The sequence below is a fragment of the Sphingomonas trueperi genome (genome assembly GCF_040545665.1).
In the GTDB taxonomy this organism is placed as follows: Bacteria; Pseudomonadota; Alphaproteobacteria; order Sphingomonadales; family Sphingomonadaceae; genus Sphingomonas; species Sphingomonas trueperi_B.
In genome coordinates this window covers 57672-170487 of record NZ_JBEPMH010000007.1, presented here as the reverse complement: position 1 = coordinate 170487, position 112816 = coordinate 57672, and the positions used below count along the sequence as shown (strand labels likewise).

105 protein-coding genes, 1 tRNA gene and 1 riboswitch (2 of these 107 only partly in view) are annotated in these 112816 nt (G+C 67.6%); of the genes, 56 read left to right on the top strand and 50 right to left on the bottom strand.

Annotation, left to right across the window (positions count from 1 at the left end):
* On the bottom strand, positions 1 to 146 hold the beginning of the coding sequence (locus ABIC65_RS20075) for a LolA family protein (RefSeq protein WP_354311194.1). The gene continues 448 nt to the left of window position 1, outside the view; 146 of the gene's 594 nt are visible here — the first part of the coding sequence; it begins with the start codon at positions 144 to 146; the stop codon falls past the left edge of the window.
* A 114-nt stretch (positions 147 to 260) separates the two neighbouring features.
* Positions 261 to 2648, bottom strand: coding sequence for a DNA translocase FtsK (locus tag ABIC65_RS20070; RefSeq protein ID WP_354311093.1), 2388 nt, complete (start codon positions 2646 to 2648; stop codon positions 261 to 263).
* A 304-nt stretch (positions 2649 to 2952) separates the two neighbouring features.
* Here ABIC65_RS20070 and ABIC65_RS20065 point away from each other — a divergent pair, with 304 nt between their 5' ends.
* From ABIC65_RS20065 to ABIC65_RS20055, 3 genes are all read left to right on the top strand, one after another.
* Entirely contained in the window at positions 2953 to 4023 is a 1071-nt protein-coding gene (locus tag ABIC65_RS20065; RefSeq protein ID WP_354311091.1) for a Gfo/Idh/MocA family protein, read from the top strand.
* Positions 4020 to 5366 (top strand): Gfo/Idh/MocA family protein, encoded by a 1347-nt coding sequence (locus ABIC65_RS20060; RefSeq protein ID WP_354311089.1) that lies wholly within the window; start codon positions 4020 to 4022, stop codon positions 5364 to 5366. Before ABIC65_RS20065 ends, ABIC65_RS20060 begins: the two co-directional genes overlap by 4 nt.
* 80 nt (positions 5367 to 5446) lie before the next feature.
* Positions 5447 to 6664 carry a UbiH/UbiF/VisC/COQ6 family ubiquinone biosynthesis hydroxylase gene (locus ABIC65_RS20055; RefSeq protein ID WP_354311087.1) on the top strand — a complete coding sequence of 406 codons (1218 nt, stop codon included), beginning with the start codon at positions 5447 to 5449 and terminating at the stop codon, positions 6662 to 6664.
* Here ABIC65_RS20055 and ABIC65_RS20050 read toward each other — a convergent pair.
* On the bottom strand, positions 6654 to 6869 hold the full coding sequence (locus ABIC65_RS20050; protein WP_294329564.1) for a putative signal transducing protein: 216 nt from the start codon (positions 6867 to 6869) through the stop codon (positions 6654 to 6656). The two genes, ABIC65_RS20055 and ABIC65_RS20050, sit on opposite strands and share 11 nt — an antisense overlap.
* Before the next feature lie 50 nt (positions 6870 to 6919).
* Here ABIC65_RS20050 and ABIC65_RS20045 point away from each other — a divergent pair, with 50 nt between their 5' ends.
* Complete coding sequence (locus ABIC65_RS20045) at positions 6920 to 7165, top strand: type II toxin-antitoxin system CcdA family antitoxin (RefSeq protein ID WP_010542665.1); 246 nt, start codon at positions 6920 to 6922, stop codon at positions 7163 to 7165.
* Positions 7166 to 7462: a CcdB family protein gene (locus tag ABIC65_RS20040; protein WP_354311084.1), complete on the top strand. Its 297-nt coding sequence runs from the start codon at positions 7166 to 7168 to the stop codon at positions 7460 to 7462.
* On the opposite strand, the gene tldD is transcribed toward ABIC65_RS20040, so the two are convergent.
* Positions 7463 to 8890, bottom strand: coding sequence for a metalloprotease TldD (gene tldD, locus ABIC65_RS20035; RefSeq protein ID WP_354311083.1), 1428 nt, complete (start codon positions 8888 to 8890; stop codon positions 7463 to 7465). It abuts the gene before it with no gap.
* A gap of 49 nt (positions 8891 to 8939) precedes the next feature.
* A complete protein-coding gene (locus tag ABIC65_RS20030; protein ID WP_064310624.1) occupies positions 8940 to 9170 on the bottom strand; it encodes a zinc-finger domain-containing protein in 231 nt (76 codons plus the stop codon).
* A 67-nt stretch (positions 9171 to 9237) separates the two neighbouring features.
* Between ABIC65_RS20030 and ABIC65_RS20025 the strand changes: the two genes are divergently transcribed.
* Positions 9238 to 10155 carry an ABC transporter ATP-binding protein gene (locus ABIC65_RS20025; protein ID WP_354311082.1) on the top strand — a complete coding sequence of 306 codons (918 nt, stop codon included), beginning with the start codon at positions 9238 to 9240 and terminating at the stop codon, positions 10153 to 10155.
* Positions 10156 to 10178: 23 nt separating this feature from the next.
* Here ABIC65_RS20025 and ABIC65_RS20020 read toward each other — a convergent pair whose 3' ends face one another.
* The 3 genes from ABIC65_RS20020 to ABIC65_RS20010 form a co-directional block, all read right to left on the bottom strand.
* Positions 10179 to 10592: a hypothetical protein gene (locus ABIC65_RS20020; RefSeq protein ID WP_354311081.1), complete on the bottom strand. Its 414-nt coding sequence runs from the start codon at positions 10590 to 10592 to the stop codon at positions 10179 to 10181.
* 102 nt (positions 10593 to 10694) lie between these two features.
* Positions 10695 to 11138: a hypothetical protein gene (locus ABIC65_RS20015; RefSeq protein WP_354311079.1), complete on the bottom strand. Its 444-nt coding sequence runs from the start codon at positions 11136 to 11138 to the stop codon at positions 10695 to 10697.
* Complete coding sequence (locus ABIC65_RS20010; RefSeq protein WP_354311078.1) at positions 11119 to 12012, bottom strand: alpha/beta hydrolase family esterase; 894 nt, start codon at positions 12010 to 12012, stop codon at positions 11119 to 11121. The genes ABIC65_RS20015 and ABIC65_RS20010 overlap by 20 nt, the downstream gene beginning before the upstream one ends.
* A 93-nt stretch (positions 12013 to 12105) precedes the next feature.
* Here ABIC65_RS20010 and nadB point away from each other — a divergent pair, with 93 nt between their 5' ends.
* The 4 genes from nadB to ABIC65_RS19990 all read left to right on the top strand — a co-directional run bounded on the left by nadB (position 12106) and on the right by ABIC65_RS19990 (position 19283).
* Complete coding sequence (nadB, locus tag ABIC65_RS20005; RefSeq protein WP_354311076.1) at positions 12106 to 13710, top strand: L-aspartate oxidase; 1605 nt, start codon at positions 12106 to 12108, stop codon at positions 13708 to 13710.
* Positions 13711 to 13843: 133 nt separating this feature from the next.
* The gene (locus ABIC65_RS20000; protein ID WP_354311193.1) at positions 13844 to 14953 is read left to right on the top strand and encodes a serine hydrolase; all 1110 of its coding nucleotides are present in this window, start codon (positions 13844 to 13846) and stop codon (positions 14951 to 14953) included.
* Between the two features lie 68 nt (positions 14954 to 15021).
* Positions 15022 to 17778 (top strand): DNA polymerase I, encoded by a 2757-nt coding sequence (gene polA / locus ABIC65_RS19995; protein ID WP_354311074.1) that lies wholly within the window; start codon positions 15022 to 15024, stop codon positions 17776 to 17778.
* A gap of 56 nt (positions 17779 to 17834) precedes the next feature.
* Positions 17835 to 19283: a lipopolysaccharide biosynthesis protein gene (locus ABIC65_RS19990; RefSeq protein WP_354311191.1), complete on the top strand. Its 1449-nt coding sequence runs from the start codon at positions 17835 to 17837 to the stop codon at positions 19281 to 19283.
* Positions 19284 to 19501: 218 nt separating this feature from the next.
* Here ABIC65_RS19990 and purH read toward each other — a convergent pair whose 3' ends face one another.
* The 4 genes from purH to ABIC65_RS19970 form a co-directional block, all read right to left on the bottom strand.
* Complete coding sequence (gene purH / locus ABIC65_RS19985) at positions 19502 to 21070, bottom strand: bifunctional phosphoribosylaminoimidazolecarboxamide formyltransferase/IMP cyclohydrolase (protein WP_354311072.1); 1569 nt, start codon at positions 21068 to 21070, stop codon at positions 19502 to 19504.
* A 40-nt stretch (positions 21071 to 21110) separates the two neighbouring features.
* A complete protein-coding gene (locus tag ABIC65_RS19980) occupies positions 21111 to 22841 on the bottom strand; it encodes a heparinase II/III family protein (protein WP_354311070.1) in 1731 nt (576 codons plus the stop codon).
* Positions 22838 to 23494, bottom strand: a complete 657-nt coding sequence (gene rpe, locus ABIC65_RS19975) for a ribulose-phosphate 3-epimerase (protein ID WP_168847841.1) — start codon at positions 23492 to 23494, stop codon at positions 22838 to 22840. The genes ABIC65_RS19980 and rpe overlap by 4 nt, the downstream gene beginning before the upstream one ends.
* Before the next feature lie 131 nt (positions 23495 to 23625).
* Entirely contained in the window at positions 23626 to 24906 is a 1281-nt protein-coding gene (locus ABIC65_RS19970; protein ID WP_354311067.1) for an RsmB/NOP family class I SAM-dependent RNA methyltransferase, read from the bottom strand.
* A gap of 113 nt (positions 24907 to 25019) precedes the next feature.
* On the opposite strand from ABIC65_RS19970, the gene ABIC65_RS19965 reads away from it, so the two are divergent.
* Complete coding sequence (locus ABIC65_RS19965; RefSeq protein WP_125973220.1) at positions 25020 to 25181, top strand: DUF1674 domain-containing protein; 162 nt, start codon at positions 25020 to 25022, stop codon at positions 25179 to 25181.
* Between the two features lie 238 nt (positions 25182 to 25419).
* Here the strand turns inward: ABIC65_RS19965 and msrA are convergent, their stop codons facing one another.
* The 3 genes from msrA to pabB are packed head-to-tail and all read right to left on the bottom strand — an operon-like array spanning position 25420 to position 29146.
* Positions 25420 to 26097 carry a peptide-methionine (S)-S-oxide reductase MsrA gene (gene msrA / locus ABIC65_RS19960; protein ID WP_354311065.1) on the bottom strand — a complete coding sequence of 226 codons (678 nt, stop codon included), beginning with the start codon at positions 26095 to 26097 and terminating at the stop codon, positions 25420 to 25422.
* A 45-nt stretch (positions 26098 to 26142) separates the two neighbouring features.
* Positions 26143 to 27342: a pyridoxal phosphate-dependent aminotransferase gene (locus tag ABIC65_RS19955; RefSeq protein ID WP_354311063.1), complete on the bottom strand. Its 1200-nt coding sequence runs from the start codon at positions 27340 to 27342 to the stop codon at positions 26143 to 26145.
* A 34-nt stretch (positions 27343 to 27376) separates the two neighbouring features.
* Positions 27377 to 29146, bottom strand: a complete 1770-nt coding sequence (pabB, locus tag ABIC65_RS19950) for an aminodeoxychorismate synthase component I (protein ID WP_354311061.1) — start codon at positions 29144 to 29146, stop codon at positions 27377 to 27379.
* A gap of 80 nt (positions 29147 to 29226) precedes the next feature.
* On the opposite strand from pabB, the gene ABIC65_RS19945 reads away from it, so the two are divergent.
* Positions 29227 to 29907 (top strand): MBL fold metallo-hydrolase, encoded by a 681-nt coding sequence (locus ABIC65_RS19945; protein WP_354311059.1) that lies wholly within the window; start codon positions 29227 to 29229, stop codon positions 29905 to 29907.
* A 125-nt stretch (positions 29908 to 30032) separates the two neighbouring features.
* On the opposite strand, the gene ABIC65_RS19940 is transcribed toward ABIC65_RS19945, so the two are convergent.
* Positions 30033 to 30434: an MAPEG family protein gene (locus tag ABIC65_RS19940; protein WP_354311057.1), complete on the bottom strand. Its 402-nt coding sequence runs from the start codon at positions 30432 to 30434 to the stop codon at positions 30033 to 30035.
* A gap of 202 nt (positions 30435 to 30636) precedes the next feature.
* On the opposite strand from ABIC65_RS19940, the gene rpmF reads away from it, so the two are divergent.
* From rpmF to ABIC65_RS19915, 5 genes are all read left to right on the top strand, one after another.
* A complete protein-coding gene (gene rpmF / locus ABIC65_RS19935) occupies positions 30637 to 30816 on the top strand; it encodes a 50S ribosomal protein L32 (RefSeq protein WP_064310610.1) in 180 nt (59 codons plus the stop codon).
* A 41-nt stretch (positions 30817 to 30857) separates the two neighbouring features.
* Positions 30858 to 31889, top strand: a complete 1032-nt coding sequence (gene plsX / locus ABIC65_RS19930; RefSeq protein WP_354311055.1) for a phosphate acyltransferase PlsX — start codon at positions 30858 to 30860, stop codon at positions 31887 to 31889.
* A 24-nt stretch (positions 31890 to 31913) separates the two neighbouring features.
* Positions 31914 to 32885 (top strand): beta-ketoacyl-ACP synthase III, encoded by a 972-nt coding sequence (locus ABIC65_RS19925; RefSeq protein WP_354311053.1) that lies wholly within the window; start codon positions 31914 to 31916, stop codon positions 32883 to 32885.
* Positions 32886 to 33029: 144 nt separating this feature from the next.
* Positions 33030 to 33329 (top strand): integration host factor subunit alpha, encoded by a 300-nt coding sequence (locus ABIC65_RS19920; RefSeq protein ID WP_064310607.1) that lies wholly within the window; start codon positions 33030 to 33032, stop codon positions 33327 to 33329.
* A gap of 8 nt (positions 33330 to 33337) precedes the next feature.
* Positions 33338 to 33667, top strand: a complete 330-nt coding sequence (locus tag ABIC65_RS19915) for a MerR family transcriptional regulator (RefSeq protein ID WP_121072910.1) — start codon at positions 33338 to 33340, stop codon at positions 33665 to 33667.
* 73 nt (positions 33668 to 33740) lie between these two features.
* Here the strand turns inward: ABIC65_RS19915 and ABIC65_RS19910 are convergent, their stop codons facing one another.
* From ABIC65_RS19910 to ABIC65_RS19895, 4 genes are all read right to left on the bottom strand, one after another.
* The gene (locus tag ABIC65_RS19910) at positions 33741 to 34274 is read right to left on the bottom strand and encodes a SixA phosphatase family protein (protein WP_354311051.1); all 534 of its coding nucleotides are present in this window, start codon (positions 34272 to 34274) and stop codon (positions 33741 to 33743) included.
* On the bottom strand, positions 34271 to 36997 hold the full coding sequence (locus ABIC65_RS19905) for an ATP-dependent DNA helicase (RefSeq protein ID WP_354311049.1): 2727 nt from the start codon (positions 36995 to 36997) through the stop codon (positions 34271 to 34273). Before ABIC65_RS19905 ends, ABIC65_RS19910 begins: the two co-directional genes overlap by 4 nt.
* Positions 36998 to 37049: 52 nt before the next feature.
* On the bottom strand, positions 37050 to 38045 hold the full coding sequence (locus ABIC65_RS19900) for an SGNH/GDSL hydrolase family protein (RefSeq protein WP_354311048.1): 996 nt from the start codon (positions 38043 to 38045) through the stop codon (positions 37050 to 37052).
* 138 nt (positions 38046 to 38183) lie between these two features.
* Positions 38184 to 38375: a DUF4169 family protein gene (locus tag ABIC65_RS19895; RefSeq protein WP_354311046.1), complete on the bottom strand. Its 192-nt coding sequence runs from the start codon at positions 38373 to 38375 to the stop codon at positions 38184 to 38186.
* Positions 38376 to 38437: 62 nt separating this feature from the next.
* Between ABIC65_RS19895 and ssb the strand changes: the two genes are divergently transcribed.
* Positions 38438 to 39025: a single-stranded DNA-binding protein gene (gene ssb, locus ABIC65_RS19890; RefSeq protein ID WP_354311044.1), complete on the top strand. Its 588-nt coding sequence runs from the start codon at positions 38438 to 38440 to the stop codon at positions 39023 to 39025.
* A gap of 72 nt (positions 39026 to 39097) precedes the next feature.
* On the opposite strand, the gene ABIC65_RS19885 is transcribed toward ssb, so the two are convergent.
* Positions 39098 to 40525 (bottom strand): alkaline phosphatase family protein, encoded by a 1428-nt coding sequence (locus tag ABIC65_RS19885; RefSeq protein WP_354311042.1) that lies wholly within the window; start codon positions 40523 to 40525, stop codon positions 39098 to 39100.
* A gap of 167 nt (positions 40526 to 40692) precedes the next feature.
* Positions 40693 to 42354 carry a hypothetical protein gene (locus ABIC65_RS19880; protein ID WP_354311040.1) on the bottom strand — a complete coding sequence of 554 codons (1662 nt, stop codon included), beginning with the start codon at positions 42352 to 42354 and terminating at the stop codon, positions 40693 to 40695.
* A 151-nt stretch (positions 42355 to 42505) separates the two neighbouring features.
* On the opposite strand from ABIC65_RS19880, the gene ABIC65_RS19875 reads away from it, so the two are divergent.
* Positions 42506 to 42976, top strand: a complete 471-nt coding sequence (locus ABIC65_RS19875) for a hypothetical protein (RefSeq protein WP_354311038.1) — start codon at positions 42506 to 42508, stop codon at positions 42974 to 42976.
* Between the two features lie 6 nt (positions 42977 to 42982).
* On the opposite strand, the gene ABIC65_RS19870 is transcribed toward ABIC65_RS19875, so the two are convergent.
* Both ABIC65_RS19870 and panC read right to left on the bottom strand, forming a co-directional pair.
* Complete coding sequence (locus ABIC65_RS19870) at positions 42983 to 43279, bottom strand: hypothetical protein (protein ID WP_294256794.1); 297 nt, start codon at positions 43277 to 43279, stop codon at positions 42983 to 42985.
* Positions 43280 to 43369: 90 nt separating this feature from the next.
* A complete protein-coding gene (gene panC, locus ABIC65_RS19865; protein WP_354311036.1) occupies positions 43370 to 44203 on the bottom strand; it encodes a pantoate--beta-alanine ligase in 834 nt (277 codons plus the stop codon).
* Positions 44204 to 44283: 80 nt separating this feature from the next.
* Here panC and ABIC65_RS19860 point away from each other — a divergent pair, with 80 nt between their 5' ends.
* From ABIC65_RS19860 to pgmG, 3 genes are all read left to right on the top strand, one after another.
* The gene (locus ABIC65_RS19860; protein WP_354311034.1) at positions 44284 to 45078 is read left to right on the top strand and encodes a division plane positioning ATPase MipZ; all 795 of its coding nucleotides are present in this window, start codon (positions 44284 to 44286) and stop codon (positions 45076 to 45078) included.
* Complete coding sequence (locus ABIC65_RS19855) at positions 45078 to 45341, top strand: J domain-containing protein (protein ID WP_354311032.1); 264 nt, start codon at positions 45078 to 45080, stop codon at positions 45339 to 45341. The genes ABIC65_RS19860 and ABIC65_RS19855 overlap by 1 nt, the downstream gene beginning before the upstream one ends.
* 137 nt (positions 45342 to 45478) lie before the next feature.
* Entirely contained in the window at positions 45479 to 46867 is a 1389-nt protein-coding gene (gene pgmG / locus ABIC65_RS19850) for a phosphoglucomutase/phosphomannomutase PgmG (RefSeq protein ID WP_354311030.1), read from the top strand.
* Positions 46868 to 47034: 167 nt separating this feature from the next.
* Here the strand turns inward: pgmG and ABIC65_RS19845 are convergent, their stop codons facing one another.
* From ABIC65_RS19845 to metX, 3 genes are read right to left on the bottom strand one after another with little or no spacing between them, the layout of a single operon-like run.
* On the bottom strand, positions 47035 to 47898 hold the full coding sequence (locus ABIC65_RS19845; protein ID WP_354311028.1) for a pirin family protein: 864 nt from the start codon (positions 47896 to 47898) through the stop codon (positions 47035 to 47037).
* The gene (gene metW / locus ABIC65_RS19840) at positions 47895 to 48488 is read right to left on the bottom strand and encodes a methionine biosynthesis protein MetW (protein WP_354311026.1); all 594 of its coding nucleotides are present in this window, start codon (positions 48486 to 48488) and stop codon (positions 47895 to 47897) included. The genes ABIC65_RS19845 and metW overlap by 4 nt, the downstream gene beginning before the upstream one ends.
* Entirely contained in the window at positions 48485 to 49609 is a 1125-nt protein-coding gene (gene metX / locus ABIC65_RS19835) for a homoserine O-acetyltransferase MetX (protein ID WP_354311024.1), read from the bottom strand. Before metX ends, metW begins: the two co-directional genes overlap by 4 nt.
* Before the next feature lie 258 nt (positions 49610 to 49867).
* On the opposite strand from metX, the gene hisC reads away from it, so the two are divergent.
* A complete protein-coding gene (hisC, locus tag ABIC65_RS19830; protein WP_354311022.1) occupies positions 49868 to 50962 on the top strand; it encodes a histidinol-phosphate transaminase in 1095 nt (364 codons plus the stop codon).
* The gene (locus tag ABIC65_RS19825) at positions 50962 to 51870 is read left to right on the top strand and encodes a prephenate/arogenate dehydrogenase family protein (protein ID WP_354311020.1); all 909 of its coding nucleotides are present in this window, start codon (positions 50962 to 50964) and stop codon (positions 51868 to 51870) included. The genes hisC and ABIC65_RS19825 overlap by 1 nt, the downstream gene beginning before the upstream one ends.
* A gap of 131 nt (positions 51871 to 52001) precedes the next feature.
* Here ABIC65_RS19825 and ABIC65_RS19820 read toward each other — a convergent pair whose 3' ends face one another.
* Positions 52002 to 52238, bottom strand: coding sequence for a hypothetical protein (locus ABIC65_RS19820; RefSeq protein ID WP_354311018.1), 237 nt, complete (start codon positions 52236 to 52238; stop codon positions 52002 to 52004).
* Positions 52239 to 52327: 89 nt separating this feature from the next.
* Between ABIC65_RS19820 and ABIC65_RS19815 the strand changes: the two genes are divergently transcribed.
* Complete coding sequence (locus ABIC65_RS19815; protein ID WP_354311016.1) at positions 52328 to 54148, top strand: ABCB family ABC transporter ATP-binding protein/permease; 1821 nt, start codon at positions 52328 to 52330, stop codon at positions 54146 to 54148.
* Positions 54149 to 54256: 108 nt separating this feature from the next.
* Positions 54257 to 55192, top strand: coding sequence for an alpha/beta fold hydrolase (locus ABIC65_RS19810; RefSeq protein ID WP_354311014.1), 936 nt, complete (start codon positions 54257 to 54259; stop codon positions 55190 to 55192).
* Between the two features lie 30 nt (positions 55193 to 55222).
* Here the strand turns inward: ABIC65_RS19810 and ABIC65_RS19805 are convergent, their stop codons facing one another.
* Positions 55223 to 55675, bottom strand: a complete 453-nt coding sequence (locus ABIC65_RS19805) for a TlpA family protein disulfide reductase (protein ID WP_354311012.1) — start codon at positions 55673 to 55675, stop codon at positions 55223 to 55225.
* A 127-nt stretch (positions 55676 to 55802) separates the two neighbouring features.
* On the opposite strand from ABIC65_RS19805, the gene argH reads away from it, so the two are divergent.
* The 5 genes from argH to ABIC65_RS19780 are packed head-to-tail and all read left to right on the top strand — an operon-like array spanning position 55803 to position 60429.
* The gene (gene argH, locus ABIC65_RS19800) at positions 55803 to 57179 is read left to right on the top strand and encodes an argininosuccinate lyase (protein WP_354311010.1); all 1377 of its coding nucleotides are present in this window, start codon (positions 55803 to 55805) and stop codon (positions 57177 to 57179) included.
* The gene (locus tag ABIC65_RS19795) at positions 57176 to 57421 is read left to right on the top strand and encodes a hypothetical protein (protein WP_064313550.1); all 246 of its coding nucleotides are present in this window, start codon (positions 57176 to 57178) and stop codon (positions 57419 to 57421) included. The genes argH and ABIC65_RS19795 overlap by 4 nt, the downstream gene beginning before the upstream one ends.
* A gap of 49 nt (positions 57422 to 57470) precedes the next feature.
* Complete coding sequence (gene lysA / locus ABIC65_RS19790) at positions 57471 to 58730, top strand: diaminopimelate decarboxylase (RefSeq protein WP_354311008.1); 1260 nt, start codon at positions 57471 to 57473, stop codon at positions 58728 to 58730.
* Positions 58727 to 59482, top strand: coding sequence for a precorrin-2 dehydrogenase/sirohydrochlorin ferrochelatase family protein (locus ABIC65_RS19785; protein ID WP_354311006.1), 756 nt, complete (start codon positions 58727 to 58729; stop codon positions 59480 to 59482). Before lysA ends, ABIC65_RS19785 begins: the two co-directional genes overlap by 4 nt.
* Positions 59479 to 60429, top strand: coding sequence for a zinc transporter ZntB (locus ABIC65_RS19780; RefSeq protein ID WP_354311005.1), 951 nt, complete (start codon positions 59479 to 59481; stop codon positions 60427 to 60429). Before ABIC65_RS19785 ends, ABIC65_RS19780 begins: the two co-directional genes overlap by 4 nt.
* A gap of 50 nt (positions 60430 to 60479) precedes the next feature.
* Here ABIC65_RS19780 and ABIC65_RS19775 read toward each other — a convergent pair whose 3' ends face one another.
* The 4 genes from ABIC65_RS19775 to ABIC65_RS19760 all read right to left on the bottom strand — a co-directional run bounded on the left by ABIC65_RS19775 (position 60480) and on the right by ABIC65_RS19760 (position 65281).
* On the bottom strand, positions 60480 to 61016 hold the full coding sequence (locus ABIC65_RS19775) for an NADPH-dependent FMN reductase (protein ID WP_354311004.1): 537 nt from the start codon (positions 61014 to 61016) through the stop codon (positions 60480 to 60482).
* A 14-nt stretch (positions 61017 to 61030) separates the two neighbouring features.
* On the bottom strand, positions 61031 to 62368 hold the full coding sequence (locus tag ABIC65_RS19770) for a M28 family peptidase (RefSeq protein ID WP_354311002.1): 1338 nt from the start codon (positions 62366 to 62368) through the stop codon (positions 61031 to 61033).
* A 79-nt stretch (positions 62369 to 62447) separates the two neighbouring features.
* Positions 62448 to 65027 (bottom strand): TonB-dependent receptor, encoded by a 2580-nt coding sequence (locus tag ABIC65_RS19765; protein ID WP_354311001.1) that lies wholly within the window; start codon positions 65025 to 65027, stop codon positions 62448 to 62450.
* A 167-nt stretch (positions 65028 to 65194) separates the two neighbouring features.
* Positions 65195 to 65281, bottom strand: a tRNA-Leu gene (locus ABIC65_RS19760).
* A gap of 129 nt (positions 65282 to 65410) precedes the next feature.
* Between ABIC65_RS19760 and ABIC65_RS19755 the strand changes: the two genes are divergently transcribed.
* On the top strand, positions 65411 to 66769 hold the full coding sequence (locus ABIC65_RS19755; RefSeq protein WP_354311000.1) for an MATE family efflux transporter: 1359 nt from the start codon (positions 65411 to 65413) through the stop codon (positions 66767 to 66769).
* On the opposite strand, the gene ABIC65_RS19750 is transcribed toward ABIC65_RS19755, so the two are convergent.
* Positions 66741 to 67436, bottom strand: coding sequence for a zinc-ribbon domain-containing protein (locus ABIC65_RS19750; RefSeq protein WP_354310998.1), 696 nt, complete (start codon positions 67434 to 67436; stop codon positions 66741 to 66743). The two genes, ABIC65_RS19755 and ABIC65_RS19750, sit on opposite strands and share 29 nt — an antisense overlap.
* Before the next feature lie 166 nt (positions 67437 to 67602).
* On the opposite strand from ABIC65_RS19750, the gene ftsE reads away from it, so the two are divergent.
* The 4 genes from ftsE to ABIC65_RS19730 are packed head-to-tail and all read left to right on the top strand — an operon-like array spanning position 67603 to position 70407.
* Positions 67603 to 68304 carry a cell division ATP-binding protein FtsE gene (ftsE, locus tag ABIC65_RS19745; RefSeq protein ID WP_354310997.1) on the top strand — a complete coding sequence of 234 codons (702 nt, stop codon included), beginning with the start codon at positions 67603 to 67605 and terminating at the stop codon, positions 68302 to 68304.
* Positions 68301 to 69185: a cell division protein FtsX gene (locus ABIC65_RS19740; RefSeq protein ID WP_354310995.1), complete on the top strand. Its 885-nt coding sequence runs from the start codon at positions 68301 to 68303 to the stop codon at positions 69183 to 69185. Before ftsE ends, ABIC65_RS19740 begins: the two co-directional genes overlap by 4 nt.
* Positions 69182 to 69721: a YdcF family protein gene (locus ABIC65_RS19735; RefSeq protein WP_354310993.1), complete on the top strand. Its 540-nt coding sequence runs from the start codon at positions 69182 to 69184 to the stop codon at positions 69719 to 69721. The genes ABIC65_RS19740 and ABIC65_RS19735 overlap by 4 nt, the downstream gene beginning before the upstream one ends.
* Positions 69721 to 70407, top strand: a complete 687-nt coding sequence (locus ABIC65_RS19730; protein ID WP_354310992.1) for a lysophospholipid acyltransferase family protein — start codon at positions 69721 to 69723, stop codon at positions 70405 to 70407. Before ABIC65_RS19735 ends, ABIC65_RS19730 begins: the two co-directional genes overlap by 1 nt.
* A 161-nt stretch (positions 70408 to 70568) precedes the next feature.
* On the opposite strand, the gene ABIC65_RS19725 is transcribed toward ABIC65_RS19730, so the two are convergent.
* From ABIC65_RS19725 to crtY, 4 genes are all read right to left on the bottom strand, one after another.
* Complete coding sequence (locus tag ABIC65_RS19725) at positions 70569 to 71492, bottom strand: phytoene/squalene synthase family protein (RefSeq protein ID WP_354310991.1); 924 nt, start codon at positions 71490 to 71492, stop codon at positions 70569 to 70571.
* Entirely contained in the window at positions 71492 to 72073 is a 582-nt protein-coding gene (locus tag ABIC65_RS19720; RefSeq protein ID WP_354310990.1) for a TIGR00730 family Rossman fold protein, read from the bottom strand. Before ABIC65_RS19720 ends, ABIC65_RS19725 begins: the two co-directional genes overlap by 1 nt.
* Before the next feature lie 196 nt (positions 72074 to 72269).
* On the bottom strand, positions 72270 to 73751 hold the full coding sequence (locus ABIC65_RS19715) for a phytoene desaturase (protein ID WP_354310988.1): 1482 nt from the start codon (positions 73749 to 73751) through the stop codon (positions 72270 to 72272).
* Positions 73751 to 74908 carry a lycopene beta-cyclase CrtY gene (gene crtY / locus ABIC65_RS19710; RefSeq protein WP_354310986.1) on the bottom strand — a complete coding sequence of 386 codons (1158 nt, stop codon included), beginning with the start codon at positions 74906 to 74908 and terminating at the stop codon, positions 73751 to 73753. The genes ABIC65_RS19715 and crtY overlap by 1 nt, the downstream gene beginning before the upstream one ends.
* A 198-nt stretch (positions 74909 to 75106) precedes the next feature.
* Here crtY and ABIC65_RS19705 point away from each other — a divergent pair, with 198 nt between their 5' ends.
* Positions 75107 to 75901: a PEPxxWA-CTERM sorting domain-containing protein gene (locus ABIC65_RS19705; RefSeq protein ID WP_354310985.1), complete on the top strand. Its 795-nt coding sequence runs from the start codon at positions 75107 to 75109 to the stop codon at positions 75899 to 75901.
* 42 nt (positions 75902 to 75943) lie between these two features.
* Here ABIC65_RS19705 and ABIC65_RS19700 read toward each other — a convergent pair whose 3' ends face one another.
* On the bottom strand, positions 75944 to 78409 hold the full coding sequence (locus ABIC65_RS19700; RefSeq protein WP_354310983.1) for a TonB-dependent receptor domain-containing protein: 2466 nt from the start codon (positions 78407 to 78409) through the stop codon (positions 75944 to 75946).
* A 190-nt stretch (positions 78410 to 78599) separates the two neighbouring features.
* Between ABIC65_RS19700 and ABIC65_RS19695 the strand changes: the two genes are divergently transcribed.
* The 6 genes from ABIC65_RS19695 to ABIC65_RS19670 all read left to right on the top strand — a co-directional run bounded on the left by ABIC65_RS19695 (position 78600) and on the right by ABIC65_RS19670 (position 84302).
* Entirely contained in the window at positions 78600 to 79397 is a 798-nt protein-coding gene (locus tag ABIC65_RS19695; protein WP_354310981.1) for a sterol desaturase family protein, read from the top strand.
* A complete protein-coding gene (locus ABIC65_RS19690; protein WP_354310979.1) occupies positions 79378 to 79746 on the top strand; it encodes a DUF2141 domain-containing protein in 369 nt (122 codons plus the stop codon). The genes ABIC65_RS19695 and ABIC65_RS19690 overlap by 20 nt, the downstream gene beginning before the upstream one ends.
* A gap of 177 nt (positions 79747 to 79923) precedes the next feature.
* A complete protein-coding gene (locus tag ABIC65_RS19685; protein ID WP_354310978.1) occupies positions 79924 to 80778 on the top strand; it encodes a MipA/OmpV family protein in 855 nt (284 codons plus the stop codon).
* Between the two features lie 134 nt (positions 80779 to 80912).
* Positions 80913 to 81620 carry a PEPxxWA-CTERM sorting domain-containing protein gene (locus ABIC65_RS19680; protein ID WP_354310977.1) on the top strand — a complete coding sequence of 236 codons (708 nt, stop codon included), beginning with the start codon at positions 80913 to 80915 and terminating at the stop codon, positions 81618 to 81620.
* A 69-nt stretch (positions 81621 to 81689) separates the two neighbouring features.
* Positions 81690 to 81800, top strand: a riboswitch (TPP riboswitch).
* A 45-nt stretch (positions 81801 to 81845) separates the two neighbouring features.
* Positions 81846 to 83723, top strand: a complete 1878-nt coding sequence (gene thiC / locus ABIC65_RS19675; protein WP_354310975.1) for a phosphomethylpyrimidine synthase ThiC — start codon at positions 81846 to 81848, stop codon at positions 83721 to 83723.
* Positions 83724 to 83735: 12 nt separating this feature from the next.
* Positions 83736 to 84302, top strand: coding sequence for a DUF2199 domain-containing protein (locus ABIC65_RS19670; protein ID WP_354310973.1), 567 nt, complete (start codon positions 83736 to 83738; stop codon positions 84300 to 84302).
* 9 nt (positions 84303 to 84311) lie between these two features.
* Here the strand turns inward: ABIC65_RS19670 and ABIC65_RS19665 are convergent, their stop codons facing one another.
* The 4 genes from ABIC65_RS19665 to ung are packed head-to-tail and all read right to left on the bottom strand — an operon-like array spanning position 84312 to position 85783.
* Positions 84312 to 84524, bottom strand: coding sequence for a type II toxin-antitoxin system RelE family toxin (locus tag ABIC65_RS19665; protein WP_354310971.1), 213 nt, complete (start codon positions 84522 to 84524; stop codon positions 84312 to 84314).
* Positions 84525 to 84531: 7 nt separating this feature from the next.
* On the bottom strand, positions 84532 to 84798 hold the full coding sequence (locus tag ABIC65_RS19660) for a Txe/YoeB family addiction module toxin (RefSeq protein ID WP_354310970.1): 267 nt from the start codon (positions 84796 to 84798) through the stop codon (positions 84532 to 84534).
* Positions 84795 to 85049 (bottom strand): type II toxin-antitoxin system Phd/YefM family antitoxin, encoded by a 255-nt coding sequence (locus ABIC65_RS19655; protein WP_354310969.1) that lies wholly within the window; start codon positions 85047 to 85049, stop codon positions 84795 to 84797. Before ABIC65_RS19655 ends, ABIC65_RS19660 begins: the two co-directional genes overlap by 4 nt.
* Positions 85050 to 85081: 32 nt before the next feature.
* Positions 85082 to 85783: a uracil-DNA glycosylase gene (gene ung / locus ABIC65_RS19650; RefSeq protein ID WP_354310967.1), complete on the bottom strand. Its 702-nt coding sequence runs from the start codon at positions 85781 to 85783 to the stop codon at positions 85082 to 85084.
* 107 nt (positions 85784 to 85890) lie between these two features.
* On the opposite strand from ung, the gene ABIC65_RS19645 reads away from it, so the two are divergent.
* Positions 85891 to 86439: a hypothetical protein gene (locus ABIC65_RS19645; protein WP_354310965.1), complete on the top strand. Its 549-nt coding sequence runs from the start codon at positions 85891 to 85893 to the stop codon at positions 86437 to 86439.
* Between the two features lie 20 nt (positions 86440 to 86459).
* On the opposite strand, the gene ubiG is transcribed toward ABIC65_RS19645, so the two are convergent.
* Positions 86460 to 87191, bottom strand: coding sequence for a bifunctional 2-polyprenyl-6-hydroxyphenol methylase/3-demethylubiquinol 3-O-methyltransferase UbiG (ubiG, locus tag ABIC65_RS19640; RefSeq protein WP_354310964.1), 732 nt, complete (start codon positions 87189 to 87191; stop codon positions 86460 to 86462).
* A 58-nt stretch (positions 87192 to 87249) separates the two neighbouring features.
* On the opposite strand from ubiG, the gene ABIC65_RS19635 reads away from it, so the two are divergent.
* A complete protein-coding gene (locus tag ABIC65_RS19635) occupies positions 87250 to 88521 on the top strand; it encodes an aspartate kinase (RefSeq protein ID WP_315382003.1) in 1272 nt (423 codons plus the stop codon).
* Between the two features lie 28 nt (positions 88522 to 88549).
* On the opposite strand, the gene ABIC65_RS19630 is transcribed toward ABIC65_RS19635, so the two are convergent.
* Positions 88550 to 91138 (bottom strand): glycosyl hydrolase 115 family protein, encoded by a 2589-nt coding sequence (locus ABIC65_RS19630; RefSeq protein ID WP_354310963.1) that lies wholly within the window; start codon positions 91136 to 91138, stop codon positions 88550 to 88552.
* Between the two features lie 135 nt (positions 91139 to 91273).
* Here ABIC65_RS19630 and ABIC65_RS19625 point away from each other — a divergent pair, with 135 nt between their 5' ends.
* From ABIC65_RS19625 to ABIC65_RS19595, 7 genes are all read left to right on the top strand, one after another.
* Positions 91274 to 92305 (top strand): NAD(P)H-dependent flavin oxidoreductase, encoded by a 1032-nt coding sequence (locus ABIC65_RS19625; protein ID WP_354310961.1) that lies wholly within the window; start codon positions 91274 to 91276, stop codon positions 92303 to 92305.
* Between the two features lie 235 nt (positions 92306 to 92540).
* Positions 92541 to 94817, top strand: a complete 2277-nt coding sequence (ptsP, locus tag ABIC65_RS19620) for a phosphoenolpyruvate--protein phosphotransferase (RefSeq protein WP_354310960.1) — start codon at positions 92541 to 92543, stop codon at positions 94815 to 94817.
* A 123-nt stretch (positions 94818 to 94940) separates the two neighbouring features.
* Positions 94941 to 95867: a RodZ domain-containing protein gene (locus ABIC65_RS19615; protein ID WP_354310958.1), complete on the top strand. Its 927-nt coding sequence runs from the start codon at positions 94941 to 94943 to the stop codon at positions 95865 to 95867.
* A gap of 82 nt (positions 95868 to 95949) precedes the next feature.
* Positions 95950 to 96861, top strand: coding sequence for an outer membrane protein assembly factor BamD (locus ABIC65_RS19610; RefSeq protein WP_354310957.1), 912 nt, complete (start codon positions 95950 to 95952; stop codon positions 96859 to 96861).
* Positions 96839 to 97852, top strand: coding sequence for a tRNA lysidine(34) synthetase TilS (gene tilS, locus ABIC65_RS19605; RefSeq protein ID WP_354310955.1), 1014 nt, complete (start codon positions 96839 to 96841; stop codon positions 97850 to 97852). The genes ABIC65_RS19610 and tilS overlap by 23 nt, the downstream gene beginning before the upstream one ends.
* Before the next feature lie 68 nt (positions 97853 to 97920).
* On the top strand, positions 97921 to 99882 hold the full coding sequence (gene ftsH / locus ABIC65_RS19600) for an ATP-dependent zinc metalloprotease FtsH (protein WP_354311189.1): 1962 nt from the start codon (positions 97921 to 97923) through the stop codon (positions 99880 to 99882).
* 77 nt (positions 99883 to 99959) lie between these two features.
* A complete protein-coding gene (locus ABIC65_RS19595) occupies positions 99960 to 100328 on the top strand; it encodes a hypothetical protein (RefSeq protein ID WP_354310954.1) in 369 nt (122 codons plus the stop codon).
* An 85-nt stretch (positions 100329 to 100413) separates the two neighbouring features.
* Here the strand turns inward: ABIC65_RS19595 and ABIC65_RS19590 are convergent, their stop codons facing one another.
* Positions 100414 to 100656: a hypothetical protein gene (locus tag ABIC65_RS19590; RefSeq protein WP_354310953.1), complete on the bottom strand. Its 243-nt coding sequence runs from the start codon at positions 100654 to 100656 to the stop codon at positions 100414 to 100416.
* A gap of 256 nt (positions 100657 to 100912) precedes the next feature.
* Here ABIC65_RS19590 and ABIC65_RS19585 point away from each other — a divergent pair, with 256 nt between their 5' ends.
* On the top strand, positions 100913 to 101815 hold the full coding sequence (locus tag ABIC65_RS19585; RefSeq protein WP_354310952.1) for a manganese catalase family protein: 903 nt from the start codon (positions 100913 to 100915) through the stop codon (positions 101813 to 101815).
* 42 nt (positions 101816 to 101857) lie between these two features.
* On the opposite strand, the gene ABIC65_RS19580 is transcribed toward ABIC65_RS19585, so the two are convergent.
* Positions 101858 to 102973 (bottom strand): polysaccharide pyruvyl transferase family protein, encoded by a 1116-nt coding sequence (locus ABIC65_RS19580; protein WP_354310951.1) that lies wholly within the window; start codon positions 102971 to 102973, stop codon positions 101858 to 101860.
* Positions 102974 to 103313: 340 nt separating this feature from the next.
* Positions 103314 to 105428, bottom strand: coding sequence for a glycosyltransferase (locus ABIC65_RS19575; RefSeq protein ID WP_354310949.1), 2115 nt, complete (start codon positions 105426 to 105428; stop codon positions 103314 to 103316).
* 194 nt (positions 105429 to 105622) lie between these two features.
* On the opposite strand from ABIC65_RS19575, the gene ABIC65_RS19570 reads away from it, so the two are divergent.
* A complete protein-coding gene (locus ABIC65_RS19570) occupies positions 105623 to 108202 on the top strand; it encodes a glycosyltransferase family 2 protein (RefSeq protein ID WP_354310948.1) in 2580 nt (859 codons plus the stop codon).
* 17 nt (positions 108203 to 108219) lie between these two features.
* Positions 108220 to 109398 carry a glycosyltransferase family 61 protein gene (locus tag ABIC65_RS19565; protein WP_354310947.1) on the top strand — a complete coding sequence of 393 codons (1179 nt, stop codon included), beginning with the start codon at positions 108220 to 108222 and terminating at the stop codon, positions 109396 to 109398.
* Positions 109399 to 109689: 291 nt separating this feature from the next.
* Here the strand turns inward: ABIC65_RS19565 and ABIC65_RS19560 are convergent, their stop codons facing one another.
* Entirely contained in the window at positions 109690 to 110901 is a 1212-nt protein-coding gene (locus ABIC65_RS19560; protein ID WP_354310946.1) for a polysaccharide biosynthesis/export family protein, read from the bottom strand.
* Between the two features lie 14 nt (positions 110902 to 110915).
* Positions 110916 to 111578: an ABC transporter ATP-binding protein gene (locus ABIC65_RS19555; protein ID WP_354310944.1), complete on the bottom strand. Its 663-nt coding sequence runs from the start codon at positions 111576 to 111578 to the stop codon at positions 110916 to 110918.
* 287 nt (positions 111579 to 111865) lie between these two features.
* Here ABIC65_RS19555 and ABIC65_RS19550 point away from each other — a divergent pair, with 287 nt between their 5' ends.
* Positions 111866 to 112816 carry the 5' portion of a glycosyltransferase family 4 protein gene (locus ABIC65_RS19550; RefSeq protein ID WP_354310942.1) on the top strand. It continues 51 nt past the right edge of the window, so 951 of the gene's 1002 nt are visible here — the first part of the coding sequence; its start codon is at positions 111866 to 111868; its stop codon lies off the right edge, out of view.

Genomic DNA, 112816 nt, shown 5'->3' with positions numbered 1-112816 from the left:
CCCGCCACGACACGGCCGTTGCGGTCCTCCTGGGTGAAGTCCGCAGTCATGCTGGTGACCGCCTTGAGATGCTGCTGGACCTGATCCAGCTCGGGCGCCGGCGCGGCGGCCACGAGCAGCGGCGCAGCGAGCAGCGACAGGGCCATGGAACGGGAAAACACGGGAAAAGTCTCCGAATTGCTGGTCGCCCGGGTAGCGGGCGGGGCTTGAACGGGCTGTGAACCCGTACCCCACCCGATTCGATCCCGTTACGGATCCCCTTAGAGCGGCCGCCCGTCGGTATCCATCAGCACCTCGCGGCGGCCGACATGGTCGGGCTTGGAGACGAGATTCTCGCGCTCCATCCGCTCGATCAGCCGCGCCGCCGAGTTGTAGCCGACGCGCAGCTGGCGCTGCAGCCACGAGGTCGAGGCCTTCTGGCTCTCCGCCACCAGCTGCACCGCGCGGCGATAGGTCTGCTCCTCGGGGCTGTCCTCCCCGTCGGGCGCGCCTTCGAGGGTGAAGCCGCCGTCCTCGGGTTCCTCGGTGACCGCCGAGATGTAATCGGGGGCGCCCTGCGCGCGCCAGAAATCGGTGACAGCCTGCACCTCGTCGTCGCTGACGAAGGGACCGTGGACGCGGGTGATGCCCTTGCCGCCGGACATGTAGAGCATGTCGCCCTTGCCCAGCAGCTGCTCGGCGCCCTGTTCGCCGAGGATGGTGCGCGAATCGATCTTCGAGGTGACGTGGAAGCTGATCCGCGTCGGCAAATTGGCCTTGATCACGCCGGTGATGACGTCGACCGAGGGGCGCTGCGTCGCCATGATCAGGTGGATGCCCGCCGCGCGCGCCTTCTGCGCCAGCCGCTGGATCAGGAATTCGACTTCCTTCCCCGCGGTCATCATCAGGTCGGCGAGCTCGTCGACGATGACGACGATTAGCGGCAGCACCTGCAGGTCGAGCGTCTCTTCCTCGTAGATCGGCTTGCCGGTCTCCGGATCGTAGCCGACCTGCACCTTGCGGCCGAGCGTCTGGCCCTTGGCCTTGGCGGTGCGGACCTTGTCGTTGTAGCTCGCCAGGCTGCGGACGTTGACCGAGGCCATCATCCGGTAGCGATCCTCCATCTGCTCCACCGCCCATTTGAGCGCGCGCACCGCCTTGGGCGGATCGGTCACCACATCGGCGAGGAGGTGGGGGATGTCCTTGTACATGCTGAGTTCCAGCATCTTCGGATCGATCATGATCAGCCGGCACTGCTCGGGCGTCAGCCGGTAGAGCAGCGACAGGATCATGCAGTTCAGCCCCACCGACTTGCCCGAGCCGGTGGTACCCGCGACGAGCAGGTGCGGCATCGGCGCGAGGTCGGCGATCACCGGCTCGCCGGCGATGTTCTTGCCGAGCACCACCGGCAGGGTAGCGCCCTGTTCCTCGAACTGCTGGCTGCCGATCAGCTCGTGCAGGCTCACGCCTTCGCGCGTCGCATTGGGCAGCTCGATGCCCATCACGGTGCGGCCGGGGATGGTGGCGACGCGGGCGGAGATCGCGCTCATGTTGCGGGCGATGTCGTCGGCCAGCTGGATCACGCGGCTGGCCTTGATGCCGCTCGCCGGCTCCAGCTCGTACATGGTGACGACGGGCCCGGGGCGGACCTCGACGATCTCGCCCTTCACATGGAAGTCCTCAAGCACGCTTTCGAGCAGCCGGGCGTTGCGCTCCAGCGCGGCCTTATCGACCGTGGCGGTGCGGTTGGCCGGGGGCGGGGTCAGCAGGTCGAGCGGGGGCAGCTGGTAGCTGTCCTTGAAGTCGAGCGCGGCCTGCACCGGCGGCTTGGCGCGGGCCGGCGCGGTGGAGATGGTGCGGTCGGCGATCACCGGGCCGGGGCGATTGTCCGGCACCACCACGCGGCGCGGTTCCGCGGCGCGGGGCGGGTCGCGATCGAAGGGCAGGTCGTCGTCCGCGTCCGGATCTTCGTCGAATGCCGCCGCGGTCTGCGGGCGGGCGCGGAAGCCCGTGGCTTCGGGGGCGGTGACGATTCGATCCTTGCCGGTCGAGCGGGTGAAGCGCGGCATGCGGAACAGGCGCAGGGGCGAGGTGAACTCCAGCCGCATCCACCACAGCCACAGCCCGCCGAGCAGCAGCAGCAGGCCGATGCCGCGGCCGACCCAGAAGGACACCGCGGGATCGCCCGCCAACCCGATCAGCCAGTCGACGCCGCCCGCGATCGACAGCCCGATCATGCCCCCCATGCCGGCGGGCAGCCGCCAGTCGAGCGGCAGCGACCAGTCGAAATGCAGCAGCCCGAGCCCGATCGCGGCGAGCGCGGCGGCCGCGAGCGCGCTGCCTATCATCCGGCGCGGGCGTTCGATCGGACGGTCGATCATCATCCGGTGCGCCGCGAGCAGGCCAACGGGGGCGAGCAGCAGCACCGGCAGGCCGACCAGCGTGTAGAGGATGTCGGCGATCCACGCGCCGACCGGGCCCAGCCAGTTGCGGGCAGGGCCCGCCGCGGCGGTGTTCAGCGCCGGATCGGAGGCATGGTAGCTGAGCAGCGCCAGCACGAGCGCGACGGTCAGCACGAACAGCGCCGTGCCCGCCAGGACGAACCCGCCGCGACGGACGCCCGCCTTCATCGTGTCGCGCCAATGCGGCGCCTCTGCGCGGGACGCCATCGCCCAGCCTCCGGATCTGTAAGGAAAAACTTGGCGGAATCATCGCGCCTGCGGACTCCGCCGTCAAGGCGCGGCGCTTTACGGCACGCGTACCATCGCATCCGGGACTCGTCCCGTCGAACATTTTGCAGCGCAGCAAGTTCTTCCCTGCTATGCCGTTAACGAATTGCGCACCGGAATCGATGCGCCTGTGGAACGTATTCGCGGTCGCTGCTTTTGGTGGAAATCGCGAGCATTATCAGCAACGGGGCTGGGATTCCCGGCTTCAGTGCATTGCGCGGCAACGATGTTGGGGGATTCGGTAGTGGACACACGTTGGGCGATTTTTGGCACCGGCGGGATTTCGGCGAAGTTCGTCTCGGGTCTTCCTCATGCGCGCGGTGCGAAGCCGCACCTGGTGGTTTCGCGCAGCGCGGACTCGGGCCGACGCTTCGCCCAAGCCTTCGGCATTCCGGAGGTGGCCGAGGGCTATGACAGCGTCACCGCGGCGTCGCCCTTCGATGTCGCCTATATCGCTACGCCGCCCTCCGAACATGCGCGGCACGCGATCGCCTGTATCGAGGCGGGCAAGGCGGTGCTGATCGAGAAGCCGTTCGCCTCTTCGGTGGCGGAGGCACGCCGGATCGCCGATGCGGCCCGCGCGCACGGCGTGTTCTGCATGGAAGCGATGTGGACCCGCTTCAATCCCGCCGCCCGCCGCCTGCGCGACCTCGTCCGCGAAGGCGCGATCGGCGAGGTGCGGCAGGCGCAGGGCGCCTTCTGCTTCACCAACGAGCCGGACGCTGCGAACACCAGCTTCGATCCGCAGCGCGGGGGCGGGGCGCTCGCCCAACTCGGCGTCTATCCGATCTCGCTGCTCCACTGGCTGTTCGGCGCGCCCGAGGGCGTGGCGGCGTTCGGCCGGATCGGCGACACCGGCGTCGAGGAGGACGCGGCGATCAGCCTGCGCTTCGCCGCCGGGGTGGTGGCGACGGTCAACACCAGCCTGCGCGCGCTCGGCGACAACGGGCTGCGGATCGGCGGCACCCATGGCAGCGTCGCGTTCGAGGGCCCGATCTTTCGGCCTTATGGCGTGCGGCTCCAGCGGATGACCCCGCGGCGGAAGGGCAGCGACACCGGGCTCGGCCGCAAGGCGCTGCTCCGCGAACAGGGGCTGCCGCAGAAATTGTCGCAGCTCCACGGCCTGCTCACGCGCAGGGGCAAGGTCGACCGCCAGCTGTTCGCCGGCAACGGCTATCACTATCAGGTCGAGGAAGTCGGCCGCTGCCTAGCTGCTGGGCTCAAGGAGAGTCCGGAGATGACCTTGGACGACAGCATCGCGGTGATGGAAATCATGGACACAGTGCGCGAACGGATCGGGGGACAGGGCAAATGAAGATGCAGGGCGAAAGCACGGGCAAGACGGGCGTGGCCATCATCGGCTGCGGCTATGTGTTCGACCATTACATGACCACCGCCTGGGCGCACCCGGAAATCGACGTGCGCGGCGTGTACGACATCGACCTGGCGCGCTCGGCCAAGGTGTCCGACTATTACGGCTTCTCGGTCTATCCCGATCTCCAGGCGATCCTCGACGATCCCGCGGTGACGCTGGTGCTCAACCTCACCAGCATCGAGGCCCATTTCGAGCTGACCCGCGCGCTGCTCGAAGCGGGCAAGAACGTCTATTCGGAAAAGCCGCTCACCACCGATCTGGAAGAGGCGCGCACGCTGTTCCGCATCGCCGAGGAGCGCGGGCTCGTCCTGTCGAGCGCGCCGTGCAACTTCCTCAGCGACAGCGTCCAGACGATGTGGAAGGCGGTGCGCGACGGCGCGATCGGCAAGCCGCTGCTGATCTATGCCGAGTTCGACGACAACCCCATCTACCTGATGAAGCCCGAGACCTGGCGCAGCCGCACCGGCGCGCCCTGGCCCTATATCCACGAATATGAGATGGGCTGCACCTTCGAGCATGTCGGCTACCATCTCGTGTGGATGCTGGCGATGTTCGGCCCGGTGCGTTCGGTCACCGCCTTCTCCAAGGTGGTGGTGCCGCACAAGACCGACCAGCCGATGCACCCGGCGGACACGCCCGATTTCTCGGTAGCGACGCTCGATTTCGTCAGCGGCGTCACCGCGCGCGTCACCTGCAGTATCGCTGCGCCGGCAGACCACCGCATGCGCGTGATCGGCGACGAGGGCGAGCTGAGCACCGATACCTATCGGCACTACCAGTCGCCGGTGTTCCTCGAGCGCTTTTCGCAGCTCAGCCTCAACGCCCGCAAGGCACGCAGCCTGCGGCTCCAGCCGCTGTTCGGCCGCGGCTTCGGTGTCGGCGGGCGGGTGCTGCCCTTCGTGCGCCACTGGAAGTCGTTCGCGACGATGCGCGCCAATGCCGCGGGCAAGACCTCGTTCTTCAAGAAGCTGGTCGCCGGCGCCAAGCGCCGCGAGGTCGGCGCGCAGGACAAGATGCTCGGGGTGGCGGAAACGGCGCGCGCGCTGCGGATGGGCGAGCCGTGCCCGATCCCGCCCGATTTCATCCTGCACGTGACGGAACTGACGCTGGCGATCCAGGGCGCGGGCACGATGGGCAGCGCGGTCGCGCTGACCACGAGCTTCGTACCCTTCGAGCCGATGGCCTCGACCAGGGCCGATCCGCGCAACTATCGCGACAGCTATTCGCCGGGCTTCCTCGCCAAGCGGATGGACGGCTTCATCGAGCGGCTGCACCAGCATTGAGGTCGCGCAGGTGCAGGGGTTCGGCGCCCCTGCACCTGTTGACGGCTGGCAGGCGCGTGCGAACCTGCTAGGGCAGGGCCATGGACCAGGCGGACATTCTCATCCTCGGCGGCGGGCTGGTCGGCAGCGCGCTGGCGGTTGCGCTCGACGCGCATGGCATCAGCTCGATCGTGATCGATCCGGCGGACCCTGAAACCATTCTCGGCGCGAGCTTCGACGGCCGCGCCTCGGCGATCGCGAGCGCGCCGATGCGGATGTTCGAGGCGATCGGCGTCGCCGGGCGGCTGGCGGGGAAGGGGTGTCCGATCGAGGGCATCCGCGTCTCCGACGGTCTGGCGCCGGGCAAGCTCGATTTCGCGCCGGAGGACGATGACGGGGCGCTCGGGCATATGTTCGAGAACCGCGTGTTGCGGACCGCGCTGTTCGAGGCGGCGCAGGCAGCCCCCTTGGCTGATGTGCGGATGCAGACCCGCTCAGTTTCGGTGGAGCGCGGCCCGCACGGCGTGGTCGCGACCCTCGATTCGGGCGCGACTGTGCGCGCGCAGCTGCTGATCGCGGCGGAGGGGCGCAACTCCCCCACCCGCGATTCGGCCGGCTTCAAGGTCGCGCGCTGGACCTATGACCATGCCGCGATGATCGCGACGCTCAATCATGAGCGCAGCCACGAGAACATCGCCTACGAGATCTTCTACCCGCAGGGCCCGTTCGCGATCCTGCCGCTGCTCGACGACGAACGCGGCCATCGTTCGGCGGTGGTGTGGACGGTCCACGCCCGCGACGCGGCGGCGATGCACAAGATCTCCGACCGCGCCTATCTGGCCGAAGCGGAGAAGAAGATGGGCGGTTTCCTGGGGAAACTCGGGCCGCTCTCGTCGCGCTCCTCCTATCCGCTCGGCTTCCACCACGCCGCCTGGATCACCGCCGAGCGGCTGGCGCTGGTCGGCGATGCGGCGCATGGCATCCATCCGATCGCCGGGCAGGGCGTCAACGTCGGCTTCCGCGACGTGGCGACGCTGGTCGAGGTGCTGGTCGACGGCAAGCGCCTCGGGCTCGACATGGGCGATCCCGAGCTGCTCGCGCGCTACCAGCGCTGGCGCGGGCTCGACACCTTCATGGTCGCGCTGGCGACCGACGGGCTGACGCGGCTTTTCGGCATCCCCGGCGCGCTGCCCCATGCGGCGCGGCGCTTCGGCCTTGCGGCCGTGGACAAGCTCCCGCCGCTCAAGAACTGGTTCATGGGCGAGGCGCGCGGCGAAAGCGGCGACGTGCCCAAGCTGCTCCAGGGGATTACGGCGTAGGGCCACCCGCCGCGTCGAGGATGGTGCGGGCGGCGGCGAGGTCCTCGTCGTCGACCATCACCCGCACCGGGATCAGCAGGTAGCTGCCGTCGGCGATGCTGGCGCCGGCGTCGAACACGAAGCTGGGGATGTCGTCATCCTCCAGCCGGCCCTGGACGATGAAGGCTTCCTGCCGATTGAACCGGCCGAGTTCGACAAGGGCCATGGCGGCCTCCGATGATTGACGCGCATGGGGCATGCGCATAGCTTATCCGCATGAAGCACGATCCGATCGCGTCCGGCAAGCGCAAGGCGGTGAACCTGTCGCTCGACACGGGCGTGGTGGCAGCAGGGCGCGAAGTAGGTTTGAATCTCTCCCAGGTTTGCGAAGCCGCGATCCGCGCCGCCGCCAAGGCAGAGCGCGATCGGCGTTGGCAGGAAGAGAATCGCGAATGGGCGGAAGCCCATAACCGCTGGGTCGAAGAGAACGGGCTGCCGCTCGAACGTTATCGCCTGTTCTAAATGGCGCAGTTCGACGTGCATCGACTGGCGGGTGGCGGCTTGGTGATCGATTGCCAGGCCGATGACCTGGCAACCATCGGTACGCGCTTCGTCATCCCGCTTGCGAAGCCGGGCGAAAGCGCGCCGACAACGCCGCGCTTGCATCCGCAATTCGACGTGAACGGCGAGACGTTGGTCCTGATGACGGAATTCGCCGCGGCGATCCGAACCGCCGAACTCCGCGAGCGGGTCGCATCGCTCGGCGAGGAGCGTTTCCGCATCCTCGGCGCAATCGACGTGCTTACCGGCAGCGGCTGATCACGCCGCCGTCCCGCCTACCGTTAGCCCTTCCACCAGCAATGTCGGCTGGCCGACGCCCGCCGGCACCGACTGGCCGCCCTTGCCGCACATGCCGATACCCTCGTCGAGCGCGAAGTCGTTGCCGATGCCGGTGACGCGGTGGAGCACGGTCGGCCCGTCGCCGATCAGCGTCGCGCCCTTGATCGGCGCGCCCAGCTTGCCGTTCTCGATCAGATAGGCCTCGGTGCACGAGAAGACGAACTTGCCCGAGACGATGTCGACCTGGCCGCCGCCGAAGCTCTTGGCGTAGATACCCTTCTTCACGCGGGCGAGCAGCTCGGCGGGATCGTCCTTGCCGCCCTTCATGAAGGTGTTGGTCATCCGCGGCATCGGCGCGTGCTGGAAGGATTCGCGGCGGCCGTTGCCGGTCGGCTCGACGCCCATCAGCCGGGCGTTGAGGCGATCCTGCATATAGCCCCTGAGGATGCCGTCCTCGATTAGCACCGTCTCGCGGGTCGGCGTGCCCTCGTCGTCGATCGACAGCGAGCCGCGGCGATCGTGGAGCGAGCCGTCGTCGACCACCGTCACCCCCGGCGCCGCGACGCGCTCGCCGATCCGGCCCGAAAAGGCGCTGGTGCCCTTGCGGTTGAAGTCGCCCTCGAGGCCATGGCCCACCGCCTCGTGCAGCAGCACGCCCGGCCAGCCGGGGCCGCACAGCACGGTCATGTCGCCCGCAGGTGCCGCGACCGCATCGAGGTTGACCAGCGCCTGCGCCAGTGCCTCGTCGATCGCGCGGTTCCAGGTCTCGGGCTGGAACAGCCGGTCATAGACCACCCGCCCGCCGGTGCCGAAGCTGCCCGTTTCGCGGCGGCCGTTCTGCTCGACCACCACCGAGACGTTGAGCCGCACCAGCGGCCGCACATCGGTGGCGACGAAGCCGTCGGCGCGGACCACCTCGACCACGCTCCACTGGCCGGTAAGGCTCACCGAAACCTGCTTCACGCGCGGATCGCGGGCCCGCGCGGCGGCGTCGATCGTCTGGCACAGATTCACCTTGTCGGCGAAGGGCACCAGGTCGAGCGGGTCGGCATCGGTGTAGAGGTGGCGGTTGTTGCCCTGGGGCGGGGGCGCCTTGCCCTGCTTGGCAGGATCGATCAGCGCCATCGTCTCGGCGGCGCGACGGATCGCGGCGGCGCTGATCTCGTTGGCGTGCGCGAACGCGGTCGTCTCGCCCGAGACCGCGCGCAGGCCGAAGCCCGATTGCGTGTCATAGGCGGCGGTCTTCAACCGGCCGTCATCGAAGCCGAACGCCTCGGACTTGCGATATTGCAGATAGAGTTCGCCATCCTCGGCCTGTCCCAGCGCATCGGCGGTCAGGCGAACGGCAGCGTCGGGATCGAGCCCGTCGCGATAGAGGAAGGCGCGGGGATCGGTGGGAATGCTCATCCTACCGATATAGGAGGCGCGTGCGCAGAGTCACGCGCTCCCGCGGCGATCAGAGGCTGGAACCCGCCGGGTGATCGGGCAGCTGGCTCTGGTCGGCGCCGTCGGCGGGGCCGCCGATCAGCACGAAGCGGCGGTCGCAATAGCCGCAATCGACATAGCCGGTCTCGTCGATCTGCAGATAGACGCGCGGATGACCGAGCGCGGCGGGCAGGCCGGGGCCGGTGCCGTCGCAGGCAACGCGGGCATGGGCGGTACGGATGACTTCGGGCGGGGCGATCATGTCCCGCGCCTTAGCAAAGCGCGCGGGGGCTCGCAATCGGATGCGCGGGGTCTTAAAGCTGCGGCCCATGACCCAGGCAGCGATCGCGATCGACACTCTGTGCAAGACCTATCAGGGCGGCAAGCGCGCGCTGGACGGGGTGACATTCGACGTGCCGCGCGGGCAGATCTTCGGCCTGCTCGGGCCCAACGGCGCGGGCAAGTCGACGCTGATCAACATTCTCGCCGGGCTGGTCAACAAGACCGACGGCAAGGTCTCGATCTGGGGCTTCGACATCGACGCGCACCCGCGCAACGCCAAGGCGAGCATAGGCATCGTCAACCAGGAGATCCTGTTCGACCCCTTCTTCACGCCGAAGGAGACGCTGGAGATCCAGGCCGGGCTGTACGGCGTGGCGAAGGACAAGTTCGACGCAATGGCGCTGCTCCGCGCGGTGCACCTGGAGGACAAGGCCGATGCCTATTCGCGCACGCTGTCGGGCGGCATGAAGCGGCGGCTGATGGTCGCCAAGGCGATGGTGCATTCGCCGCCGATCATCGTGCTCGACGAGCCGACCGCGGGCGTCGACGTCGAACTGCGCCAGCAGCTCTGGGCCTATGTGAAGCAGCTCAACCAGCGTGGCGTGACGGTGGTGCTGACGACGCACTATCTCGAAGAGGCCGAGGAGCTGTGCGACCGCATCGCGATCATCAACCACGGCCAGCTGATCGCCAACAAGCCCACGCGCGAGCTGGTCGGCATGGCGCAGGAAAAGGTGGTCGAGGTGACGGTGGACCGCGACATCGCGAGCGCGCCGGACAATGCCTGTTTCCAGAAGGTGGAACTGAAGGGCGAGCGGGTGCTGGTGATCACCTACCGCAAGGACCAGGCGAACGCGGGCGAGGTGCTGGGCGCAGTGCAGGCGGCGGGGCTGGGGATCGTCGACGTGTCGACCCGCGAGGCGGACCTGGAGGATGTGTTCCTGAATTTGACGCGGGCGGCGTAAGAGGCGATCTGTCTCGGCGGCTTCTATGAGTTCGTCTTCTGGAAGATGGCCGTAACGTCGCTGCATGGATTGTTATGGAACGGGGCAGACTTGTCCCAGTAGCTTTGCGGGCCGCCTTGGAAGATGATCAGACGAGTGTTCGAGGCCCATTCAATTCGGGCTTGCTGGTCTTGATAATGCGACGCCGCGACACAGCCCGTCAGATACCAGTCTGGCTCCCAGGATCGCCGGACGAGGATGACGATCGAAGGCTCGCCGCCAACGACGACACGTTCCACTTGGGCAACGCGCTTCCCGTCGGGAGACCACGAACGTGAAATGACCGAGCGCTCGGAATCGAGGAAAACGGCAGGGCCCATGCCCCAATAGGGCAGGGTCAGGATCAGGAGCGCGACGATCCCCGCGATACTGAGAAGGATTGCTCTCGATCGCTTCACGCCAGACAGCGTGTCATGCGCAAGAAGCTATCGCAAGCTCTGCCGTCGTCCGGTCGAAAGCTGTGGCCTCTCGCGTTCTTGCCGAGGTGGTGCAGCGGGCGTTCAATCCACCAGCGGCGATGAAAGCGGATCGCTCGCCCTGTAAGTGATGCTTGCTCCCGTCGCAGAGGGCAGCTGCTTGGAAACATGCGCTTTCGACGCATGGGCGACGGCCAGCTTGCCAGGAGCGATCCAGACGACATTCGTCCAGATTGCGCCACCGCCAGCATCATCTGCGGCACCATGGTCGCTGTCGGCGACAAAAACCTCGGTGGCGGCTTTTGACGATTCCGCCGTGTGACCGATCAAGATCGCCGTCACATACCCCGTCGTCGCCCCACAGTCTCTGACGATCGTAGCAGCGAAACGATCGCTCCCCGGGTCACGCGCGACCTGCAACGTTTTTGAAGAACACATCGAATCCGCGCCGCATCCGACAAGAAGGAACAGCACACCACAAAGAAGCGGCCATTTCGTCATCGAGCCGTCACCGCCGATGTCTTCCAAAGAACGCCCACATCGCCTCGTTGTCCGCCACCCAGACATGGCCGGCGCCGTGCTTCACCCGACCGGCCACGTCCGCGGCGCCCGAGCAGCGGCTGAAGCGCTCCTCTTTCACCTCCGGCGGAATCACGCGTTCCACCGGCCCCGCGCGGCATCCGTTGAGATCCGCCCAGCGGACCAGCGCGGTGTGCATCGTGTACTGCCAATAGCCCGCGCCGCCGCCATGGATCGGATTGGTAGTGTCGGCATCGCCCGCGAATGCCAGTACCGGCATTGGGCGCGTGGGCGTGCAGGTCGCCGGATCGGGGACGCGCGGCGTTTCTTTCAGCGGATTGCCCGCGCGCAGGCCCACCACCGGGGCGATCGCGGCGAAGCGGTCCGCCGCGACGCAGCCGAGCCACGAGGTCAGCCGCCCGCCGCCCGAATAGCCGGTGGCGTAGACGCGCGACCGGTCCACGCAGCCCTTGGCGGCCAACTGGTCGATCGCAGTCTTCACGAAGGCGACGTCGTCGGCATCGTCGGGGCCGGGCACCTTGCCGGTCACCGTCGGCACGCCGGGGATGTTCCAGACGAAGCCGCCTTCCGCCGGGATGCCGCCGTCGGGGGCGGCGAGGAGGAAGCCGTGGCGGTCCGCGGTCGCCTCCAGCTTGGACTGGGCGAGGATGTCGGAGCCCTTGCCGGTGCTGCCGTGGAACACGAACACCAGCGGCAGCCGCGCGGCGCTGCGACCGGCCGGCACATGCACCAGCATCGAGCGCCCGGTGCCTTCGATCGCCACCGGCACCGTCGTTCCCGCTGGCCCGAGCCGGCACGTCGCCGCCTGCGCCGAGCCGCTGCCGAACAGCGCCGCCACTCCGATCCACCAGCCCAGCCGCATGCATCTCTCCTATTCGCTAACCCCTTATGCCCACGGGTAGGGATTGCGGAACCCCGCCCATGCGCGCTTTAAGCGCCGCAAAGGAGTGCCTCTTTGTCCGACACCAATCACCAAAGCGATGTCCTGGTCCTCGGTTCCGGCGCGGCGGGGCTCACCACCGCGCTGCATCTGGCGGACAAGTTCAAGGTGACGGTGCTGGCCAAGGGCGGCTTTGCCGAGGGCTCGACCGCCTGGGCGCAGGGTGGGATCGCCGCAGTGCTAGAGGACGGCGACACCTTCGAGAGCCATATCGAGGACACGATGGTCGCCGGCGCCGGCCTCAACGACCGCGCGACGGTGGAGATGGTGGTCGAGAACGCCCCCGCCGCGATCGAGCGGCTGGTCCAGCTCGGCGTGCCGTTCAATACCGAGGGCAATGCGCTGCACCTCACCCGCGAGGGCGGCCACAGCCACCGGCGTATCGCGCATGTCGACGATGCCACGGGCCTCGCCGTGCAGACGGCTTTGCTCCGCGCGGCGCAGGCGCATCCGAACATCACGCTGGTGCCCGACATGGTGGTGATCGACCTCGCCACCAGCCGGCACGAACTCCGCTATTCGGGCGCGGGCAATGTCTGGGGCGTTTATGCCTTCAACCGAGGCACCAACCGGGTCGAGCTGTTCACCGCCCGCGCGACCGTGCTGGCGACGGGCGGGGCGGGGCGCACCTATCTCTTCTCCACCGCCCCGCGCGGCGCGACCGGGGACGGGATCGCGATGGCGTGGCGCGCGGGCTGCCGCATCTCGAACATGGAGATGATGCAATTCCACCCGACCTGCCTCTACAATCTCGACGTCAAGAACTTCCTGATCACGGAAGCCGTACGCGGCGAGGGCGGGCATCTGCTGCTGCCCCCCGAGGCCGGCGACGAGGCGGGCCACCGCTTCATGCCCGATTTCGATTCCCGGCTGGAGCTGGCGCCCCGCGATATCGTGGCGCGCGCGATCGACCATGAGATCAAGCGGCTCGGTCTCGACTATGTCCACCTCGACATCAGCCATATGGGCGCCGAGTTCGTCCAGCATCACTTCCCGACCATCTACCACCGGCTGCTCGACCTCGACATCGACATGACCAAGGCGCCGATCCCGGTGGTCCCCGCCCAGCATTACACCTGCGGCGGCGTGATGATCGATCGCGACGGGCGGACCGACCTGCCGGGGCTCTATGCCGCGGGCGAGGTCAGCCAGTCGGGGCTGCACGGCGCAAATCGCCTGGCCTCCAACTCGCTGCTCGAATGCTTCGTGTTCGGCGAGGCGGTGGCGAATCACATCACCGCGCATTGGGGCGACCTGCCGCCGCCGCCGGCGATCCGCCACTGGGACGAGAGCCGGGTGACCGATTCCGACGAGGAAGTCGTGATCAAGCAGAACTGGACCGAGATCCGCCGCTTCATGTGGAACTATGTCGGCATCGTCCGCACCACCAAGCGGCTGGAGCGCGCCGCGCACCGCATTAAGCTGCTGCGCGAGGAAGTCGCCGACTATTACGGCCATTTCCGCGTCACCCCCGATTTGATCGAGCTGCGCAACCTGCTGGAGAGCGCCGACCTGATCGTCCGCTCGGCGCTGCACCGCAAGGAAAGCCGCGGGCTGCACTATACGCTCGACTATCCGGACACGCTGCCGGACGCGGTCGACACGGTGCTGGTGCCTTGATCGGGTTGCGGACGCGCCCACGCCTCGTCGCTCCACCGACTCGCTTCGTCGCATTGCGGGAATCCCTTGCTTTGCCGCCTCTAGGGGCAGACGCATGATGGAAGTGGGCAAGAGGTTGGTTGCGGTGCGTAAAATCCGGTTTTCGAAAGTCGAGCGTGCACTGACCGTGGCGGGGCTTGGGCCCGCGGTGTTGCTGGGCTGCGCCGTCCACGAACATCCCGAACTCGCCGCCTATCTGCCCGCGCCCAATTACGGCGTGCTGATGCCGATCCCGCGCGCGCAGGCAGCACCCCGCGCGGAAGTGCCGCCGCCCGCGGGCCTGGTGAATCGACTCTCGGATCTCGCGCAGAATTTCAACGGTGTAGTCGGCATCGCCGTGACCAGCGTCGACCGCAACTGGACCGCCTCGCAGGGCGGCGCGCGCAAGCTGCCGCAACAGAGCGTCTCCAAGCTGTGGGTCGCGATGACCGTGCTCGACCAGGTCGACCAGGGCCGTATCCACCTGAACGACCCGCTCGTCATCACCCGCGCCGATTTCACGCTGTTCCACCAGCCGGTCGCCTCGCTGGTCAAGGGCGACCAGGGCTATCAGAGCACCGTCGGCGAGATCCTGCGCCGCGCGCTGACGATGAGCGACAATACCTGCAACGACAAGCTGCTCCGCCTGGTCGGCGGGCCGCCGGCGGTGCGCTCGTTCATCGCCCGCAACGCGCTCGGTTCGATCCGCTTCGGTCCGGGCGAGAAGCTGCTCCAGCTCGGTACCTCGGGGCTGACGGCGTGGAAGCCCGAATATTCGTTGGGCAACAGCTTCGCCGTCGCCCGCGCCCAGCTGCCGCGCGAGACCCGCGTCGCCGCCTATCAGCGCTATGTCGCCGATCCGCCCGACGGTGCGGCGCCGCTCGCCATCGCCGGCGCGCTCGCGCGGCTGAAGCGCGGCGAACTGCTTTCGCCTGTTTCCACCCAGTGGCTGATCGCGACGATGCAAGCCTCGCACACCGGCAAGTACCGCCTGCGCGGCGCGCTGCCGCCGGGCTGGCAGCTCGCGCACAAGACCGGCACCGGCCAAGACCTGTTCGGCCGCACCGCGGGGTATAACGACGTGGCGCTGCTCACCGCGCCGGACGGCCGTTCCTATGCGCTGGCGGTGATGATCGGCGACACGCCGCGGCCGATCAACGAGCGCCAGCTGCTGATGCAGGGCGTGGTCCGCGCGATCGTCGCCGAGCATCAGCTGGGCGCCTGAAAACCAGGGGCTAAAACAGGGGCATCGGCGGGATGACGGCGGCGCGGCGCGCTGCTATCTCCCGCCCCATGCCCCATCTCTATCTCGTCGACGGCTCCAGCTACATCTTCCGCGCCTATCACCGGCTGCCGCCGCTGACGAACAAGCATGGCGAGCCGGTGGGGGCGGTGTACGGCTACACCTCGATGCTGTGGAAGCTGGTCGACGAACTGCACAAGGCCGACGGGCCGACGCACATGGCGGTGATCCTCGACAAGTCCGAGCATACCTTCCGCAACGATCTCTACGACCAGTACAAGGCGCACCGCCCGCCGGCGCCCGAGGATCTGGTCCCCCAGTTCCCGATGATCCGCGACGCGACCCGCGCCTTCAGCCTGCCCTGCATCGAGGAGCTGGGCTGGGAGGCCGACGACCTGATCGCCAGCTATACCAAGGCGGCGCTGGCGCAGGGCTGGTCGGTGACGATCGTCAGCTCCGACAAGGACCTGATGCAGCTGATGACCGATCCGTCGGTCGACATGCTCGACACGATGAACAACCGGCGCATGGGGCCCGACGACACCCGCGAGAAGTTCGGCGTCGGCCCGGAGAAGCTCGGCGAAGTGCTGGCGCTGATGGGCGACAGCGTCGACAACGTCCCCGGCGTCCCCGGGGTCGGCCCCAAGACCGCCGCCAAGCTGATCCTCGAACATGGCGATCTCGAATCGGTGCTCGCCGCCGCGCCGGAGATGAAGAAGGGCAAGCTGCGCGACAATCTGATCGAGCATGCCGAACTCGCGCGGCTGAGCCACAAGCTCGTCACGCTCGCCTGCGACGTGCCGCTGCCGGAGCCGCTGGAAGCCATGGAGCTGCAGGGCATCCCCGACGCGCCGCTTCGCGCGTTCCTCGAGCATCACGGCTTCAAGACGCTGCTGTCGCGCCTGTCCTCGGTCGCCGATGCGCCGGTGGAGGTGCACGAGGCGCCCGGCGTCGAGGAAGACCCGCCCTGCGCGCACGATGACTATGAGACCGTCACCGACCTCGATGCCCTCGACCGCTGGATCACCGTCTCGCGGCACCAGGGCTGGGTGGCGATCGATACCGAGACGACCGGGCTCGATGCGACCCAGGCCGATCTGGTCGGGGTCAGCATGGCGCTGGCGCCCAACCTCGCCTGTTATATCCCGCTCGGCCATGGCGGGACGGACATGTTCGCCGAGAAGCCGGTGCAGCTCGACCGCGCCGAGGCGATCGCCCGGTTGAAGCCGCTGCTGGAGGACCCCGCCGTCCTCAAGATCGGCCACAACCTGAAGTACGACATGATCGTGCTCGGCCGCGCCGGTATCCGCGTCGCGCCCTATGACGACACGATCGTGATGAGCTTCGATCTCGATGCCGGCCTGCACGGCCACGGCATGGACGAACTCGCCGCCACCCATCTCGCGCACAGCTGCATCGCCTACAAGGACGTGGTCGGCACCGGGAAGAGCCAGCTGAGCTTCGGTCAGGTCGATCTCAAGGCGGCGACCCGCTACGCCGCCGAGGATGCCGATGTCACGCTGCGACTGTGGCGCCGCCTCAAGCCGCGGCTCGCCTATGAGAGCGTCACCCGCGTCTACGAGAGCGTCGATCGCCCGCTCGTCGCGGTGCTGGCCGAAATGGAGAGCACGGGCATCAAGGTCGATGCCGGGGTGCTGTCGAAGCTCTCGTCCGATTTCGCGCAGCAGATCGCGACACTGGAGGAAGAAATCCACGCGATCGCCGGGTTCAAGTTCACCATCGGCAGCCCCAAGCAGCTCGGCGACGTGCTGTTCGACAAGATGGGGATCAAGGGCGGCCGGAAGGGCAAGTCGGGCGTCTATTCCACCGACGTCAACGAGCTGGAGCGCATCGCCGCCGACAAGGATTCGCCCGGCCGCGAAATGGTGCTGAAGGTGCTCGACTGGCGCCAGCTGTCCAAGCTCAAGTCGACCTATACCGATGCGCTGCAGGCGCAGATCAACCCGCATACCGGCCGGGTCCACACCAGCTACAGCTTGACGGGCGCGCAGACCGGGCGGCTCTCCTCGACCGATCCGAACCTGCAGAACATTCCGGTGCGCACCGAGACCGGCCGCCAGATCCGCGACGCCTTCGTGGCGGAGCCGGGCAACGTCATCCTCTCGGCGGACTATTCGCAGATCGAGCTGCGGCTGGCCGCGCACATCGCCGACGTGCCGGCGCTGCGCACCGCGTTCGAGAATGGCGACGACATCCACAGCATGACCGCGATGGAGCTGTTCGGCGAAGTGAACCGCGACACCCGCGGCCGCGCCAAGACGATCAACTTCGCGATCCTCTACGGCATCTCGCGCTGGGGCCTGGCCGGTCGGCTCGACGTGACGCCGGACGAGGCGCAGGCGATGATCAGCCGCTATTTCGAGCGGTTCCCGGGCATCAATCGCTACATCGCCGACACGCTGCGCGAGGCGAAGGAGCGCGGCTATACGACGACGCTGTTCGGCCGGAAGACGCACTTCCCGCGGCTCAAGGCCTCCAACCCCAACGAGCGCGCGGGCAGCGAGCGCGCCGCGATCAACGCGCCGATCCAGGGCACCAGCGCCGACATCATCAAGCGCGCCATGGCCCGCATGGTCCCGGCGCTGCGCGAGGCGGGGCTGGATAAGGTTCGCATGCTGCTCCAGGTACACGACGAACTGGTGTTCGAACTGCCCGAGGGCGACGTCGAGGCCGCGCGCCCGATCATCGAGCGGGTGATGGCCACCGCCGCCGAACCCGCGATCCAGCTCACCGTGCCGCTGGGCGTGGAGATCGGTGTCGGTCCCAGCTGGGGCGCCGCGCATTGAGCCAGGCGGAAGCGTCCAAGGATATCAATGCGCTCGCCAAGGGCGGGCGGACGAACATGCTGGGCTTCATCATCCGGCTGGTCGCTCGGCTGCCGTTCCTGTTCATTGCCGGGCGCTCCTATGGCCCGGAGATCGTCGGGCGGTACGCCATCGCGGTGCTGGTCATCGAGTTCGTGGCCCTCGTCGCGACGCTCGGACTCAAGCGGGGGCTGGCGCAGGCGCTGGCGCGCACGGAGCGGCCGCACAGCCATGTCGTGTGGGACGCGATGGTTGTCGCCTTCGTCGCGGCGCTGATCGCGAGCGGTATCCTGGCCCTGTTCCCGCAGGCCCTGTTTCCCAACAGCCCGGTGATGGGGCTGGAACGCTTCCTGTCGATCGCGGTGATCGCGATCGCGCTTTCGGACGTGTCGCTGTCCGCGCTCGCCTATCGGCACAATATCGGCGCGGCGGTGACAGCCCGGGCGATCATCGAGCCGTGGACGATCAGCATTGCCGCATACGTCTTCTCCTTCGTCTCAGCGCGCGACGGGTTGCTGATGGCCTATGTGCTGTCGATGAGCGCAGCCTTGGTCGCCTCGATCGTGCCGTTCGTGCGCGAATATGGCCTGCCGGTCGACTGGCGGCCGCAGCTGGCGGAGATCTGGGGACTTGCCCGGCTCAACGCGCCGCTGGCCGGCGCCGACGCGATCGAATGGGCGACGCGCAACGTCGATCGCTTTATCCTCGGCCTGCTGTTCGCGCCGTCGGTGGTCGGTATCTATTACATGGCGCAGCAGGTCGCCTCGGTGCCGCAGCGGCTGAAATCGAGCTTCGACCCGATTCTCGGGCCGGTGATCACGCAGAGCCTCGCTGCGGGCGATCGCCCGGCGGTGGCGAATCAGGTCCGGCAGGTGGGCTTCTGGATCCTCTGCGCGCAGGCGGGACTCGCCGTGATGTTCTCGATCCCCGCCGAGGGGGTGATGGGGCTGCTCGGCCGCGAGTTCGTGATCGGCTCGGCGGTGCTGTGCATCCTGCTCTTCGCCGAGGTGCTCGCCTCGCCCGGCGCGGTGTGCGAGACGGCGCTGATCTACATCGCTCGGCACACCAACCTGGCGATCTCGGTCTGCGTGCTGATGCTGCAGATCGCCTTGAGCTTCGCGCTGATCTTCCTCGCGCGCGGGCAGGGTTTGCCGGTGCCGGTGCAGTCGGCAGCCCCCGCGGTGGCGCTGGCGCTCTCGCTGACCATCGGCTCCATCGCCAAGGGCCTGCTGCTCCAGTCCAAGCTCGGCGCACCGGTGGTGAGCATCCGCCCGAGCTTCTTCGCGGCGATGGCGATCGCGGGGCTGGTCGGCGCGGCCTTCACCTCGCTGCCGCATCGCTTCGAATGGGCGGAGATGAGCCTGGGCATGCCGGCGATCCTGATCACCTTCCTGTTCGTGATCATCCGCTTCGGCTTCGGCCCCGAGGACCGCGCGCTGTTCCGCAAGGTGCCGCGCGTTGATGTCAGGACCAGCGAGACCGCCTGAGCATTTCCTCCCTCGGCAAAGCCGGGGGAGGGGGACCGCCGCCGCAGGCGGTGGTGGAGGGGCGCCCTCCGGCACCATTCCGCGAAGGCGGGAAACCATTCGCCTGAACGTCCTGGGAAAGAACCGCAGCTCCAGCGCCAATGGACTCCCGCCTTCGCGGGGGTGACGGGTGGTGTGTCGCAACGCCGCGCCCCCACCGGAGGCGCGGCGCGCTGGTCTCAATGCCGGAAGTGGCGCATCCCCGTGAACACCATCGCCAGCCCGGCCTCGTCGGCCGCCGCGATGACTTCGTCGTCGCGGATCGAGCCGCCCGGCTGGATCACCGCGGTCGCGCCCGCTTCCACCGCCGCCAGCAGGCCGTCGGCGAAGGGGAAGAAGGCGTCCGACGCCACCGCCGAACCGATCGTGCGCGGAGTGGCCCAGCCGGCCTTGTCGGCGGCGTCCTTTGCCTTCCACGCGGCGATGCGGGCGCTTTCCAGGCGGTTCATCTGGCCGGCGCCGACGCCTGCCGTGCTGCCGTCCTTGGCATAGACGATCGCGTTCGACTTGACGTGCTTGGCCACCGTCCAGGCGAACAGGCAGTCGGCCAGTTCCTGCTCGGTCGGCTGGCGCTGGGTGACGACCTTGAGCTGGTCGCGCGTGACGATGCCGTTGTCGCGGCCCTGGACCAGCCAGCCGCCGGCGATCGACTTGGCGAACAGGCCCGCACGCGCCGGATCGGGCAGCTCGCCGGTGAGCAGCAGGCGGAGATTCTTCTTCGCCGCGAACAGCGCCAGCGCTTCCTCGTCGGCGTCGGGTGCCACCACCACTTCGGTGAAGATGCCGGTGATCTGCTCGGCCGTCGCGCGGTCAAGCGGGCGGTTCACCGCGATGATGCCGCCGAACGCCGAAACGGTGTCGCAGGCGAATGCCGCCGCATAGGCCTCGGCGAGAGTCGCGCCGCTCGCCACGCCGCACGGATTGGCGTGCTTGACGATCACCGCGGTTGGCGGACCGTCGCGGAACTCGCTGACCAGCTCGAGCGCCGCATCGGCGTCGTTGTAATTGTTGTAGCTCAGCTCCTTGCCCTGCAGCTGGCGAGCCTGGCCGATGCCGCGCGCGGCCGGGCCGGTCGCGGCGTAGAAGGCCGCCTGCTGGTGTGGATTCTCGCCATAGCGCAGCGCCTGGCCACGCTTCAGCGAGATGTTGAGCGTTTCCGGGAAGGCCTCGCCCTGATCGGCAAAGGCGAACCAGCTGGAGATCATCGCGTCGTACGCCGCGGTGGCGGCATAGGCCTTGGCGGCGAACTTGCGGCGCTGCTCGAGGGTCGTGGTGCCGCCCATCACCAGCGCGTAATCGGCCGGATCGGTGACGATCGCCACCGACTCATGGTTCTTCGCCGCCGAGCGTACCATCGACGGGCCGCCGATATCGATATTCTCGATGATCTCGTCGCGGTCCGCACCCTTGGCGACGGTCTGGGCGAAGGGATAGAGGTTGACCACGACGAGGTCGATCGGCGCGATCTGGTGCTCGGCCATCGAGGCCTGGTGCTCGGGATTGTCGCGCACCGAGAGCAGGCCGCCATGCACCTTGGGGTGCAGCGTCTTCACCCGCCCGTCCATCATCTCCGGGAAGCCGGTGAGGTCGGAGATGTCGCGGACCTCCAGGCCTGCATTGCGGAGCGCCGTGGCGGTGCCGCCGGTCGAGACGAGCTCGACGCCCTGGGCGGCCAGCGCCTGACCGAGTTCGACGATCCCGGTCTTGTCGGAGACCGAGAGGAGCGCGCGGGTGATCTTGATGTCCATGGCCCGCCCCTCTCTCCAATCGGGGGCGCCGGGGCAAGCCCTATTTAGACCGGTGGAACGCCCAGCTGAGGCTGGCGCCGCCCGCGGGCGTCTCGCCGTGGAGCACCAGCTGCTGGGTGGCGTGCGGGCGGCCGCGCGCATCGATCCACAGGCTTTCCTCGATCGCCAGCGCGCCGCCCTTGGCGCGGAACTGCCAGAGGATGCCCGAGGCGGTGCGCAGGATAGCACCGTGGCCGTCGGCGGTGGGGGAAGCCTCGACATGGGGGGCGAGGTGGAAGCGCACGGCGAACGGCTTGGAGTCGATGCGGCGCTTGCCGGCGGGCAGCAGCAGATCCTCGCCGCGCAGGTCGCGCCCGTCGTGCGAGAGGGTGAGTTCGCGGCGGTGGAGCAGCCCGAAGCGGCGGACATAGCCGTCCTGCGCGGCCTCGATCCGGCTGGCATGTTCGGTCTCGTGGCGGACCAGCTCGACTTCGCTCACCCCGCGGCCGAGCGTGCCGTTGGCATGGATCGCGGTCGAGTTGCTGTCGTCGAGCGTCAGCGTCGAGTGCGCGGCGGTGGTGCGCAGGCCCTGGACCAGTTCGGCGGGCAGGCGCGCATCGGCGGCACGGCTGCCGCCGCAATTGACGACGATCCGGTCCGTGCCGTCCGAAAGCTCGAAGGCAAGGGTGGAGGCGCAGCCGGTCTGCGCCACCCGGGCGTCGGGCGGCGGGGCGGCGTCGAGGATCAGCACGGTGCCGGCGCAGGACAGGCGCTGGTAGCCCCACTCCCGCGCCTGCTTGAGCGGGCGGGTGCGCACGCCGGTCGCCTCGATCGCCTGCTCGATCCACTCGCCGCCGATCGGCGCGCAGCCCTGCCAGCTGGAGAGCCCGCCATCGCCGTGGCAGACGCCGAGCAGCGCCGCGACCATCCGGTTGAGCGCACCGAGCACGAAGGCGGGGGGCTCGATGCGGCGGGCGGCATAGGTCTCGCAGAGCAGGGTGATCAGCTGGATCGCGTCGAGCTGGCCGTCGGGCGAGCGGCCGACGGTGCCGCCATCCTCATAGACCGAGGCGGTGATCGCGCGGTTCAGCCCGGCTTCGGCAAAGGCGCGGCGTGGGTCGCCGCCGGGCAGGACCAGCCCCGCCACGGTCAGGCCGGCCCAAGCCGCCAGGCGCGGCACGCCGACCGGCACCTTGTCGGCGCTGCGGTCGAGATGCCGGGCGCCGCGGGCCAGCGCGTGCATCACGCCCGAGCGATAGACCTGGTCGGTCGAGGACAGGATCAGCGGCGCGTGCGCCACCCAGGCGAGGATCCGCCGGCCGACCAGATCGGGCCGCCAGGCGGGGTCGGCCACCTGCTCGCCATGCACCTTGAGCCAGCGGCGCATCACGTCTTCGGCGATCGGCGCGCCCTGCTGGCGGGTGGCGACGCTGGACAGGTCGCGCAGCCAGCCAAAGCCCTGGAGATGCTGGGTGAAGGCGGGCGACCAATCGGGCTTAGCGAAGTCGAGGCTTTCGATTGCGCGGACCTCGCCGCACAGCCGCACTTCGCCGTCGAGCAGGGCGTTGCCACGCTGGGGATCGCCGAAAAACGGATCGTCGGCGGCGGTGAGCAGCTTGAGCGGGTGCCGGCCCTTCAGCCGCATCGCGTAGAAGGGCGAGCGCCAGGCAAGGCGCTGAAAACGGTCGGCGATGCGGTCGGCGAGCGACAGGCCGCGGTCGCCGCCCACCCGGATCAGCCGCTTGCCTTCCTCGACTCCGTCGGCGGCGGAGTCCGGCGTCGGATCGGTCAAGCCCCGCGCAGTGCCGCGATATTGGCGGCATACTGGCTCGGCCCACCGGTGAAGGTGGCGGTGCCGGCGACCAGCGCATTGGCACCGGCGGCGATCGCCTTGGGCGCGGTCTCGCGGTCGATCCCGCCGTCCACTTCCAGGTCGATGGCGCGCCCGCTCGCCTCGATGCGGCGGCGAAGCTCGGTGATCTTGGGCAGCTGGCTCTCGAGGAACTTCTGCCCGCCGAAGCCGGGGTTGACGCTCATCACCAGGATCAGGTCGACCAGGTCCATGACATAGTCGACCGCGTCGACCGGGGTCGACGGGTTGAGCACCACGCCGGCGCGCTTGCCCAGCGCCTTGATCGTCTGGAGCGTGCGGTGGAGGTGCGGGCCCGCCTCGGGATGGACCGAGATCGTGTCTGCGCCGGCCTCGGCGAAGGCGGCTAGCATGGGGTCGACCGGCGTGATCATCAGGTGCACGTCGAAATTCTTGGCCGAGTGCGGGCGCAGCGCCTTCACCACCGCGGGGCCGATGGTGATGTTGGGCACGAAATGCCCGTCCATCACGTCGACATGGATCCAGTCGGCGCCGGCGGCGTCGATGGCGCGGACTTCCTCGCCGAGCCGCGCGAAATCGGCCGAGAGGATCGAAGGTGCGATGCGGACGGACATGGTCGTCTCCTAGGGAAGGGGCGAGTCGGGCGCAACCGGAGGGGGCGGGTGCCCACCGGTTGCGCACCGCTTCTCCACAGACTTATCCACAGCTGACTGCGCAACCGGGACGAAGGGCCCCGGACGTGCGATCAGCGGCGGCGGAAGCGGGCGATGAAGAAGCCGTCGAGCCCGCCTTGCTCCGCCAGCATGCCCGGCAGGACACGTACCGAGCCGTCCTCGCGCGGCGCAATGCCGGCGGGGAGTTCGTCCGCGGTTGCGGGCACCAGCGCGAACTCGGGATGCGCGGCGAGGAAGGGGGCGAGATGGGCCTCGCCTTCCTTGGGCTCCAGCGAGCAGGTGGCGAAGACCAAGGTGCCGCCCGGCTTCACCCATGCCGCGGCGCGGTCGAGCAGCTTGGCCTGGAGCTCGGCCATCTCGGCGATCAGCGAGGGGCGGACGCGGTGGAGCACGTCCGGATGGCGGCGGAAGATGCCGGTGGCGCTGCACGGCGCGTCGAGCAGCACCGCATCGGCGGGGGCAGCGGGGTTCCAGGTCAGCAGGTCGGCCGTGACGATCTGTGCCGAAAGGCCGGTGCGTTCCAGATTCTCGCGGAGGCGGGCGAGGCGGTTCTCGGCGACGTCGACCGCGGTCACCTGCCAGCCAGCGGCGGCGAGCTGGAGCGTCTTGCCGCCGGGGGCGGCGCACAGGTCCAGCACGGTGCCGGTGCCCGCGCCGATCAGCCTTGCGGGGATCGAGGCGGCGAGGTCCTGCACCCACCAGTCGCCCTCGGCAAAACCGGGGAGGTCGGGCACGCTGGTGCCGGGTTCGAGCCGGGCGTGGCGCGGGGCGAGGCTGGTCGCGCCTTCCACCGTCACGCCGTCGGTCTTCAGGCTGAGATCGAGCGGGGGCGGGGTCGCGATGGCCTCGCACGCCGCCTGCACCACCGCATCGCCCCATTGCGCCTGCCAGCGCAGAGCCACCGGATCGGGGAGCATCGGCACGTCGGGCAGCGTCGCGTTGCCGCGCATCAGCGTGCCGAATACGCCATGGACCAGCTTGCGCGGGCCGCCGTCGACCAGCGGCAGCACCGTCGAGATCGCGGCATGGCCGGGGGTGCCGAGCGCGATGGCCTGGACCAGCGCGATGCGGAGCGCGAAGCGGGCCTTGGCGTCATCGGGCAGGCGCTGGCGGGTGGCGGAGTCGATCAGCGCGTCGAGATCGGGCAGGCGGCGCAGCGCCTCGGCGGCGATGGCATGGGCCAGCCCGCGGTCGTTGGGCGCCAGGCCCTGTGCGGCGGAGTCGAGCGCCTGTTCGAGCGCGAGGCCACGGCGCAGCACCGCGTCGAGCAGCTTGAGCGCGGCGCGGCGGGCGGGGACGCCGGGTGCGTCGGGCTCGCGTTCGGCGGGACGGCGGGTGGTCGGGCGGGCCATGGTCAGCGCGCTCCCATCGAAAGTTCTGCTCGTTCGTGCGCTACCCAAGGGTTCACTTGACCATGCTCCTTTGGGCGCCGACATGGGCCGGGCAACCAAGGAAGGCAATCCCGATGGGCAAGCGACCCGACCATGTGCAGCCCCCGGCCTATCTCTCGAAGAGCCCGCCGGTGCCCAAGCCCGAACCGATGCAGCGGCCGGATAAGGACCCGCTGGAGAAGGATCCCGTCCGCTACGGCGACTGGGAGCTGAAGGGCATCGCGATCGATTTCTGAGGGCGGGGCGGGGCCGAAGTTCACACGCGTGGCGCGCGGCGTGATCCGAACGGCGGGAATGTGTCGTGCTATTCGCACCTCGTCATCCCGGCGAAAGCCGGGATCCATTCGCCACTCCGGATCGGAAAGAGCCGCCGCGTAGGCCCCAATGGATCCCGGCTTTCGCCGGGATGACGATGCGGTTCGCGACAGCGCCGTGAACCGCACACTTCAAAAAGCCTGTAGGGCAGCCGCCTGCTCAGTGCGCCAGTTGGGGGTAGGTCGAGCGGAACGCGGCGACCTTGGGCTGGTCCCAGCGCATGATGTACGGGTGCGTCGGGTGCCGCCAGAAGAAGTCCTGATGGTATTCCTCGGCCGGGTAGAAGCCGCCGGTTTCCAGCTTGGTCGTGATCGGCCTGGCGAACGCCTTGGCCTGGGTCAGCTGGGCGATATAGGCGGTGGCGACGCGACGCTGCTCGGCCGACTGCGGGAAGATCGCGCTACGATAGCTGGGACCGCGATCGGGGCCCTGGCCGCCCTTCTGGGTGGGATCGTGCGCGACAGAGAAGAACACACGGAGCAGCGTGCCGTAGCTGACCCGCGTCGGATCATAGACGACCTTTACCGCCTCGGCATGGCCGGTCTTCTCGGTCGAAACCTGGTCATAGGTGGCGGTGTTCGCCGCGCCCCCGGCATAGCCGTTGGTGACCGAGTGGACGCCCTTGACCGACTGGAACACCGCCTCCATGCCCCAGAAGCAGCCGCCGGCGAATATCGCGGTCTGCGGCTTCTTCGCCTTGGCGACGTCGACGGCGGGCGGCGGCACCGCGACCGCCTTCACCTTCTCGATCGGGATGCCACCTGCCGCGACCAGCAGCAGGGCGCCGCCGGCAAGGGCGGCAAGGGAGAGCGGGAGCTTCAGCGTGCGTCGGGTCATGATACCCCCATATAGGGACGAGGAAGCCCCCGCGTTACAGGTCCCTCAGCGCAGGCCGGCGCAGGCCGCCTGGATGCGGGTGCAGGCTTCGCGGAGCAGCGCCTCCGAGGTCGCATAGCTGATCCGCATCGCCGGCGACAGGCCGAACGCCGCGCCGTGCACCGCCGCGACGCGGGCGTCGTCGAGGAAATAGCCGATCATGTCCTCGTCGGTAGCGATCACCTTGCCTTTGGGCGTGGTCTTGCCGATCAGCGCGCTGAACTCCGGATAGACGTAGAAGGCGCCTTCCGGGGTCGGGCAGTGCATGCCGTCGATCTCGTTCAGCATGCCGACGACGAGGTCGCGGCGCGTCTGGAAGGCGGCGGCGCGGTCCTTGAGGAAGCCCTGGTCGCCGGTCAGCGCTGCGACGGCCGCCGCCTGCGCGATCGAGCACGGGTTCGAGGTCGACTGCGACTGGAGCTTGGCGATTGCCTTGATCAGCGGCGCCGGGCCGCCGGCGAAGCCGATCCGCCAGCCGGTCATCGCATAGGCCTTGGAGCAGCCGTTGACCGTCAGCGTGCGGTCGTAGAGCGACGGGCAGACCTGCGCGATCGTGGCGAATTCGAAGCCGTCGTACAGGATGTGCTCGTACATGTCGTCGGCGAACACCCAGACATGCGGGTGGCGCTCGATCACCTCGCCCAGCGCCTTGAGCTCGGCGGCCGAATAGGCGGCGCCGGTGGGGTTGGACGGCGAGTTGAGGATCACCCACTTGGTCTTGGGCGTGATCGCCGCTTCGAGCTGGGCGGGCGTGATCTTGTAGCCCTGGTCGGCGCCGGCGGCGATGAACACCGGCGTGCCGCCCGCGAACTGGATTACGTCAGGATAGCTGACCCAATACGGCGCGGGAACGATCACCTCGTCGCCGGCTTCCACGGTAGCTACGATCGCGTTGAACAGCGTATGCTTGCCGCCGACGTTGATCGTCACCTGCTGCGCGGTGTAGTCCAAGCCGTTGTCGCGCTTGAACTTTTGGATCACCGCATCCTTCAGCTCGGGCGTGCCGTCGACATTGGTGTACTTGGTCTTGCCGTCGCGGATCGCCTGGATCGCGGCTTCCTTGACGAATTCGGGCGTGTCGAAATCGGGCTCGCCGGCGCCCAGGCCGATCACGTCGACGCCGGCACGCTTCAGCTCGAACACGCGGCTGGTCATGGCGAGCGTGGCGGAGGGCTGGATGCGCTGGAGCGCGGCGGAGGTCTGCATGGGTCTAGACGCCTTTTCCGGGGAAGATGCGCGCCTATAGGTCCGCTTCGGCGCCTTCCGCAACTGTAACGGCTGCAACCAGTCCGCGTAGCGCATTGCCGAGCAGGAATCCGCCCGCGAGATCCTCGGGGCGTAGATCGCCCTCCACCGCGCGGCCGGTGGCGAGCAGCTCGGCGCGGAGCACGCCGGGGAGCAGGCCGCGGGAGAGGGGCGGGGTCACCAGCACGCCGTCGCGCTCGACGAACAGCGCGGTGAAGCTGCCCTCGGTCAGATAGCCCTCGGCATCGGTGAAGACCACTTCCCAGGTGCCGGCGGCGCGGCGGGGTTCATCGTAGAGCTTCCGCCGCGTGGTCTTGTGGCCGAGGCGGAAATCGTCGCGCGGCACCGAATGGGGTACGATCCGGACCTTTACTGGCCCGTGCGGCGGGGCGGGGGGCGGGGAGATGCCGATCGCCACCGCGCCCGAGGGGCCGAGCAGCAGCCGCACCTTGGCGGCGTCGCGTAGCCGGAAGGTCGCGGCCTGCAGCTCGTTGCGGACGACATGGCGGTCGAAGGGGAAGCCGAAGGTCGCGGCGCTGTCGCGGATCCGCTCGAGATGGCGCTCGAGCAGCAGGATGCCGTCCTCGGGATCGAAGCGCATCGTCTCGATCAGGTCGAAGCCGGGTTCGTCCTTGGTCACAAACGCCCCCTTGGCGCGGCACTCCGCCCATTCGCTGTCAGCGTACGAGTCGGCGACGACGCCCGAGCCGAGGCCGAGGCTGGCGCGACCAGCCGAATCGATGGCCAGCGTGCGGATCGCGACGTTGAATTCGGCCCCACCATCGGCATCGATCCTCCCTATCGAACCGGTATAGACGCGGCGCGCGCTGGGTTCGACTTCGGCGATCACCTGCATTGCACGGATCTTCGGCGCGCCGGTCACCGATCCGCAGGGGAACAACGCTGCAAGGGCGTCGACGGCTCCGAGTCCTTGGTCGAGCCGTGCGGTGATCGTCGAGGTCATCTGGTGGACGGTGGGATAGGTCTCGACGTGGAAGAGCTGCGGCACCGCGACGCTGCCGGGACGGGCCACACGGCCGAGATCGTTGCGCATCAGGTCGACGATCATCAGGTTCTCGGCGCGCTGCTTGGGATCCTCGGCGAGGTCGCGGGCGAGGGCGGCGTCGATAGCGGGATCGGCGTCCCGTCGCGTCGTTCCCTTCATCGGGCGGGCGGTGAGGGTGCCATTCTCCAGCGTGAAGAAGAGTTCGGGCGAGAGGCTGAGCAGCCACTGCTCGCCGGTCGCGACCAGCGCGCCGTGGCCGGCGGCGGCGCGGGCGCGAAGCAACGCGTAGAGCGCGGCGGGGTGGCCGGCGACCGGCACCTCGGCGCGGAAGGTGAGGTTGGCCTGATAGATGTCGCCGGCTTCTATATAGCCGAGCACGCGCGCGAGGGCGGCATCATAGGCGGCGCGGTCGAGCAGCGGGCGGGGGCGCCCGGCCCAGGCCCCGGCGGGGTCGGGCAGCAGCGCGGGGACCTCTCCAGCGCGCAGTCGCTGGTGGCCGCGGAACAGGCCGAACCAGAGCAGCGGACCTTCCATCTCGCGCGCGGGCGCGGCGGGTTCGAGCGCGGCGCCGGCTTCATAGGCAAGCCAGCCGGCGGCATCGAGCCCGTCCGCCGTGGCGCCGCGCAGCCGGTCCAGCGCCGGCGTGACGTCTTCCAGGCGGTGCGCGACGACGATTTCGACGGGATTCACATAGAGCCGCGCGCCGCGGCCATCGGCACGCGCGTCGTCGAGCAGGACGAAGGGGGGACGCAAAACCATGCGCCCGCTGGAATGCAGAGCCGCGCCGCGAAGGGCAAGCCTTGGTTGCCGCGCGCGCGCCTGCGGGGTAGCTGGGGGGCATGGCTTCCGATCCCAACGCCGCCCAGCCGCCGCTTCGTGCGGCGATCGTGCCCGTCACGCCGCTCCAGCAGAACTGCACCCTGCTCTGGTGTACGAAGACGATGCGCGGCGCGTTCGTCGATCCGGGCGGCGATCTCGACCGGCTGCGCGCGGCAGCGACCCAGCACGGCGTCACGATCGAGAAGCTGCTGATCACCCATGGCCATATCGACCATTGCGGCTCGGCCGGCATCTTCGCCGAGGAACTGGGCGTGCCGATCGAAGGCCCGCACGAGGCCGATCGCTACTGGATCGCGCGGCTGGAGGATGACGGCCGCGCCTATGGCATGCCCGGCAAGCCGTTCGAGCCGAATCGCTGGCTGGAGCAGGGCGAGCAGGTCACCGTGGGCGAACTGGTGCTCGACGTCTATCACTGTCCCGGCCACACGCCGGGGCACGTGGTGTTCCACCATCCCGAATCGCAGCTGGCGATCGTCGGCGACGTGCTGTTCCAGGGATCGATCGGTCGGACCGATTTCCCCTTGGGCAACCACCAGGACCTGATCGACGCGATCACCACCCGGCTGTGGCCGCTGGGGGACGAAACCGTGTTTGTCCCCGGGCACGGTCAGCCGAGCAATTTCGGCCAGGAGCGGCGCACCAACCCATTCGTCGCCGATTCGGTGCTGGCGCGGGCGTAAGTCCCTACAACGCCCCCGTCATCCCGGCGAAAGCCGCGATCCATTCGCCACTCGGGCGCGGCAAGAACCGCAGCGGCGACCCCAATGGATCCCGGCTTTCGCCGGGATGACGGTTGAGGTGGAGATCAATGCAGCGGGTTGGCGCCCGTGTAGCCGAGCCACGCGGCATAGAGGCCGAGCCCGGCGACGATCAGGAAGGTGATCCCCGCACCGATCTCGCGGCCGCGCCGCCAGCCGTCCATGCCGATCCCGTGCACCACGCGGCCGAGCAGATACACCGCGGCCACCACCCAGAGGTACAGGCTGGTGCCCTGCGCCAGCTCGATCAGGCCGATCAGGATCAGCACGAAGGGCGTATATTCGACGAAGTTCATCTGCGCGCGCATGCGCGCGAGGAGGCGGGGGCTGCCGCCGTCGCCGGTCAGGATTCGCTCGGCATGGCGAATCTGGATGACGCGAATCGCCAGCCAAAGGTTGAGGAGCGCCGCAGCGCCCGCGCTGGTGAGTGTAACCGGCAGAAAAAACATGCGCGTCCCCCTGAATCCAAGGCGCGCAGCCCTGCCACGTGCGGCTTCTGCTTGCAACGCGGACGAGAATCGCTATACGCGCGGGCTCGCTTCGTGACCTGTCCGCTGGTCCGGCGAGCGGCCGGCCTAGCCGTCGCTTGCCTGAATTACCCTGTGGGCGTATCGCGACTTATTGATTCTATAGCTTGTTGAAGGTGCCGACATGGCCGTCCCTAAGAGAAAGACCTCGCCGTCGAAGCGCGGCATGCGTCGGTCGCACGATTCGCTGACCGTCGAATCGTTCCAGGAGTGCCCGAACTGCGGCGAACTCAAGCGTCCGCACAACCTGTGCAACGCGTGCGGCCACTATAACGGCCGCGAAATCGTTTCGGTCGAGGGCTGAACGACGTTTAGCAACGAGGGCCGCAACGGGGGGTTGCCGGTATGACTGTTCCCTCGCGGATCGCCGTCGATGCAATGGGCGGCGATGAGGGGGTCGCCGTCATGCTCGCCGGCGCCGCACGTGCACGTCGCCGCTTCGAGGGGATGGAATTCCTCCTCGTCGGCGACGAGTCGCGCATTCGCGACGGCCTGAAGGCGCATCCGAATTTGGCAGCCGCGTCGGAGATCGTCCACGCGGCCGAGATTGTTGCGTCCGATGCCAAGCCGAGCCAGGCGATCCGCCGCGCCAAGACCACCTCGATGGGCATTGCCATCGATCTGGTGAAGCAGGGGCGTGCGGGTGCCGCGGTCTCCTCGGGCAATACCGGCGCGTTGATGGCGATGGCCAAGCTGTCGCTCCGCACCATGGCGGGGATCGACCGGCCGGCGCTTGCCGCGCTGCTGCCGTCGCTCGGCGCCAACGATACGGTGATGCTCGATCTCGGCGCCAATACCGAGGTGGACGAGCGCAACCTCGTCCAGTTCGCGGTGATGGGCGCGGCGTACGCGCGCACCGCGCTGGATCTCGCGCGCCCGCGCGTGGCGCTGCTCAACATCGGCACCGAAGAGATGAAGGGCACCGACAGCATCCGCGATGCTGCCGCCCAGCTGCGCGCGGCCAAGCACTTGCCCCTCGACTTCACCGGCTTCATCGAAGGCAACCGGCTGTCACGCGGCGATGTCGACGTGATCGTCTGCGACGGTTTCTCGGGCAATATCGCGCTCAAGACGGCGGAGGGCACCGCGCGCTTCGTCGCGGACCTGCTGCGCCGCGCGTTCAGCTCCTCGCTCCGCTCGAAGCTCGGCTTCCTGATCTCGAAGCCGGCGACCGAGCTGCTGCGCCACCATCTCGACCCGAACAATCATAATGGTGCCGTTTTCCTCGGGCTGAACGGCATCGTTGTGAAGAGCCATGGTGGTGCGAACGAGGTCGGGGTGGATACCGCGATCGGCTTTGCCGCCAAGATGGTGCGCGACGAACTGACCCGGCGTATTGCCGAGGATCTGGGGAACTTCGAGGCCAAGGCCGCGTAAGTAGACGGGATAAGAAGGGGTCGCATGACCGTACGTTCGGTGATTCTCGGTACGGGTTCCGCCCTGCCGGCGCAGCGTGTTTCCAACGCGGAGCTGGCGGAGCGCGTCGATACCAGCGACGAATGGATCGTCGAGCGGACCGGCATCCGCTTCCGCCACATCGCCGGGCCGGAGGAGACCACCGGAACGCTGGCCGCCGATGCGGCGCGCGCCGCGCTGGAATCGGCGGGCGTCGAGGCCTCCTCGATCGACCTGATCGTGCTGGCCACCGCCACCCCGGACCAGACCTTCCCCGCCACCGCGACGCGCGTGCAGAACGCGCTCGGCATCCTCGACTGCGTCGCGTTCGACGTGGCGGCAGTGTGTTCGGGCTTCCTCTATGCGGTGCAGGTCGCCGATTCGATGCTGCGCGCGGGCGTGCATCGCCGTGCGCTGGTGATCGGCGCCGAGACCTTCAGCCGCCTGCTCGACTGGGAAGACCGCACCACCTGCGTTCTGTTCGGCGACGGCGCCGGCGCGATCGTGCTCGAGGCGCAGGATACGGACGGCGAGGCGCCGCAGGGCATTCTCTCCACCAAGCTTCACGCCGATGGCCGCTACAACGACCTGCTCTATGTCGATGGCGGCGTGTCGACCACCGGCACCGTCGGCAAGCTGCGGATGAAGGGGCGCGAGGTGTTTCGCCACGCCGTTGTAAACCTTGCGTCCGTTATGAATGAATCGCTCGCGATGGCCGGCCTGCAGGCCGGGGACGTCGACTGGGTGGTGCCGCATCAGGCCAATGCCCGCATCCTGGACGCCACCGCTCGCAAGCTCGACCTCGCGCCCGAAAAGGTGATCGTCACCGTCGATCGCCACGCCAATACCTCGGCCGCGTCGGTCCCGCTCGCGCTCGATACGGCGGTGCGCGACGGGCGCATCCAGCGCGGCGACCTACTCGTTTTGGAAGCGATGGGCGGCGGGTTCACCTGGGGTGCAGCCGTCGTCCGCTTCTAGGTGGTACAGGGCGGTATCCCCATTTTGGACGAATTACGTGTTTTTCCAGAATATGTCTGAGGCGTTACCAGCGCTTCAAGATCATTCTTGATAGCGCGTAACAATCTGATACGGGTACCCTAGTACACGAAAGGAATTGCTGGAATGAATGCTGCGGGAACGCTGACCAGGGCAGACTTGGCCGAGTCGCTGCATCGCGAAGTGGGGCTGTCGCGCGCCGACGCCTCGCGGATTGTCGAGCAGATCCTCAAGCACATGTGCGAGGCGCTCGCGAAGGGCGAGAACGTGAAGATCTCGGGCTTCGGCAGCTTCGTGCTGCGCGACAAGGGCGAGCGCATCGGCCGCAATCCCAAGACCGGGGTTGAGGTGCCGATCGCGCCGCGCCGCGTGCTCACCTTCCGTGCCAGCCAGATGATGCGCGACCGCATCGTCTCAGCCCGCTGAGGCCCGCGATGCCGGCGTCCGAGAAGGCCGCCGGTGCGTTGCGGACCATAGGTGAGCTCGCCGCTGAAATCGGCAGGCCGCAGCATATCTTGCGCTATTGGGAAACGCGGTTTCCCCAGCTGAAGCCACTCACCCGTGCGGGCAACCGCCGGTATTATCGACCCGATGACGTGGCGCTCGTGCGCCGCATCCACCAGCTCCTCAGCGAGGAGGGCTACACCATCCGCGGCGTGCAGAAGCTGCTGGCGGAAGAGAAGGCGGCACGCGGCCGAAGCAAGGCCGCCGAGCTGCAGGCGATCCGGGACTCGCTGTCCGACGCCCTGGAAGAAGACCGCTGATATCGGGGGTGCGTCGATGGCGGCGCACCCTTTTCCTTATTTTGCGCGACTGCGGGCAAAGCCGGCCAGTTCCTCAGCCATCGGGCCCGAGGCTGGGATCGAGATCGCGCGGACGCACGAATCGGACGAGTTCGGCGTCCGCGCGGGACGCCTCCGCCCAATGCGCGATATCGAAGCGTAGTTCGGCGAGCGTCGCGGTGGGGTATTTCTGCTCGACTTCGTCGCGCAACGGACCCGACGCGGACACGCGATCGAGCACCAGCTCCTCCAGCCCGGGGTTGTGCCCGGAAAGCAGCACCACATCGGCGGTATCGGGCAGCGCCTCGATCGCGTCGAGCAACGTGCCGAGCGAGGCGAGATACAGCCTTTTGTCCCAGGCGGGCACGATCGTCTCGCCATAGCCGTTGGAGACCTGCGCCAGCGTCTCCTCCACCCGCACCGCCGGCGAGGCGATGGCATGGTCGAAGCGCAGGCCCTGCTCGCGCAGGTATCGGCCCATCGCCACCGCGGCGCGCTGGCCCTTGGGATTGAGCGGCCGATCGAAATCGCGCGCGACCGGATCGTCCCAACCGGACTTGGCGTGGCGGAGGACGAGAAGGGTCTTCATGCTTCCCCGATGTGGACGCTGGCGGCTTCGCCCGCCTCATGCCGCAACGTGGGCCCCAAGGAAAGCCGAACCCGCTCGACCGCCGCATCCAGCGTCGTGCGGGTGATCCGCGTGCCCGGCGGAAAGGCGTCGAGCAGCCGCGACGGGGTGGCGGCGGAGAGGAGCACGAAGGCGCCGCGATCGTCGGCGCGTCGGATCAGCCGGCCGAACGCCTGGGCAAGGCGCGCGCGGACGATGCGGTCGTCATAGGCCGAGCCCCCGCCGGCCAGCCGTCGGGCTGCGTGCAGCACGCTCGGCTTGGGCCAGGGCACGCCCTCCATCACCACCAGCCGCAGCGAATCGCCCGGCACGTCCACGCCGTCTCGCAGCGCATCGGTGCCGATCAGCGATGCGCGCGGATCGTCGCGGAAGATGTCGACGAGCGTACCGGTGTCGATCGGGTCGACATGCTGGGCGAGCAGCGGCAGCCCATCGCGGGCCAGCCGGTCGGCGATACGGGCATGGACCGCACGCAGGCGGCGGATGGCGGTGAACAGCCCGAGCGTGCCGCCCCCCGCCGCGGCGATCAGCCGGGCATAGGCGTTGGCGAGCGCCGCCATGTCGCCGCGCTTGACGTCGGTGACGATCAGCACCTCGGCCTGGTTGGGATAGTCGAAGGGGCTCTTCGCCTCGAAGCGCTGGGCGGGGCGCAGCAGGTGGACGCTGCCCGAGCGTGCCTCGGCGACGTCCCAATCGCCCCCGGCGCGGAGCGTCGCCGAGGTGACGAGCACGCCGTGCGCGGGCTCCAGCACCGTCTTGGCGAGCGGCTTGGCGGGATCGAGCCAGTGGCGGTGGAGGCCGATGTCGAACTCGCGGCCCTCGACCCGGTCGACCGCCAGCCAGTCGACGAATTCGGGATCGGCCGGGCCGCCGATCCGGGCGATCAGCGCCAGCCAGGCGCCGACCGTATCCACCCGCCAGCCGAGCGAGGCGATCGCGCCTTCGATGCGGGCGCGTGCCGGGCCGTCCATCCAGTCGGGCGCCTCGGCGAGCACCGCCTCGAGCCGGCGGCCGAGCACCACCATCGGGCGGAGCAGCGCGTCGAGCGCCGCCGTGGCGTTGCCGGCGGCCTCGACCAGCGCCGCATCGGGCTCGGTGAGTTCGGTCTCCAGCCCATAGCCGGCATCCGCCGAGCCATTGGCGTCGCGGGCATAGACCAGCCCCCGCACGGCGGCGAGCAGCGCCTCGATCGGTCCGAAGGGCTCGCCTTCGTTGAGGCGTTGCAGCCAGCCGTCGCTGGGCAGCGCGCGGGCGGCATCGACGGCCTCGGAGATCGCCCGGCCACCGGCATCGTCATAGCTGGCGACGTCGGAGAGGCGCGCGGCGAGGCCCCGGCGGCGTCCGCGCGAGCCGGATTCGGGGCCGGTCAGCCAGCGGCGCAGCTCGATCGATTCCTGGCCCGTCAGCGCGACCGAGAACATCGCGTCGGCGGCATCGAACAGGTGGTGGCCCTCGTCGAACACGTAGCGGGTAGGGCGGGTCTGGTTCTCGCGCCCCCGCGCCGCGTTGACCATCACCAGCGCATGGTTGGCGATGACGATATCGGCATCGGCGCTGGCCCGGGCGGCGCGCTCGATGAAGCATTTCCGGTAGTGCGGGCAGCCGGCATAGATGCACTCGCCGCGACGATCGGTGAGCGCGGTGGAGCCGTTGCGGCGGAACAGGGTGGGGAGCCAGCCGGGCAAATCGCCGCCGATCATGTCGCCGTCCGCGGTATAGGCGGCCCAGCGCGCGACCAGCTGCGCGAGGATCGCCGCGCGCCCGGCGAACCCGCCCTGCAGCGCATCCTCCAGGTTGAGCAGGCAGACATAATTCTCGCGGCCCTTGCGGGTGACGATCCGCGCGCGGCGCTGCTCGGCATCGGGGAACAGCCGCTCGCCTTCGTTGCCGAGCTGGCGCTGCAGCGCCTTGGTGAAGGTCGACACCCACACCGGCCCGCCCGACTGCTCCGCCCAGAGCGAGGCGGGGGCGAGATAGCCGAGCGTCTTGCCGATGCCGGTGCCCGCCTCGGCCAGCACTAGGTTGGGCGTGTCGGGCACGCTGCGCGGGGCGAAGGCCTGGGCGGCGGCCTCGGCATAGTCGCGCTGGCCCTGGCGGCGCTCGGCGGTGGCGCCGGTCAGGCGGGCGAGCCGCTCGGCGACCTCCGTGGGATCGAGCGTGATGGTACGCGGGGCGGGGCGGGGGGCGCCTTCCTCCCATTCGGGCAGCTTGGAGAAGAGCCAGCGCTCGGCGCGCTCGGGCTTGGCGATCCGCTGGCCGAGCGCCGCGCTCCACGGCCAGCGCAGGCGGCCGAGCGACTGCAGCCCGTGCCACGCACCCTCGCGCTCGGGCCAGTCGCCCTCGGCGAGTGCGAGCAGGCTCGCGGCGGCGTCGCGCAGGAAGGCGGCGACCTGCGCGTCGTTCCTGGGCGGCTCCAGCCCACAGGCGCGGGCGAGGCCCTTGGGCGTCGGCACCATGAAGCGGGCGGGGCGGAGAAAGGCGAACAGCTCGAGCAGGTCGAGCCCGTTCAGCTCCGGATGCCCCAGCCGCTGCCCGACGAGCGGCGCGTTGAGCAGCAGCACCGGCGTATCGGCGGCGATGCGGATCGCCTCGCCGCGGCTCAGCCCGCGCGTGCCCTCGGCCGTGGCGAGCCACACGCCCGAATGGCTGGCGTGGAGGGCGGGATAGGGAAGCGGCGGCAGCATCGGTCTGCCGCCGTTGTACACGATGCGTTCCGCTTTGACAGCGGGAACCGTGTCAGTTCGTCGCCAGCGCCGGGCGAGCCCCCTGCCGGCGGCGCATCCGCCAGCCGAGCAGCGCGAAGCCGGCGAGCAGCAGGCCCCAGGCCGAAGGCTCGGGCACCGCGCTGGGGGCGGTGTCGAGCAGGCCGAACTTGTGCTCCATGTCGTTGAGGATCGCCTGGTGGGCGGCGGCGGTGGGATGGTCGCCGTCGAAGAACAGATAATGCGAGCAATCCGGCTGCGCCCCCGCTGCGCGGCACGGCGTCACCGTGTCGAGCCCCGCGGGCAGGCCCAGCTTGGTGGGATCGGCGGCGGCCTGCTGGAAGAAGTCGAGAATGTCGTAGCTGTAGAGATGCGTGCCTTCGGGCAGCGCCAGCTTGGCGAGATCGGCGGTCAGCAGGTCCTGCAGTTCGTACGAGGTCTTGGTGTCGAGATAGAGGAAGCCGGTGAACAGGATGTTGCGCGCGCCCAAGTCCGCCAGCGTCTGGATGCCCGCGGCATAGCTGCCCGCGATCGCCGCCAGCGCTTCCTCACGCGTGCCGAAGCCGCCGAGATCGCCATTGTCGATCGCGCCGACGTCGTTGTCGCCGAAGGTGATCGAGACGAGCGTGTGGCTGTCCAGCTTGCCGCCGGTCGCGGCGAGATGCTGTTGGTACTGGGCGATCTGCGCGGCGAAATCGGGATAGCCGCCGCCGAGCACGCGCGCGCCGCCAAAGGCATAGTTGGTGCCGCCGGCAAGCGAGGCGACGGTCGCCGTACCGGTGATCTGCTGGCTCAGCAGGTCGGTATAGTCATAGCCGTTGGTGTTGCGCCCCTCGAAGAAGCCGCCCGCCGCATCGGGATAGGTGCCGCCGCTGGTGATGTAATAGTTGCCGGGATCGACCAGGCTGTCGCCGAATTCGACGGTGCTGGTGAACCGCGGGGCGTCCGCGGCCAGGCTGGGGGCGGCGGACACCGCCTGCAGGGAAAAGCCTACGGCCAGCAAGGCAAGGCGCTTCGACCAGGATGACACCACGAACTACTCCTCTACGCGACGGGGAACCCTGCGCCCCAACCGAGCCGGAGGCGCGTTCGCCCGCTGCCGTATACGATTCGTTCACCATGTTCCTCCCAGCCCCGGGTAGGGGTTGGCAGCGGCGACTGTGCCGGATCAGGCCGGATCTTCGGGCGTTTCGCGCCGCGCCTGGTCGAGCGTGCGGAGCTTGCGCTCGGCCTCCATCGCGTCGCGCGCCTTTTCCGCCTTGGTGCGGCCGAAGCGGGCGCGGTTGGCCTCGGCTTCGGCCTTGGCCGTCGCTTTCGCTCTCGCTTTTCTCGCTTTGTTCAGGTTAAGGATGTCGGCCATAGCGGATTCTTTCTAGCGCCCCTTCGCGCGGGCGCACCATCGTATATCGGAGTTTTTGCGGCATGGCGGGCAGCGTCAACAAGGTGATCCTCGTCGGCAATCTGGGGCGCGACCCCGAGAGCCGGGCGTTCCAGAATGGCGGCAAGGTGGTCGAGCTGCGCATCGCCACCTCGGAAAGCTGGAAGGATCGCAACAGCGGCGAGCGCAAGGAAAAGACCGAGTGGCACACGGTGAAGATCTTCTCCGAAGGTCTCGCCAACGTCGCCGAGCGCTATCTGCGCAAGGGCAGCAAGGTCTATCTCGAAGGCCAGCTGCAGACCCGCAAGTGGCAGGACCAGAGCGGCGCCGACCGCTATTCGACCGAGATCGTGCTGCAGGGCTTCAACGCGCAGATGGTGCTGCTCGACGGCCCGGGCGGCGGCCAGGGCGCCGGGCGTAGCAGCGGCGGCGGCGGCGACGACTGGGGTGCGGACGAGTCGTTCGGCGGCGGCGGTGGTGGTGGCGGCTTCGGCGGTGGTGCGTCGGCTGGCCGCGGCGGCGGCAACTTCAACGGCGGCGGCCAGCGCAGCGGCGGTGCCGGTGCCGGCGCGAGCGGCGGCGGCTTCGGCGGCGGCTTCCCGGACGATCTGGACGACGACGTGCCGTTCTGATCATGCGCCTGCCCGGGAACCTCGATGCACTGCGGCACCTCGAGGTTCCCGGGCAATAATGGATACGCGGCGTCAGGCGTTCATGGGCTGCTTCGCGTCGATGTGATACAACTCGGCCAGGCTCTCCATATAGGAAGGCAGCGGAAAGGCCTGACCACCTTCGGCGACATATGTTTTGCCCAAGTCACCATTGGCATAGGGCATGTCGAGGTAGGTGGGGTAGGATGTCGGACAGTCTGCGCGCGGCTCGGCTTGGCCGAACTGATCCAGGATCGTGGCGAGGCTAGGTGCCTGCCCGTCGCGGTGGGTGAGCGGATCGAGGCGCGCACAATCTTCGATGAACTTCAGGATCGACGTATTCTGATATTGCCCCTTGGCAATGCCGGGGCGCAGCCAGGGCGAGATCAGCAATGCGGGAATCCGCGGCCCGAGCACACTGAAGTCGAAGTTTACCTCAAGCTTACGATACGCGTCCCAGTTCCAGCCGACTTCGTTATCGGGCGGGACGGCTTGCGGGGGTGCCACATGGTCGTAGATTCCGCCGCTTTCGTCGAAGGTGACCACCAACAGCGTCTCTTCCCAGGACGGGCTGTTGCGGAGCGCGGCATAGACCGACGCCAGCAAATTCTCTCCCGCCCGGGGATCCGCCGTCGGATGCATGCTCGTGTCGTGCTGATAGGTGCCTGCCGGAAGCCAGCACATCAGGAAGCTGTAGAAGGGCAAGTTCCCCGCTTGCGCGTCGGCCGCAAATTGCGTGATCGGAATCCGCGTGTTCGGGCTCATCTGAATCGTCGAATTCAGAAATCGCGTGTCGGTCTGTTGGTTGCGGACGATGGTACCGTCGCGCGCGGCATCGGGTGCGTACATCTTCCATGACAGGCCTGCCGCGTCCAGCCGATCGAAAATCGTCGGCGCGTTGAGGCTCCCGCCTTGATCGTCGCCGATAAAGCCGCCGGTTTGCGCGGCGTGCATGAAATACCGGTTCAGCAGCGTGTCACCGGGGATGTCGCAGAACCAGTTGTCGCACAGCACGAAATCGGCCGCCATCTTGTGCAGTACCTGCAACGAGCCATGCCTGTAGTAGGACAGTGCCAAGGCGCCGTTGATCACCGAGCCGTCTGACGCGACGTTGAAGGCTTTCGTGGAGTAGAAACCGCTGTTGACCTCAGGCCAGAGCATCCCCGGTGCAGGGGTCGGGGCCCCTTGCGTGACGCCCGTGGCATTTGGGCCGAATAGCGACGTCAGCATGCCGCTGCCGAAATTGTGATTGAAATCGTGAAGGAGCGGCACGTCCGGTGTGATCTCGATCGGTAGCTGCTTGGGGTTGTTCTGGCTCGGCGGACTGGTGGGATCTGGCAGATTATAGATATCGGGTTTCAGGGTTCCGTCTTCCGCGAGAACTCCATCCGCGCCCGGGAATGCGCCGAACAAGTGATCGAAAGATCTATTCTCGAACATCAGGACGACGATACGCTTCGGTGTTGTGGCAGAAGTAGACACGTTGTGATCTCCCCCAAAAGCCGCTTCTCCGAAGGTATCGCATCTCGCCGGTATAATAAACAGATTCGGCGAAAGCGGAGGTCATGGCACCTGGCAATGATGCGGATTTCTTATCCCGTGACGTCGTAAGGCGACGTTGGCGAACGTTGCGTCATGGGTAGAGCGACTTACGACGGCGTTTGGTTTGCTTCGCCCGGCATGGATGCTGCGCAGGGGCGCCAGAGTTCGAGTGTCCGCTCTTGCCACCAGAAGGTCATGGGCGGCAGCGGCGTACGGCAATAGCGGGCGCGGTGCGCGGCGAACCACCGCGCGGGGGCGGTGGGGCCGAACAGCGGCAGCACCGGGGCGACGAACCAGGCGTGCGCTCGCTCGTCTTCCGTCAGTCGGGACCACACCACGTCGGGCCAGGTGGCCGTCGCCGGATTGAGCCAGAGCAGGACCGGCGCCTTTGCTCCCAGGGCGGCGGCGACACCGGGGCCGGTGCCGGACAGGTCGACCAGCAGCGCACCGGTCGCCTTGTTCCGGGCACCCTGCAGGAAATCGGCGGTTTCCTCGTCGACCAGCAGCGGGGTGCCGGTGAGCGGGTGGCGCACCGGAATCGTCTGCGCGAAGATCGAGTCCGGCAGGCTATAGGGCGCAATTGCGGCGGCGAGCAGCAGTAGCGGCGGCGCGACAAGGCTCAGCAGCGTCGCGGCGGCCCGGCGCCAGCGCAGGGGATCGTCCCCGGCGAGGCGGAACAGCGCGAGCAGCGGGAAAACCATGCTGAAATCGAGCTGCGCCCATTGGTTGTTGAAGGTGCCCAGCGCGACGGCAAAGGGCGCCACCAGCAGCAGCGCCAGCAGCAGTCCGTCGCGGCGCGCAACCAGTGCGGCATAGCCGGTCGCGATCAGCAGCAGCGCCAATCCCGGGAATTCGGGGATGCCGCCGTCGAGCGTGTCGGGGATCGTTGTCGCCAGATACAGCAAGCCGAACGCCATCGCGGCATGACCGAGCCAGCCGCCCGCGCGGGTGCGTCGCAACGCCAGCGCGCCGAGTGCGGCGAGCGCCGCTGCCGAGAGCAGCGGCGGCACCGCGGCCCAGTCGCCGAGCACCTTGATCGGCAGGTGTGTCGGGGTGTTGGGCAGTGCGAGGATGTGCTGGCTCGCCGCAATCCGTGCGAGCAGGCCGGGCACGCGGGACAGCGGCAGGAACAGCGCGATCAGCAGCACGGCCAGCGCCATTGCGCCGAGCAGCGCGATGCTCCGCCCACGACTTCGCCCGAACGGCCATGCGGCCAGGGCGACGACCAGTACGCTGCCCAAAGCGAAGAGCGGCGGCTTGGCGAAGGCGGCAGCGCAGAGCCCGCAGGCGATCGCCAGGCTTGCGGCGGCGCGCGCGGGAATATCGCCGGTGCGCAGAAGTGTCGCCACCCCCGCCAGCACCAGCATCGCACCGACGTTGGCGGCGGAATTGTAGCTCGGCGTGACGATCCACGGGAAATAGATGACCAGCGCCGCTGCGGCGCCGAACGTCGCGAAGAGGAGGCGCCGTGCGCCTTCGGGGGCGATCTGCCGGCCGAGCAGCGCCCCCGCCGCTGCGGTGATCGCGAATCCTGCCAGCCGGTACCGCGCCACGTCGCCGCCGAGCAGCGCATAGAGCGGGTGGAGCAGATAGCCGAAGGGCTGGTAGAGCAGCGCATAGGCCTCGGGGTCGCGCGCCCAGACCAGGTAGAAGATCTCGTCGGTCAGGTCGATGCCGCGGCCGGCGCCATAGACCAGCAGTCCGCCGCAGAAGAACAATGCGAGCGCGGCACCGGCCAGCGCCAGCCCGGCGGACGACAATCGAACCATGTGCGCGGCAATCCCCCCATGGGCCCTGTCGGCCCATCCGCATCGCTAGCAGCGCCGATCCGCCGCACCAAGGGGCGGGAGCAAAGCGCGTGCCGGGCCGTTCCTAGCCACAGTACCGGCGCGAGGTCGACCGGGCGGAAAAGGGGCCAGGATGCATCGCCATCACATCATCGCGCGCGCCGTGCTGTTCGGGGCTTTCGTGCTGCTCGCCGGCTGCGGCCGCGGCGGCCCGCAGACCACCGACGATCCGGTGGCGCAGAATGTCGCGTCCGCCGCAGCGGCGGGGGTGCCGGCCAACGTCTCGGCGGCGATCGATTGCAGCAACAAGCCCGATTTCGTGCCGGTCTATGCCAATGCGACGATTCTCAGCTGCACCGCGGCGCCCGACGGGCTGCCTGGGCGGCACGTGAGCGGCAATCTGGTCTACGAGACCGATGCGCCGGAGAAGGAAGTGCTGGGCTGGTCGCGCGCTCAGGCCAATGCCTCGGGCCTCAAATATCGCCGCGAGACGGGCTTCAGCTATGAAGCGGGCGAGGAAAGCGAACGCAGTCTGCGGGTGGTGGTGGAAAGCCATCTGGGCCGCACCCGCGTGTCGATCAACTGGGGCCAGAAGGCCAAGTGAGCCGTATCAGGCGGCGCGGCTTTCCAGGCCGCGCAGCCAGGCGCGGGCGGCCTTCTGCGCTTCGATGATCTCGCGCGCGGTCATGTCCTCGGCGATGTCGGCGCGGCAGGCCTGCGCCTCGACGCTGCCGGTCATCGCGGCGATGTTGAACCATTTGTGCGCTTCGACCAAGTCGATCGTCACGCCCTCGGCCCCGCTCGAATAGACGACGCCAAGATCGAAACAGGCATCGGCACTGCCGCGCGCGGCATCGCGCAGCCGGCTTTCGATCAGAAATCGCGCGCTTTTTTCACTATTCGCCATTGTCGTTCCGCCCCAGATTCGGTGCCCTTGTCGACTCCGAATTTGGGGGGGTAAGGACAATAAAAGGTTAAACGGCTTAACCGTATTAGTTCATAGTACGGGGATATTGTCGATCAGCCGGGTCCCGCCGATCCGGGCGGCGGCGAGCAGCCGCATCGGCCGGCCGTCGATCGGCGCGGCGAGCGACTCGGCATCGACCAGCGCGACATAATCGACCTCGAACCCGGCGGCGGCCAGCGAGTCCTGCGCCTGGGCGAGCGCCGCCTCGCGGTCGCCGCCCTCGCCGATCGTCTTGGCGGCGGCGCCGAGCGCGCGCGGCAGCGCCACCGCGCGGGCGCGATCCTCGGGCATCAGATAGGCGTTGCGCGAGGAGAGGGCGAGGCCGTCATCCTCGCGCTGGGTCGGCACGCCCTGGATCTCGACTGTCATGTCGAGGTCGGTGACCATGCGGCGGATCACCTGGAGCTGCTGCCAGTCCTTCTCGCCGAACAGCGCGACATGCGGCTGCACCTGGTGGAACAGCTTGTTGACCACGGTGGCGACGCCGTCGAAATGGCCAGGGCGATGCGCGCCGTCGAGCGGCTCGCTCACGCCGGCCACGCGCACGCTGGTGGCGAAGCCCTCCGGGTACATGATCTCGGGCGTCGGCATCCACAGCAGGTCGACCCCGGCATTGGCGAGCAGCCGCGAATCGGCCTGTTCACGTCGCGGATACTTTGCCAAGTCCTCATTTGGTCCGAACTGGATCGGATTGACGAAGATCGACACGATCACGCGGCTGCCGGCGCGCTTGGCCGCTTCGACCAGCGCCATATGCCCGTCATGCAGCGCGCCCATGGTGGGAACGAAGGCCAGCCGGGCGCCTTCGCTGCGGAAGGCGTCCAGCGCCTGGCGAAGATCGTCGATCTGGCGAACGGTTTGCACGCTTGGGCACTTTCGATATGAACGGAAGCGGGGCCTTCTATGGGGGGGAGGCCGCCCGATCAAGTGAAGGAATAGCTGCGTTGAATCAGCCCGCTAAACGACTGCATGTGCTGGTTTTTGCCAATGAAAAGGGCGGCACGGGCAAGTCGACCACCGCGGTGCACGCGGCGATCGCGCTCGCGTCCAAGGGCGCGCGCGTCGCTTGTTTCGACCTCGATCACCGCCAGCGGACGATGGGGCGCTATCTCGACAATCGCCGCGCGACGATGCGCCGGGTGGGCCGCGAGCTGCCGATGCCGGTCTACGAGACGCATGACGGCGAGAGCATGGACTTCTTTACCGACACGCTCGATCGACTCGGCGAAGGCGCCGACTTCCTGGTGATCGACACCCCCGGCCGCGACGACAAGTTCGCCCGCATCTCGGTCACCAACGCCGATACCCTGGTCACCCCGATGAACGACAGCTTCGTCGACTTCGACCTGATCGGCCAGGTCGACCCGGACAGCTTTCGGGTGACGCGACCCAGCTTCTATTCGGAGATGATCTGGGAATCGCGCAAGCGCCGCGCCAAGGCGGACGGCGAGACGATCGACTGGGTGGTGCTGCGCAACCGCATGCAGCATATCGAGGCGCGCAACATGAAGCGCGTGTCCGAGGCGATCGACCAGCTGTCCAAGCGCGTCGGCTTCCGGGTGATCTCGGGCCTTTCCGAACGCGTGATCTATCGCGAGCTGTTCCCCCAGGGGCTGACCATGCTCGACTCGCGCGAGTTCGGCGAGATGGGGCTCAGCCATGTCGCGGCGCGGCAGGAACTGCGCGAGATGATGGCAGGCCTGGCCCTGCCCGACGTCAACGCGCCGCTGTTCGCCTGATGGCGAAGCTCCTCATCGCGGCGGCACTGCTCTATATTCTGTGGCGCTGGCTGCAGCCGAAGAAGACGCTGCCTGCCGCACCGCCGCCCCGCTTGGGCGAGAGCGAGGCACGGGCGATCCTCGGCGTCGATGCGGCGGCGGGACCCGACGAGATCCGTGCGGCGCACCGCCGGCTCGTCTCGGCGCTGCACCCCGACAAGGGCGGCTCGGCCGAACTGACGCGCCGGATCAATCTGGCCCGCGACACGTTGCTGCGGGGCTGAGGTCCGTCCTCGTCACGTAACATTTGCCTGCGACGATGTTGCAGTGCAAAATATTAACCTATTCGTGCCTCGCGCGGCTTGAAACTTCGTTTCGAGTCGCGGAAGAGGCGCGCATCTTCACCTTCGGGAGGGCTTACATGACGCACCGTTTCGATCCTACGTCGCTGCGCGAATACGACATCCGTGGAATCGTGGGCAAGACGCTGGGTCCGGACGACGCCCGCGCCATCGGCCGCGGCTTCGCGACGCTGCTGCGCCGCGCCGGCGGCCGCCGGGTGGCGGTGGGCCGCGACGGCCGCATCTCCTCGCCGATGCTGGAAGCCGCGCTGATCGAGGGCCTGACCGCGTCGGGCTGCGACGTGGTGCGCACCGGCATGGGGCCGACCCCGATGCTATATTATGCCGAGGCAACGCTGGAGGTGGATGGCGGCATCCAGATTACCGGCAGCCATAATCCCGGCAACTATAACGGCTTCAAGATGGTGTTCCAGCACCGCTCGTTCTTCGGGCAGGACATCCAGACGCTGGGCAAGATGGCGGCGGAAGGCGATTGGGACGAAGGCGACGGCACCGAGACGGTGACCGATGCCGACATCGAGGATCTCTATGTCAGCCGCCTGATCGCGGGCTATGCCGGCGGTTCGTACAAGATCGGTTGGGACGCGGGCAACGGCGCCGCCGGCCCGGTGATCGAGAAGCTCGTCAAGCTGCTGCCGGGTGAGCACCATACGCTGTTCACCGATGTGGACGGTAATTTCCCCAACCATCATCCCGATCCTACCGAAGAGAAGAACCTCGCCGATCTCAAGAAGCTCGTCGCCGAGAAGAACCTCGATTTTGGTCTCGCTTTCGACGGCGACGGCGATCGCCTGGGCGCGATCGATGGCCAGGGCCGGGTGGTGTGGGGCGACCAGCTGCTCGCCATCCTCGCCGAGCCGGTGCTGCGCATCGATCCGGGTGCGACGATCATTGCCGACGTCAAGGCCAGCCAGGCGCTCTACGACCGGATCGCCGAGCTGGGCGGCAAGCCGGTGATGTGGAAGACCGGCCACAGCCTGATCAAGACCAAGATGAAGGAAACCGGCGCCCCGCTCGCGGGCGAGATGAGCGGCCACATCTTCTTCGCGCAGGACTATTACGGCTTCGACGACGCCCAGTACGCCGCGATCCGCCTGATCCAGGCGGTGCACGTGATCGGCAAGTCGCTCACCCAGATCAAGGACGAGATGCCGGCGATGGTCAACACGCCGGAGATGCGCTTCCAGGTCGACGAGAGCCGCAAGTTCCCGGTCGTCGAGGAAGTGCTCGACCGGCTGGAGGCGGACGGCGCGCAGGTCGACCGCACTGACGGCGCGCGGGTCAACACCGACGACGGCTGGTGGCTGCTGCGCGCGTCGAACACCCAGGACGTGCTCGTCGCCCGCGCCGAAGCGAAGAACCAGGCGGGCCTGGATCGCCTGATGGCGCAGATCGACGACCAGTTGGCCAAGAGCGGCATCGTCCGCGGCGAGCAGGCGGCGCATTGAGGTGAGGGGGCCGCTCGTCGCAACGTGCGAAGGGCGGCTCCTCCTCTTTTGTCATCCCGACGAAAGTCGGGATCCAGACGCCACGCGGTTGTGGCTCCTGCTGCGACGGCGGCCCCAATGGATTCCGGCTTTCGCCGGAATGACGGCTTAGAGGGCGGGGCTACGCCTCACCCCGCCACGATCTCCGCCACGCCGAATGCCCCGCGCTGATAATCGGCATAGGCCTGGTGGATTTCCTGCACGCTGTTCATCACGAACGGGCCGTGCGCCACCACCGGCTCGGGGATCGGCGCGGCATGGCCGAACAGGACCAGCGCGGGTGCGTCGGCGGTGAGCGTCAGCGTGTCGCCCGCCGACAGGCTGGCGAGGTGCCAGTTCGGCAGCGCGCGGTCGCCCAACGTCACGCTCCCGCGCACGGCGTAGAGGAACAGGTCGCGGCCCGCGAGCCCGTCGAAGGTCAGCGTCGCGCCCGCCGCCAGTTCGGCCCAGCACAGGAACACCCCGGTAAGCGACTCGATCGGCCCCGTCCGGCCGTCGAAATTGCCCGAGACCAGGTGCACCGTCGCGCCGTCTCCTGCCGCCACGCCCGGAAACACATCGCCCTGCAGCCCGACATAGCGCGGCGCGGTCATCTTGAGCTTGCTCGGCAGGTTCACCCACAGCTGGAGGATCTCCATCGGGCCGCCGGCCTGCTTGAACTCGGCGGGCGAGACCTCGGCATGGACGATGCCGCGCCCCGCGGTCATCCACTGCACGCCGCCGGCGCGGATGATGCTCTCATGCCCCGCCGAATCGGTGTGCGCGAGCGAGCCCTCGAGGATGAAGGTCACCGTCTCGAAGCCGCGATGCGGGTGCGGGCCAAACGGCAGGCCGCGATTGCCGGGCGCGTAGGTCTGCGGCCCGTGATGGTTGAGGAACAGGAAGGCGCCGATCTGCTCCAGCCCCGGGCCCGGCACCGGGCGGCGGGTGACGAGGTCGCCGATGTCGTCGCGATAGGCCGCGTGGGTGGATAGCAGGGTAATGTCGATCATCGATCGTGCCTCAACAGGAAGACGGCGTGTTCCGCCAATAGGTTAGCCATGCCCGATCCGGTCTGCTGGTCGCCCGAAAGGAACCAGGCGCCCTCGATGGCGATGCCGCGCTCCTTCACCAGCGCGCGGAAATCGTCGACGGTGACGTGGTGGATGTTGGGCGTCGCGTACCAGGCAATCGGCAGCAGCCGGGTCACCGGCATCCGCCCGCCGAACAGCAGCGAGGCGCGCACCCGCCAATGGGCAAAGTTGGGGAAGGAGACGAAGGCGTGGCGGCCGATCCGCAGCAACTGCTCCAGCACCCAGTCGGGCCGCCTTGTGGTCTGCAGCGTCTGGCTGAGGATGGCATAGTCGAAGCTGTCGTCGGGATAGTCGGCAAGGTCGGTATCGGCGTCGCCCTGGATCACCGACAGGCCGCGCCCCACCGCGGCGGCGACGTTGGTCGGCTCCAGCTCCAGTCCGCGCGCGTCGCAGCCGCGGTCGTCGCGCAGCGCCGCCATCAGCGCGCCATCGCCGCAGCCGACGTCGAGGATGCGCGCGCCGCGATCCACGTGGCTCGCGATGATCGCCAGGTCGGGCCGGAGGCTCATGCGCGGTCTCCCGCGGCAAGGAAGCCGCCGATCACGCGGTCGAGCTCGGGGCTTTCCAGCAGGAAGGCGTCGTGGCCGAAGGGGGAGCTGAGTTCGACGAAGCTTGCCGGCGCGCCGGCCGCGTTGAGTGCATGGGCGATCGTCCGCGACTCCGCCGTCGGGTAGAGCCAGTCGGTATCGAAGCTCACCACGCAGAATCGCGCCTGCGACTGGCGGAAGGCGTTGGCGAGCAGCCCGCCATGCTCCTCGGCCAAGTCGAAGTAATCCAAGGCTCGCGTAATGTAGAGATAGGAGTTGGCGTCGAACCGGTCGACGAAGGCCAGTCCCTGGTGGCGCAGATAGCTCTCGACCTGGAAATCGGCGTCGAAGCCGAAGGTCTTCGCCTCGCGGCCCTGGAGCTTGCGGCCGAACTTGGCGGTGAGCCCCGCCTCCGACAGATAGGTGATGTGCGCCGCCATCCGGGCGACGGCGAGGCCCGCAGCGGGCGGATCCTGCGCTTCGTAATAGGCGCCGCCGCGCCACTTGGGGTCGGCCATGATCGCCTGGCGGCCGACTTCGTGGAAGGCGATGTTCTGCGCCGAGTGGCGCGCGGCCGATGCGATTACCACTGCGGCGCGCACCCGCTCGGGGAAGGTCGCCGCCCAGCTCAGCGCCTGCATGCCGCCCATCGATCCGCCGACCACCGCGAACAGCCGATCCACGCCGAGATGGTCGAGGAGCATGGCCTGCGCGCGCACCATGTCGCGGATGGTGATGACCGGAAACTGCATGCCCCAGGGCTGGCCGGTCGCGGGGTTGATCGTCGCGGGTCCGGAGGAGCCGAGGCAGCTGCCCAGCACGTTCGAGCAGATCACGAACCAGCGGTTCGTATCGATCGGCTTGCCCGGGCCGACCATGCGTGCCCACCAGCCGGGCTTGCCGGTGACGGGGTGCTCGGAGGCGAGATGCTGGTCGCCGGTCAGCGCATGGCAGACGAGGATGGCGTTGCTCGCGTCGCCGTTCAGCGTGCCATAGGTCTCGTAGGCGATGTCGACCGGCGAGAACAGCACGCCGCCGTCGAGGCGCAGCGGCCCCGGCAGCGTTACCGAGCGGCGAAGGCCGAAACGCGGATCATCGGACATGTCCGGCGGTTAGGCCGGGGAAGGCCGGTGTTCAAGCGTCCCATTCCTCCCCGGTACGGGGAGGGGGACCATCGGCGTCAGCCGATGGTGGAGGGGCCGCCGCGGCACGCGGCGGTGTCCGGCGCTTTCATCGAGCCCGGCGCCTTGCGGCGCGGTCCCTCCACCACGTGGCGTTACCGCGCGGTCCCCCTCCCCGTGCCGGGGAGGAACGAAGGGGCTGCTTGCCAATCGGCTGCCATTCCGCCAATCCCCGGCCCCATGAACGCACCCGTCCCCAAGCCCTGGGTGATGGCCATCGCCCCCTATGTCCCGGGCCGCGCCACCACCGATTCGGGCAAGCCCGCCGCCAAGCTCTCGTCGAACGAGAATCCCTTCGGCACGCCCCAGGCCGCGCGCGACGCCTATGCCGCCGCCGCGACCGAGCTGGAGCGCTATCCCGATGCCGGCGCGGTCGCGCTGCGCGGGGCGCTGGGCGCGCATTACGGCGTGGAGCCCGAGCGGATCGTCTATGGCACCGGCTCGGACGAGGTACTGCATCTGGCGGCAGGCGCGTTCGCGGGCGTTGGCGACGAGATCATCTATGTCCGCTACGGTTTCGCGGTGTACGACATCGCCGCAAGGCGGGTCGGCGCGACGCCGGTAGTGGCGCCCGATCGCGACTATGCAACCGATGTCGACGCGATCCTCGCCTGCGTGACCGAGAAGACCAAGCTCGTCTTCCTCGCCAATCCGAACAACCCGACCGGCACCTACACGGCGCGTGAAGAGATCGCCCGCCTCCATGCCGCGCTGCCCAAGAGCGTGCTGCTGGTGCTCGACCAAGCCTATACCGAGTATCTCGAGCCCGGGGACGACGATGGCGGGCTCGAGCTCGCCCGCACCCAGCCCAACGTGCTGGTGACGCGCACCTTCTCCAAGATCTTCGGCCTCGCTTCGGAGCGGGTCGGCTGGGGCTATGCCCATCCCGACATCATCGCCGCGATGCACCGCATCCGCGCGCCCTTCGCGTTCAGCATCGGCGCGGGGCGCGCGGCGATCGCGGCGCTGGGCGACAAGGATTTCGTCGAACACAGCCGCGCGCACAATGCGCAGTGGCGCCAGTGGTTCGCCGACGAAATCGCCGGCATGGGCAACAAGGGCGTCCGCGCGGTGCCGTCCAAGGCGAACTTCCAGCTCGTCCTGTTCGAGGGCGAGGTGACCGGCGAGCAGGCCTACAAGCAGCTGATGGAGGACGGCTATATCGTCCGCTGGCTGCCCGGCCAGGGTCTGCCGCACGGGCTGCGCATCACCATCGGCACCGAGGAAGAGATCAAGGGCGTGGCCGCCTCGCTGCGCCGCTTGCTCGGCGCCTGATGCTGCCCTTCGCGCGCGTCACCATCCTCGGCCTCGGGCTGATCGGCTCGTCGATCGCCCGCGGCATCCGCCAGCACATGCCGAGCGTGCGAGTGACCGGCTATGACGCCGATCCGGCCGTGCGCGAGACGGCGGTGGTGATCGACCTGTGCGACGACGTGGCGGACAGCGCTGGAACCTCGGTGATCGATGCCGATCTGGTGATCCTTTGCGTGCCGGTGGGTGCGATGGGCGCGGTGGCGGCGGAGTTCGCCGCCGACCTACCCGCCGACGCGATCGTCAGCGATGTCGGCTCGTCCAAGCTGAGCGTGATCGAGGCGGTGCGCGAGGCCCTGCCGAACGCGACCTTCATCCCGGCGCACCCGGTAGCGGGCACCGAGAATAGCGGGCCGACCGCCGGCTTCGCCTCGCTGTTCCACCATCGCTGGTGCATCGTCACGCCCCCCGAGGGCAGCGATCCGCTGGCGGTGGAGCGGGTGAGCGAATTCTGGCGGCGGCTCGGGGCGAATGTCGAGACGATGGAGCCGGGGCATCACGACCGCGTGCTGGCGGTGACCAGCCATCTGCCCCACCTGATCGCCTACACGATCGTCGGCACCGCCTCGGACCTGGAAGAAGTCACCCAGTCCGAGGTGATCAAATATTCGGCCGGCGGCTTCCGCGACTTCACCCGCATCGCGGCGTCCGACCCGACGATGTGGCGCGACGTGTTCCTGAGCAACCGCGAGGCGGTGCTCGACATGCTCCAGCGCTTCACCGAGGACCTGACCGCGCTCCAGCGCGCGATCCGCTGGGGCAAGGGCGACGAGCTGTTCGAGCTGTTCAGCCGCACCCGCGCGATCCGCCGTTCGATCATCGACCAGGGGCAGGACGATGCCCGGCCGGACTTCGGGCGCTCGCACGAGTAAATTCAGCCACACATCTAAGCCGTCATTCCGGCGAAAGCCGGAATCCATTCGCCTCTACGCTTCAGCAAGAGCCGTGCCGGAGACCCCAATGGATCCCGGCTTTCGCCGGGATGACGGTTCCGGGGTGCGGTTCAGCCCCCGGTGACCGGCCGCTGCGGTTCGCGCGATACCAGCCGCTCACTCTGCCGCTGGCAGGCGGCCTGCACGACGGGATAGTCGACATCCGTCGCGCGACGAAGTGCGGACTCCATGGCTTCCTGGCAGGCGACCTGCGACGTATAGCGGGCGGGTTCCAGGCGGACCTGGCGGCAGGCCTGCGCATCGTCGCTGCAGCCCATGATCGCCAGCACGTAAAGCAGTTGGTCCATGATCGTGACCTCCTGCCCGATTCAACGGACGGACCTCCGGGCTGTTCCCGTGGTTGCGTCATGCCCGCCTGCGTCCCAGATTAGGGCGGATGCCTCCCGAAACCTCGTCCTCCACGCTCGACCGGCCCATGTTAGGCACGATGAAGCGCTTTCTGCCGTATTTGTGGCCGCGCCATGCGCCGGGGCTGCGGATTCGGATCGTGCTCGCGCTGCTGCTCGTGCTCTGCTCGAAGCTGGTGCAGGTCTATGGCGCGCCGTTCGCGCTGCAGGGCGCGATCGACCGGATGGCTTCGGGCCCGCGCGACGCGGTGTGGCTGATCGTCGCGCTCGTCACCGGCTATGCCGCGGCGCGGCTGGGCACGGTGCTGTTCGACAACCTCCGCAATGCGGTGTTCGAGCGGGTGGGCCAGGATGCGACCCGTCGGCTCGCCTCGGACGTGTTCCGCCATCTCCACCAGTTGTCCCTGCGCTTCCACCTCAACCGCCGCACCGGCGCGGTGACCAAGGTGGTCGAGCGCGGCACCAAGAGCATCGACACGATGCTCTATTTTCTGCTGTTCAACATCGCGCCGACCATCCTCGAACTCGGCATGGTGCTCGGCATCTTCGGCACGCGCTTCGGCTGGTGGCTGGTCGCCGGCACGCTAGCGATGGTGGTGATCTACATCGCCTTCACCCGCTGGGTGACCGACTGGCGTTCCAAGCTGCGCGAGCAGATGAACGACCTCGATACCGGCGCCGTCGCCCACGCCGTTGATTCGCTGCTCAACTTCGAGACGGTCAAATATTTCAACGCCGAAGCCCGTGAAAGCGCGCGCTACGACAAGGCGATGACGGCCTACATGAACGCCGCCGTCACCAGCGAGAATTCGCTCGCCTGGCTCAATATCGGCCAAGCGGTGATCACCAACCTGATGCTCGCCGCCGGCATGGCGCTGGTGGTGTTCGGCTGGGCGAGCGGGCGCTTCACCCCCGGCGACGTGGTGCTGGTGTCGACGTTGCTCAGCCAGCTGTTCCGCCCGCTCGACATGCTCGGCTGGGTCTATCGCACGATCCGCCAGGGCGTGATCGACATGGGCGCTATGTTCGACCTGCTCGATACCGGCGCCGAGGTGAAGGACGCCGCGGACGCCCAGCCGCTCGCCGTCCAGCAGGGGCATGTGCGCTTCGAGGGCGTGCAGTTCGGCTATGACGCGGATCGCCAGATCCTGAAGGGCATCGATCTCGACATCCCGGCGGGCGCGACCGTCGCGGTCGTCGGTCCCTCGGGGGCGGGCAAGTCGACGCTCGCGCGGCTGATGTACCGCTTCTACGACGTGACCGGCGGCCGCATCACCATCGACGGGCAGGACATCCGCGAGGTGACCCAGACGAGCCTCCGCGCCGCGATCGGCATCGTCCCCCAGGATACGGTGCTGTTCAACGAGACGATCGGCTACAACATCGCCTATGGCCGCGAGGGCGCGACCGAGGCGGAGATCGCCGATGCGGTGCGCGGCGCGTCGATCGCCAACTTCATCCAGGCGCTGCCCGACGGGCTCGACACGCGGGTGGGCGAGCGCGGCCTCAAGCTCTCCGGCGGCGAGAAGCAGCGCGTGGCGATCGCTCGCACGCTGGTGAAGAATCCGCCGATTCTGATCCTCGACGAAGCGACCAGTGCGCTCGACAGCCGCACCGAGGCGGACATCCAGGCGACGCTCGAGTCGATCGAGCAGGGCCGCACCACGATCGTCATCGCCCACCGGCTGTCGACGGTGGTGCATGCGGACCGGATCGTCGTGCTGGAGGCGGGCCGGGTGGTCGAGCAGGGCACCCATGCCGAGCTGCTGCGCGAAGGCGGGATCTACGCCGAAATGTGGGCGCGGCAGGCGCAGGAGCGCGAGGAAGGCGAAGCGCCGGTCGCGGAGTGACCGCGCGCCGTGCTCACCGTTAGGGTGGCGGAACTTCCTGCGCGTCCGGCGCGATAGCTGCTAGCATCTCCCAAACGCGGAGGTGGGCGCATGGGGAAGAATCGATCGATGCGGATAGCGTTCGGATTGGCAGGCGTGGGCGTGCTCGGGCTGGCCGGATGGTCGGCCTGGGCGGGGCGCAAGGCCGAGGCGATGGTGCCGGCGGACGGCCGCTTCGTCGATGTTGACGGCGCAACGCTGCACATCGTCGAGCTGGGGCCGCAGGATGCGGCCGGGCCGGCGATCGTGATGATCCATGGCATCATGGCGCAACTGCGCAACTTCAGCCACTCGCTCGCCGGACGGCTGGCCAAGGACCATCGCGTGATCCTGGTCGATCGCCCAGGCTGGGGCCATTCGCGGCTCACGGGTCCGCGGCCCGATCTCGCGCGGCAGGGGCGGATGATCGCGGAGGCGATCGAGACACTGAGCCTGCAGAAGCCGCTGGTGGTTGGCCATTCGATGGGCGGGGCGGTGGCGCTGGCGCTTGCCACCGAGCGACCCGAGGTGCCCGGCGCGCTCGCGCTGATCGCGCCGCTGACTCAGATGGTCGAGCAGCCGCCGGCGGTGTTCCGCGGCCTGATGGCGCCGCCGGGCCTCCGCGAGGTGCTCGCCTGGACGATCGCGGTGCCGATGGCCGTGGCGTTTGGGAAGCAGGGGGCGGAGGCGGTGTTCGCGCCCGATCCGGTGCCGGCGGACTTCGCCACGGCGGGCGGCGGGGCGCTGTCGGCGCGCGCGTCCGCCTATCAGATGGGCAGCTTCGAGATCCGCATGGCGCAGCAGGCGATGCCGCCGCTGATCGCGCGATACGGCGAGATCCGGGTGCCGGTGTCGATCCTGTACGGCCGGCAGGATGCGCTGCTCGATCCGGCGCTGCACGGCGAGCGGACGGCAGCGGAGATCGCCGGGGGCAGGGTCACGCTGGTCGATGGCGGGCACATGCTGCCGCTGACGCACCCCGACGCGACGGAGGCATGGTTACGCGAGGTGTTGGCTAGTTTGTGATACTCCCCCGGCTCGCTGGGGAGGAATGGCTTACGTCGCCTCGGCGATCAGCTTGGCGGCGGCGTCGCCCGCCCAGTCGAACTCGCCGGAGACGCGCCACACTTCCTTGCCGGCCGAATCGTACAGGATCGTCGTCGGCAGGTTGACGCCGAGCTGGACGCTGAACGCCGTGTCGGTATCCAGATACGGCTTGAGGTGCTGGTACCCATTCTTCTGGAAGAAGGGGCCGACGACCTCCATCCCCTTGAGGTCCTGACTCAACGGCAGCACAACAAGCGTGTCCCCCATCTTGCCCGCCAGCGTATCGAGCGTGGGCATCTCCTTGATGCACGGCACGCACCAAGTCGCCCACAGGTTGAGCAGCACCGGCTTGCCCTTGAGGGCCGCCAGCGTGGCCTTCTTGCCCGCCGCATCGGTGAACGGAATCGTCGGCGCCGCCTCGCCCTTGTGGCTGCGGTCGACCGCGCCGCCCGGCGCGGGCACGCTTGCATTGGCGGGCGCCGTTACGTTCGCTTGCTGAGAAGGCTGCGATTGCTTATCGCACCCCGCAACTGCGAGGGCGCCCAGAAGGAGAAGACCGATCACCGAGCGCAAGGACAGCTCCAATTCCATGTGGGGAGGGCGCTTCGCCGAAGGCCCGTCCGCGGTGATGCGCGAGATAAACGCCTCCATTCCCTTCGACAAGCGAATGTGGCGGCAGGATCTGCGCGGATCGAAGGCGCATGTCGCGATGCTGGGCCAGCAGGGGATCGTCGGCGCCGAAGACGCAGCGACGATCGGCGCGGGCCTTGACCAGGTTGCCGAGGAGTTCGCCGCGAACGGCGTGCCCGAGGATCTCGCGCTCGAAGACATCCACATGCTCTCCGAAAGCCGGCTGGCGGAAAAGATCGGCCCCGTGGCGGGCCGCCTCCACACCGCGCGCTCGCGCAACGACCAGGTCGCGACCGACTTCCGCCTCTGGGTGCGCGATGCGATCGACCAGGCCGATGCGGCGCTGGGCGCGCTGCAGGACGCGCTGCTGGCGCGGGCCGAGCAGCATGCCGACAGCGTGATGCCGGGCTTCACCCACCTCCAGGTCGCGCAGCCGGTGACGCTGGGCCACCATCTGATGGCCTATTTCGAGATGTTCGCGCGCGACCGCTCGCGGTTGCACGATGCTCGCGCGCGGATGAACCTGTGCCCGCTGGGCTCGGCGGCGCTGGCCGGCACCGGCTTCAACCTCGATCGCGAGGCCACCGCCAAGGCGCTGGGCTTTGACGGTCCGACCCGCAACTCGCTCGATTCGGTATCGGATCGCGACTTCGCGCTCGATTACCTGACGGCGGCGGCGCAGTGCAGCCTCCACCTCAGCCGGCTGGCCGAGGAATTTGTGATCTGGGCCAGCCAGCCCTTCGGCTTCGTCGCGCTGTCCGACCAATGGTCGACCGGCAGCTCGATCATGCCGCAGAAGCGCAATCCCGACGCGGCCGAGCTGGTGCGCGGGCATTCCGGCCGGATCAGCGGCGCGCTGTTCAGCCTGATGATGACGATGAAGGGGCTGCCGCTCGCCTATTCGAAGGACATGCAGGACGACAAGCCGCCGGTGTTCGAGGCGCACGACCTGCTCGGCCTCAGCATCGCGGCGATGACCGGCATGGTCGAGAGCGCGACCTTCCGGCTGGAGCGGATGCGCGCGGCTGCAGAGGCCGGTTTCTCGACCGCCACCGACCTCGCCGACTGGCTGGTGCGCGAGGGCGGCATCCCGTTCCGCGAGGCGCACCACATCACCGGCCGCGCGGTGGCGAAGGCCGAAGCCGACGGCATCCGGCTCGACCAGTTGCCGATCGCAGCGCTCCAGGAAATCGATGCACGGATCGATGAACGCGTGTACGGCGTTCTCAGCGTCGACGCATCGGTGAACAGCCGGACCAGCTTCGGCGGCACGGCACCGTCGCGCGTTCGCGCGGCGATAGCGGCGGCTCGCAAGGGCCGTGAGGAGGAAGCATGAGGAAGCGACTGCTGCTCGTCGTACCGGCCCTGGGCTTGGCACTGAGCGGCTGCGGCGTGCGCGAGGCCCTGGCCCCGCCGCCGGGGGCATCGCTGCCGGTGGCGCCGTACGGCGCCGCGGCGACGCCCACGCCTCCCGACCTTCTCAAAGCGCCCGCCCAGACTCGCCCCTCGCGCAGCGACGACCTGATCCAGGCGTCCGAAGCGCGGCGGAGCGACGAGTTCGACCTGCCACCCAACTGATTTTGGCGGCCCCGAGAGCATCTTGCTCTAACGCCGCACCCAGAGGCCCATGACCGATTTCTCGATGATCGACGGCGAACTGCACGTCGAATCGCTGCCCCTCGCGCGCATCGCCGCCGAGGTGGGTACGCCCGTCTATGTCTATTCCACCGAACGCTTCCAGGCCAATGCCCGCGCCTTTCGTGACGCGCTGAAGCCGCTGGGGCGCATCCACCTCGCCTTCGCGATCAAGGCCAATCCCAATCTCGCGGTGCTCAAGCTGCTGGCGAACGAGGGCTTCGGCGCCGACGTCGTCTCGGGCGGCGAGATGGCGCGCGCGCTGGCGGCGGGCGTGGCGCCCAAGGACATCGTCTTCTCGGGCGTCGGCAAGACCCGCCGCGAGCTGGTCAAGGGGCTGGAGGCCGGGATCGGCCAGTTCAACCTCGAGCTGGTCGAGGAAGGCGAAGTGCTGGCGGCACTCGCAGCCGAGCGCGGGCTGACCGCGCGGGCAGCGCTGCGCGTCAATCCGGACGTTGATGCCGGCACGCACGAGAAGATCTCGACCGGCAAGGCGGAGAACAAGTTCGGCCTGCCGATCGGCGAGGCGCCGGCGATCTTCGATCGGCTCGGCAACCTCCCCGGCCTCGATCTGCACGGCATCGCGGTGCATATCGGCAGCCAGCTGCTCGGGTTGGCCCCACTGGAGGCCGCGTTCGAGCGCGTCGGCCGGCTGCTCGCCGAGCTGCGCGCGAACGGCCATACCATCACGCATGTCGATCTCGGCGGCGGGCTGGGCGTCGCCTATCGCCCCGGCGAGGTACCGCCGACGCCGGAAGCCTATGCCGAGATGGTCGCGCGAGTGACCAAGGACTGGGATGTCGAACTGATGTTCGAGCCCGGCCGCACCATCGCCGGCAGCGCGGGCGTGCTGGTCACCGAAGTGCTGTGGGTGAAGCCGGGACAGGTGCATCCCTGGGTGGTGGTCGACGCGGCGATGAACGATCTCGCGCGCGTCGCGCTGTACGATGCCTATCACGGCTTCGCGGCGGTGAAGCCCAATGGCGAGCGCTTCGTCGCCAATGTCGCCGGTCCGGTGTGCGAAAGCACCGACGTGTTCGTGAAGGCGCGCGAGATCGACGCGGTCAAGGCCGGCGACCTCGCCGTGCTGGAGACCGCGGGTGCGTACGGCGCGACCATGGCCAGCACGTACAACAGCCGCCCGCTGGTGCCCGAGGTGCTGGTCTCGGGCGACCGTTACGCCATCGTCGCCGGCCGCATCTCCGCCGAGGAGATCATGGCCGCCGAGCAGGTGCCGGACTGGCTGAAGTGACGCTCGCCGCGCTGCCCCTGTTCGTGAAGCTGGCGGGGCGGCCGGTGATTCTGGTCGGCGAAGGCGAGCCGGCGGATGCCAAGCGCCGCCTGCTCGATCGTGCGGGCGCGCAGGTGGTGGGCGAGGGCGATGCCGCTGCGCTCGCCATCGTCGCGCTGGAGGAGCCCGAGGACGTGGTCGCGCGGCTCAAGGCGCGGGGCGTGCTGGTCAATTGCGTCGACCGGCCTGAATTGTGCGACTTCACCCTGCCGGCGATCGTCGACCGCGATCCGGTGCTGATCGCGATCGGCACGGGCGGGGTTTCCGCCGGGCTGGCGGCGGCGCTGCGGCAGCGGCTGGAGGCATTGCTGCCGGCGAGCCTCGGCACGCTCGCCAAAGGTCTGGGCCGTAGCCGTGCGATGATGAAGGTGCGCTGGCCCGATGCCGGGGCGAGGCGTCGCGCACTGGCCGATGCGCTGGGGGAGGGCGGCATGCTCGACCTGCTCGCGAGCGAAGGCGATGTCGATCGCTGGCTGGCCGAAGGCGCAGCACCCCAGGCCCAGCTCGTGTCACTGCGGCTGACCTCTCCCGATCCCGAGGACCTCACGCTGCGCAACGCGCGGCTGCTTGCGCAGGCGGACCGGCTTTTCCATCTAGGCGACGTGCCAGACGCCATCCTCAACCGCGCGCGTGCCGATGCCGCGCGCATTCTCGCCCGTCCGCCCGCCGATCTCGGCGAAGGCCTGTCGCTCTGGCTGGAGATGGCGGGTTGAGCGGCTTCGCCTATGTCGTGAAGGACGGGAAGGTCGAGCAGCCGACGATGCGCGCGGCGCTCGGGCAGAATGGCGGGCTCACCTGGATCCACCTCACCACCAATGACGAGCGCGCCCAGCTCTGGCTCGGCGGCGAGGCCAAGCTGTCGCCCTATGTCATCGATTCGCTGACCGCGACCGAGACCCGGCCGCGTTGCGACGCGGTGGGCGACGGCGCGGTGATCAATTTGCGCGGGCTTTCGAGCGAGGCAACGACCGCCTCCGATCCGCTCGCCTCGGTGCGAATCTACGCGATGGGCGGCTGCGTCTTCTCAGTGACGCGCAAGCATCTGAACGCGCTGCAATCGGTGCGCGAGGAACTCGAATCGCACAAGATCCTCGATCCGGGCGACCTGATCGCCGCCTTCGCCCAGGCGATCACCGAGGAACTCGATCCCGTCGTCGCCCAACTCGGCGATTCGCTCGACGATTGCGAAGAGCAGATCTCCGGCCACCGGGCCTTCGAGCTGCGGCGGATGGTCAACAAGGTGCGGGTGCAGGCGATCGGTTATCGCCGCTTCCTCAATCCGCAGCGCGCGGCGATCGAGAAGCTGGCGGGGCTGCCCGGCGACTGGCTGCGCGAGGACGACCGGCTCCACCTCTCCGCCGCTGCGGACCGCGCCGCGCGCATGGCGGAGGAAGTGGAGAGCATCCGTGAACGTGCCGCGCTGACCCACGAGACGCTCACCGACCTGCGCGGCGAACTGCTCGACCAGCGCTCGCTGGTGATCGCCATCGTCGCGATGGTGTTCCTGCCGCTGACCTTCCTCACCGGCCTGCTCGGCATGAACGTCGACGGCATCCCCTATGCGCACGAGCCCTGGGCGTTCTGGGGCGTGGTGGCGGTGTGCCTAACGATGGCACTGGGCATCACCGGCTATTTCCTCCGCCGGCATTGGTTCGAGTAACCGGCCCCTAGCCGTCATCCCGGCTTTCGCCGGAATGACGGAAGAGGGCGTCAGCGCTTCAAGAAGTCGAAGATCTGCCCGACCATCACGTCGAGCGACCCCTGGCAGTGCGACTCCACGTCCGGCGTCTCCACCGTGTTGACCGCGATCCCCATCGGTGTCGGCCAGCCGCGCAGCGCGTGGGTGATGGTGCGCAGCGCCTGCAACGTCGAGACCGACGCCTGCCAGCCCGCGGCGGTGGCGATCAGGCCCACCGGCATGCTGTCGAAATAGACGCGGTCGTCGCGGCTGAGCAGCTCGACATAGTCGAGCGCAGTCTTCACCAGCCCGGAGAGCGTGCCGTGATAGCCGGGCGAACCGATGATCACCGCGTCGGCGCTGCGCAGGGTCTCGACGAAGCGGATCACCTTGGCGTCGGTATCGCCATGTTCGGGTTCGAAATGGGGGAAGACGATGTCGGGCCCGGTGAGCAGCGTGGTGCGCGCGCCGCGCGCCTCCGCGCGGGTGAGCGCGGCGGTGAGCAGCCGGCTGGTGCTCGATTGCGCGCGAAGCGTGCCGCCGAGCGCGACGATATGGGGGGTGGTCATGCTACCTCGTTCGATCATTCGGGCTTGCCGCCCGGCTTCCATTCCGGCTTAGCGTCGCTGTTGGCCAGCGCATGCAGCGGCTCGACCAGCGACTGGATCGCCTTGGTCATGAAGGCGATGTCGATATTGGCGACGGTGTCGTCCTTGCTGTGATAGGTCGGCACCACCGCCCAGCCCGAGATGGTGTGGGCGACGACGCCCTTCCTCGCGAGCGAATAATTGTCCGAGCGCTGGAAGAAGTTCTGCTCCGGATAGGGATCGCTGGCGACCAGCGCGCCGTGGCTCTTGAGCGTCTCGCCCAGCGTCGAGCGCTCGAACCCGGTCATCATCATCGTGCCGGGGGGCAGCTTCGGATCCTGCGCGCCGATCATCTCGACCTCGACATTGGCGACGATCTGGTCGAGCGACACCGGCGGGTGTGCCCCGAAATAGGTCGAACCGTAGCCGCCGATCTCTTCCGATCCATAGGCGACGAACAGGATGCCGCGCTTGGTCTTGCCCTTGGCCGCAAGCGTGCGGGCGAGTTCGAGTACCGCGGTGGTGCCCGAAGCGTCGTCATTCGCGCCGTGCATGATCGTGCCGTCGGACTGGACGCCAAGATGATCTAGATGGGCGCTCAGCAGCAACACGCCGGCCTTGGGGTCGGTCCCCGGCAGCCAGCCGATCGCGTTGGTGGTGGTCGTGACCTTCTCTTCCACCGGCACGGTGAGCGATACCTTGGGATTCTGCTGTGCCGCCAGCGCATCGAAGGCGGCGGCCGGCAGCACGACGATCGAGGGCGCGGGTTCGCGCGGTTCATTGCGCAGCCCGGCGGGCAGGCGCGGTTCGCCGTGGAGGCCCTTGATCATTGCCTGGGTATCGGCGCTCTCGCGGACCAGTAGCAGCCGCGGCGTCTTGAACGACCGTGCCAGCCGGTAGAGCTGCATGACGGGCATCTCGCCGGTGATCAGCATCACCGGCGCGGGTGCCATGCGCGACATTGCCTTGGCGGGGGTGAGCCGGGCCACGCCCTCGCTGCCTGTGCCGTCGCCGACGAGCAGCACCGCGCCCGGCACCGGTGCGCCGTTGGCGGTGAGCGTGATCGGCGCCTTGAGCTTCAGCCGGACGATCTCGGCCTTCTGGAGATAGCCGTCCATCCCCGGCGCGGGCTGGAGGCCGAAGCCGCGGAACTGCGCGGCGACATAGGCGGCGGCGATCGCCTCGTCGGGCGTCGCGCTGCCGCGGCCGCGCAGCTCGTCGCCGGCGAGGAAGGTCTCGTGCGCGCGGACCCAGTCGGCGCTGACCTGTGCCTGTGCCGGCACCACCAGCACGCTCGCGGCGGCCCATGCCGCCAGCAGCAACCCACGCTTCATTCGCCATCCCCCGTTCGGTTCGTGCCGGGTGATGGGCCAAGCGGGCGCGGCGCGCAACCGGCGCCGCGCCGCAGGACCGTCAGAAGAACAGCTTGCGGATGCTCAGCGTTACCGCCCGGCCGGTGGGATCGAGCAGATCGGGCTGGTAGTTGAGCGGCACCGCGCCGGTCTGGTCGGTCACGCGCTGGCGGCTGTTGAGGAGGTTGGTCACCCCCAGGCTCACCCGCGTGCCGCGCAGCCAGGGATGCGCGCGCACCAGCTTGAACTGGCGTCCCAGGTCCGCGAACACGCGCAGGTTGAACGTGCCGAGATCGCCGAAGTTGAGCTGGTTGGTGTTGTTCAGACCGGTAAACACGCTGGTGCTGCTCTGCCATTTGAAGCCGAGCCGCATGCCGACGCCGTCCTTGGTGAAGCCCGCCTGCGCATCGATCTGGTGCGCCGGCTGGCCGCCCGCGTTGCCCGCGGCGTCGCCGTGCAGCAAATCGAGGATCGGCACGCCGTCGCGGATCTTGATCTGATTCTTGAAATACCAGGTGTGGTAGAGGCTGAACTGCAGCCGGCCGGCGAGTGCGCCGTTCGGCCCGCCGAAGCCGCCACGACCGCGTCCGCCACCGCCGCCGCCCGGGCCACCGCCGCCCGGTGCCGCGCCCGCGGGCGGTGCCGGGGGCGGGCCGAACAGGCTGCCGCCGAACGGCGGACGCTGGCCGTTCTGGCCCTGGCCGAACAGCCGCGCCTGGCCTTCCGCCGGCAGCGGCTTGCCCGCGGCAATGGCGTCGGCGCGTTCCTTCTCGCGCTGGGCGCGCATGGCGGCGATCTTCTTTTCCAGCGAGGACTTGATCGGCACCGAGAGGTTGAAGCCCCAGCGCAGCTGCTGGGTGTTGTTCTCGGCGAAGTTCACCGCGCGATTGTCGATGCTCACCAGGTCGCCGTCGGGATCGCGGACGAAGCGATCTGGGAACGCCGCCTCGATCGCTGCGGTGGCGGCGGGGAAGGTGGCGATGTCGTTGCGGATGCGGCTGGTGACATAATCGGCGCGGAGGGAGAGGTCGGTCTTCTCCGACGGCCGCAGTTCGAGCCCCAGCTTCATCACATGGCGCTTTTCCGATTGCAGCGCCGGGTTGCCGCCGGTGATCGTCGTGATCGTCACCGTCTGGCCGGTGCGATAGTCGAACACGCGGGTGTTGGGGCTGGTGATCAGCGGGCCGCCGAGCTGGGTGGTGGTCGGCGCGTCTTCGGCGTCGGTCCAGGAGGCGAGCAGCCGCACCGGCTTGAAGGGCGACCAGTTCACCCCGTAGCCGGTGGTGGTCAGTGTGCCGAAGTCCGATAGATGTTGGACGGCGACGTTGCCGTTGATGGTCAGGTCGCCGAGCGGCTGGAGCACGTCGCGTCGGCGACTGGCGATCGGCAGGTCGATGTTGAGCTGGGTGCTGGCGATGTTGCGGGTGAGCGCCGTCGGCTGCTGCGCGATTCCATTGCGGACCGACGTGCCGTTGAAGTCGCTGAGGCTGCCGCCGATCCGCAGCGAGGTCGAGACGTCGCCCGCCGGCAGCTTGAACAGCGGTCCACGCAGGAGCGCGTCGACCGTGCCGACGTTCGATGTCGAATTGCCGCGATCGGCCGGGCGCACGCCGCCGAGCGAATCGAAGCCGCGATCGGTGATCGTCTTGCTCTCGACGCGATCGTAATTGCCGGTGAGCGACCAGCTCCAGCTGTTGCTCCACGGCAGCCCGTCGCCGTTGAGCGTGGTGCCGAGATGCGCGGTGATGGTGCGGCTGCTCGCGGTCAGTGGGCTTGGCTCGCCCGACAGCGCCAGCGGCGCGGCGACCTGCGACAGCGCCAGGCCGCGCAGTGCCTCGCTCTGCTGCACCTCCAGCGTGCCGTTGACCGTCGCGCCGACCTTCTCGCTCAGGTTGCGCGCATAGCTGCCGTTGATGTTGAGGTCCTGGCTCGGCGCGACCAGCGTGCGATAGGGCGCCTGGTTGACGCCGCTGCCGTCGTTGAAGGTCGGCAGCACGTTGCGCTCGCTTTCCAGCAGGCCCGTCGTGCCCTGGTACTTCACGTCGAGATTGACGCGGCGATCGCGGTTGATCTTGAGGATGTCCGCCTGCACCTGCTGGGTGCTGTTGCCACCCTCGGTCGGCACGCCGCCCTGCAGTTCGGTGGTCAGCGCGCGGAAGCGCTCGCGCAGCACGAAGTTCACCACGCGCTGGTCGGCCGAATAGCCGAACTTGAGCGCGACTTCCTCGGGCAGGATGTCGACGCGCTCGATCGCCTCGGTCGGCAGGTCGCGGATTTCGGCGAAGCTGGAGATGCGGCGGCCGTTGAGCAGCACCACCGGCATGCCGCTGCCGCGCCCGCTGCCGGTCTGCGGTGCGAGCTGGGTGAGCAGGTCGGAGACGGAGGACACCGCATAGGCGCGGATATCGGCCTGGTTGAGCTGGATCTCGGGCGGGATGTCGCCCTTCACCGCGCCGCGCGGCTCGCTGGCGGTGACGACGATCTCGTCGGTATAGGGGTCTTCCTGGGCCGGCGCGGCGGCCTGGGCCTGGGTAGGGCGGCTGCCCGGCTGCTGCGTCGTCGGCGTCGTCGTCTGTGCCTGCGCCGCCAGCGGCGATACGCCCGCCAACAGTCCTGCCAGGGTGGTCCCCAGTCGCTTCATCGTTGTTCCGTCCCTTGTTCCGAATCAGAAGCGGGCCCGCAGGCCCGCTCGTCCATCAACCGGGTACGACGCACATGTCGCAAAACTGTGCCGGATTATCGGATAAATTGTCGCGCATGTTGCGCAGATGCGAAAATGGGGGCCGAAGCCCCCATCGTCTGTATTCATGGTGCGGTCGAGAAGACTCGAACTTCCACGGCCTTTCGGCCACAACGACCTCAACGTTGCGCGTCTACCAGTTCCGCCACGACCGCACGTGAATTTCCGCCGGCATTTCCATACCAGCGGCTGGTAAGGCAGCGGCCCCTAGCAAAGCGAAATGGGGCTGGCAACCCGCTTTGTGCGGGTTTCTTGCGTTGGCGCTTCCGCCTATGCCCCGCTCCATGTCCGTTGCCACGCCGCTCGCCGCCGAAACGCGCCGCCTCCTCGCGCTGGCCTGGCCGGTGATGCTGACCGGACTGAACTGGACGATCCTCCACGTCACCGACGTGGTGGTGGTGGGCCTGGCCGGCACCCATCAGGTTGCAGCCCTGGGGGCGAGCCGGACGATTACCTTCCCGGGAATTGTGATGGGCCTGGGGGCGCTGACCGGCATCCTCGTCCATGTGTCGCGCGCCGACGGCGCGGGCGAGCTGCGCCAGACAGGCCGCGTGCTCCACGAAGGCCTGCTGCTCGCGCTGCTGCTCGGCCTGGCGAGCATGGCCATCCTGTTCGGCTTCGCCGCGCCGCTGCTCGCGGGCGTCGGCGTCGCGCCCGACCTGGTCGCGGCGAGCACGCCGGTGGTGCAGGTGATGGCGCTGGCCTATCCCTTCCAGCTGCTCAACATCGCGACGAGTTTCTTCCTCGAAGGGGTCAGCCGGCCGGCACGGGTGACGGTGGTCAACCTTGCGGTGCTGCCGATCAACGCGCTGCTCGCCTGGCTGCTGGCGACGGGCGCCTGGGGGCTGCCGGCACTCGGCGCGGTGGGGGCGGCGGCGGCCACCGCCATCGCCTCGGCGCTCGGTGCGATCGGCATGCTCGTTGCCGCCTGGACGCTGCCGCGCGCCGAGCCGCGCGGCGTGCGGCTGCTCGGTGACTGGGGGCGGGCGGAGACGTGGCGCGGCGCCTGGGCGCTCGCCCGATTCGGCGTGGTGCCCGCGGTGGCGTCGGGGCTGGAGCTGGTCGGCTTCTCGATCCTGATCGCGCTCTCCACCCAATTGGGCGAGACCACCGCGCATGCCTTCCAAATCGTCTTCTCGATCCACAACGTCACCTTCGCGGTGGCGCTTGGGCTGGGATCGGCGGCGGGGGTCCGCGTCGGCAATGCGGTGGGCGAGGGCGTGCCGCAGGCGGCGGCGGGACGGGCGGGGATCGCCGCGCTGCTCGCCGCGCTTGCCACCGGGCTGCTCGCGGCGTGCCTGATGCTCGTGCCGATGCTGGTCGTGGCGCGCTTTCCCGCGCCGGGCGAGGTCCACGCGATGGCGGCGACGATGTTGCTGCTCTGGGCGCCGTTCATCCTGTTCGACGGCGTCCAGGTCGTGTTCGTCTATGCGCTGCGCTCGCTCGGCGACCAGGTCGCGGCGGGCGTGAACGGCATCCTCGCCTTCTTCCTGGTGACCGGCGGCCTGGGGCTTTGGCTGGTCCAGGCGGGGTTCGGCGCAAAGGCGCTGGTGCTCGCCTCGGGGCTCGGCATGGTAGCGGCGGCGCTGCTCGACGGCGGCCGCCTGCTCGTGGTCACCCGTCGAATTCGCTCACGAAGCTGAGCTTCACCGATTTCGCGCCGCTCGGCACGTCGACCTTGGCGCCGTTGAAGTCGAAGCCGGCCTGCGGCTCCAGCGTGCGGACCGGCGGGGTGATCCGCCAGCTATAGACTTCGCGGCGCTCGCCATCGAGCAGCTGGATGCGGATGTCCGGCACATGCTGGGAGGCGCCGCTGTCGTTGAGCACCTTGCCCGAGACGATGAACAGCTTGCTGCCGTCGGCGCGCGCCTGGAGGGCCACGTTCTTCTCGCTGAACACCAGCTGCGCATTGGCCCCGCCGATCGGCAGACCGAGCTGGGTCAGCACCTGCGGTGCCTTCCAGTAGAGCAGGGCCGCACCGCCGAGCAGCACCGAAACGAGCGCGACCAGCGCCGCGATCGTCCAGCGGATGCCACCGCGCTTCTTCGGCGCGGGTTCGTCGAACGGATCGTAGCTCGGCTCCGGCGCGGCCTCCGCGGCGGCGAAGCTGCGCGGGGAAAGCGGCGCGGGTTCGGGCTCCGGCGTGGGGGCTGCCACCGGGGCAGGGGCAGGCGCGGTCAGCTCGAGCGGCGCGCCCGACTGGAACCAGCTATGCTTGCAATTGGCGCAGCGCACCGTGCGGCCGTCCGGGCCGATCGCCGAATCCGGCACCTCGTAGCGCGATCCGCACTGGCTGCACTCCAAGATCATGCCCACACCCCCTGGTACCTGCCCGAAACGCGGCAGGACGTGTGAGTCTAGCGGGGCCGATTCGGGCCAGCAAGCGGCTTAGGACGGACGGCGGCTTGAGCGGCATCCGGGGCTGTGCGATGGCGACCGGAGACCACCGCGAACAGGAGGCCGGGCCGCACGGCGCATGGGCAATATCGTGCACTTCGAAAATGTCGGCCTGCGCTATGGGACCGGACCGGAGACGCTCTCGGACGTCAGCTTCACGCTCGCGACGGGCGGCTTCTATTTCCTCACCGGCGCGTCCGGCGCCGGCAAGACCTCGCTGCTCAAGCTGCTCTACCTCGCCCAGCGGCCGACGCGCGGCGCGGTGCGGCTGTTCGGCGAGGATGCGGGATCGCTGCCGCGCGCACGCCTGCCCGGCTTTCGCCGCCGGATCGGCGTGGTGTTCCAGGACTTCCGGCTGCTCCCCCAGCTTTCCGCCTATGACAATGTCGCGCTCCCCCTGCGCGTCGCCGGCGTGCGCGAGAGCGAGATAGAGGCGCCGGTGATGGAGATGCTCGCTTGGGTGGGGCTGAGCGCGCGCGTCACCGCCAAGCCGCCGACGCTGTCGGGCGGCGAGCAGCAGCGCATCGCCATCGCCCGCGCGGTGATCGCCCGGCCCGAGATCCTCGTCGCCGACGAACCCACCGGCAACGTCGATCCCGAGATGGCAGACCGGCTGCTGCATCTGTTCGAGGCACTCAACCGGTTGGGCACCACCATCGTCGTCGCGACGCACGATATGCATTTGATCAGCCGCATTCCGCGCGCGCAGTTGATGCGCGTCGAGAAGGGCAAGCTGGTCGATCCCAGCGGCCTGCTTCGCCATCCGCCGGGGGGCGCATGAACGGCTTCCGGCACCGCGCCGCGATCGACCTGCGGCTGCTTGGGCAGGGCCAGCGCGGCTGGGTGATGGCGGGCATCATGGGGATCATGCTGTTCCTCACCGTGCTGGCGGGGGCGCTGGGATTGGGCGTAGCGCGTTCGGCCGTAGGGCTCGATCGCCAGCTCGCCGGGCAGCTGACCGTGCAGCTGGTCGAACCCGATGCCGGCCTGCGGGACGTGCGCGCGCGGGCGCTGGTCGCGGCGATCGCCAAGGTGCCCGGCGTCACCCGCGTGCGCGAGGCCGATCGTGCCGAGCTGGCGGCGCTGCTCAAGCCCTGGCTCGGCGATGTCGGGCTCGATCCCGAGCTGCCGATGCCGGTGCTGATCGACGTGACCGCGACCGAAGGATCGGCTGCGCAGGTGGCAGCTGCCGCCCGCCGCGTGGCGCCGCAGGCGCGGGTGGACAGCAGCGCGCGCTGGCTCTCCCCGGTGCGCGGGCTGCTCGGCGCGCTGGGGCTGGTCGCGATCGGGCTGGTGCTGGTGATCGCAGCGGCGACGGCTGGCGTCGCGCTGCTCGTTGCGCGCGCGGGGCTGGACACGCACCGCGATACGATCGACGTGCTCCACATGCTCGGATCGACCGACCTCCAGGTAGCGCGCCTCCTCCAGCGCCGAATCGCGCGCGACACGCTGCTCGGCGGCGCGATCGGGACGCTGGCGGCGCTGGCGCTGGTCGCCTTGTTCCAGACCAAGCTGGCGCTCACCGGATCGGAAGTGCTGGGCGGCGCGACGCTGGCGCCGGTCGACTGGACCTTGCTTCTGCTGCTGCCGATCGGCTTCGCATTGCTCGCGACGGTGGCGACGCGGCTCACCGTGCTCCAGACGCTGGGGCGCAAGCTGTGATCCGGCGGCTGTTCTTCCTGCTGGTGCTGCTGGCGCTCGCCTGGGGCGCGGGCTTCGCGCTGTTCCTGTTCAGCCTCGGCAAGCCGCTCGGCGCGCACCGCACCGACGCGGTGGTGGTGCTGACCGGCGGGCCGGGGCGCATCCAGCGCGGGCTTGATGCGCTGCGCCGCGAGGATGCCAGGCGGATGCTGGTCAGCGGGGTGAACCCGGACGTGCGGCCGCGCGAGCTGGCCGCCCAATTCCCCGCCGATCGCGCGCTGTTCCGCTGCTGCGTCGACCTCGGCCACGAGGCGGTCGACACCCGCTCCAACGCCGACGAGACCGGGCGCTGGGCGCGCGATCATGGCTATCGCAGCATCAGGCTGGTCACCTCGGACTGGCATATGGCGCGCGCCCGGCTGGAGCTGCGCCATGTGCTGCAGGGCGTGAGCATCGTCGGCGACGGCGTGCCGAGCCGTCCCGGCTGGCGGATGCTGCTGCGCGAATATCACAAATATCTGGTGCGCCGGGGGGCGCTGCTGCTGGGGGTCGATTGATGGACGCGCTGCGTACTCTTCTCTTTCGCATCGTCTTCTACGGGGTGTCGCTCCTGCTGGTGCTGTGCGTGCCGATCGCGGCGCTGTTCGGCAGCCGGTTCCTGCGCGCCTATTCGAACTTCTGGGCGTGGCTGCTGCAGGGGATGGTGCGTACGATCGTCGGCGCGCGGGTGCGGATCGAAGGGCAGGTGCCCGAGGGGCAGCTGCTGTTCGCCGGCAAGCATGAAAGCTATTTCGAGGCGCTGGAGCTGACCCGGATGCTCGGCAGCCCGGCGACGGTGATGAAGCGCGAGCTGGCCAGGATCCCGCTATGGGGCTGGGCGGCGCAGCGCTACGGCACGATCGTCGTCGATCGCGAGGCAAATGCGACCGCGCTGCGGGCGATGATGCGCGCGGCGCAGGCGGCGCGCGCGACCGGGCGTTCGGTACTGATCTTCCCGGAGGGGACGCGGGTGCCGCCGGGCGAGGCGCCGCCGCTCCGATCGGGCTTTGCGGGACTCTACCGCGCGCTCGACCTGCCGGTGGTGCCGGTGGCGGTGCGCAGCGGGAATGTCTGGCCGCGCAAGGGGCTGATGCGCCGTGGCGAGATCGTCTTCCGCTTCGGCGAACCGATCCCGCCCGGGCTGCCCCGTCGCGAAATCGAGGCGCGGGTGCATGCGGCGATCAACGCGCTGAACGCGGGGTAGGCCAAGGAGGCCTGCCATCGCCGTCATCCCGGCGAAAGCCGGGATCCATTGGGGCTGAGGCCAAGGCTCCAGCTGCTAGCGAGAGGCGACTGGATCCCGGCTTTCGCCGGGATGACGCTTGTGGAGGCGGCGCCCCTGAAGCGTCTAAACGCGGAGCACGCTCAGCGCGGCTGGGTCCACAGCCCTGCCGGACGCGGCGTCGGCGCGCGACGTTTCGCCTGGCCCCACGCCTTCACGATCGCGCCGAGCTTCTCGCCGCCGGAGGTCGTAGTGCGGCTGTCCCAGGCCTGCGGCCCACGCAGGCGCACCTTCCGCGCGATCCCGCCATAGATGTCGGCCGCCGCCAGCACTGCCCAGGCCGAGCGGAACGGCAGCGCCGCAGCACCCCCGCGCGCGCTGATCTCATAGCCTTCCGCGCGGTCTGCAAGGCGTGTGCTAAGGATCGCGAGCGCGTCCCGGTCGGCCATCGGATCGGCTGCGGTCAGCCCCACTTCGGCAAGCCAGTCGGCCGGCAGATAGCAGCGCCCCGCCTCGGCATCCTCGCCGATGTCGCGGGCGATGTTGGCGAGCTGGAAGGCAAGGCCGAGGTCGCAGGCGCGGTCGAGGACCGCCTCGTCGTCGGGCGCGACGCCCATCACCACCGCCATCATGCAGCCGACCACGCCGGCGACATGGTAGCAATAGCGCAGCAGGTCGTCCTCGGTGTGCGGGCGCCAGTCCTCGGCGTCGAGCGCGAAGCCGTCGATCAGGTCCCAGGCGAAGCGGTGCGGCATGTGCGTCTCGGCCGCGACGATGCGCAGCGCGTCGAACGCCGAATCGCCGACCCAATGGCCGGCCAGCGCTGCGGCGGTGCGCGCGCGGACCTCGGCCAGCCGCGCGGCCGGGTCGGCGACGCGGGTCATGCCATGGCCATGGTCCTGCCCGTCGACGATGTCGTCGCAGCGGCGGCACCAGGCGTAGAGCAGCCAAGCGCGCTCGCGGGTCTCGGGGTCGAAGAGCTTGCTGGCCGCGGCAAAGCTGCGCGAGCCGCGTGCGATCGATTCGCCCGCAGTCGCGACGATCGCATCGCGGCCGGGAAAGCGCATTACAGCTGTTCGCGGCGCAGCTGCGCGATCGGCACCACCGGTTGGGCCGCGGCCATCTTGGTCAGCAGGCCGTCGATGGTGGAATCGACCAGCAGCAGGCCCTGGTGCTGGGGCCGGACGAAGCCGACGGTGCCCATATGCTCCCAGAATTCGACGAGCTTGTCGTAATAGCCGGCGATGTTGAGCAGACCGATCGGATCGGCATGGTAGCCGAGCTGCGCCCAGCTCATCGCTTCCCACAATTCGTCCATCGTGCCGGTGCCGCCGGGCAGGTTGACGAAGCCGTCGGCCAGCTCGGTGAAGCGCGCCTTGCGCTCGTGCATCGTCTCGCAGACTTCGAGGCTGGTGAGCCCGCGATGCGCGACCTCGGCATTGACCAGCAGCGTCGGGATTACGCCGATCACCTCGCCGCCGGCCTCCAGCGCCGCATCGGCGACCGCGCCCATCAGCCCGAGGCGGCCACCGCCATAGACGACGCCGATGCCGCGCTCGGCAAGCGTGCGGCCCAGGGTACGGGCAGCTTCGATATAGACCGGATCGGCCGGGCTGGCCGAGCCGCAATAGACGGCGATACGCTTCATTTCATGCTCCTGTGGCGGGGCTGATAGCGTGTTTTGGCGGGGAGGGAGAGCCTCTTCTTCTTAGCCCCTCCTCCTCGGAGGAGGGGTTGGGGGTGGAGGGATGCCAGACCAAAAGTTGGTCTCGGTGAGACACGGCCCCACCCCAACCCCTCCCCTGAAGGGGAGGGGCTTGAGTCCGGAGGATCCCTCGTTTCCCCTACGCCCCGATCTCGCCCAGCATCAGCTCGGCGGTGGCCTTGGCACTCCCGACCACGCCCGGAATGCCCGCGCCGGGGTGCGTACCCGCGCCGACGAAATACAGGTTGGAGATCGCGTCGTCGCGGTTGTGCACGCGGAACCAGGCGCTCTGCGTCAGGATCGGCTCGAGGCTGAAGCCCGAGCCGTGGTGCGCGGCGAGATCGTCGCGGAAGTCGGTCGGCGCATAGTGGAACTTGGTGACGATCCGCTCGGCCAGATCGGGGATCAGCCGGCGCTGCACCTCCGCCAGGATCCGCGATTCGAGGATCGGGCCCACCTCGTTCCAGTCCGCCGGGAACTTGCCGAGATGCGGCACCGGCGCCAGCGCGTAGAAGGTCGAATGGCCCTCGGGCGCCATGCTCGGGTCCGAGGCGCTCGGGTGGTGGAGGTAGAGCGAGAAGTCTTCGCTCACCACGCCGTGGGTGTAGATGTCGTCGAGCAGCCCCTTATAGCGCGGGCCGAAAAGGATCATGTGGTGCGGGATGTCGGGGAAGGTGCCGCGCAGCCCGAAATGCACCACGAATAGCGAGGGCGAGAAGCGCTTGTTGACCAGCCGGTTGGCCGTCCGCCGCGCGCTTCGCGAGTTGCGCAGCAGGTCGCGGTAGCTGTGGACGATGTCCGCGTTGCTCGCCACCGCATCGGCCTCGACCTCGAAGCCGCTGTGCGTGCGTACCCCGACGACGCGGTCGCCCAGCGTCAGGATCTCGTCGACCGGATCGCCGATCCGCACCGTGCCGCCCAGCCGCTCGAAATGCGTGATCATGCCCGCGATCAGCCGGTTGGTGCCGCCCTCGGCCCACCACACCCCACCGTCGCGCTCCAGCTTGTGGATCAGCGCGTAGATGCTGCTGGTCGCCATCGGGTTGCCGCCGACGAGCAGCGTGTGAAACGACAGCGCCTCGCGCAGCTTCTCGTTCTTCACATAGCCGGCGACGACCGAATAGACCGAGCGCCAGGCCTGGTTCTGCAGCAGCGCCGGTGCCGCCTTGAGCATCGACTTGAAGTCGAGGAACGCCTTGGCGCCCAGCTTCACATAGCCTTCCTGATACACCCGCTCGGAATATTCCAGGAACTTGCGATAGCCGGCGATGTCGCTGGCATCGAGCTTGGCGATCTCGCCCGCCAAAACGGCGTCGTCGTTGGTATAGTCGAAGGTCGTCCCGTCGGGCCAGGACAGGCGGTAGAAGGGCGTGACCGGCTTGAGGTTCACGTCCTCGGAAATGTCGTGGCCCGACAGGCGCCACAGTTCCTTGAGCGCGTCCGGATCGGTGATCACCGTCGGGCCGCCGTCGAAGGTGAAGCCGTCCCGCTCCCAATAATAGGCCCGGCCGCCCGGCTTGTCGCGGGCTTCGATCACGGTGGTGTCGACCCCCGCCGACTGGAGGCGGATGGCTAGGGCGAGGCCGCCGAACCCGGCGCCGATCACGACTGCGCGGCGCATCAGCGGCCCCAGATCGCGGAAAGCGCGCGGCCCACCGGCACCGGCGGCTTGCCCGAAAGCACGCGGACACGATCGCCGAAGGTCGATTGCGCGGCGTAGAAGCGCTGGATCAATCCTGCATCCAGACGGTAAAATCGTTCCAGCACGCGATAGCGCTCCTCGGGTTCGGCCGCCTTGAACAACATCGCGGCAAGCATGCGATAGAAGCCGCGCTTGCGCCATAGCGCGCGCGAATAGCCATACAGCATTTGGTGCAGCGCCTCGCCCGAATAGTCGCGGGCCTCGGCGATCAGCGCGGCGGTGCGGATCGCGTCGGGGAAGGAATAGCCGGTCATCGGATGAAACAGGCCCGCCTTCATCCCCGCCTTGGCGATTCCGCGGCCGCCGGCGGCCCAATAGGCGGCATGGTCGCCGCCCATCGCCACCGGCAGGCTGCCCACTTCCTCGCGCAGCACGCGATCGACCCGCCAGCCCGCGGCATCGGCATAGGCCTCGATCCGGTCGCCGGTGGCGAGCACGTCGATCGACGGCGTGTCGCTGTAATAGGTGTCCTCGACGAACATCCGGGTCGGGCTGAACGGCAGGCAATAGACGAAGCGATAGCCGTCGATCTGCGGCACCGTCGCATCCATGATCACCGGCCGCGTCACGTCGTGCAGATCGCTCAGCACCAGTTCGGCGCCATGGAATTTCTGCCAGCCGAGCTGGAGCGCGCTGGTATCGCCGACGCCGCGGCAATCGATCACGCCCTCGGCCTCGACGAGGTCGCCGTCCGCCAGCGCGACTGCGGTGGGGGTGATGTCCGCCGCCTCGCGTTCGAGCAGCAGGCTCTTCTCGCCCAGCTCGGCGCGCACCACGCGATCGAAATGCTCGGACTCGACCGAGTAATAGCGCGACGGCAGGCTGCGGAAATGGCCGGGAAAGGCGACGTCATAGCCGTTCCAGCCATGGCCGATCAGCGGCGCCGAGAGCCAGCGATGCTCGGGCGCGACATCGTCCGCGAAGAACGACCAGAGGTGATTGCCGCCGATCCGCGCCGAGCCTTCGATCAGCCGGACGGTGCAATCGGGTTTCTTCTTCCGGATTGCCAGCGCGATAAGCCCGCCGGCAAGGCCGCCGCCGACAATGGCGACGTCACAACTGATGGTTGAAGGCATCGCCGTCGCCTAGCCCAAGCCCGGGGGTGTGGGAACCCCGGCATTGGGGAAGCGGCGCGAAACGGTCGCTGGCCGGGGGCGCCCCGGCGCAGACCCAAGTGGTTCATTTTATTTTAACTATCGTCACATGGCTTGCACACTTGGCCCCTAGTGCCGGGGAACCGCGCTGGCGGTTTGTGAAATAGGGGAACCAAAGCAATGCAGAAGAAGCTTTTTGGCGCGACGATGGTCGCCGCCACGCTGCTCGGCGCGCCCGTCGCGCAGGCCCAGGTCGCGCTGACGACCAAGACCTACACCCAGAATTTCGACACGCTGGCAACCAGCGGCACCAGCAAGGCGCTGCCCACCGGCTGGAAGCTCGACGAGCGCGGCAGCAGCACCGCCGGCTCGGACGACGCCTATGCGACGAGCAACGCCAATACCGGCACCGCCTATGCCTTCGGCACCGGCAGCGAGCGGGCGCTGGGCAGCGTCACCTCGGGCAGCGCGACGCCGATCCTGTTCGGCGCCTTCTTCACCAACGCGCTGGGCGGCGCGATCGAATCGATCACGCTCGGCTATTTCGGCGAGCAGTGGCGCCTCGGCACCGCGAGCAGCGATCGCCTCAGCTTCGAATATTCGCTTGATGCCACCTCGCTGTCGAACGGCAGCTGGACCAGCTTCAACGCGCTCGATTTCGCCAGCATCAAGAACGGCACGGGCTCGGGCAGCGCGAGCAGCGCGCTCGACGGCAATGCCGCGGGCAATCGCACGGCAATCAGCGCGACGATCGGCAACCTGCTGATCGCCAATGGCGGCGGCTTCGCGATCCGCTGGACCGATCGCGACGTCGGCGGCTCGGACCATGGCCTGGCGATCGACGACCTGACGCTCACCGCGACGCTGGCGCAGAGCGCGGTGCCCGAGCCGGCCGCCTGGGCGATGCTGATCGGTGGCTTCGGCTTCGCCGGCGCGGCGCTGCGCCGCCGGGCGAAGAAGGCAGTGCTGGCCTGAAGACAGCGGAGGCGCCGGACGGACCGGCGCCTCCGCCTGCGATCAGAAGTCGAGCTTGGCCGAAAGCGAGACGGTGCGGCCGTTGATCGAGCGGCCCCAGCCGATCCCGTTCGCCGGCACTTCGCTCTGGTTGAACTCGAAGAAGCCGGCCTTGTCGAACAGGTTGCTGGCGTTGAGCATCACCCGCACCCGATCGATCGGCTTCACCACCAGGAAGGCGTTGACCACCGTGAAGCCCGGCATCTTGAGCAGGTTGCTGTCCTGCGCAAAGCTGCTGGTGATCGTCACCACGTTGGTGCCGAAGGTAACGTTGCGCAGCTCGATCTGCGGGGTGGCTTCCAGCGTCCAGGCGGGCTGGTGGCGCGGTTCCTTGCCGGTCAGCGTCGGATCGAGGAAATCCTTGGTGATCTTGGCGGTGGTGTAGGTGGCGCCCGCGGTAATGCTGAAGATGCCGCGGCGATAGCCGCCTTCCATCTCCACGCCGGTCGCGCGGTAGCTGCGGATGGTCTGGTTGGCCGAGCCGTTGAGAACATTATGGTCGTCGGCAGTGGCGCGGAACGCGGTGACGTTGAGCGTCGCGCCCGCCTTACGGAACTTGAACCCGCCTTCGAGCTGTCGGACCTGGTCATATTTGTCCGCTGCATTGGGAACGCTGCCGTCGATCGCGCTCACCGCGGGGGTGAACAGGATCTTGTCGGCATTGGCGCGGGCGCCGCGGCTGTAGCGGGCGAAGACCGAGAAGGGCTCCGCGACGCGGTAGTTGATGCCGCTCGAATAGCTCCAATAGCCGTAATTGTAGTTCACCGGCGCAGGGGTATCGAGCGGCAGGAAGGCGACGCGCTTCTCCGGCGCGGAGATCACGCCGTTGCCGTTGATGTCGTAGCTGATCAGGCCCACCCGGCCGCCGCCCAGGTCGGCACCGATCAGCGAGCCGCGCACGCGGCCGCGATCATAGCGGACGCTGCCGCCGATCGAGAGCTTGCCGACATGGTAGTTCACCGAGCCATAGGGGGCGAGAATGTCGTACGACACGTCGAAGATGCGGCGGAATTTGCTGCCGTTGCGGCTGAAGGTGTAATAGCCGTTCTGGGTCTGCGCGACGCCGCCGGCACTTGTGATATCGACCATCGCGGTCTGGCCGTTGCCGGCGACGTCGGTGTCGATGCCCGAGTGGAGCCACTGGGCATAGAGCTTCTGGTTCGCCTTGTAGAGACCGCCGGTCATGGTCAGGTCGCCCTGGCCGAGCTTCCACACCTTGGTCGCGCGGATGTCGTTGGTGAAGTTGTCGAGCGAACGCGCGCGGGTCTGCGCCATATAGTTGAACGAGAGCAGGCCGTTGCCGTTCGCATCGGCGGGCACCAGCTTGCCGATGTTGGGGCCGCTGGCATAGGTCGCCACCGCGCCGGCGCCCGCCTGCGAGGCGGCGATCGTCGAAATCGGGCCGACGGCGGAGGGGAAGACGCGCAGGAAGTCGCCCGAATTGGCGGAGTAGCGCGCGCGCTCGCTGATCGTGATCCCGGCGACGTCGAACTGCGCCTCCAGGCCGATTGTCTTGCTCTTGGCGTGCATGCCGTTGGCGACGTCGTAGCGGGCGAGCTTGTTGTCGCCGTCGAGCGTCGTCACCGGGCCGATGAACGGGGAAAGCAGCGAATCCTTGCGGATGTCGAAATTGCCGGCGCTGCTGATCACCGGCTTGTCGTTCGTGCCGGTGATCTTGATCGGATAGGGCGCGAAGGTGGGCGAGCGGTCGTCCAGCCACTTGCCGCTGACGCGTACATAGCCGGTCGCGAACTGCTTGGTGACGTTGAAGCGGATCTGGCCGCCCTTGTAGCCGGTGAAGCCGATGTCGCGGGGGCCTTCGCCCGAGCGGTAATAGCCGCCGACATGGAAGCGCCAGCCATCGCCGAGCGGCTGGCCGTAATTTATGTCCACGCGCTTTTCGCCATAGTCGAGGCCGACGGTGGCCTGCACGGCGCCGCCGCGCGTCTCGCCGGTCTTGGAGATCAGGTTGATCAGCCCGCCGGGCGCGTTGGACGAGAAGGTGGAGCCGGAGCCGCCGCGAATCGACTCGATCGCCGCGACGTTGAAGTCGGCGCGCATGAACACGTCGACGCCGACGTTGAAGATGTCGCCGAACTCCAGCACCGGCAGCCCGTCTTCCTGGAACTGCATGTATTTGGAGCCGCCCGCCGCGAGCGGCAAGCCGCGCACGGTATAGTTGGCGTTGCCCTCGCCGATGCCGCTCTCGACGCGGAGGCCGGGCATGGTGCGGAGTACGTCGCCCAAGGGGCGCGGCCCGAGCTTCTCGAACTCGCTGGCGCGGAAGGCGCTGGTCGACGTCGCGCTGTCCAGCCGGTCGCGGCCCTTGGCGACGCCGGTCGAGAAGACTTCCTTTTCAGGCACTTGCGCGGCTTTCGCCGGCTTGGGCGCATCATCCGTCGACTGGGCGAGTGCAGGATGAACGACGACGCTCGAGCAGAAAGCGAGCAGCAGATACCGCAGTTTCACGACAAACTCTCCCGACCCATTGCATATTGTTCTTTGGGCACGGTGGTATGGCGCGAACTTTATTTACATTTTGGCGAGCACCGTCTGCGTGAAACTACGAGTGTTACAGACCGGCAACAGTTTTCGCCGACGAACAATCGGGGTTGCGCCGCATTGCCGCTGGCGGCGCGACGGGGTAGCAGCGGGAGACATGGACATTGCCCTTGCCATCCTCGCCTCCGCGATCGCCATGACGGTGATCGTGGGCGTGCGCTACGTCGCCGCCTCGGCGGGGTTCGCGCTGGCGACTCGGCTGCGCCACCCCGGCCTCTATGCCGGCCAGGCCAGGCAGATCCGCATGGAGATCGGCTGGAGCCTCGCCTCGGCAGCGATCTACGGCATTCCCGCCGGCATCGTCGCCTGGGGGTGGAAGGCGCAAGGCTGGACGCGGATCTATGCCGATGTCCACGCGCTGCCGCTCTGGTATGTGCCGGTGTCGGTGTTCCTGTACCTGTTCCTGCACGATACCTGGTTCTACTGGACGCACCGGGCGATGCACGTGCCCGCGCTGTTCCGCCGTTATCACGCCGTCCACCATGCCAGCCGCCCGCCCACCGCGTGGGCGGCGATGAGCTTCCATTGGGGCGAGGCGCTTTCGGGCGCGATCGTGATTCCGCTGCTGGTCTTCGTAATTCCCATTCAGGTCGGCGCGCTCGGCTTGGTCCTGACGATCATGACGGTTATGGGGGTCACCAATCATATGGGCTGGGAAATCTTCCCGGCCTGGATGTGGCGGGGGCCGTTGGGTGCGTGGCTGATCACGGCGAGCCATCACCAGCGGCATCATGAGCGGTATGGGTGCAACTATGGACTATATTTCCGGTTCTGGGACCGGCTGTGCGGGACCGACCAGGGGCTGGGCCGGTTCGACCCTGCGGCGCGGCGCCTGGGCGCTCGTCGCTCTTCCGCTGCTGACCAGCGCCGCGCCGTTGGCGACGCTGGAGCTTGATTTCACCAAGCTGCGCTCGACCCGCGGGCTGCTGCAGATCTGCATCGCCCCCGCCGCCAGCCAGTTTCCCGATTGCCGCGACGGGCACGGCGCGATCAAGCGGACCATTCCCGCCGCCGAAGGCAAGCTGCGCCTGAGCGGGCTCGCCCCCGGCGACTATGCGGTGGCGGTGATCCACGACGCCAACGGCAATGGCAAGCTCGACACCTTCATGGGCATCCCCCGCGAAGGCTTCGGCTTTTCGCGCAACCCGGTGATCGGCTTCGGCCCGCCGCGTTTCTCCGCGGCGCAATTTCCGCTCGAGGCCGGCAGCGATCGGCAGGAAGTGAAGCTGCGCTACCTGCTCTAGAGCGAGACGACACCACGGGCCAAAATCGGCCCGCCGCTTCGCGATGCTCCTAGCCGACGAACGGCGCAGGCCAATCGCGGTGGGTCAAAATCACCTCATCTCGCTCCAGGAACTGCGTGAGCGTGCAGGCGTTTCCCGGGTTCTGATCCTCACGATCCTGTTCCCCGGAGTACCCGCATGCCTTTCCTGCGCCCCGCGACGCGCGCCGCGCTCGTCTCGCTCCCCCTGCTCGCGGCGGCACCTGCCTTTGCCCAGCAGAGTACGGACTCGCCGCCCGACCTGACCCGCGACACCGTGACGCTCGGCGTAGGCGCGGCAACGGTGCCGAGCTATGACGGTTCGGACAAGAACGTCGTCACCGCCGTGCCGCTGGTCCGCGGTCGTGTCTCGGGCATCAACTTCGTCGTGCTCGGCAGCCGCGCCTGGGCGGATGTGATCGCCGACAACAACGGCCCGGGCTGGGATTTCCAGGCCGGCCCGGTGGTCAACGTCAACCTCAACCGCACCTCGCGGATCGACGACCGGCAGGTTGCAGCCCTTGGCAAGGTGGATACCGCGATCGAGGCAGGCGGTTTCGTCGGCATCGGCAAGCAGGGGCTGATCACCAGCGACTATGACAAGCTGACCGCCAGCTTCTCCTACGTCCACGACGTCGGCAGCGTACACAAGAGCTATGTGATGTCCCCGTTGGTCAGCTACGGCACGCCGCTCAGCCGCAAGAGCTATGTGCTGCTGAATGCGTCGGCCAATTACATGGGCAACGGCTATGCCCAGACCTATTTCGGCGTGACGCCGGGCGGCAGCGCGCGCAGTGGCCTGCCGGTCTATTACGCCCGCAAGGGCTGGAAGGACTGGACGCTCGGTGCGATGGGCACTGTCGCGCTCACCGGCGACCTCACCCGTGGTCTGTCGATGGTCGGCGGTGTTGCCTATCGGCGGATGCTTGACGATGCGGCGGACTCGCCGGTGGTCCGCATCGCCGGCTCTCGCAACCAGTGGTTCGGCGCGCTGGGGCTTGCCTATACCTTCTGAGCGTTGTCCGATAATTGCGACGAACGGCCGAGTTTTTAACTACTTACAAATTGCCGCGGCGAGTCTTGGGAGGTAGCCTGACCTTCCGAGACTCGCGTTCTATGCGGTCTCGGGGCAACATCAGGGGGAGGTGTATGAAACTTGCGGCACTCATTGGCGGCTTGGGCGTGCTGGGCGCGACGATTGCGGCGCCAGCCGCGGCGTCCGGCATCGATACCAGTGGTAGCTATGCGTCGAAGATCGATTATTTCGGCGCGCGCTACACGCCGACCTATGGACAGACCTTCACCGTCGGCAGCGACAATGCGCTGAACGGCTTCACCTTTTATCTCGGCGGCGGCGCGGCCAGGGTGCGCGCCTTTGTCTATGCCTGGGGGAACTCGGGTCCGCTCGGTGCGGCACTGTACGCGAGCGACGCGCGCAGCTTCGACGGCACCGCGGGCGACGCCTTCGAGGCGCTGCGCTTCGATATCGGCGCGCTCGATCTGCGCGCGGGCCAGCGCTATGTCGCCTTCCTCACCACCGCGGGGCTGGGCCAGCCGCAGGGCGGCGAGATGAGCTGGATGCCCACCGCGGGCAGCTTCGGCAGCAATGCCTATGCGGGCGGCGACTTCGTCTACACCAATGCCGGCAGCAGCCTCGACGCGATCGCAGGAGCACAGTGGGACGACACGCACGGCGCCTTGGGCGACGTACAGTTCAAGGCCGATTTCAGCCCCGGCGCCACTGCCGGCGCGGGCGTGCCGGAGCCGGCTGCATGGGCGATGCTGATCGGCGGTTTCGGCCTGGCCGGGGGCGCGCTGCGCCGCCGCCGCGCGCGGACGGCCGTGCGCTTCGCCTGATCTTCCTAACCCTTGGTAGGATGGCGGCGCGCCGGGATTGCCGGGCGCGCCGCATGCCTGTACACGACGAACCATTCCCCGGGGGACCGCTGGCGCAGCGGTTGAGAGGAAGGCCGCAGCCTTCGACCCGCTGAACCTGATCCGGTTGACACCGGCGTAGGGAGGGAGGGTCTTGTTCCCCGAGGTCCGTCTGCTCCCCGCGTACCGCCCAAGGAGTAGACGAGCATGGCCGACATTCCCGCCAAGACCGAAATCGGCGTCACCACCGGCCCGATCCGCGGCAGCCGCAAGATCCATGTCGGCAAGCACCGCGTCGCGATGCGCGAGATCCATCTCGAGCCCGGCAGCGGCGAGGCGCCGGTGCGCGTCTACGACACCTCGGGCCCCTACACCGATCCCGATGCCCGCATCGACATCATGGCCGGCCTGCCGGCGATTCGCCGCGACTGGATCCTCGGCCGCGGCGACGTCGAGGCCTATGACGGCCGCCAGGTGAAGCCCGAGGACAACGGCCTGAAGGGCCCGGACCGCTCGGCCGGCGTGCCGCAGTTCCCGAACGTGGTGCAGCGCCCGCTGCGCGCCAAGCCGGGCATGAACGTGTCCCAGATGCACTATGCCAAGCGCGGCATCATCACGCCCGAGATGGAATATGTCGCCGAGCGCGAGAATCTCGGCCGCGAACGGCTCGCCGAATATGTCCGCGACGGGCAGGACTGGGGCGCCGCGATCCCCGATTACGTGACCCCCGAATTCGTCCGCGAGGAGGTCGCGCGCGGGCGGGCGATCATCCCGAACAACATCAACCACCCGGAAAGCGAGCCGATGGCGATCGGTCGCAATTTCCTGGTCAAGATCAACGCCAATATCGGCAATTCGGCGGTCGCCAGCGACGTGGCGAACGAGGTCGACAAGATGGTCTGGTCGATCCGCTGGGGCGCGGACACGGTGATGGACCTCTCCACCGGCCGCAACATCCACGACACCCGCGAGTGGATCCTGCGCAACTCGCCCGTGCCGATCGGCACCGTGCCGATCTACCAGGCGCTGGAGAAGGTCGGCGGCATCGCCGAGGAGCTGACCTGGGAGATCTTCCGCGACACGCTGATCGAGCAGGCCGAGCAGGGCGTCGACTATTTCACCATCCATGCCGGCGTGCGGCTGCCGTACATCCCGATGACCGCCAAGCGCGTCACCGGCATCGTCTCGCGCGGCGGCTCGATCATGGCCAAGTGGTGCCTCGCGCATCACCGCGAATCCTTCCTCTACGAGCGGTTCGACGAGATCACCGAGATCATGAAGGCCTATGACATCGCCTATTCGCTGGGCGACGGTCTCCGCCCCGGCTCGATCGCCGACGCCAATGACGAGGCGCAGTTCGCCGAGCTTTACACGCTGGGCGAGCTGACCAAGCGCGCCTGGGAGCAGGACGTGCAGGTGATGATCGAGGGCCCCGGCCATGTGCCGATGCACAAGATCAAGCAGAACATGGAAAAGCAGCTCGAAGCGTGCGGCGAGGCGCCCTTCTACACGCTCGGGCCGCTGACCACCGACATCGCGCCGGGCTATGACCATATCACCAGCGGCATCGGTGCGGCGATGATCGGCTGGTACGGCACGGCGATGCTCTGCTACGTCACGCCGAAGGAGCATCTGGGCCTTCCCGACCGCGACGACGTGAAGGTGGGCGTGGTCACCTACAAGCTGGCGGCGCACGCGGCGGATCTCGCCAAGGGCCATCCGGCGGCGAAGGTGCGCGACGATGCGCTGAGCCGCGCGCGCTTCGAGTTCCGCTGGCGCGACCAGTTCAACCTGTCGCTCGATCCGGACACCGCCGAGCAGTATCACGACCAGACGCTGCCGGCCGAAGGTGCGAAGACCGCGCATTTCTGCTCGATGTGCGGCCCGAAATTCTGCTCGATGAAGATCACGCAGGAAGTGCGCGACTTCGCGGCGAAGCAGAACCAGGCGGCGGACAGCTTCCTCGCGGCGACGCCGGCGGCCGCGCCTGCCGACGCCGAGGCGGGCATGGCCGAGATGAGCAAGGTGTTCCGCGAAACCGGCAGCGAGCTCTACATGGGCGCGGGTGATCGCGAGCACGATTGATCCGACTGGCGCGTGTTCGGCTTCGGCAAGCGCAAGAACCCCACTGCCATCGACCGACTTCGAGCCGGTCGGTGGCAGTGCGCTACCTGTGATGTCGAGCATGGATGGCCGTTTGATCTGGCTGCCCGGGCGCCAGACCCCTGGCCGCACGAGACCGTGTACGAACCCAACAGCGCGCTCCGCCTCGAGGGCGACTTCCTGTCCGAGGACTTTTGCGTTCTCGGCGGACATTATTTCTTCGTGCGGGCAGTGCTGGAGATTCCGGTGCAGGGGTTGGAGCAGCCTTTTGGCTTCGGGTGTTGGTCCACGCTGTCGCGCACCAATTTCGAAAGATATGTCGAGGGCTTTGACGCGGGCGATTACCCTGAAGGCGAGCAGTGGACAGGCTGGCTCTGCAACCAGTTGCTCGACTATGTCGGCGATGCGCCGATAGGAGTTTGGGTGCAATTACGCACCGGTCGCCAACGCCCTTTGTTGTGGGTTGCCGAGGATGACGAGCCTCTGGCTGCTCGTCAGCAAGAAGGCATGTCTCCCGAAGAGATGCTGGGTCTGTTAAACCACTATGGCCATGGCCCGTGAGGCTGACCGCTACCGATACACCTCGCGGCGGTGGCCGACACGCACAACGAGGATGACCACCCGCCCATCCTCGATCCGCGCGATCACGCGATAGTTGCCGATTCGCCACCGCCAATAGCCGGTCAGCGAGGCGCCGGGCAATCGGGGATCTTCCAGTGTCGCGATCCGCTCTTCCAGCGTCTGGACGATGCGCCCGGCCTCCTGCTTGCCGAGCTTGCGCACCGGTCCCTCAATAATGGTACCGGCAGCTAAGCACTTCCAGCGCCTGCGTGTCGCCCGATCCGCTCACCCGGTAGACTAGCCGGTGCTCGCCGCTGATCCGGCGCGACCACCAGCCGGCGAGATTGCGCCGCAGCGGTTCGGGCTTGCCGGTGCCGGTGAACGGATGGCGCCGGCATTCCTCGATCAGCGCGTTGATGCGCTCGGAGAGCTTTGGGTCTTCGCGCTGCCACTCGACATATTCCGCCCAGGCATCGCGATCGAACGCGACTTTCACGGCTGGATCAGCTCGTGCTCCTCGCCTTCACCGGCATCGAACCGTGCGATGCGCTCCATGAGCCGCCGCGCATTCTCCGGCGATGACAGCAGATGCATCGTCTCCAGCATCCCCTCCCACTCGCTTTCGGAGACCAGCACCACGCCTTCGCCCTTGGGGCGCACGATCTGGATCGGCGCCTTGTCGGCGACGACGCGGTCGAGCACGGCCTTCAGATTGGCGCGGGTTTCCGAGACGGTCAGGGTCTGCATGACGGGTCTTGTACATCAATCTGTACAAAACTTCAATCTAGCAGCGGCGGCAACGCCCAATCGATCGGCTTCTGCCCTACGCTCTCGAGAAACGCGTTTGCCTTGCTGAAATGCCGGCTGCCGAAAAACCCCGAATGCGCCGAAAGCGGCGAGGGGTGGGGGGCCTTGAGGACCAGATGGCGCCCGCCCTTGTCGATCGAGTCGACGAACGCCGCCTTTTTCTGCGCGTGGCTGCCCCAGAGCAGGAACACCACCGGCTCCGTCTTCGCGTTGACCAGCCGGATCACCGCGTCGGTAAAGCGCTCCCAGCCGCGGCCCTGGTGGGCGGCGGCGCGGCCCATTTCCACGGTCAGCACTGCGTTGAGCAGCAGCACGCCCTGCTTCGCCCAATGCTCAAGGAAGCCGTGCTGCGCGCGCGGGATGCCGAGGTCGGTCTCCATCTCCTTGTAGATGTTGACCAGGCTCGGCGGCGTGCGCACGCCGGGCTGCACCGAGAAGCACAGGCCGTGCGCCTGACCCTCGCCATGGTACGGATCCTGCCCGAGGATCACGACGCGCACCTGCTCCAGCGGGGTCAGGTCGAGCGCGCGGAACCAGTTGCTGCCTGCCGGGAAGATGCGCTTCCCCGCCGCCTTCTCGGCGCGAAGATAGTCGCGGAGCGAGGCCATATAGGGCTGGGCGAATTCCTCCTCGAGCGGGGCCAGCCAGCTCGGGTGCAGCTTGATCGTCGACATGGGCCCTCTGTCCGGCCCCGGGGCAGGGCTGTCAATTGTCGGCTATTGACAGCGTTGACGCCAGCGATAGCCTGCCGCGTAACGAAAACAAAAAGAGGAGGGGTGCCATGAAAGCATGGCCGTGCATGGTTGCGCTGTGTCTGTCTGCCGTCGCGCTGCCCGCGTTCGCGCAGGCGCAGCCCGATATTTCCAAGCAGATCATCAACGCGCCGACGCCGGAGACGTTCACCGTCTATGGCCTCGCCGCCAAGCCTGCCGTGGTGAAGGACAAGAACGTCCAGGGCGGCCGGGCGCTCCGCGTGCCGATCGCCGCGGCATCGGACCAGCCGTGGAGCGTCGGCCTGATCTCGGCGATCAATCAGCCGGTGAAGAAGGGCGACAAGCTGGTGATCGTGGTCTGGGCGCGCGCGGAAAAGCTGCCGGAGGGTGCGAGCAGCGCCCGGATTTCCACCATCCAGGTCGGCCTTGCCAAGGAGCCCTACACTACGGTGTTCAAGGGCGAGGGCGAAGTGGGCAGCGACTGGAAGATGGTCCATGTCGTCGGCACCGCCGATCGCGACTATGCGGTGGGCGAGATTTCCGTCTCGCTCCACCTCGCGACCGCCAAGCAGGTGCTCGATATCGGGCCCGTGCTGCTGCTCGATCTCGCCAGATAAGCGGTGCCGTCGTCCGTCGCTCAGGCCCGCACCGCGGTGACCAGATAGTTGAGCGCGTCGTGTTCGTTCACCACGAAGCCGCGGGTGGGCGAGAAGGTCAGGCCCTGGCGGTCGATCACCTTCATGCCGGCATCGGCCAGCAGCGCCTCCAGTTCCTCGGGCTTGAGGAAGCGGCTCCAGTCGTGGGTGCCCTTGGGGATGGCGCCGGTGCCCTCGGCCAGCGTGATCATCGCGAGGCGAGAGAGCGGGGTGCGGTTGGGCGTCGACAGCACCATCAGCCCGCCCTCGGCGAGCGCGCCGGCCAGCCCGCGCACGAAGGCGGCGGGATCGCTGACATGCTCGATCACTTCCATCGAGGTGACGAGATCGAAGCTGCGGCCCGCCAGATCCTCGATGCCGCCATGGACATAGTCGATCGGCAGCCCGGACATCTCGGCATGCGCGCGCGCGGCGCCGATATTCTCGCCCGCCGCGTCCACACCCGTCACTCGCGCGCCGAGCCGGGCGAGCGGCTCGCACAGCAGCCCGGCGCCGCAGCCGACGTCGATCGCGGTCTTGCCGGTCAGCGGCATGAAATCGGCCGAATCGCCCGCCCAATGCGCGTCGATCGCGTGGCGGATATAGCCCAGCCGCGCAGGATTCAGTCTGTGGAGCATGGCCGAAGAACCCTTTGGATTCCACCAATCGGCGGCCAGACGACCGAAATGTTCCGCTTCACGGGGGTCAATTGTAGCTATTGTTGCGTTCGGCATCGCTGGCTCCTATCAGGCACGCCCATCTCTCCCAAGGCCAGGAAACAAGCAACCAGCCATGGCGCGTATCGTAATGAAGTTCGGCGGCACATCGATGGCCGGGATCGAGCGTATCCGCAGCGTCGCCGCCCGCGTCAAACGCGAATGGGAGGCGGGCAACCAGGTCGCCGTCGTCGTCTCGGCGATGGCGGGCGAGACCGATCGGCTGGTCGGCTTCTGCCGCGAGGCCTCGTCGCTCTACGATCCCAAGGAATATGACGTCGTCGTCTCCGCCGGCGAGCAGATCACCAGCGGCCTGCTGGCGATCGCGCTGCAGGCGATCGGCGTGCCGGCGCGCTCCTGGCTCGGCTGGCAGCTGCCGGTGCAGACCTCGGACGCCTTCGCCAAGGCCCGCATCGAGGACATCGGCACCGATGCGCTGCTCGCCAGCATGGGCGCGGGCGAAGTCGCGGTGGTCCCCGGCTTCCAGGGTATGCACGAGGGCCGGATCACCACGCTGGGCCGTGGCGGCTCGGATACCTCGGCGGTGGCGGTGGCGGCGGCGGTGAAGGCCGATCGCTGCGACATCTACACCGATGTCGACGGCGTCTACACGACCGACCCGCGCATCGTGCCCCGCGCGCGCAAGCTGAAACGCGTGACCTATGAGGAAATGCTCGAACTCGCCAGCGTCGGCGCCAAGGTGCTCCAGACCCGTTCGGTCGGCCTGGCGATGAAGGAAGGGGTTCGCGTGCAGGTGCTCTCGTCCTTCACGGGCGACGACGCGCCGATGGCAGATACATTGCCCGGGACGATGATCGTGGGCGAAGAGGAGATTCAGGACGTGGAACGCCAGCTCATCACCGGCATCGCGCACGACAAGAACGAGGCCAAGATCACCCTGACCGCGGTGCCGGACAAGCCGGGCGCGGTGGCATCGATCTTCACCCCGCTCGCCGATGCCAGCATCAATGTCGACATGATCATCCAGAACATCGCGCACCAGAGCGCCGGCAGCGCGAGTGCGACCGACGTGACCTTCACGGTGCCGGCGGCGGACCTCGCCCGCTCGCTGGAGATCCTGGCGCAGCAGAAGGAAGCGATCGGCTTCACCGGCATCAGCCACGACACGCGCGTCGCCAAGGTCTCGGTGGTCGGCGTCGGTATGCGCAGCCATGCGGGTGTTGCCGCGACGATGTTCCAGACGCTGGGCGCGCGCGGCATCAACATCCAGGCGATCACGACGTCGGAGATCAAGGTCTCGGTGCTGATCGAAGAGGATTACACCGAGCTGGCGGTGCGCGTGCTGCACACCGCCTATGGCCTCGACGCGGACGACGTCGCCGCCTGATCCCCGCGCGGGGGCGTGGCCGGTCCGGCTACGCCCCCGTCGTCACGACCAGGCGCTGCAGGACGACATTGTCGTCGATGCGCCAGACCTTCACGACATGCCGGCCAGCGGCCACCGCGGGAAAGCGCGCGACGAGCGTGCGGCCATTTTCCTCGACTGCCTTGTTCCAGTCGCGCTGGGCCTGGGTCTTGGTGTCGTTGGGGGCGGGAACGAGCGTGTCGGTGAGAATCTGCACCGGGCCGTCGTTCACCGATACGCCGATGCGCTGCTGGTTGCGCCCGGTGGTGTCGAGCGTCGGCACCAGCTCCAGTGCGACGGTCAGCGGGCCACCCTTGGGTAGCGCCACTGCATAGTCGACATGGACGCCGTCCGCCGCAGCGGTTGCCGGGCGCCCCTGCGGGAAGGTCGTCACTGCGCCCCGGGTGCGGCCGAGATGCGGCACGCGGCGCCAGTTCAGCCCCTTGCCGCCGCTGGCCGTAGTGAAGTCCGGCGCCTCGATCACGATCTGCTCGGCGGGTGGCGTCGGCGCGACGAAGACGATCGGGCCGGCCTTGCCCGCGACCCGGCGCACCGCCGGCATCACCTGCTGCTTGGGCTCCTGCCAGCTGGTATAGCCGATATGGGTCTGGGCCATCATCCCGTCCCACTTGCCGCCGTTCAGCGCGTGATAGGCGGCGGTGATCTCCGTATCGCGGGCAAAGGCGCGCTCGGCCTGCTCGGCGAACGTATTGGCGCGGGCATCGCCAGCAGCGGCCAGGCGGCGATTCCAGGCGACGGCGTAGTAGAGCCGGTAGACGTTCGCGACGGCGAGGATCGGGTGTTCGACCAGCTGGAACCATGCATCGCGCGCATCGGCGGCGACGCGGGGCTTCACCGCCGCTATGTCGCGCTCCAGCGTCTCCCATTCGGCGACCACGCGCCCGAAGTCACCCCCATCCAGCTTGCCGTCGCCGCGCACCGGCCCCAGCGCGAAGCTGTCGGCATCGAGCAGCTCCGGCTTTCGCCGCGCGGCGAGCTGGCCGTAGCGGGTGAGCAGCGCACCGACCTTCTCGGCCAAGGCAGGGCCAAACGCCGCGCCCGCCCAGCGCGCCGGATAGGCGGTCATCGCCTCCAGCGTCATCGCCTCGGGGTTCCACGCCTGCTCCAGGAAAAAGCTGAGCGGATATTCCATCGGCTTGAGGTCGCCGACATTGACGATCCAGATCGTCCGCGCGCCCCGCTGCCAGGCGAGGTCCATCTGCTGCCACGTCTTCTCGATCTGGTTGGTGTTCAGCCACTTGTAGTTGCGCGGCGCACCCACATAATCGAAGTGGTAATAGACGCCATAGCCGCCCTTGCGGTTGAGGTCGGCGGTCGCGAGCCGGCGAATCTGGCCCCAATTGTCGTCGGCGAACAGCAGCGTGACGTCGTCCGGCACGCGCATGCCGTGGTCGTAATAATCCTGCACTTCCTTGTAGAGCGCCCACATCTGCGGCGTCGCCTGGGCCGGGCGCCTGGTCACGTCCGCCAGGATGCTGCGTTGGTCCGCCACGATCTTCTCGAGCAGCCCGGTCGCGGTGCCTTCCGCCATCGCCTCGTCGCCGTCGCCGCGCATGCCGACGGTCACCAGGCAGTCATAGCCCTTGCCGTCGCCCTTCGACATCATCCGCTCGATGCCCCCGCGCCAGAAGCGGCGGAGATTCTCGGCGTTGGTCGCATAATCCCATTTGCCGCCGGTGACGCCCTGGTCGGTGTTGCGGTGCCATTCCTCCTGCGCGCGGGTCATCGGCTCGTGGTGCGAGGTGCCCATCACCACGCCCATCGCGTCGGCCAGCACCATGTTGTGCGGATCGTCGTCGTTGAATGCCTTGCCCCACATCGCCGGCCACAGATAATTGCCCTTCAGCCGCAACAGCAGCTCGAAGACATGCGCGTACATCGCGGCGTTGATCCCGCCGAAATGCTGCTTGGCCCAGCCGCTGAAGCAGGGATCCTCGTCGTTGATGAAGAAGCCGCGATAGCGCACCCGCGGCTGGTCGCGGCGGCTGCCGGGGGCCAGCGTCACGTCGGCGCGGCGGCGCACCGGCACGTCGGCGAACCAGTGCCAAGGCGACACGCCGATCCGCTGCGAGAGGTCATAGGTGCCATAGACGGCGCCGCGCCGATCCGACCCCACGATCACCAGCGCCTGGGGGATGCCGGGGGCAGGGTGATCGAGCACGACCTGGCGATAGGCTTCCCATTCGCCCTCCAGGTCGCGCGGGTCGACCCGACCCTGCCGCACCAGCGTGTCGAGCATCGGCGAGTGACCGAGCTGGGCGATCAGCACCACCGGCCCCTTCGCCTCCTCCAGCCGCTGCACGCGCTTGGGCGCGGTGCCGCCGACACGCGCGAGATCCTGGGCGAAGGCATCCGCGACATGGGTGAGCGCCGGGTCGGCACCTGCATCCACCACCAGCGTCGCAGGGACGCCGCCGCGGATCAGCTGGAAGCCGACTCCCTTGCCTTCGACCAAGGCGAGCGGCTCCGGCGCCGTGCCGGCACGCGCGCTCCCGGCGGCCAGCGTCGCAGCAGCGGCCGAAGCGTGCAACAGCGTGCGGCGATCGACCGCAAGGATGGGATCAACGGGGGAGGACATCGCAACTCCTGGATTTTCTTATCATTGATAGCGCTATCATGGCGGGCGCGCGCAAACCGGGCAAGCGCCAAAGCGGCACGCGTCCGTGCTTGCGGCCCCTTGCAGAGTCTGCCTCCGCAGCGCTAGGCGCCCCGCATGACCAGCACCTCTTCGATCGGCGCCGAGCGCCTGGCCCGCCGCATGGCGCGCGGCTGCGAGTTCCTGGGCAGCGAGGTCGCCATTCTCGGCGGCGCGATGTCCTGGGTGTCCGAGCGTAACCTCGTCGCCGCCATCTCCAACGCGGGCGGCTTCGGCGTGATCGCATGCGGTGCGATGAGCCCCGAACTGCTCGACGCCGAGATCGCCGCGACCAAGGCGCTGACCAGCAAGCCCTTCGGCGTCAACCTGATCACCATGCACCCGCAGCTGTTCGAGCTGATCGACGTGTGCGGGAAGCACGGCGTCGGCCATGTCGTGCTCGCGGGCGGGCTGCCGCCGGCGGGGTCGCTTGATGCGATCAAGGGGCATGGCGCCAAGCTGATCTGCTTCGCGCCGGCGCTGAGCCTCGCCAAGAAGCTGATCCGCTCGGGCGTCGACGCGCTCGTCGTCGAGGGCATGGAAGCCGGCGGCCATATCGGCCCGGTCTCGACCAGCGTGCTGGCGCAGGAGATCCTGCCCGAAGTGGCCGCCCAAGTCCCCGTGTTCGTTGCCGGCGGCATCGGGCGCGGCGAGGCGATCGCCGGCTATCTCGACATGGGCGCGGCAGGCGTCCAGCTCGGCACCCGCTTCGCGGCGGCGACCGAGAGCATCGCGCACGCCAATTTCAAGAAGGCGTTCATCCGCGCCTCCGCCCGCGACGCGATCGCCAGCGTGCAGATCGATCCACGCCTGCCGGTGATCCCCGTGCGCGCGCTCAAGAATGCCGGCGGCGAGCTGTTCACCGCCAAGCAGCGCGAAGTCGCGCAGGCGCTGGACCAGGGCGGCATCGAAATGGCCGAGGCGCAGCTGCAGATCGAGCATTACTGGGCGGGCGCGCTGCGCCGCGCGGTGATCGACGGCGATATCGAGCATGGCAGCGTGATGGCGGGCCAGTCGGTCGGCATGGTCACCAAGGAAGAGCCGGTCGCGACCATCATCGAAACGCTGATGGCCGAGGCCGCCCACGCGCTGGAGAAGCGCGCGGCGTAAGAGGCCGCGCTTCCCACGAACCCATCGTCATCCCCGCGGAGGCGGGGATCCATTGGCGCTGAACCCGCGGTTCTTGCCCCTAGCGTCCTGGCAAATGGATTCCCGCCTTCGCGGGAATGACGATGGTGGTTTGGCTATCATTCCGCGCCTGCCGCAGCGTCGACGACGCGGGCTATTGCGCTTTTGCTGCGCACCCGGCTTGGCGCGGGTGCGCACAATCTGTTACCGCTGATACATGGCCTTGACCGCAGCCGCCTCCGCCCGGGAAATCCTCACCCGCCTGCACGACCTGATGGCGAAACGGCTGCCGGTCCAGTCGAAGCTCAACGCCGTCGCCAATATCATCGGCGAGGCGCTGCACAGCGAGGTCTGCTCGATCTACCTGCTCCGCGAGGGCGTGCTCGAGCTGTTCGCCACGCGCGGGCTGGCGCAGGAGGCGGTGCACGTCACCAAGCTGGGGCTGGGCGAGGGGCTGGTCGGCACGATCGCCGCGCATGTCGAGACGCTCAACCTCGACGAGGCGACCAGCCACCCCAATTTCGTCCACAATCCGGAAACGGGCGAAGACCGTTTCCACAGCTTCGCGGGCGTACCGATCATCCGGCGCGAGCGGGCGGTAGGCGTGCTCGCCGTGCAGCATGTCGATCCGCGGCGCTATGCCGATATCGAGATCGAGGCGCTGCAGACCGTGGCGATGGTGCTTTCCGAGCTGATCGCCAATGCCGAGCTGATCGACGCGACGGGCGGCACCTCCACCCGGCTGCAGCCGACCGCGGCGGGCACGATTCGCGGCTTCCGGCTGGTCGAGGGCATGGCGCGCGGCGTGGCGGTGTTCCACCAGCCGCGCATCTTCATCGAGCACACCGTCGCCGAGGATACCGAGGCCGAGCGCCACCGCGTCTATGCCGCGTTCGACAAGATGCGCGAGCAGATCGACCGCATGACCAGCCAGGCCGAGTTCGGCGTCGGCGGCGAGCATGAGGAGATCCTCGCCACCTACAAGATGTTCGCCTATGACGAGGGCTGGAGCCGCCGCATCAACGAGGCGATCGATTCCGGCCTGACCGCCGAGGCGGCGATCGAGCGCGTCCAGCAGCGGACCCGCCAGCGCATGCGCGAGATCGACGATCCGCTGCTCCGCGACCGGATGCACGATCTGGAGGACCTGTCCAACCGGCTGCTGCGCATCGTCTCGGGTCAGCTCGGCACCGCCGCGCAGCTGGGGCTGCGGCAGGATTCGATCCTGATCGCGCGCAACCTCGGCCCGGCCGAGCTGCTCGAATATGACCGGCGGCGGCTCAAGGGCGTGGTGCTCGAGGAAGGCTCGCTGACCGCGCACGTCACCATCGTCGCCCGGGCGATGGGCGTGCCGGTGCTCGGCCGCGCCCGCGAAATCCGCCGCGAGGTGGCCGAGGGCGACCTGCTGCTGCTCGACGTGGGCGAGGAAAGCGTGTTCGTCCGCCCCTCGCTGGCGATGGAGGAGGCGTTCGAGGCCAAGCTGGCGCTCAGCCAGAAGCGCCGCGCGGCCTTCGCGCAGCTCAAGAGCGTGCCGCCGGTGACCAAGGACGGGCACCGGGTGACGCTGATGGTCAATGCCGGGCTGCGCGACGACGTGTCCGCGCTCGACCTGACCGGGGCCGACGGCATCGGCCTGTTCCGCACCGAGTTCCAGTTCCTCGTCTCGGCGACCTTGCCGCAGCGCGAGGCGCAGCGGCGGCTCTACCGCGACGTGCTGGAAGCGGCGGGCGACCGGCCGGTGGTGTTCCGCACCGTCGACATCGGCGGCGACAAGGCGTTGCCCTATCTCAACCATGACGAGGATGGCGAGGAAGAGAACCCCGCCATGGGCTGGCGCGCGCTGCGCCTCGCGCTCGATCGCGACGGCCTGATGAAGGCGCAGGCCCGGGCGCTGATCGAGGCGGCGGCGGGGCGGACGCTCAACGTGATGTTCCCGATGGTCTCCGAGCCGTGGGAGTTCGACGAGGCGCGGGCGCTGTTCGAGGCGCAGCATGCCTGGCTCGCGGCGCGCGGGCGCAAGATGCCGGCCGAGATCCGCTACGGCGCGATGCTGGAGGTGCCGGCGCTCGCCGAGGTGCTCGACCTGCTGCTCCCCAAGCTGCAGTTCCTGTCGATCGGCACCAACGACCTCACCCAGTTCCTGTTTGCCGCCGATCGCGCGCATCCCAAGCTGGCGCTGCGCTACGACTGGCTGAGCCCGGCGATCCTGCGCTTCCTCAAGCGGGTGAGCGACGCGGCGCGCGCGGCCAATGTCCCGGTAGCAGTGTGCGGCGAGATGGGCGGGCGGCCGCTGGAGGCGCTGGCGCTGATCGGGCTGGGCATCGATCGGCTGTCGATCACGCCGGCCGCGGTGGGACCGATCAAGGCGATGCTGCGCTCGCTCGATCGCGGTGCGGTGATGGCGGCGATGGACGAGATGCTGCGGCACCCCGAGGCGCCCTTGCGCGACGTGCTGACCGGCTGGGCAGAGGCACAGGGCGTCGAACTGGCCTGACCATCCACCGGAATGATTTCCTCCCGGCGTTGACAGCAACACGGCCGGGAGGGCATCCCCTGCAGCATAAGGCGGACGGTCAAGGGTCTAACGCGTTCGCCGGAGGACAGAATGCAAGGCGACATGCCCGAAGAATCCACCCCGTCCACCGTGCGTCCCGGCGAGCGTCTGCGCGCCGCGCGCGAAGCCATGGGGCTGGATTTGCCCGAGATCGCCGCGCGCACCCGCATTCCGCAGCGCCACCTCGAAGCGATCGAGCAGGGCACCTATTCGGGGCTGCCGTCGATCACCTATGCCAGCGGCTTCGCCAAGGCCTATGCCCGCGCGGTCAACGTAGACGAAGTGTCGATCGCGCACGATGTCCGCGCCGAGCTCGGCCAGATCGAGCGGCCCGCCATCACCCCCGAATATCCACTGCAGGAGCCGTCGCGCGCCGCGCCCGGCGGGATCGTCTGGCTGGGCGTGATCGTCGCGCTGGTCATCGTCGCCGGCATCGGCATCTGGTACGGCACCGACTGGTTCCGCGGCGGCAGCGCCTCGCAGGGCGACAGCCTCGTCCAGCAGCTCGAACCGACCCCCAGCCCCACGGCCGCCGCCCTCGCGCCGACCCCGACGCCGACCGTCCCCGCGGTCGAGCACGTGACCCTCGTCGCGCGCGGGCCCGCCTGGATCCGCATCACCGACGCGACCGGCAAGAAGCTCGCCGAGAAGGAACTGGCCGCCGGCGAGCGCTACGAGGTGCCCGACGATGCCGACCATCCGCGCATCCGCACCGGCCGCCCGGACCAGCTCCAGGTGCTGCTCAACGGCAGCGAAGTCGCGCCGCTCGGCACCGAGGTGAAGGTGGTTGAGGCCGAGCTGACCTCGTCGGCGCTGCGGGCGCGTGGCCAGCCGGGTGCTACCCCGTCGCCGACGCCGGACGCGACCGCCGCCGCGACGACGCAGCGCGACCGCCCGCTGCGTCGCCGCAGCACGCCGCGCACCGACGGCACCGACACGACCGCCGCGCCTGCGGCTACCCCGCCCGCAGGCGACACGCCCAACCCCTGAGGGGGTGGCGCAAGCGGGCGCCGCTTGGCTATAGCGGCGCCACGCCTCCGTTCCCCGGGAGGCGCGTAAGGATTGATCGACGATGCGTATTGCTCTCGCAGCGGCACTCGCCTTTGCCGCATTCGGCTTCAACGGCACCGCGATGGCGCAGGCCCAGGACGGCAATGTCGGCCCGCGCGTCGACAAGCTGGAGCGCGAGATGCGCGCGGTGCAGCGCAAGGTGTTTCCCGGCGGCGCGGGCATGACCGTCGAGCCGCAGATCACCCAGCAGGTCGACAACACGCCGCCCGGTGTGCCCGCGACCACGCCGCTTGCCGACCTGACCCAGCGCGTCGCTGCGCTGGAGAGCCAGTTGCAGACGATGACCGGCCAGATCGAGCAGAACCAGTATCGCATGCGCCAGCTGGAAGAGGCGTTCGGCGCGTACAAGGCCGCCACAGATGCGCGGGTGAAGGCGCTCGAGACGCCGCCGCAGCCGGTGGCCGACGCGATGCCGACCGACGGCGCCGTCGCGGCTTCGGGCGATTCCGCCGCTGCCCCGGCGCAGCCTTCGGGCGATCGTGCCGCCAAGGTCGCGGCGGTGGGCAAGCCGAGCACCGGCGATGCGGGCGAGGACCTGTATCTCTACGGCTTCCGCCTGTGGCAGGCGAAGCTCTATCCGGAAGCTGCCAAGGCGCTGGAGCAGTACAAGGCCAAATATCCGACCGGCAAGCGCGCCAGCTTCGCGCGCAACCTGCTCGGGCGCGCCTATCTCGACGACAACAAGCCCAGCCTCGCCGCGGTCGCGCTGTACGAGAACTACACCAAGGATCCCAATGGCGAGCGCGCGCCGGACAGCCTCTATTACCTGGCCCAGGCGCTGGTGAAGCTGAACAAGCCGTCGGGCGAGGTATGCAAGGTCTATGACGAGCTGAACAAGGTCTATGGCCCCGGGCTCTCGGCCGAAATGCGCGCGGGCGTCGCCAAGGGCCGTGCGGATCAGCGCTGCAAGTGACGCGTCGCTGATCGACGCGATCGCGGGCGCGACCGTCGCCCGCTTCCTCGCCGACTGGCGCGCGACAGCCGGGCAGACGCCCAGTGCCGAGGCGCCGGTCGGCGTTGCCGTTTCGGGGGGCACGGACAGCCTGGCGCTGCTGCTCCTCGCCCGCGCTGCGTTTCCCGGTGCCGTGGTCGCCGCCACGGTCGATCATGGCCTTCGCGCGGAATCGGCGGACGAAGCGGCGTTCGTCGGCATGCTCTGCACGCGCATCGGCGTACCCCATGCCGTCCTGCCGCCGCGCCCGGACATGCTGGCGGGCGGCAACCTTCAGGATCGTGCGCGGGCGATGCGCTATCGCTGCCTTGCCGACTGGGCCACGGCCGCCGGTGCGCCCTGGGTCGCGGTGGCCCACCAGCAGGACGATCTGGCCGAGACCTTCCTCCTCCGCGCCCGGCGCGGGGCAGGGCTGGGCGGGCTCGCCGCGATGCTGCCCCGCCGGCGGCTGCGCACGGGCGCGCCGACCTTGCTGGTCCGCCCGCTGCTCGGCTGGTCGCGCGCCGAGCTGGCTGCCCTGGTGGATGCCGCCGGCATCCAACCCGTTGACGATCCGTCCAACCGCCACCCCCGCTTCGACCGCAGCCGGGTCCGCCGCCTGCTCGCCGAAACCCCCGAGCTGCCGCCTTCGCGGCTCGCCCTCGCCGCCGCCAACCTGCGCGATGCCGCGGCCGCGCTGGACTGGGTGATCGATCGCGAATGGCTAGCGCGTGCCGAAATTCAAGGCAGCAAGGTCGCGCTCGACCTCGCCGAACTTCCCGGCGAACTCCGCCGCCGCCTCGTTGTCCGCGCGCTCAAAACCGTGGCCGACGCCCCGCCCCCGCGCGGTTCCGGGCTTGACCGGCTGATCGCCGCGGTGGATGCCGGGAAGGTGGCGACCTTGGCCGGAGTCGTGGTGCGACCGGGGCCCCGCTGGCGCTTCGCGCCGGCGCCCCCGCATCGATCACCATGATCGACGTTGTTCCATTGTCATTGACGCCGCCGCGCCTATCTTAGGGCTTGAAAGGTACCGGGTACACGATGAGCGATAACGGCAAGCAGCAGGGTCCGGAAAACGGGGGCAACAACCCCTGGATGAAGAGCCTGCTCATCTGGGTGGGTATTCTCGCAGCCCTGGCGCTGTTCGTCACCTTGTTCGACACCCGCACCGCGCAGCCCACGGGCAACGCGATTCCCTATTCGACCTTCCTCGACAAGGTACAGTCGGGCGATGTCAAGGATGTCAACATCGCGGTCGGCTCCGGGGTAATCACCGGCAGCACCAGCGAGGGCAAGTTCCGCACGAACAACCCGGGCGATCCCAAGCTGGTCGAGACGCTGCGCACGAAGGGCGTGGTGATCAACGCGCGTCCCGAGGACAGCCCGTCGATCTGGCAATATATCCTCGTCCAGTCGCTGCCCTTCCTGCTCTTCCTCGGCATCGCCTTCTTCGTGCTGCGCCAGATGCAGAAGAATTCGGGCTCCGGCGCGATGGGCTTCGGCAAGAGCCGTGCCCGCCTGCTGACGCAGAAGGAAGGCAAGGTCACCTTCGACGACGTCGCCGGCATCGACGAGGCGCGCGAGGAGCTGCAGGAGATCGTCGAGTTCCTCAAGGACCCGTCGAAGTTCGCACGCCTGGGCGGCAAGATTCCCAAGGGCGCGCTGCTGGTCGGCTCGCCCGGTACCGGCAAGACGCTGCTCGCCCGCGCGATCGCCGGCGAGGCGGGCGTGCCCTTCTTCACCATTTCGGGTTCGGACTTCGTCGAGATGTTCGTCGGCGTCGGCGCGAGCCGCGTCCGCGACATGTTCGAGCAGGCCAAGAAATCGGCGCCGTGCATCGTCTTCATCGACGAAATCGACGCGGTCGGCCGGTCGCGCGGCGCGGGTCTGGGCAACCAGAATGACGAGCGCGAGCAGACGCTGAACCAGCTGCTGGTCGAGATGGACGGCTTCGAGGCGAACGAAGGCATCATCATCGTCGCCGCGACCAACCGCCCCGACGTGCTCGATCCGGCGCTGCTGCGTCCGGGCCGCTTCGACCGCCAGGTGCAGGTGCCGCGCCCCGATATCGAGGGCCGCGTAAAGATCCTGCAGGTCCATATGAAGAAGGTGCCGATCGCACCCGACGTCGATGCCCGCGTCATCGCGCGCGGCACGCCGGGCTTCTCGGGTGCCGATCTCGCCAACCTCGTCAACGAGGCGGCGCTGCTCGCGGCCCGTCGCGGCAAGCGGCTGGTGGCGGCGCAGGAATTCGACGACGCCCGCGACAAGGTGCTGATGGGTGCCGAGCGCCGCAGCATGGTGATGACCGACGACGAGAAGCGGATGACCGCCTATCACGAAGCCGGCCACGCCCTGGTGTTCGCGCACGAGCCCACCGCCGATCCGATCCACAAGGCGACGATCATCCCGCGCGGCTTTGCCCTCGGCATGGTGCAGCCGCTGCCGGAGCGCGATTCGTACAGCTATCATCGCGACAAGATGCATGCCGATATCGCCGTGGCGTTCGGCGGTCGCGTCGCCGAGGAACTGATCTTCGGCTATGACAAGGTGAGCTCGGGCGCCTCGAACGACATCATGCAGGCGACCCGTCTCGCCCGCGCGATGGTCACCAAATGGGGCCTGTCGGACAATCTCGGCCCGCTCGACTTCTCGGAGAGCGAGGACAGCTTCACCGGCTATTCGGTGCAGCGTTCCAAGCCGATGTCGGACGAGACCGCGCGGCTGATCGACGCAGAGGTCAAGGCCTTTGTCGAGAAGGGCCTCAACCGCGCGCGGCAGATCCTGGGCGACCATACCGACCAGCTCCACACCATCGCGCTGGCGCTGCTCGAGTACGAGACGCTGACCGGCGAGGAGATCAAGAAGCTGATCGCCGGCGAGACGCTGGATCGCGGCGACCCCACCGGCACGCCGGGCATGCCGGCAGTGGGCGGCACCTCGATCCCCAAGACGCGCAAGCTCAAGGATCCGTTCGGCAACCCGGCACCGCAGGGGGCCTGAGCGGTCTGGCATTGCCAGGTTCCGCTTCGCACCTTTACAGAACGCTCCCGGGAACCTCTCCCGGGAGCGTTTTTCGTATGCGACGACTGTTTCTGGCGGCCGGTGGACTGATGCTCGTGGCGGTGCCCGCCCAGGCGATGAGCGTCGCCGAGTTCCTCGCCAAGGTGAACGCGCTCAAGGCCAAGGGCGCGATGGCGATGTTCTCCTCGGATATCGGGGTGCTGAAGCAGGAGATCGAAGGCGCCTCGACCGCCTATCGCGGCGATCTCGCCGCACAGGCAGCCGCGGGCAAGAAGCCGAGCAGCTGCCCGCCGCCCAAGGGGCAGGCGAAGATGCGCAGCGACGATCTGATCGCCGCGTTCGAGAAGATACCGCCGGCGCAGCGGAGCATCAGCGTGAAGGCCGCCTTCGCCGCGATGATGACGCAGCGCTTCCCGTGCAAGTGAGCACGTAGACACGGGAGATCGCGGCGACGTCTCTCCCCCTTCCGCAAACGGGAGGGGGACAAAGAAGGCAGGGGCGGTTGCGCCCCTATTCCCCCTTGGTCGTCGCGTTCGGGTTCGGCCCGCCTTCGTAGTTGACATGGCTCTGCCCGCCATGGCCCATCAGATGGCCGGGCCCCTCCTTCTTTGCCTTGTCCGGATAGGGGTTCGGATAGGCGCCGCCTTCGCTTTCGCCCTGCGAGCGGCCATGGGTATCGACATCGGAGACGCCGTCCGGCCCGCCCTTGTGGGCACCCCCGCCGCTCGCCTGCATCGGCTGTTTGTCGCTCATTCGCCAAGCTCCTGATTTTTGTGTCGCTGTGGCAAGTCAACGAAGCGGCGCGCACGGCCGTTCCGCTGATCGGCCAAGTCGTTCAGCGCTGCCCCGCCAGCCATGTTGAAGAAGCCGGAACGATCCGCATAGTTGCGTGCGAAAACTGTCCGAATTGATGCAAGTTATGATGAAAATCGGTCGGCAAAAGCCAAAGTATATGAACCATGTGGAAGCCCATCCGCTCTGTCCTTGTACCCATCCAAGGAGAGACGGCATGTTCATGCACAACAAGCGCCTGCAATATACCGTGCGTGTAGCCGAGCCGAACCCGGTGCTCGCCTCGCTGATGCTCGAACAATTCGGCGGTCCCGATGGCGAGCTGGCGGCGGCGATGCGCTACTTCACCCAGGGGCTCGGCGAGGACGATGCCGGCCGCAAGGATCTGCTGCTCGACATCGCGACGGAGGAGCTGAGCCACCTGGAGGTGATCGGCTCGATCGTCGCGATGCTCAACAAGGGCGTGAAGGCGCATGTCTCCGAAGGCGACATGGAAGAGGCCGAGCTCTACATGTCGCTGACGCAAGGCGGCAACAGCCACACCCAGGCGATCCTCTATGGCGGCGGCCCGTCGCTGACCAACTCGTCGGGCGTGCCCTGGACCTCGGCCTATATCGACAGCCGCGGCGACCCGACCTGCGACCTGCGCTCGAACATCGCCGCGGAGAGCCGCGCCAAGATCGTCTATGAGCGGCTGATCAATCTCACCGACGATGCCGGCATCCAGGATGCGCTCAAGTTCCTGATGACGCGCGAGGTGGCGCACCAGAAGTCGTTCGAGAAGGCGCTCTACGCGATCGAGGACAATTTCCCGTCGGGCAAGCTGCCGGGCGTGCCGGAATATGCGAGCATGTACGTCAACACCTCGCAGGGCGAGGGCGACATGCTCGGGCCGTGGAACGACGGGCCGGAATGGGACCGGGTCGACGATCTGCAGCAGGTCCTGCCCGTTGACGATGGCGACGGCACGCCGACGGTGACGCTTGGCTCGGCGGATACCGCCGCGCTGTCGCAACTGGCGGCGCGGACCAAATCCGATCCCGAGACCAATCCGACCACTGGTGCCGATCTGGCGGCCGGCCCGGGCGCGGGGCGGACCAAGACCGACGTCGATGCCTGAACCTCTTCCCGGCCGGGCGCTTGCTCGGCCGGGCCTGGTCCTTCAGCCGAGCACCTTGTCCAGATAGGCGTTCGACTGGTCGCGCATCGCCTCGATTCGCCCGCCGATCGCCGCATCGAGCGGCACGTCGAGGATCGCGCCCAGGTCGATCCGCGCGCCGGGCACCAGCAGGTGCCGTTCGGCGCCGAGCAGCTCGGCCAGGTCGCGCACCTTGTTCATCCGGTCCAGCGCGGGCGCACAGGCGAAGGGTGTTTCGTTGAGCAGCGCGAACACGCAGCCATGGAAGAAGTTGGTCAGCACCGCCTGCGCGCCCGCCATCGCCGCGGCGAAATCGTGCGGGCCGGCGTCGAGCCATTGTTCGTCGGCCCAGTCGTTGCGATAGCCGATGCTGATCAGCCGGATTCCCCGCGCAGTTGCCCAGCTGCGGGCCGCCGCCGCAAAATCCTCTGGCATGTCCATGCCATAGACCAGCGCGTAGCGACCCTCCGGCACTGGCGTCGCCGCATCGGGCTGGGGCGGGAATTGCAGGCAGGGATCGAGCACCACGGTCGGCGCCTTGCCGATCGCTTCCGCCACCAGCGTCCGGCTGTTGACGTCGCGCACCGCGATGCTGTCGAACCGGCGCAGCTGGTCCTGCCAATAGGGATCGAGCCCGGCTTCGGCGTCATAGCTGCCGAAGCTGGCGGCATAGGCGGCGACGCATTCGGCGTTGAGCCCCTGGCCGAAGAAGATCGAGGCGCCGCCATACCAGGGGTGGCGCAGGTTCCAAACCTCGTCGCTTCCGACCAGCACGGTATCGACATGCGGCATCTCGATCGGGTCGACCAGGTCGAAGCCGGGCGACAGCGGCAGCGCATCGACCGCGCATAGGAACTTGCGGAGCTTGGCACCGTAGCGGCGGCGATCCTCGGCACTGGCAAGCGCCGGCAGCATCGGCTGCAGCGCCCTCCGCCACTCCGCGCGGGTGACGCGGGGGGACTCATGATCGAGCAGCATCACCCGGTGGCCGCGCGCATGCACGCCTTCGGCCAGGCAGCGAGCCTGCCAATAGGAGCCGTAATTGATGCAGCGGTGGAAGGTGAGGATGCCGACGCTGCGCGTATCGCTGCGCAGGTCGTAGAGAAGCGTCGAAGAATCGTCGGACCCCGGAAGTTTCATGCGCGCGCGCACCCGGTGCCGAAAACGGCCGAAGCCATGTGCTGTCCTCCCTCTGGTTTTGCCTTGAACGAGGGGGAGGGCGTGCGGTTGCGCGTTAAGCCTAAAAATTGAAGGTTAACGCCGCCGCTGACTTGTGCGCGGCGCCTAGCCGCATCTAGTGGCCAACGCGCAGCTAGGCTCAAGCGAACTCGGTCTCCTTTCGGTCGACGCGTCGTGCTGGACATTTCTCCTGTAGCACCGCCCGCGGCCACTCGGTGCCCAAGAGCCTTCTAGCGCGCGGGTCGGCGGCGATCGCTAAATCGCGTCGGCGCACACGATCGGCCGGATCATGAAGGGGCGCTTACCACCAGCGCCTCGGTTCGGCGGGCTTCGCAGCCCATGGCGCGGGGGTTGCGCTACGATCGATATGCCGCACAACCTCCCGCGTCGATGGAAACCTATACCCATCGAAAGGTTGGCCGGTGCGTGTCCAATGCGGGTTATAGAAGGGGTCTTCGAACAACGCCGCTCCCCAACGGCGATGAACGACACCGAGCTCTTCGAGATCCCAAGCGACTTGACCCTGCGTCACATTCAAGCCGCGGCTTTTGGATTCGTGGTGGATCAAGCGTATGTCGCCGGTCTGCACGATACGGTGTCCCAGTGCCCGCAGTCGCAGACAAAGATCGACGTCATTGAAGGCAATCGCCAAGTGCGATTCATCAAATCCGCCGACTGCATCAAACGCACTGCTCCTCACGGCAAGAAACGCGCCGGTCACCGCAGCTGCGCATCGCGTGCGATGCCAGCGCCCTCCGGGGCCAGCCTGGTCGGCATGATGTCCCACGCCCTCGTGCACCGGCCCCCCAGCGCCCATCCCGAAAACCATGCCGGCATGCTGAATCGTGCCGTCCGGGTAGGACAGCAGCGCGCCGACTGCCGCGACCCCCGGATCGTCGAAAAGGCGATGCAGGACCGCGTCCCACCCGGGGGTCAACATGGTCGTATCGTTGTTGAGGAATACCAGAATGGGAGCACTTCGTTCTGCTACGGCAAGATTGTTAGCCCGTGACCAGTTGAAGGGTTCGTCCAGGTTCAACGTACGGGCGATACCGGCCGTCGAATAGCGACGGAGCAGTCGCGCCGTTTGCGGCAGGATGCTGCGATTGTCGACGATAGTGATGTCCAGCAGATCGCGACGTCGCGCCTGTCGGCGAATACTGGCGACCGCGTCGCGCAGCAATGCCGGCTGGTCCCGCGTCTGCACGACGACATGGATGCGGTCCTGCGGAACAGGCGAACTTGTCGCCACCGCCGGGCTGGAAGCACTCTGTGTCCTGGCATCCGGTAGCGCGTTTCGTGCTTCTCGTGCCATCTCGCGGACGGAAGCCAACAGATGGGGAATGTGCGCTGCACCGAGCTTCGCCGCTGCGGCAAGCAAGCGACGTTCGCCGCCGATCTCAACGGGAAGGCGTGCCGCATCGATCAGCAGCAGCGCAGGCGCGGTATTCGGATCAGCAAACCAATCTGGATCGAACATGGGCTGGAAGCTGGGCATGGAATACTGCCGCCCGGTGCGCCAATCATCGATGCAGCTATCATGATCAGCATAAGCGAGGGCGCACCCGGTACGCGCTGCTGCAAAGCCGAACCAACCGATCGCCTGCCGCTCTAGAACCAGTCCCGCGCGCGCTAACAAGACATGGCCGTGGTCAATCTTTTGCGGCGGAGTCGCCACGAAGGCAATACGGGTATCGATCGCGGTGATGCCCGCCACGGGATGGCAACAGGTTTGTGCGTCGGCAAGCACCGTCGCCTTCCAGCCGGGATCTGCGGAGTCCCGCAAGCTGCTGAGCGTTACTCGAATATCGACCGGCAGAGCTCCACGCGCATCGATCAGAACATGGATCGGTGCGACGAGCCGCGGCTCGGGCGGCGGCGGCTGGATCATCAGGCACTTGCGATAGGCGTCGTAGCGAGCGGGCGCATAGACCTCGCCGCGCTGCCTCTCGATAACCTCGTCGAGCCACGAAGGTTGATCGTTCATGTCTACGGTTGGGTCGGGGGCGTGCAAATCGGCAGAAAGGCCTTCGGGCAAGCGGTCGCGCCCACCCAGCGCGAGCAGTTCGGCTATCGCCGGGGCAAAGCCGGGGTCGACCGCTACCGCGCGGGCGCAGCTGTCGAGTGCTTTTGCACGCTCCCCCAATCGTCGTTGGACACCCGCAAGGTGCAGCAGCGTGTCGGGGACGTCGGGGGCGAGGGCCAGAGCCCGCTCATAGGCCGAGCGGGCGCTAGTCAGTTCGCCCAACGCCTTTTGAACATGGCCATATTGCACCCACGCGGCTATCGCGTTGGGTCTGGCCTTCAAAAAGGCAGCATAGTGATCCGCGGCGATCGACCATGCGGCATTGCGGGCAGCCTGGCGGGCGGCGCGCAGATGCCGATGGGCGAACATCCAGTGAATTAACGAACGCATCGCGCATCACCACGTACGGGCGGCTCTATCTGGTGGCGGCATCTCATTTGCGCTATCCCTAGCGACGATTCGGTGCCAACGCCAAGACGATTGCACGGAACGCGTTTTTGGGAGCATGTTTGGTTTTAGTGCTGGTTGCTCGATTGCTAAGATCCGCCAGACTGGCACTAAAGCGCGCATTCCCAGATGCCAGAATGCGGGGCGATGCTGCGCGTGCGCGCGGTGATTGGGCGGCAGCAGCACGCGAATATGGACGCCATTGCGCGCGCCGCCCACGCGACGCGGCGATTGCTGTGCAATGGGGGCATGCCCTCAAACAGTCGCAGCAGTTCGATGCTGCGCTGGCGGCATATCGACACGCGCTCCTGCACCGTCCGGAGGATGCAGACCTGCTGCTTAGCATCGGTCACCTGCATAAGCTGCGCGGCGACCGCGAACGCGCCTTCGATTTCTATCGCCAAAGCGCCGCGCGCGACGGTAACCGCCATGCAATGCTGGAGATCGACGCGCTCCAGCAGGCCGGCGTGGCGTATGAGGAGACCTCCGATGAGGCGACCCTCGTAGGATTTTTCCAAGCCCATATGCACGCGTTGCACGTCGAGGCGGTAAAAGGGATCTCGCTGATCGACCATCCTGGCGGCCGGATCGAAACGCGGTCAGGGGCGGCGCGCGTGATTGCTTCTCCTGCGCATGGTACCGCGCGCTCGGCTCGGCTCGGCATGCTGACGATCGATGTCCAGCCTTTCGACCCGGCGCATCGCCCTCGTGGGATCGTGATGCTCGACTATGGCGCTGGCTTCGACGAACGGTTCGCCATCGTTTTCACCGTGACGTCAGATCCGGTCCTCGTTCCGATCGTCAGGCCCGATCTGCTCGTCGCCATCGCGTGGACGCCAGATCGCAAGGCCAACGTTCTGCATCCGCCTACCATCGTTTTTCACGCGGAGGCCACCCTTGACGCGCCATCCGGAACCGAGACGATCGCTGCAGAAGATGCTGCGCGCGCTAGTTGGGAAATGATGCCGCCCGATCCGCACATCGGCAGCGACTACCGCAGCTGGTCGGCGAGGTTCGAACTCCCTGCGTTCGAGGACCGGGAGGCTATCATGCACATGATCGAGGAGATGTCCTATCGGCCGACATTCTCGTTCGTCATGCCAACCTACAATACCCCGATCCCCTTGTTGCGGGCTTGTATCGATTCAATGCTCGCACAATCCTATCCAGATTTCGAGATCTGCATTGCCGACGATGCTTCACCCAATACCGAGGTGATGGCGACGCTCGAGGCATACAGCGCGGGAGATCCGCGGGTAAGAATCATTCGACGTAGCACAAATGGACATATTTCGGAGGCTAGCAATAGTGCCCTCGAGCTGGCACGCGGCGCGTTTGTTGTGCTGGTTGATCACGACGACCTACTTCCTGATTATGCACTCGCCGTCGTTGCTTCGTATTTGAATCGCTATCCCGATGCCGACATCTTGTATTCCGACGAGGACAAGATCGATCGCCACGGCTTGCGCTCGGCACCGTATTTCAAAGGCCGTTGGAACCGCTTTTTGATGTACGGGCACAATATGGTCAGCCACCTCGGCGTCTATCGGCGAACCTTGGTCGAAGCGGTCGGCGGATTTCGGGTCGGGTTCGAAGGCAGCCAGGATTATGATCTGCTGCTGCGGTGTTACGAGCGCAGTTCAGATGACCGTGTGATCCATATTCCACATGTGCTGTATCACTGGCGGATGATCCCGGGTTCGACGTCTGTGTCGGCCGACCAGAAGGATTATGCGTGCCTTGCGGCACAACGTGCGCTCAACGAGCATTTCGCCAGATGTGCCCTGCCGATGCGATCGGTTCCAGGGTTCGCGGCCGGATTGACGGGCGTCACGCCGCATGCCGTTCCGCCCGCCAACGTGACGATCGTCATCCCCACCCGGAACGGTCTTGCCTCGCTCAGGCGGTGTATCGACGCGATCCAGGCGACCGAGCGCGAGGCGACGAATATCGTAGTGGTCGACAACGATAGTGACGATCCGGCGACGCTTTCCTATCTCGAAACGCTTGTCGCAAAAGGTGTGGCAAGCGTTGTGCGTGATCCGCTGCCGTTCAACTTTTCTCGCGTCTGCAATATCGGCGCTGCAGCGGCGCGGGGCGACATCCTGTGCTTCCTCAACAACGATACCGAAGTTCTGGCGGCGGATTGGATCGTTCGCGCGCGCATGTTGCTGGCGCTTCCGGATGTCGGGATCGTTGGCGCACGCCTGCTTTACCCGGATCGAACGCTGCAGCACTTCGGAATCGTGCTTGGCATGGGGGCACATGGCATTGCCGGGACGCCGCACGGCGGCATTGCCGAAGATGCCCCAGGCTACTTCGGAAAAGCTCGCCTGATGCAGGAATTCTCCGCCGTAACTGCCGCGTGCCTGTTCATTCGGAAGACGGATTTTGAAGCGGTAGGCGGTTTCGACACAGAGTTTGCGATCGCCTATAATGATGTCGATCTATGCCTGCGGATTGCTGCGCGCGGTTTGAAGATCGTAGGCGACCCTGGCATTCTGCTGCTACACGCCGAAAGCACGACCCGTGGCGACGATGTCATGGGGGCAAAGGCAGCTAGGCTCGCGCAGGATGCGGAGCAGATGCGGGAACGCTGGGGTAACCAGCTGAACAACGATCCATATTATTCGCCCAACCTAACACTCGAACGTTCCGACTTCAGCTTGGCTGTGCCTCCGCGTGTCGCGTTTCCGTGGCAGGCTGCGACGCATTAGGCATAGATGATAGGTACATGATTGATTTCGAAGATCCGACATACGTAAGTTGTGCTGCCCAGGCGCTGTATGGAGACCGCCTTCCCCCGGAATTGCTTACCGCCGAGGATCCGCGAGCCTATGGTGTCGAGGTCGTCGGTCAACTGTTCGCTAAGACGCAATACCGGTGGCAATTTCCTTCGGACGGTTTCGTCATCGCGGATGATTTTACGGCGCAGCTTGCAACCTTTTACGAGTCGATGGCGGAAAAGCCCTGTCCGCCATCGGTGCTCGTTCGGCTTCGCGATGTCACCTTGTTCAAAACAGTGCTGCATTGCGCGAGTACCGCGGAACATGCACTATTGTACGAAACCTATCGTCCCGGAGATCGGGCGTCCGACGCAATGCCCAGCATGGCCCAATGGAGGGATGCCGATACCACGCACTTCGCTGGGCGACGGTGGCAGAATCTGTTCATCGGGTCGATCGGCACACCCAATTACGGACATTGGCTGATCGACGATCTGCCAAGATTAAAGGCAGCATTGCAGCTTCGATTGACCGATCGTCGTCCGATCCGAATTCTTCTCAGCCAGTTCCACAGCCGGATCGACAACATCCGTGTCGAGGCGATCCGGATGTTACTAGGCGATGAGGTTCGGATCGAGTTCCTCGATTTCAATCGGGCCTATCGTTTCGATGAGCTTTATTATGCCACCCCGGTCAGCGAACATCCCGTGCAGAAGTCACCGCTTGCGATGGCCTTCATGAGTCGCAAGGTCTGCGAGGGGGCGCTTGTCGACGTTGAAAATGACGGGGGCGGTGCTCGGCTGTTTGTGAATCGTGCTGTAAACCGAGGCAGGGTGCTGTCGAACCAGTCAGAGGTCACCGAGCTTGTCACATCACACGGGTTTCAAATCGTCGATACCGAAAGACTGAGCTTCGGCGAACAGGTCAGGCTATTCGCCGGCGCCTCTACCGTTATCGGTCAGATGGGCGCCGCGATGACCAACACCGTGTTTTGTCCGCCTGCCTCAACGATCGTGTATTTGGCGCCATGGGGATGGATCGAGCCATTTTATTGGGATCTCGCAGCTGTACGTGGCCATCGCTACAAGGTTCTATATGGGGCGGTGGCCGACCATTCTGTCCCAGCGCACGAACGCGCGTTCACGATCGACGTGGATGCGCTCGCTAGGGCGCTCGTGGGGTTGTAGGCGGCTGGCCGAGGGGACTGATCAGTGGCTTTCCGCGCCCCTAGACCCTTAGGCGTTGGCGGCTGCTGAAGTGGGGGGGGGCGGCACAACTGCCAGGCACAGTCGACCGCGGCCGTGCAACGCGGCAACCGGGGGTCAGATGCGGCAATGTTGGACGGGATGAAACGTGTGCTGATCATCGCCAGCACGATTCACCCCGTCAACAACATCAGCCCATACACCCGACCCTCAGCGCGCAAACGCCGGCGCGCTTAGCGAGCGTAACTAGATGTTTCAGTGTCAATCTACGCACTATCTGGCAATCTGCCTCGCAAGTACGAACGGTGCGAACAGCTGATTGATGACGTTTACAAGCTTGGCTGGTTGGTTGGCCGATGCATTTGCAATATAGATTACATCCTTGTCTTGCATAGCCACGTGCTGCGACAGGAAATAGCTTTCGGGTTTGAGCAGATTTAATCGATAGATCACCGGCTCCTCGCTTCCCGTTTGTGGTTGGACTGCATATCGGAACAGGAAGATCGCCGACGGGTCGGCGGTCGCATCGTTCGGACCACCGGAGCGGGCCAGCGCTTCGGCGAGCGAGACCTGACCGGTTTCGAACGCGACCTGGGAAATCTTAGAGACTGCGCCGAAGACCGTGTAGGTTCTGGGCGATCGGATTAGTTCGATACGGTCCCCAGGGTTCAGCACAACGTCATCGGGCATATTGGCGCGAATCGTCGCTAGTCGCTGCTCTACGACATTGGAACCGCGCACGAAACGCACAACCGTGTCTTCCGAAGTATTCGCACTCCCGCCGGCGTTCGCGATAGCGTCGAGCAGGCGTTCGCGCGCGAGAGACAGCGGCTGGCGTCCGGGGCGATTGACGGCGCCCGACACGAACACCGTGTTGGAGACGTTTTGCTTGATCGAAACCAGCGCTCGAGCGTCCTGGGATTTGCCGCGCAGGGCCGCGGCTATCCTGCCCTGTGCTTCCGCTGCGGTCATGTTGGCCACCGGAATGGTGCCTAGATAGGGCAACGTGATGGCCCCGCTCGCATCGACCACCGTATCCGGGAAATTCTGAGCCCGGGCAGACGGGTCGAACCCTACAGCATCCCGCCCGCTGCCGCCGAACAGCGACACGCCCACTTCGAAAATCGAGATCGACAGTACATCGCCCGGGCCAATCAGATCCGCCCGGCGGTCTTGCGCGAGCGTTGCGATCGATCCAGGCGTATCGGTGCCGGGCTGCTTGACACCATTCAACTCGTTGACCGTTGTGAGGTCCAGATCAACGATCCTGAATTTGACGCTCCCGTTGGCACCATTCGCCTGGCGCAAAACGGCGCGCGCGGTTGGCCCGTTCGATGGCAAGGCAGCGCAGGCTGACAATGTCAACATCAACGTCAACGTCGCCAAACGCGTTTTGGTCTGCCTACAATGCAGTGCGGACGAGCTTCCCGCGATTTTCATATCTGGTCCTGATTTTCTGGTCATCAAAGCTGCAGCAACCGGCATGGGTCGGGCGTGATCTATAGATTGCGAGATTGTAAATGGTGATGTACCAAACAGGCCTCGTCGATCGTGTCGTATTGAACCAGCGCGCCGCCATACAGGACCGCGCCGCGTCGACAATAGGATCGCAATGTATTTTGATCGTGTGAGATCATAATCAGCGTCGCATTATCGCGCCGGGCGATCAGCGCCTCCTCGGATCGCCGTCGAAAGCGCTCGTCTCCTGCTGCCGTTACTTCGTCTATCAGGTAACAATCAAATTCGATGGCAAGACTGATGCCGAAGGCAAGTCGTGCACTCATCCCGGCAGAATAGGTGTTGACTGGCTGATGCAGATATGGGCCGAGTTGCGCGAAGTCTTCGACGAAATCGAGTAGCTCCTGCTCGGGACGGTTGTATATTCGTGATACGAACCGAGCGTTGTCCGCACCCGTAAGCGTGGATTGAAAGGAGTTTCCGTAACCGATCGGCCAAGAGGTGGACATGTTCCGAGTTATTTTACCGCTGGTCGGTTGCTCGACTCCAGCCAGCAACCGCATCAACGTCGATTTCCCAGCGCCATTGGCGCCACAGATGCCGATCGAGTCGCCCTTTTCGATCGTAAAATTGAGATCGGCGAAGACCAATTTCTCGAATTTACGAATGTGATACGATTTGGAGACGTGTTCGAAGCGGATCATCGATTTTCTCGGCAATGGCCAGCCATCTGGCAAAATGAGAGAGAATACACAATAGGGTTTGCCTCTCGATTCGGAACCTATCTGGAAGGCGGAGATACCCGGTGGTGCGCGGCAGGACCCTGAACGAAATGCCGATTTGCGTAGACGGCCGGATGCTAGGAAACGGTGGTACCGGGGTCGCCACATACGCCCGAGCGCTGGCAGGGGCGATCCCTCTGTTGACTACACGACCGTATATCTTGCACGCTACCCCGCGAAATCCGGCTTTGCGGGCGCTTCGGGCGCTGTTGCCGATTGCGCAGGCGATTCGATCGCCGGCGCGCGGCGGGAATGGCACCCTGCTGGGACCCGACATGTTCCGCACCGCGCACGTGCATTTCAACCTCAGACGTCGCCTGTACCGCCTCCGCAGCAACCTTGCTCCGGGGATCATGCATTGGAGCTATCCGGTTCCAATCATGCTGGAGGGCTGGACCAATATCTATACGGTGCACGACACGATCCCGCTGGACCGGCCCGATCTATCCCCGATCGAACCGAGGCGCCACCGTGCGGTACTGAACGCAATTGCCGAACATGGCGACCGCATCATTACCGTTTCAGACGATGCTCGGGCGTCGATCGTCCATGCGCTAGCGTGTCGGCCCGACTTTGTCGCCGATGCTGGCCAATCAGTCGAGCTTTCCGAGGACCTAAGCGGGGATACCCTAAGCGGCTTGCCGGAGGGGGTGCTGGCCGGGTCCTATTTGTTGTGTGTGGGATCGATCGAACCCCGCAAGAACCTGTCCGCCATTCTTGCCGCATACCAGCGAAGCGGAGTGTCCATGCCGCTCCTCATTGCCGGACCCGACGGCTGGTGCGCAGAGCCGATCCTTGCCGAGATCGCGCAAACCGCGGGGGCCGTGCGGCTTCCCTATCAATCCCGCGCAGCCTTGCTGCATCTGATCGCGAATGCTCGAGCGCTGATCTTCCCGACCCTAGCCGAGGGATTCGGGCTTCCGGTGATCGAGGCAATGGCGTTAGGGACGCCTGTACTTACGAGCGATCGTGGCGCGCTTGCCGAAGTGGCGGGGAATGCGGCGTTGACTGTCGATCCGACCGATCTTGCGGCGATGTCGGCTGCGTTCCACCGCATCACGACAGATGACGAATTGGCGCTCGGGCTTGCCCAGAAGGGCAGGATCCGCGCGCAGGCTTTCTCAAAGGCTCGGTTTGTCGATCGCTTGGCGGCGATCTAC

Bases quoted from the DNA above. Each gene is read 5' to 3' on its own strand.
- ABIC65_RS19810 (WP_354311014.1), top strand. From the start codon at position 54,257: ATGCGGATAGCGTTCGGATTGGCAGGCGTGGGCGTGCTCGGGCTGGCC.
- ftsE (WP_354310997.1), top strand. From the start codon at position 67,603: ATGGGCAATATCGTGCACTTCGAAAATGTCGGCCTGCGCTATGGGACC.
- pgmG (WP_354311030.1), top strand. From the start codon at position 45,479: ATGACGCACCGTTTCGATCCTACGTCGCTGCGCGAATACGACATCCGT.
- ABIC65_RS19595 (WP_354310954.1), top strand. From the start codon at position 99,960: ATGCGACGACTGTTTCTGGCGGCCGGTGGACTGATGCTCGTGGCGGTG.
- ABIC65_RS19775 (WP_354311004.1), bottom strand. From the start codon at position 61,016: ATGACCACCCCCCATATCGTCGCGCTCGGCGGCACGCTTCGCGCGCAA.
- ssb (WP_354311044.1), top strand. From the start codon at position 38,438: ATGGCGGGCAGCGTCAACAAGGTGATCCTCGTCGGCAATCTGGGGCGC.
- ABIC65_RS19880 (WP_354311040.1), bottom strand. From the start codon at position 42,354: ATGGTTCGATTGTCGTCCGCCGGGCTGGCGCTGGCCGGTGCCGCGCTC.
- polA (WP_354311074.1), top strand. From the start codon at position 15,022: ATGCCCCATCTCTATCTCGTCGACGGCTCCAGCTACATCTTCCGCGCC.
- ABIC65_RS19870 (WP_294256794.1), bottom strand. From the start codon at position 43,279: ATGGCGAATAGTGAAAAAAGCGCGCGATTTCTGATCGAAAGCCGGCTG.
- hisC (WP_354311022.1), top strand. From the start codon at position 49,868: ATGAACGCACCCGTCCCCAAGCCCTGGGTGATGGCCATCGCCCCCTAT.
- ABIC65_RS19845 (WP_354311028.1), bottom strand. From the start codon at position 47,898: ATGATCGACATTACCCTGCTATCCACCCACGCGGCCTATCGCGACGAC.
- ABIC65_RS19940 (WP_354311057.1), bottom strand. From the start codon at position 30,434: ATGTTTTTTCTGCCGGTTACACTCACCAGCGCGGGCGCTGCGGCGCTC.
- msrA (WP_354311065.1), bottom strand. From the start codon at position 26,097: ATGACCCGACGCACGCTGAAGCTCCCGCTCTCCCTTGCCGCCCTTGCC.
- rpe (WP_168847841.1), bottom strand. From the start codon at position 23,494: ATGTCCGTCCGCATCGCACCTTCGATCCTCTCGGCCGATTTCGCGCGG.
- plsX (WP_354311055.1), top strand. From the start codon at position 30,858: ATGACTGTTCCCTCGCGGATCGCCGTCGATGCAATGGGCGGCGATGAG.
- ABIC65_RS19905 (WP_354311049.1), bottom strand. From the start codon at position 36,997: ATGCTGCCGCCGCTTCCCTATCCCGCCCTCCACGCCAGCCATTCGGGC.
- ubiG (WP_354310964.1), bottom strand. From the start codon at position 87,191: ATGCCGAACGCAACAATAGCTACAATTGACCCCCGTGAAGCGGAACAT.
- ABIC65_RS19560 (WP_354310946.1), bottom strand. From the start codon at position 110,901: ATGCCGGTTGCTGCAGCTTTGATGACCAGAAAATCAGGACCAGATATG.
- ABIC65_RS19635 (WP_315382003.1), top strand. From the start codon at position 87,250: ATGGCGCGTATCGTAATGAAGTTCGGCGGCACATCGATGGCCGGGATC.
- metW (WP_354311026.1), bottom strand. From the start codon at position 48,488: ATGAGCCTCCGGCCCGACCTGGCGATCATCGCGAGCCACGTGGATCGC.
- ABIC65_RS19565 (WP_354310947.1), top strand. From the start codon at position 108,220: ATGATTGATTTCGAAGATCCGACATACGTAAGTTGTGCTGCCCAGGCG.
- ABIC65_RS19580 (WP_354310951.1), bottom strand. From the start codon at position 102,973: ATGAAACTTCCGGGGTCCGACGATTCTTCGACGCTTCTCTACGACCTG.
- ABIC65_RS19855 (WP_354311032.1), top strand. From the start codon at position 45,078: ATGGCGAAGCTCCTCATCGCGGCGGCACTGCTCTATATTCTGTGGCGC.
- ABIC65_RS20010 (WP_354311078.1), bottom strand. From the start codon at position 12,012: ATGCGGCTGGGCTGGTGGATCGGAGTGGCGGCGCTGTTCGGCAGCGGC.
- ABIC65_RS19875 (WP_354311038.1), top strand. From the start codon at position 42,506: ATGCATCGCCATCACATCATCGCGCGCGCCGTGCTGTTCGGGGCTTTC.
- ABIC65_RS19945 (WP_354311059.1), top strand. From the start codon at position 29,227: ATGGCTTCCGATCCCAACGCCGCCCAGCCGCCGCTTCGTGCGGCGATC.
- ABIC65_RS19965 (WP_125973220.1), top strand. From the start codon at position 25,020: ATGGGCAAGCGACCCGACCATGTGCAGCCCCCGGCCTATCTCTCGAAG.
- ABIC65_RS19695 (WP_354310981.1), top strand. From the start codon at position 78,600: ATGGACATTGCCCTTGCCATCCTCGCCTCCGCGATCGCCATGACGGTG.
- ABIC65_RS19955 (WP_354311063.1), bottom strand. From the start codon at position 27,342: ATGCAGACCTCCGCCGCGCTCCAGCGCATCCAGCCCTCCGCCACGCTC.
- ABIC65_RS19730 (WP_354310992.1), top strand. From the start codon at position 69,721: ATGGACGCGCTGCGTACTCTTCTCTTTCGCATCGTCTTCTACGGGGTG.
- ABIC65_RS19685 (WP_354310978.1), top strand. From the start codon at position 79,924: ATGCCTTTCCTGCGCCCCGCGACGCGCGCCGCGCTCGTCTCGCTCCCC.
- ABIC65_RS19570 (WP_354310948.1), top strand. From the start codon at position 105,623: ATGCGGGGCGATGCTGCGCGTGCGCGCGGTGATTGGGCGGCAGCAGCA.
- ABIC65_RS20060 (WP_354311089.1), top strand. From the start codon at position 4,020: ATGAAGATGCAGGGCGAAAGCACGGGCAAGACGGGCGTGGCCATCATC.
- ABIC65_RS20070 (WP_354311093.1), bottom strand. From the start codon at position 2,648: ATGGCGTCCCGCGCAGAGGCGCCGCATTGGCGCGACACGATGAAGGCG.
- ABIC65_RS19970 (WP_354311067.1), bottom strand. From the start codon at position 24,906: ATGGCCCGCCCGACCACCCGCCGTCCCGCCGAACGCGAGCCCGACGCA.
- lysA (WP_354311008.1), top strand. From the start codon at position 57,471: ATGACCGATTTCTCGATGATCGACGGCGAACTGCACGTCGAATCGCTG.
- ABIC65_RS19920 (WP_064310607.1), top strand. From the start codon at position 33,030: ATGAATGCTGCGGGAACGCTGACCAGGGCAGACTTGGCCGAGTCGCTG.
- ABIC65_RS20025 (WP_354311082.1), top strand. From the start codon at position 9,238: ATGACCCAGGCAGCGATCGCGATCGACACTCTGTGCAAGACCTATCAG.
- tldD (WP_354311083.1), bottom strand. From the start codon at position 8,890: ATGAGCATTCCCACCGATCCCCGCGCCTTCCTCTATCGCGACGGGCTC.
- ABIC65_RS19645 (WP_354310965.1), top strand. From the start codon at position 85,891: ATGAAAGCATGGCCGTGCATGGTTGCGCTGTGTCTGTCTGCCGTCGCG.
- ABIC65_RS19740 (WP_354310995.1), top strand. From the start codon at position 68,301: ATGAACGGCTTCCGGCACCGCGCCGCGATCGACCTGCGGCTGCTTGGG.
- ABIC65_RS20050 (WP_294329564.1), bottom strand. From the start codon at position 6,869: ATGGCCCTTGTCGAACTCGGCCGGTTCAATCGGCAGGAAGCCTTCATC.
- ABIC65_RS19825 (WP_354311020.1), top strand. From the start codon at position 50,962: ATGCTGCCCTTCGCGCGCGTCACCATCCTCGGCCTCGGGCTGATCGGC.
- ABIC65_RS20040 (WP_354311084.1), top strand. From the start codon at position 7,166: ATGGCGCAGTTCGACGTGCATCGACTGGCGGGTGGCGGCTTGGTGATC.
- crtY (WP_354310986.1), bottom strand. From the start codon at position 74,908: ATGCCTTCAACCATCAGTTGTGACGTCGCCATTGTCGGCGGCGGCCTT.
- pabB (WP_354311061.1), bottom strand. From the start codon at position 29,146: ATGGTTTTGCGTCCCCCCTTCGTCCTGCTCGACGACGCGCGTGCCGAT.
- purH (WP_354311072.1), bottom strand. From the start codon at position 21,070: ATGGACATCAAGATCACCCGCGCGCTCCTCTCGGTCTCCGACAAGACC.
- ABIC65_RS19705 (WP_354310985.1), top strand. From the start codon at position 75,107: ATGCAGAAGAAGCTTTTTGGCGCGACGATGGTCGCCGCCACGCTGCTC.
- ABIC65_RS19815 (WP_354311016.1), top strand. From the start codon at position 52,328: ATGCCTCCCGAAACCTCGTCCTCCACGCTCGACCGGCCCATGTTAGGC.
- ABIC65_RS19895 (WP_354311046.1), bottom strand. From the start codon at position 38,375: ATGGCCGACATCCTTAACCTGAACAAAGCGAGAAAAGCGAGAGCGAAA.
- ABIC65_RS19725 (WP_354310991.1), bottom strand. From the start codon at position 71,492: ATGCGCTTTCCCGGCCGCGATGCGATCGTCGCGACTGCGGGCGAATCG.
- ABIC65_RS19655 (WP_354310969.1), bottom strand. From the start codon at position 85,049: ATGCAGACCCTGACCGTCTCGGAAACCCGCGCCAATCTGAAGGCCGTG.
- ABIC65_RS19610 (WP_354310957.1), top strand. From the start codon at position 95,950: ATGCGTATTGCTCTCGCAGCGGCACTCGCCTTTGCCGCATTCGGCTTC.
- ABIC65_RS19585 (WP_354310952.1), top strand. From the start codon at position 100,913: ATGTTCATGCACAACAAGCGCCTGCAATATACCGTGCGTGTAGCCGAG.
- ABIC65_RS19925 (WP_354311053.1), top strand. From the start codon at position 31,914: ATGACCGTACGTTCGGTGATTCTCGGTACGGGTTCCGCCCTGCCGGCG.
- ABIC65_RS19625 (WP_354310961.1), top strand. From the start codon at position 91,274: ATGACCAGCACCTCTTCGATCGGCGCCGAGCGCCTGGCCCGCCGCATG.
- ABIC65_RS20055 (WP_354311087.1), top strand. From the start codon at position 5,447: ATGGACCAGGCGGACATTCTCATCCTCGGCGGCGGGCTGGTCGGCAGC.
- ABIC65_RS19575 (WP_354310949.1), bottom strand. From the start codon at position 105,428: ATGCGTTCGTTAATTCACTGGATGTTCGCCCATCGGCATCTGCGCGCC.
- ftsH (WP_354311189.1), top strand. From the start codon at position 97,921: ATGAGCGATAACGGCAAGCAGCAGGGTCCGGAAAACGGGGGCAACAAC.
- rpmF (WP_064310610.1), top strand. From the start codon at position 30,637: ATGGCCGTCCCTAAGAGAAAGACCTCGCCGTCGAAGCGCGGCATGCGT.
- ABIC65_RS19915 (WP_121072910.1), top strand. From the start codon at position 33,338: ATGCCGGCGTCCGAGAAGGCCGCCGGTGCGTTGCGGACCATAGGTGAG.
- ABIC65_RS20030 (WP_064310624.1), bottom strand. From the start codon at position 9,170: ATGATCGCCCCGCCCGAAGTCATCCGTACCGCCCATGCCCGCGTTGCC.
- ABIC65_RS19910 (WP_354311051.1), bottom strand. From the start codon at position 34,274: ATGAAGACCCTTCTCGTCCTCCGCCACGCCAAGTCCGGTTGGGACGAT.
- ABIC65_RS19680 (WP_354310977.1), top strand. From the start codon at position 80,913: ATGAAACTTGCGGCACTCATTGGCGGCTTGGGCGTGCTGGGCGCGACG.
- ABIC65_RS19795 (WP_064313550.1), top strand. From the start codon at position 57,176: ATGAGGAAGCGACTGCTGCTCGTCGTACCGGCCCTGGGCTTGGCACTG.
- ABIC65_RS19820 (WP_354311018.1), bottom strand. From the start codon at position 52,238: ATGGACCAACTGCTTTACGTGCTGGCGATCATGGGCTGCAGCGACGAT.
- thiC (WP_354310975.1), top strand. From the start codon at position 81,846: ATGGCCGACATTCCCGCCAAGACCGAAATCGGCGTCACCACCGGCCCG.
- ABIC65_RS19715 (WP_354310988.1), bottom strand. From the start codon at position 73,751: ATGCGCCGCGCAGTCGTGATCGGCGCCGGGTTCGGCGGCCTCGCCCTA.
- ABIC65_RS19720 (WP_354310990.1), bottom strand. From the start codon at position 72,073: ATGAAGCGTATCGCCGTCTATTGCGGCTCGGCCAGCCCGGCCGATCCG.
- argH (WP_354311010.1), top strand. From the start codon at position 55,803: ATGTGGGGAGGGCGCTTCGCCGAAGGCCCGTCCGCGGTGATGCGCGAG.
- ABIC65_RS19765 (WP_354311001.1), bottom strand. From the start codon at position 65,027: ATGAAGCGACTGGGGACCACCCTGGCAGGACTGTTGGCGGGCGTATCG.
- ABIC65_RS19555 (WP_354310944.1), bottom strand. From the start codon at position 111,578: ATGATCCGCTTCGAACACGTCTCCAAATCGTATCACATTCGTAAATTC.
- ABIC65_RS19770 (WP_354311002.1), bottom strand. From the start codon at position 62,368: ATGAAGCGTGGGTTGCTGCTGGCGGCATGGGCCGCCGCGAGCGTGCTG.
- ABIC65_RS19755 (WP_354311000.1), top strand. From the start codon at position 65,411: ATGTCCGTTGCCACGCCGCTCGCCGCCGAAACGCGCCGCCTCCTCGCG.
- ung (WP_354310967.1), bottom strand. From the start codon at position 85,783: ATGTCGACGATCAAGCTGCACCCGAGCTGGCTGGCCCCGCTCGAGGAG.
- ABIC65_RS20045 (WP_010542665.1), top strand. From the start codon at position 6,920: ATGAAGCACGATCCGATCGCGTCCGGCAAGCGCAAGGCGGTGAACCTG.
- ABIC65_RS19990 (WP_354311191.1), top strand. From the start codon at position 17,835: ATGCTGGGCTTCATCATCCGGCTGGTCGCTCGGCTGCCGTTCCTGTTC.
- ABIC65_RS19590 (WP_354310953.1), bottom strand. From the start codon at position 100,656: ATGAGCGACAAACAGCCGATGCAGGCGAGCGGCGGGGGTGCCCACAAG.
- metX (WP_354311024.1), bottom strand. From the start codon at position 49,609: ATGTCCGATGATCCGCGTTTCGGCCTTCGCCGCTCGGTAACGCTGCCG.
- ABIC65_RS19750 (WP_354310998.1), bottom strand. From the start codon at position 67,436: ATGATCTTGGAGTGCAGCCAGTGCGGATCGCGCTACGAGGTGCCGGAT.
- ABIC65_RS19615 (WP_354310958.1), top strand. From the start codon at position 94,941: ATGCCCGAAGAATCCACCCCGTCCACCGTGCGTCCCGGCGAGCGTCTG.
- ABIC65_RS19630 (WP_354310963.1), bottom strand. From the start codon at position 91,138: ATGTCCTCCCCCGTTGATCCCATCCTTGCGGTCGATCGCCGCACGCTG.
- ptsP (WP_354310960.1), top strand. From the start codon at position 92,541: ATGGCCTTGACCGCAGCCGCCTCCGCCCGGGAAATCCTCACCCGCCTG.